Source organism: Serratia sp. TMDUHS_CL, from assembly GCF_037137105.1.
GTDB lineage: Bacteria > Pseudomonadota > Gammaproteobacteria > Enterobacterales > Enterobacteriaceae > Serratia > Serratia nevei.
Genome location: NZ_JBBBDV010000013.1, coordinates 1 through 115343, shown reverse-complemented (window position 1 = coordinate 115343; position 115343 = coordinate 1). Strand labels below are relative to the sequence as shown.

The window sequence follows — 115343 nt, the reverse complement described above, 5'->3', positions numbered from 1 at the left end:
GACGGCACCAGCATTGCAGAGGTGATTTCTCAGGTTAGCGTCTTGCGGGAACAGGACCAAGCGCTGGCAGAGCAATTGGCTGCCGTCGTGGCCAAATCAGCGGGCAATGCGGCGCAAATTGCTCAAGAAAAGCAGGCAAGGAGTGATGCCGATGAGGCAATGTCCCAAATTATCAATTCGGTAAAAGCCGTTTCCGATAAGCAGCAGGGAACGATCGCCCAATTGGCACAAACGCAGGCAGATGCTCAAGCGGCGTTGGCCAAAGTGGAATCGGATGTGGCCGCCAGTGCCCAAATTGTCGATGACCATCATGCGGAGCAAGGTCGGGTTAATGCGGCCGTTACGGCAAAAACGGAAGCATTGGCTACCCAGCAGCAGGCAATGGGTGAGCAGTTGGGCGGATTGGGCGCCGAGTTTAGCGATAATCAGGCCCAGGTTACGCAGCAACTGAAGACTTTGACGGATAGCGAGTCGGCTCTGGCGCGGCAACTCAGTGCCCTGGAATCACAAGCGGGCTCCAATACGGCAGCGATAGCAGCGGAATCGCAGACTCGCGCAGAAGCTGACAGCGCTCAGGCGAAAGCGCTTAACACGTTGGGAACGGCCGTTGATGGCCAGGCTTCGGCCATCAATGTACTTCAGCAGGCAGCCAGCAATGCCGAGAGTTCAATGGCGGGCATTACGCAATCGCTGGAAGCACTCAGCAAAGCGGATATCGAGAACGCATTAAATCTTGATAACAGCAAAAAAAATCAGCACGAAGTTAACGCCACGATTACCGCCCAACAGCAAGTTCAGGCCGATCGGTTGGCGTCTCAGGCACGGCAGTTGACACGTTTGCAGGCCAACTTTGGTGATGTTTCTGCAGAACTCCAGCAAGAGTTAACCGTGCGTGCAACGGAAGACAGCGCGCTGTCACGACGTTTGGACTCGCTCAATAGTCAAGTGGGCGATAGTCGTGCAACCTTGGCCCAACTGCAGCAGGTTGTCAGCGATTCCGAAAGCGCACGGACGGGAATGACGCAGTCGCTGGAAGCCTTGAGCAAAGCGGATATTGAGAATGCGCTAAACCTTGATAACAGCAAGAAAGAGCAGGTTGGGGTAAACGCCGGGCTTATTTCGAAACAGGAGGTTCATGCCGACAAGCTGGAGTCGCAGGCACGGCAGTTGCTTATGCTGCAGGCTAACTTTGGCGATGTTTCTGCCGGGCTGCGGCAGGAGCTCACCGTACGCGCGACCGAGGACAGCGCATTATCACAACGGCTGGATTCACTTAATAGCCAGGTAGGGGAGAGCCAGGCTGCAATTACGCAGCTGCAGCAAACGCAATCTGATGCCGATAGCGCCAATGCCAGTCTGTCACAATCGTTAGCAGCGACGGCGAAAGCCAATATTGAGCTGGCATTGAAGCAAAGTGGGGATGTTCAGCAACAAAACACCATTACTGCGGGGCTCCAGACTCAACAGACGGTTTTGGCCGATCAGCAACAAGCGCAGGCTAGGCAGTTGATTGGCTTGCAGGCCAATTTTGGTAGCGTTGCGGCTAAATTGGCCACAGAGTTGACGGTAAGGGCGCAGGCCGATAGCGCTTTGGCACAGCAGTTGACGACGTTAAGCGGCACGGTTGATGAGAATCAAGCGAACGTTGAACAACAGCTGCAGGTTTTGGTGGATACGGGTAGCGCTCAGGCAAAACAGCTTACCGATATATCCAGTAAAACAGAGGGAAATCGCGCTGCACTTACCCAACTGGCGAAAACAGTTACCGATAACCAATCGGCCTCTTCACAACAGATTGTTCAACTTAATACTGAAGTGGGTAAGGTCAAAACCAATCTGCTGAATGAAAGCAGCGTACGTTCAAGCGCCGATAGTGCATTAGGACAACGTATTGATCACGTGACGGCGACCGCCGGTAATAACACTGCGGCGGTACAGGAGGTCAAACAGGCACAGGCTTCATTGAACGGAAAGATATCGGCATCATGGAGTTTGAAGGTACAGGCTGACAACGCAGGGCGGCAGTTTGTTGCAGGGATGGCGTTGGGCGTAGATGGCGCGGGCAACAGTCAGTTCTTGGTCCAGGCGGATCGTTTTGCGTTGCTGAATAATCCAAACGGAAGTGTCTCCTCCCCGTTTGCCGTGCAAAATGGCCAGACGTTTATTAACGCCGCGTTTATCGCCAATGCTTCGATAGACAGTGCAAAAATAGCACAGGAAATCACGTCGTCAAACTACGTTTGGCATGACGACCCCGCCTATCGGCAGGGATGGGCGATCAATAAGAATGGTTATGCCACGTTCAGTAATATGGATGTGCGCGGACGTATTTTCGCCACTTCAGGCGTATTCAACAACGTGACCATCAATGAGAACTGCGATGTCAGAGGCAAGGTTTATGCGAATAGGATAGATGGTGATATTGCCAGCATGCAGGCATTCAGTGCCCAGACGCTACGCAAGCATGATGGCGTATATACCTACGTCTATGCGGGTGGAATGAACTATGCCGTGAGACTCGTCATTCCCAATATCAAGGTCGTGTATTACAGCAGCCCGCGAGGTTCGGTATGCAATATGCGAATCAAACTGAACGGGAATATACTTCGTCAACATCGATTCAGTAGAGTGAGCGGAGGGGATGTTTATGAAGATGCTATTTCAATCGATATTCCAGCGTATGCCGGCGAGCAGCAAATTCGAATTGAGACTGACGCTATGGATGATCGAGATAGCACAATAGTTTCCTCTTTTGTCATGATGGTTTTCCCTCTTAAGAATAATAGATTCTGGTCCTGGAGAGGATGAATGTTCTTTGGCGTTCAATTACCTTAATTTAATGTTTAGAAACATGGAGAAATAAGTATGTGGTATAAAGCGGGTAAAATTAATGTTGTCGCTAATAGCGCCTCTGTTTCTGCGACCGGCACACAATGGGGAGATGCAAAGTACGGCGTGATGCCGGGGATGATGTTGCTGGCACCAGATAATAAGCTCTATGAAATCAAGAGCGTTAACAGCAATGCTTCATTGACCTTGAACAGTAGTTATTCGGGTGAGACGGCCAATGGGCAACCCTATGCCATCATTACGACTTACGAAGGCGATATCAGTCAGTTCTCTGCTCGATTCAGCGCCTTGCTAACCTATTTTCAGGGGAGTCGTAGTGAGTTGATCGATGTCTTGACTGGTACCGGCGACGTTAAATTAACCAAAGAAGATGGTTCGTTGATCACTGTACCTTCGTACAGCAAATTGATGGCGGATATGCAAGACAAGGCGCTTGTTTCCATCGATCGTTTACGCTTTGCGATGCCGGTGACAACAACGGCAGATGTCACTTATTTGTGGGGGACGCTGGTGAACTTCCCGCAAAATGGCGCAACGGTGAGTATAGATATCGTTGGTGGGGCGGGATTTAATGGCCAGGTTTACAATAACACTGGAGCACAGGTTATTATCAGAACGGGGACGCAGAATAACGTTGTTAATTCACGTGGGCGCATTTCAGCTAGAGTGGTTCACTCAGGTAATGAAGTTATTATTAAAGCTCTTTCTTTAGTAGAAACATCGGCAAATAATTACGATGTTTATGTGACTCTGGGCAGTTTCATGGCCTCCAACTACTATACGGTGCAAGGAGGGTCACTTTCGACCATGCTGAGCCGTTGGGTCAACAAAGGGACTCGTTTCGAGGGCGACCTTCCTGCCAGCAATATGAACGTGGGAATCTATGCGCAGTATGTCGAGAGTTTGGCAAACAAGAAAATAGATCTGCAGAAGTGCATTTGGGCTGGCGATGGTACCGGGATTGGCGGCACTTCTGTGCACAAAGATGATGCGTTTGAAATGCTCAACCGTTTTTATCGGATAAACCAAGACTCGGCTAACTATCCAGGTGGTGCGGGTAACGTAGCGGTGGTTTCCCTGCCGCTGGATGGCAGCCCATCGGCGGCTTATTTGGCGGTGAGCGGGCAGCGGCATGCCTGGGTAGGGCAAGGAAGCAACTATGGGGAAAATAAAGGAAAAATATTCTGGCAGCGCGTGTTTACCGATCTCTATGCTCCTGCCGTTTCGGAGTTGAGAAATGGCAAAGATTACGGATTGACGGGTGCAGTCACCGCTGCAGCTCGGCTTAATTTAGATTCGCTATACCAGTCCAGTCCGTTGATGGTGATTAATGACGCTATTAATCGACCGGCGGAATTGGGGGGGGGCGCCGCGTTTATTAAAGTTGAAAGCTGGAAAGTGGATGGCGGAGCGGAGCCCGGTTCGCTTCGCACGCGGCAGGTGGTTTCCGGTTATGGCAGCCTTGGTTCTGAAAGCGGCAAGGTTTTTACCCGGGTGTGGAACGGTACGAAATGGACTGGATGGATTAAGGACTGGACAGAAGCGACGACGACGGTAGATGGCAACGGCTTTATCAAGAAAGCTTCGCCGATTGCTCGATTGTCCAGCGATCCGCAGCGCATGAACAGTGATTTTTTAGCCGGCTTTATGCTTGCCGGCGTAGCGGCGATCAATCCCGAGGCGGCGGGAGTCACTGCAGAAAAGCTCACGACTGGCGTTTATCGCCTCACCGGTGCTCGTGGCTTCGCAAAGGAGGGGTGGACGTTTGAAATACCTCAAGATGGCAACGGCAACCGTTTGTGCTTCGTAGAGACGGAGACTGACGACGATGGCGTCGTCACGGTCAGAGTCAGTAAACGGCGATTCGATGCAGATACGGCGATGGTTATTGCCGGTGAGCCTATGGATATTCCGGCGGGGCGCTGGATCGATCTACGACTGGATGTCCTTCAGAATCAGGAAGTTGATGAGAAGGAAAAACATGCGGCAGATTTTCGCGATATTGATCTTGCCGATGCAGATGATGCCAACGTTGGACCTTTGCAGTAATTAGAATCGACTATTTATTTCTCTCTTTCGTGAGTTGCTAATTATAAATATGTCATTAACGGCAGGCATTGGCACGCCTGCCTTTTAATCATGATGCAATTGCATATCAAGGAATTTAAGCATGTGGTACAGAACGGGAAAAATTAATGTTGTCAGCAATGGGACATCCGTCGCAGGGGTGGGGACGCAATGGGCTGACGCAAAAAATGGCGTGATGCCTGGGACGATTTTGCTGGCTCCAGACAATCAACTTTATGAGATTAAATCTGTAAGTAACAACAATCTCTTTGTATTAAGTTCGCCTTATGCAGGCTCGACGGCCACTGGGCAAGATTACGCGATTATCACTACTTATGAAGGTGATATCAGCCAGTTTTCCGCAAGATTGTCGGCTTTGCTAACTTACTTTCAAGGAAGCCGCAATGATTTGATGAATTTATTGACTTCATCAGGTGATGTCACCATAGAAAAAGACGATGGGCAACGCATTATCTTGCCGGGATATAGGAAAGTGCTCGATAGCATGGATGTCACGGTTAAAAAAGTCATTAATAACACTCGTTGGAAGATGCCTGGTACGGCAAAGAACCCAGGGTGGTATTTGCTTGGTGAAATCAGCAAATTTACGCAAGGTGGAAGTACGCTAAAGATCGATGTTACCGGCGGACCAGGTTATAACGGAGCTTGGATCCATAATGCGATGGCGAGTATTGTTATACGTACCGGTGATGGGCAAGTTTCGACTGTCAACGCAGCTGGACGAGCGGGGGTGACATGTTGGAACGCACTGCAAGAGCGTGCGGCGGTCATTGACGTTTGTTTGATTGAGCGAACGGCGAATATGTATGAGGTACATGTCAATCTTGGTAGCTTTATCAATCAGTGTTTCTATGAGATTTCTAGCGTAGATATGGCTATGGTCGATAACTGGAATCATGTCGCCACCAAAGATAGCGTTATACCTGAGAGCCCTCTGGGTAAAAAAGTGATTGCGAACTTGACCGATGCAACTGTCGTCGATCGTGATTATCTCGACAGCCGGTTGATTTCAAAAGGGGAGTTTGGTCTGGGAGCAGGTGCCCAGCATAAAGATGATGCTTTTCAACGAATTTACAACATGTATCGAGTGACGCCGGCCTCTGACAATGCTCCACTTCCCAACAACATTTTTGGCTGTGTCTCGCTGCCGATCGATGGTGGCCCAACAACAGGGTATATGGCTGTGGGCTCATCGGGAGCACTCTTTACCGGTGTATCCAACTCGGTATCGGCGGGGAAAATCAGCTGGGGGCGAACCTTCGGTGATACCTGTTTGCCTACGGTATCGGATATTTCCAACCTGAAAGATTGGGGATTGACCTATGGTGTCACGGCAGCGAGAAAACTGGATTTTAATGATCGATACTTCTCGCGCAGAGGAATGGTAGGAACGGATCCTTTGGGGAATCCGTTCAAAGATGTCGGGACGTATTTTCTGGATGTGTATGGCTGGAAAGCCGGTCAAGAAGACACCAAAGAAAATTATCGCGCGGCGCAAACTTGTTACGGTTATGGGGTGTCGGGAAACCAGAGTGGGAAGATGTTTTTGCGTACCTGGAATGGTACCGAGTGGAGCAAGTGGTTCAAGGTTTGGACAGAGGCCTCCACGATCACGGACACCAATGGATATCTCAAACCCGCCTCCCCGGTAGTCAAGCTCTTTGGTGATGGCCGCAGCGTATTCAATGAAGACGTTCTGGGGGTAAAAACGGAGAGGCTCAGCGAAGGGGTTTACCGCATGGCAGGGACGCTCGGATTCAATGCCGACCCAATTTGGGGGGGGATAAACGGTGGGATTGAAATCCCATTAGACAGTAACAAGCAAGCATTGATTTGGGTTGATTATCAGGTTGAAACCAATGGCGATATCATCATTCGCAGTTATCACCGTACCCACGACGGTGTTCCTGTTTTCGCGCGGAATATTAAAGAAGGGTATGTGGATGGTCAGCCTATCGACATTCCTGAGGGACGTCATATCGATCTGCGCGTACAAATGCCCGAATTGCCCATGGCGGCAGAGGTGTAAGCGAGACAACGTCTGATAGGTAGCGGAAAAGGGCGGAACGTCAATGGCAGCAGGAGCTGCCATTGACGTATCGATGAATTATTTATTAAATATTTTATAGTCCAGCGAATAACGGCCGGCGCCGGTTACCGCCAGCAACAGTAAGCCGCCAATGATGCTGATGTTTTTAAAGAAGTTGATTTCATTGCCCATCATTTCCATGCCGGTCATTTTCCAGAACGGATGGCCGATAAACGCGGTGCCCAACACATACAGAGCGAAGATGACCGCGATAGGGCGAGTAAACAGACCGAGAATAAGCGCGATGCCGAAAATAAACTCCACCACCACGGCAACGATCGCCGCCAAATAAGGCATCGGCGTGCCGTAGCCTTCCATCGCCGTGACGGTCGCACCGAAGTTGACCAGTTTCATCCAGCCGAAAATGATAAACAGAACCATCAGTAATATGCGGGACAGCAGAATTACGCCGTCTTTTGAGCTATCACCCATTTCGAACTCCTTAGCCACTGTCGGAATGATATTGTCTTACTGAATAAAGATTAGAACAATTTACGTTTTTTTCTAGCGGCGGCGGGCGGTTGCGCCACTTTTTTCGGTGAGCGAGACGCGTGGTGAAGCCGGCGGCATTGCCTATACTTGAGCCTGGAGCAAAAACAATAAAACAGGCAATGTGAGGCAAAAATGGACGAGGAATTGACCGCCGCCGGTTACCGCCGTTATTCCGGCGACAAGATTGACGTTTATTTTAACAGCGCGATATGCCGCCATTCCGCCAACTGCGTGCGTGGCAACGCGGCTATTTTTACCCTGAACCGCCGCCCGTGGATTATGCCGGACAATGCCGACGCGGCGGAGGTGAAACGCGTTATCGACACCTGCCCCAGCGGCGCACTGAAATATAGGGAGAAATAATATGGAACATAAAATACTGGCAGACGACAAGCGTTTTTATATCAATGACGAGCAGGGCAAGCCGATCGCCGAGATCTCTTTCGTGCCGAGCGGCGACAAGCTGACCATTATCGATCACACCTGGGTGGATGAGTCATTGAAGGGGCAGGGCGTCGGCAAAAAGCTGGTGGCGCTGGTGGTGGAGAAGATGCGCGCGGAGCAGCGTAAAATCATTCCGCTATGCCCGTTCGCCAAGCATGAGTTTGATACCACGCCGGCCTATCAGGACATTCGCGCCTGAGGCGATAACGGGGCGCGGTGCGCCCCGGTTATTCAGCAGACGCCGAAATCGCCGTCTTCGTGGTACAGCGCCACATCGCTGGCCTGCACCTCCGTGCGCTGCTCTTTGCCCAGTTCATTCCAGCTGCAAACCAGGGTTTCACCGTCGATCGCCACCACGGTCATCTTTGGGCCGCCGGTGGTGCGTTGAACAAAATCACCGATATTGAATGCCATGCGTTCCTCCACAACAGATTAAACCTCACCTATTGATAACACAGAATGGCGCTGCCGTTGGCACGAGTTTCGTTATGTATTATTTTATATAGCGATTATCACCAAGGAGAGCAGAATAACATGCCGGGATTATTGATGTTTTATGTGGGCGGTACGGCGCCGGGCGCCAATATTGAGCTGCACGACGTGCAGTTCGCGGCGGCGGATCGGCCGGAAGAGGCGTATCCGCTGCTGCGTGAAAAGTGGTTCGGCGATAAGCGCAAGGTGCATGTCGACGGCTATGCGCGCATCGACTGGGCGGACGGTTACGACGTGAGCCTGGAGCCTGCGCCGTTCGCCGGTGAAGAGAAGCTGTTTTTCGTCAACGTGGGCGGCTACCGCAGCGATGAGCTGGCGGAATTGCACCAGTTCGGCCTGTTTGTGGCGCGTTCCGCCGACGAGGCGAAGGACAAAGCCAAACGGGTGCTGCTGACGGACAGCGCGCAGCAGCACAAGGATGACCTGGCTGAGGTGGACGACTGCCTGCTGCTGCAGGCGCTGCAGGGCTACCACGTGCATCTGCGGGCCAACCCGCACGGCAAACCGGCCCGGCCGCTGTGGCAGGGGTATCTGCCGATCGGCGAACCCGCGTTATAACGCCGCCAGCGCCTGCAGCTGTTGCCGCAACCAGCGGCAGGCCTCTGGTCGGCCGTTCTTGCGGTGCAGGTAGATTTTGATCTGATACGGCGGCGCCGGAAACGGCAGGGGGTGGATATCCAGCGCCGCCGCCTGCCGCAATTTTTGCGCGGCGTAGCGCGGCATGCTCATCACCAGTTCGCTGTCGGCGACGATGAACGGCGCTCCCAACAGCGAAGGCGTGCGGATGGCGATATCGCGCTGCAGCCCCAGCTTATCGAGCTGGTAGTCAATGACGCCGCGCTGTTCGTTCCACGGCGTCACCACCAGATGGCGCGCACGCAGATAGTTTTCCAGCGTCAGTTCGCCGTATTTTGCGCTGAAGGCGGGTGAACAGATCGCCACATACTCATCCTCCAGCCAGCTTACCTCGTCGATCTCCGGGTAGCTTTCGCCGTCGGTTTCGGTAAAGCCCAGCGCGAAATCGATGCGCCCCGCCAGCAGATCGTTCAATGCCACCTTGCGCTCGGAATAGCGCAGCTGGAACAACAGCCCCGGCGCCAGGCGCTGCATCTGCGCCATCAGCGCGGGAAACACCGCGAAGGCGGTGTAATCGGTAATGGCGAAGGTGAAGCTCTCCCGGCTTTCGGCGGGGACGAAGCGCGGGCGCGGATGCAGCCCTTTGGCCAGCAGCGCCAGACTTTCGCTGACGGTCGGGGCCAGGCTGTCGGCATACACCGTCGGGTGCATGTCGTTACCGACCCGGTAGAACAGCTCGTCCGCCAGCGCCTTGCGCAGCCGGATCAGCGCGTGGCTCAGCGCCGACGCGCTGAGGGCCAGCTCCGCCGCGGCGCGCGTCACCGACCGCAGCCGATAGACCGCTTCGAACACCAGCAGCAGGTTGAGATCGAGACGCTTCAAATCCAGATGCATGATATTCATTACCTGTTGATGAAAATGCAGTTCATACAGTATTTGAGGCGCGATATGCTGGCAAGCACAGTCATCAACACACTCAGGATTTGCCATGACCATCGAGATTTACCCGGCGCAAAAAAGCGACGCCCAACTGATTCTGGATATGATTATCGAGCTGGCAGTGTACGAAAAGGCGCGCGAGCAGGTGCTGGCCAGCGTGGAAGATATCGAACGCAGCCTGTTTGGGCCGGGCGCCTGTTCCGAAGCGCTGATTTGTACGGTAAACGGCGAGCCGGCGGGTTATGCGGTGTTCTTTATGAGTTACTCCACCTGGCTGGGTAAAAACGGCATCTATCTGGAAGACCTGTACGTGGCGCCGAAGCATCGCGGCGCGGGCGCCGGTAAAAAGCTGCTGCGGCACATCGCCCAACTGGCGTGCGAACGGCAGTGCGGCCGCCTGGAGTGGAGCGTGCTGGACTGGAACCAACCGGCCATCGATTTCTACCTCAGCATCGGCGCGCAGCCGCAGAGCGAGTGGGTGCGCTATCGTATGGAGGGCGAGGCGTTGACGCACTTCGCGGCGCATGGGGTGGCGTTGCCGGCATAATAGCCGTTGGGGGGAGGCGGACTCCCCAACTGTGGTGGTGTGAACGGTTTACTGCGGATCAATCAGGTGGGTTTGCGGGCGGCGAGAATGAAGATCATCGGGCGCTCCTGCTCTTCGTCCAGCGCCGGATTAGCGGCAATTTGCTGCGCGCTGGGGCCCCATTCGTTCAAATACCGGATGATAAACCCTTGCTGTGCCAGCGGGTTGATATAGCCGCCGAGCGTGCGGTGCTGCTTGATGACGCCTTCCGCCAGCCAGTTGGAAACGCGCTGGCCTTCTCGCTGGTAGCCGTTCACCGGCCAGGATTTCTGACCGTTGCCGTCGGTCAGCCAGCCCTGTTGCGCCGGGGCGGTGTAGATCGGGTGCTCGGCGGTGAAGATGAACTGCCCGCCGGGTTTCAGCGCGGCATACACCGTGGCGAACAGTGCGGCCAGATCCTCGAGGTAGTGCAGCGTCAGCGAGCTGTAGACCAGATCGTAACTTTCCGGCGGCAGCTGCAGCTGCGCCAAATCCTGCCGACGGTACTCGATGCCCGCGTCGACGGTCATCTCCCGCGCCTTGGCCAGCATTTTTTCCGAGACGTCCAGCCCCAGCACGCTGGCTGCGCCCTGTTCGCGCGCGCTGCGGCAAAACCAGCCGTAGCCGCAGCCGAGATCGACCACGCTTTTACCCTGCAAATCCGGCAGGATACGGCGGATGGCGGGCCATTCCGGCGCGCCGTCCAGGCCGTGCTGCGAGCGGCTGAGCTGCGCATAGCCGTCGAAAAAGGCCTGATTGTCATAGATGTTTTGCGTCATGATGACTCCTTAGTGAATGACGGCGGTGGAATGCCGCTGCCATACCGTGCATATTGCTGCATAATTCTACGCTGACAACATGAATTACGGGAATGACGATGGACATGATTTCGGTGCGGCAAGCGCCCGAACTGGCGCTGCGCGCCATTGCGTATTTTCAGCGGCACTGGGCCACGGCAGAGACGCTGATAATGTATGAAGACGCCATCAACCGCAGCCTCGGCGCCGCCAACCCGCTGCCGCAGTGGTACCTGCTGATGGAAAATGACCAGATCCTCGGCTGCGCGGGGCTCATCACCAACGACTTTATCAGCCGTGGGGAGTTGTATCCCTGGCTGTGCGCGCTCTACGTAGAGGAAGCGCAGCGCGGCCGGGGCTACGGCGCCAAACTGATTGAGCATGTGGCGGCGGAAACCCGCCGACTGGGCTTCCCGCAGCTGCACCTGTGCACCGACCTGGAAGGCTACTACGAGCGCAGCGGCTTCGTTTATAACGGGCTCGGGTATCACCCCTGGGGCGAGGCCTCGCGGGTCTATTCGCGGGCGCTGTGATCGCCGCCGCTGGGGGTGCGTAAGACAAATCTGACTTTTCTTTCACCTCATCGCGCATCGCGGGTTACACTGGCCGCTTGTTCGCCACCGACCGGGTTAATTCGCCGCCGCGATGAGAGTGCCACGCCAGCTACAGCAACGCTTTACCGCCTGCATCGCCATTATGGCGGTGCTGTTGCTGTTTGTGGCGCCGGTGGTGTCGAAATCGCTGATGCACCACCCGATGATGGGCGGCATGGCGCAACCGGACGCCGCCATGCCGCACGACATGCACGCGATGGCGATGCCCGCCGCCGAGCATGCCGGCCACCACGGCATGGATCCTGCGGAGATGATTTTCTGCGGCTATTGCGAGCTGCTGATCCACGTGCCGCTGCTGCTGTGGGCATTCGTCCCGCTGCTGTGGCTGATGGCGCGCATCGCGCGCCTGCCTTGCGCGCCGCGCATCGTTTCTCCGCCCATTCGGCGCCTTACTCTGCGGCCGAGCCCGCGCGGGCCGCCCGGCCAACCGTTTTTCCCTATTGCTTGATCATGGGTAACGCCTCCGTATCGCTGCGGACGGTTTGCCTGCGCGCACAGTTTGAAAAACGAGAAAGGCCATGTCTTCAATAACCAAAACTCCACCTGCCGCATCGCCGCGTGGCGCGATGCTGAACCTGATCAGACGGCTGCATTTTTATATCGGCCTGCTGGTCGCTCCTTTTATTCTGGTCGCTGCATTGACCGGCACGCTGTATGTGCTGACGCCGCAGCTTGAAGAGGCGATGTATCGCGATGCGCTTTTCACCGAACCGCACGGGCAGGCGAGATCGCTGGCTGACCAGATCGCCGCCGCCCGCCGCGCGGTGGGTGACGAGGCGCGCATTTACGCCGTGCGCCCGGCACCCGGCGCAATGGACACCACGCGAGTGCAGTTCGCGGGCGCCGATCTGGGCGCTTCCGAATCGCGCGCGCTGTTTGTCGACCCTTACACTCTGGCGATCAAGGGCGATATGACGGTGTACGGCACCTCCGGCGTGCTGCCGCTGCGCACCTGGCTGGACAAGCTTCACAGCAGCCTGCTGCTTGGCGATCTAGGGCGCAACTACAGCGAGCTGGCGGCCTCCTGGCTGTGGGTGGCTGCGCTGGGCGGCGTGGCGCTGTGGCTGGCGACGCGGCCGAAGCGCAAGCTGAAAAGGGCAAAAGGGGGCTTCGCCGCCAGCCGCCATTGGCATATCACGCTGGGCGTGGCGTTGCTGGCCGGGCTGCTGTTCTTCTCGGCTACCGGGCTGACCTGGTCGCAGTGGGCCGGCGGCAACATCGACGCGCTGCGGGCCAACCTGGGCTGGCTGACGCCGCAGGTCAACACCAGCCTACAGGCCGATGCGCCGCAGACGCCGGCCGATCCGCACGCCGAGCACCGCGGGATGATGCCGGGCATGAAGATGGGCCCTGCCGCGCAGAGCAATGCGCTGAACGGCGACTGGGATCGGGCGCTGCATGCTGCGCGCGCCGCCGGGATCGACGCCGCTAAGGTTGAGCTGCGCCAGCCGAAAGGCGAGGGCAAGGCCTGGACGGTAACCGAAGTGGATCGCAGCTGGCCAACGCAGGTGGACGCGGTTGCTATCGCGCCGCAAAGCTTCGCCGTCGTCGACCAGGTGCGGTTCGACACCTTCCCACTCATCGCCAAGCTGACCCGCTGGGGCATCGACGCCCACATGGGCATTCTGTTCGGCTTGCCGAATCAGCTGCTGCTGGCGGCGTTCGGCCTTGGGCTGTGCTTGATGGTCGCGTTGGGTTACCGCATGTGGTGGAGTCGCCGCCCGGCGGCGGGGGCGCAGCATCCGGTGCATACGCTGATTGCCGCCTGGCTGGCGCTTTCCCTGCCGGCGCGTGCCGTCACGCTGCTGGTGGCTTCCGCACTGGGGTATTGCCTGCCGGTGATGGGCGTGAGCCTCGCGGCGTTGCTGCTGGTGGACGTGTGGCGCTGGCGCGGCCAACGGCAAAGCCACCGGGACGAAACGCCGGAAGCGGCCGCCCGCCGCGCTGAGGTGCGTAAGTTCCGCGCGGCGGTGGCGACCGTGGCGGTGGCGGTCGGCTGCGTGATGGGCCGAGCGATCCTCGGCGGCACCGTCGAGCAATTCCAACTGCCGATCGGCGCCTGGAGTGCCCAGATGGTGATCATGCAGAGCCTGATGGTGCTGCTGTATACGCTGGTGTTCACCCTGCTGCTTTCCATTCCGCTGTGGTATTTCTTCCTGGGGGAGAAAGAGGGGCGGTGAGGTATTTTGCGCCGACATGAAGCGTTCAACCCCGCTGCAGCGGGGTTTTTCTTGGTTATATCAGCCGGTGGGCGTGCAGCTTAACGCTCTCCATGATGCTGTCCATCGTCACCTGCACGCGGTGCGGCAATACGCCGCGCCGGCGATAAATCAGGTAGGCTTGCATATCGATGCCGCGCTCGCGCGCCAGGCAGGGCTGTAGGGTGCCGGCATCCAGCTCGGCGGCGACGGAATAGTACGGGGCGTAGACGATGCCCAGGCCCTGTTTGGCCAGCTCGATCGCCGGCAAAATGTTATCGCAAACGCTGGCGCCGCCGATCTCGATCTGTACCAATTCCCCCTGCGCATTGTAGCCGCTCCAGGTATTGCGGATGCCGCCCAGCATGCGCAAGGCGATGCAGCGATGCTGCGGCAGTTCATCCAGCGCTGTCAGCGGCGAGCGGGCAATGTAATCCGGTGCGGCGAACAGCCCGACGCGAAAGCGGGTGAAGGGCCTGGCGATCAGGCTTTCGTTTTGCGGCTGGAAAAAGCTGATCAGCAAATCGCAGTCGCTGTCGAATACTGCGCCGTACTTTTTCTCGCGTTCGTCGGGGTTGCGGGTCACCAGATCGACAGTCAACGCCGGCGCAGCGTGCAGCAGCGGCGGCAGTAAATAACGGGCCAGGAAAGCGTGGATGCCGATCGGCGCGCCGAGCGTGACCATGCCGCTCAGGCTGCGTTTATAGGTGCCGGACATATCGAGCAGATCGCTGTGTTCGTCCAGCAACTGCGAGGCGCGCCGCAAGAATTGCTCGCCGAATTCGGTCAGCGCCAGGGTACGCGGGCCGCGCAGGAACAGTTCCAGCCCGAGCCGCCGTTCCAGCGCGGTGAGGGCGCGCGACACGTTAGACTGCTGCATATCCAACCGCTGCGCCGCTTTGCTGACGCTCGCCGTTTCGGCAATGATGCGGACAATCCTGAGTTCTTCAATGCGGAAGTCTTTCTCTTTCACTGGCCGGCTCTTGTGAGTTTGTATATCAAAAATGATATACACCTTTGGCGGCATTGTCATATGACTTATCGCGGACGGCTGGGTATCATTCGATTTGATTATTTGCTATCCACCAAAATAAAGAGAAACCCGTCAATGAAAGTGACAAGAGCGGTTATTTTGCCTGCGCTGTTATTACTGGCCGCGTGCTCTTCCGCCGTGACCGAAAAAGAAAAGTACTCGACCTTTTTGACCAATTATAACGATATCAATAAAGGTCAATCCGCGTCCGGCAAAGACGTTTTATATTGGAAGGATAAGAACGTCGATTTTTCCCGTTATCAATATCTGGTTTATCAACCGATGATCTATTTCCCGCGGCCGAAACCGAGCGAGATGGTGAGCCAGCGCGCACTCGACAATATCCTGAATTACACCAACCAGCAGTTTAAGCAGGCGATGGGCACCCACTTTACGCTGGTGGACATGCCGCGCGAGCATACCCTGATTTTCCGCGGTGCCATCACGGCGATCGACACGCAGAAGAAAGGGCTGCAGATCTATGAAGTCTTGCCGATCACCCTGCTGATCGCCGCGACACAAAGCGTGACCGGGCACCGCACCATGGAGAGTGCGGTCTATATGGAAGGCGAGTTTATCGATGCGGCGACTAATCAGCCGGTCATTAAAGTGGTGCGCAAGGCTTCAGGGGAAAATCTCAATAACGAGAAAGCGCAGCTTAAAGTCACCGACGTGAAGAATGCCATCGATACCATCGCCAACGACATTAGACAATATAACACGCTATAAACCTCGTTTATTTCCGCTATGACCAACCAGGGCTTTACATGTTTCTTAATTATTTTGCTTTAGGCGTACTGATTGCGGTATTCCTGATTTTATTCTACGGCGTCATTATTATTCATGACATTCCCTATTTGCTGGCCAAAAAGCGCCAGCATCCGCATCAAGATGCGATTCACGTCGCCGGCTGGGTCAGCCTGTTTACGCTGCACGCCATTTGGCCACTGCTGTGGATCTGGGCCACACTCTATCGGCCGGAACGCGGTTGGGGCATGAGTGAGAAGGCAGAACCTTCAACGGACCTGCAGGCGCGCATTGCGCTGCTCGAAGCCGAATTGCAACGCCTGCAGGAAAAGCCGACGGCGGTTTCTGGCCCTACGGTAAGTTGAGCGTACCCTATGGATTTGCTCATTATTTTCAGCTACGTGGCGCTGAGCTACGGCGTATTTAAACTGTTCCGCATTCCGGTTAATAAATGGACCGTGCCGACCGCCGTGCTCGGCGGGATCGTTATCGTCGGCGCCTTGATTCTGACGATGAACTACAACCATCCGTACAGCGATCGGGCACAGAAAATTGCCGTTTCTGTGCCGATGGTGCCGCAGGTCTCGGGCATAATCGTAGAGGTGACGGAGAAAACCAACGTGCTGCTGCGCAAAGGCGAGGTGCTGTTCCGTCTCGACGACAGCCGCTACCGTGCGCGGCTCACCAGGCTGGAGGCGGATCTGGCCGGGGCAGAGGCGGAGATCAGAACGCGTCGGGCGGCGCTCAGCGAGTCCGCCGCCAACGTGCAGCGGGCTAATGCGGAGTATGAGCGCGCCCGTAAGGACTACCAGCGCTATGCGAAAGGGGCGGCGATGCCAGTCAACCCGTTCTCGGAGCAGGACGTCAGCCATGCACAGCAGCAGTATCAGGCGCAGTCTGCGGCGCTGCAGGCGGCGAAAGCCCAGTTCCAGCAGGAACAGGCGCGGTTGTCCGGGCGCTATGACGGCGAAGACGCCACGATAGCCAGCCTGAAATCGCAGATTGCCGAAGCGCGCTACAACCTGGAACAAACGGTGGTGCGTGCGCCGAGCGACGGTTATGTCACGCAGGTGCTGGCGCGGCCGGGCACGGCGGCGGTTCGCCTGCCCTTCAAGCCGGTGATGATTTTTATCCCGCAACAAAAGCGCCAGGTGGTGGCGGTGTTCCGCCAGAACGCCATCCTGCGCTTGGCGCAGGGGGACCAGGCCGAGGTGGTGTTCAACGGCTTGCCGGGGCAGGTTTATGGCGGCACCGTAAGCCGGGTGTTGCCGGCGATACCGGACGGCAGCTACCAGGCCAGCGGCGCACTGCAGGGCCTGAGCGCCACGCCGGGCCGGGAAGGGGTGTACGTGATGATTGACCTGGCGGCCAATCCGGATCTGGATCATCTACCCGACGGCGTGAGCGCTCAGGCGGCGGTCTATACCGGGCACTTCGAGCACGTCTCCGTGATGCGCAAAGTGCTGCTGCGTATGACCAGCTGGCTGCATTACCTTTATTTGGATCACTAGCCTGCATCGGCCCGGAACAGCCCGGGCCGTGGGGCGAGCCTTCGAAATACGACAAAAACAAAAAAGCCCGCAACCGAAGTTGTGGGCTTTTTCGCTATTATCGCCGGGTCTATCTGGTTCACTGGCGACGTATTTGGTGGAGCTGGGGGGATTTGAACCCCCGTCCGAAATTACTACACCGTCGGCACTACATGCTTAGTCCAATCTTTACATTCGCCGGCCAGCTGCGGATGGACACGCTACTGACAGACTAGCCTGATTGAGTTTAACGCTTCAGCCCCAGGCAGGACGTCCACGCGATCTCTTTTGGGTTTGACCTCTCTTGATCCCCGTCCTAAGAGCGGAGGCTAGGGAGAGAGGGCTCTAAGCAGGGTATTAAGCTGCTAAAGCGTAGTTTTCGTCGTTTGCGACTATTTTTTTGCGGCTTTTTACGAGGCCAACCGCCCCTCGGCATGCTCCTAGGGCTTCGCAAATCCCGTCGAATCCAGAATCAGCCCCAAGTAACTTTGTGCAGTATACCAGAAGTTTACTTCGATAAGCCAGCGGCTTAACGATTGGCGTGCTTCATGATACGGGCTTTCGCCGTCTGCCATTCGCGATCTTTGATGTCATCGCGTTTGTCGTGCTCTTTCTTGCCTTTGGCTACGCCGATCTTGATCTTGCTCCAGGCATTTTTCCAATACAGGGACAAGGCCACCACGGTGTAGCCATCGCGGTTGACGCGGCCGAGCAGGGTATCCAGCTCGCGTCGTTTCAGCAGCAGTTTACGGGTACGCGTCGGATCGCACACCACATGCGACGAAGCCACGTTGAGCGGGGTGATGGTGGCGCCAAACAGATAGGCTTCACCGTCACGGAACGTCACGTAGCTGTCGCTGAGGTTGGCTTTGCCTGCACGCAGCGATTTAACTTCCCACCCTTGCAGCGACAGGCCCGCCTCGAACTCTTCTTCAATGAAGTATTCGAAACGCGCGCGCTTGTTTTGAGCAATGGTGGCGGAACCGGGTTTGTGTGCTTTTTTCTTTGTCATAGTGCGTTCATTATACTGGATGCTTCAGCGAAAGAAATCCTTTCCCGTTCAGCACCTGCGCAATTTTTCGCATTTTTGGCGCCCCCATCCCTTAGCAGATTTTTTGTTTGCCGCCAGATAAATGGTATTATCTGTACGTTTTATGTCTCACAGGAAATGATATGCCCCAGATCAGTCGGTCTGCATTAGTGCCGTTCAGCGCCGAGCAGATGTATCAGTTGGTTAACGATGTTCATTCTTATCCCGATTTTCTGCCAGGCTGCACCGGCAGCCGGGTGCTTAACGCTACCTCCAACGAAATGACGGCCGCAGTGGACGTCGCCAAGGCCGGTATCAGCAAGACCTTCACCACACGCAATACGCTGCTGGATAACCAGAGCATCAATATGCAGCTGGTCGATGGTCCGTTCCGCAAGCTGATGGGTGGCTGGCAGTTCACGCCGCTGAGCGAAGAGGCCTGCAAGGTGGAGCTGCACCTGGACTTCGAGTTCACCAACAAACTGATAGAGCTGGCGTTCGGCAAGGTTTTCAAAGAGCTGGCGGGCAGCATGGTGCAGGCATTTACCCAGCGGGCGAAAGAGGTCTACAGTGTCTGACATCCAGGTCGAGGTGGTGTACGCCTTGCCGGAGCGTCAGTACCTGCGCAAGGTGAAACTGGCCGAGGGCAGCAGCGTCGAGCAGGCGATCCAGACTTCGGGCCTGCTGGAGCTGCGCCAGGATATCGATCTCAAGAGCAACAAAATCGGCATCTACAGCCGCCCGGCCAAGCTGGGCGATACGCTGAACGACGGCGACCGGGTGGAGATCTACCGGCCGCTGATAGCCGATCCGAAAGAGCTGCGCCGGCAACGGGCAGAAAAGGCAAAAAAATAAGGCGCTATAAGCGCCTTATTTTTTTATCTGAAACTGATTTTTTCTTCCGCGTTGCAGCCTGCGACTGTCATGAGGAACATCGTGCCCCCTCATGGGCCGGAAGAGCGGGCGGCGCCGATTACTTGGTCAGCGCCGGTTTGTTCTGGATATCGGTCAACACGCCTGCGCTGTCGAAGGTCAGCGTCAGCGTCTGCTGGGTGATGTCTTCATGGCCAGGTTGCTGGCGGAACACATAGAACCACGTCTGAGTCCCGAACGGGTCTTGCAGCATTGGGGTGCCCAATGTGTAAGCGACCTGTTGCTGGGTCATCCCTTTCTGAATTTTCGCCACGTCGGTCGAAGTCAGGTAGTTCCCCTGGTTGATGTCAGGACGATAAACCACCTTTTCAAAAGTAGAACAGCCTGCAGTCAGCATCACAAGAACTACAGCGGCGGCAGTCAGCGTTTTACAGCGCATAGTAATCACATTCCTTTAGGGCATAGGATGCCGATGATAATAGACCTTGCGGCAGTTGGAAACCTTTATACCCTTCATCTTTCAAGTTGCGACGCGTTGGCTTTCTTTCAGCACCTCAAGCGCTTGGCCTGTTTCAGGCCGTTGAGGAGGCTTCGAATCGCCGCCGCGCCGCACTTTAGATATCTTTCGGGTCAACAGCGTCACTGTCAGACCGCAGGAAAGTGAAAAAGTTGAGCTTTTTTATGCCGCCAGCAGTTCTTTGGCGTTCGCCAGCGTATTGCGGGTGACTTCGCTGCCGCCGAGCAGGCGCGCCAGCTCCTGCAGCCGGGCGCGCTTATCCAGCGGCGCCATCTGGGTTTCGGTGACCGTGCCGTCGGTCTGCTTGCTGACGAACAGGTGCTGATGCCCGCATCCGGCCACCTGCGGCAGGTGAGTCACGCACATCACCTGGGTGGATTCGCCGAGCTGGCGCAGCAGGCGGCCGACGATGGCGGCGGTCGGGCCGCTGATGCCCACGTCGACCTCATCGAAGATCAGCGCCGGGGTTTCCATCTTGCGGGCGGTAATCACCTGAATGGCCAGCGCGATGCGCGACAGCTCACCGCCGGAGGCGACCTTCGCCAGCGGCTGCAGCGGCTGCCCCGGGTTGGTGGAGACGCAGAACTCGGTGCGGCTGGCCCCTTCGGCGCTCAGATGCTGCGGCTCGAAACCCACATCGATGTTGAACTTGCCGTGCGGCATGGAGAGCGCCTGCATGCTGTCGGTAATGAGCGTGGTCAGCTCGGCGGCGTAATTCAGGCGTTTCTGATGCAGCTGCTCCGCCAGCGCCAGCGCCTGCTGGTGATGCAGGGTGACCGCCTCGTTCAGGTGCTCATGGTCGCTTTCCTGCTGTGAAAGCAGCTGTTGTTCATCCAGCAACTGCTGATGCAGCTGCGGCAGCTCTTCCGGCGCAACCTGGTGTTTGCGCGCCAGGCTGATTTGGCGCGACAGGCGCTGTTCCAGCTCGTGCAGGCGATTGGGATCGAGATCCATGCGATCGGCGTAGTGGCGCAGCTCGTCGCTGGCTTCGCTAATCTGGATAGAGGCCTCTTCCAGCATGTCCAGCAGGCCGCTGAGTTTGTCGTCCAGCCCGGCCAGCTCGAGCAGCAGGTGCTTGGCGCTGTAGAGCTGGCTGAGCATGTTGTTCTCGTCGCTGTCGGCCAGAAGCTGCAGCGTCTGCTGGCTGAGGGTCAGCAGCTGGCCGCTGTTGGCCAGGCGCTTGTACTCGGCGTCGGTCTGTTCGAACTCGCCGGCCTGCGGCGCGAATTCGTTCAGCTCTTTCAATTGGTATTGCAGCAGCTGCTTGCGCGCTTCGCGCTCGATGGACTGCTGCTGATGGTGCGCCAGCTCGCGGCAGCTCTGGTGCCAGCGTTGGTAGGCCTGGCTCATCGCCGCCAGCAGGGCGGGCTCGTCGGCGTAGGCGTCGAGCAGCGCTTTTTGGTGCTCCGGTTTGAGCAGCAGCTGATGGGCGTGTTGGCCGTGGATTTGGATCAGGCGTTGCCCCAGCTCGCGCAGCTGCGACAGCGGCACGGCGGTGCCGTTGATAAAGCCGCGCGAACGGCCGTCGGCGTTGATCACCCGGCGCAGCAGGCATTCGTTGCTGTCGTCCAGCTGGTTCTGTTCCAGCCACTCGCGCGCAGACGGGGTGTCCGCCAGCGAGAAGCGGGCGCAAATGTCGGCGCGGGCGGCTCCCAGGCGCACCACGTTGCCGTCGGCGCGGTTGCCGAGGCACAGCCCCAGCGCATCGATGGCGATGGATTTGCCGGCGCCGGTTTCACCGGTGATCGCCGTCATACCCGGTTGAAAATCGATTTCCAACTCACGAACGATAGCAAAGTTGCTGATGGTTAATTGCGCCAGCATGGGAACCTTCCTGTGTATAAACACATAACTGTAGTTTCATACAGTATAAACTGGTTTTATATACAGTAAAGTGGCCGGCGCAGATTTTAGAACAATTTTTTCGACCAGCCCAGCTTGGTGCTTAACGTGTTGAAATAGCTGTAGTCCTTCGGGTGAATCAGATTCAGGTGGAAATCGCTGCGGCGGATAAGCACTTCTTCCCCTTCCTGGATAGGCAGCGCGATCTGGCTGTCGCAGCTGATCTCCAAATCGCTGCCGATCTGCGAAAACTTCAGGCGGATGGTACTGTCGCCGTTGATCACCAGCGGCCGGGCGGAGAGAGTGTGCGGGAACATCGGCACCAGCGCGATCGCCTCCAGCGACGGGGTGAGGATCGGCCCGCCGGCTGAGAGCGAGTAGGCGGTGGAGCCGGTCGGCGTGGCGATGATCAGGCCGTCGGAGCGCTGTGAGAAGGCGAAGCGATCGTCGATGTACACTTCGAATTCGATCATGTGCGCCACTTTGCCGGGGTGCAGCACCACTTCGTTGATGGCGGTGCTGATGCGGCACTGCTGGTGCTCTTTATGCACGATGGTTTCCAGCAGGAAACGCTGTTCGTCGATGTACTCGCCTTCCAGCACGTCCGCCAGCTGCTGCAGGGCGTTGTCGGGATCGAGATCGGTGAGGAAGCCGAGGTTGCCGCGGTTGACCCCGATCACCTTGATGTCGTAACGCGCCAGCACGCGCGCGGCGCCGAGCATGTTGCCGTCGCCGCCGACCACCACCGCCAGATCGGCGCGCTGGCCGATATCCGCCAGGCTGCCGGTCACGGCGTCTTTCAGCCCCAAATCATGGGCGATCTGGCGTTCGACCATCACCGAATAGCCGCGGGCGACCAGCCAGTGGAACAGCATCTCGTGGGTTGCCAGCGCTGAAGGGTGACGCGGGTGGCCAACAATGCCAATACAGGCGAATTTTTTATTCATTTGTTGTGATTTTCCTCACCGGGACCCGTTTATGCCCCACATTGTGACCGGTTGACTTGAAACCCCGGTTTTGATCCCCATAATAAGCCAAGTTGCGAGATTAATGCTAAAACGCGGAGATATTCATGAGTAGTAAAGAACAGAAGACGCCAAACGAGCAAGTCTCGGAAGAAATGGAACAACACGCTCATCACGATGATACGCTGCCGGAAGCGGCGGAAGGCGTCGATCTGCGCGATGCGCGTATCGCCGAACTGGAAGCCCAACTGGCGGAAGCTCAGCAGCATGAGCGCGACAGCCTGCTGCGCGCCAAAGCGGAAGCGGAAAACATCCGCCGCCGCGCCGAACTGGACGTCGAGAAAGCGCACAAGTTCGCCCTGGAGAAATTCTCCGGCGATCTGCTGCCGGTGATCGACAACCTGGAGCGCGCGCTGGATCTGGCAGATAAAAACAACCCGGAACTGGCCGCGATGATCGAAGGCATCGAGCTGACGCTGAAATCGCTGCTGGACGTGGTGCGCAAGTACGGCATCGAAATCGTCGGCGACGTCAACGTGCCGTTCAACCCGGAAGTGCATCAGGCGATGAGCATGATGGAATCCGCCGATCACCAACCGAACCACGTGATGATGGTGATGCAGAAAGGCTATACGCTGAACGGCCGCCTGCTGCGCCCGGCGATGGTCGCGGTCTCCAAAGCCAAGGCGTAATCGCCCCGGCAACGGCATAACGGCATAAAGAAAGGCACCCGAGGGTGCCTTTTTTGTTTCTGGACTACGCCTGCGGCAGGCGCGGCATCCAGTCGATCGGCGTGAGCCCTTGCTGCTCCAGCAGCTGATTGGCCTGCGAGAAATGACGGCAGCCGAGGAAACCGCGGTGCGCGGAGAGCGGCGACGGGTGCGGCGCCTTCAGCACATGGTGGCGGTTGCGGTCGATAAAGTTGCCTTTCTTCTGCGCGTGCGAGCCCCACAGCAGGAACACCACGCCTTCACGGTTCTCGTTCAGGGCGGCGATCACTTTGTCGGTAAAGGTTTCCCAGCCCAGGTTGGCGTGCGAGTGCGCGCGGCCGCCTTCCACCGTCAGCACGGTGTTGAGCAGCAGCACCCCCTGTTCGGCCCAGCTTTGCAGGTAGCCGTGATCCGGGCGTTCGAAGCCGGGAATGTCGGTCGCCAGCTCTTTATACATGTTCACCAGCGACGGCGGCGCCGGCACGCCGGGGCGCACCGAGAAAGAGAGGCCGTGCGCCTGATTGGGGCCATGATACGGATCCTGGCCGAGGATGACGACCTTGACGTCCGCCAGCTCGGTATAGCGGAAAGCGTTGAACACGTCCTTCTGCGGTGGATAAATGGTCTTACCGGCCTGGCGTTCAGCGGCAACAAAGGCGAGCGTTTCAACAAAATAGGGCTGCTCTTTCTCTTTGCCGATCACGTCATGCCAGGTGAGGGAGGTGGCCATAAACGCTCTCCTTTGTTTTCTTTAGCAATTCATGGGCTATAGCTTACCGTTTCAGCACGCGCAGCGAAACCCGCTTTTCATTTCTCGCTGCCGTGCCTTATGCAATTATTTTTGAAAATTTACAAAAATAATTGGTTTTTGCCGCAGCGGGAAAATTGATATAAAACATAAATTTGCCCCTTCATGCCCTGTGCCTACCCGGTAAAAATTGACTTTAATCAAGGAACTGGCCCGGTCAGGCTGGTATACAGAACAACAAGACAACAATGGTTTTACCAAATGGCCGAAACCAGAATTGGGTTTTCTCACGACGTGAATTTTTACGCCCTTGTACGGAGGCAACATAATGATTACCGGTATTCAAATTACCAAAGCGAACGACCAGGCGCTGGTGAATTCTTTCTGGCTGCTGGACGATGAAAAAGCGGAAGCTCGCTGCGTGTGCGCCAAGGCCAACTACGCGGAAGATCAGGTTGTCGCGGTGAGCGACCTGGGCCAGATCGAATACCGTGAAGTGCCGCTGGAACTGCAGCCGACCGTGCGCGTGGAAGGCGGTCAGCACCTGAACGTCAACGTGCTGCGTCGCGAAACCCTGGAAGACGCGGTCAAGCACCCGGAAAAATACCCGCAGCTGACCATCCGCGTGTCCGGCTATGCGGTGCGCTTCAACTCCCTGACGCCGGAACAGCAGCGCGACGTTATCGCCCGCACCTTTACCGAAAGCCTGTAATTTGCGGCGCAGTCAATCAGGGAGCTTTGGCTCCCTTTCTGGCGTTTGGCGGCCGAAAACCGAACGTGGATCACATTCTGTACAAAGATAAGCATTTCTAATACAGAACTCATCCGACCTGCCGATAGCTAAATCAGCACCTATTCAGGTGCTCAATAAAAAGTCTATCGACAAGGAGTCGGCATGAGTATGCCTTTAAGTTTTACCTCTGCAGTATCCCCGGTGGCCGCGATCCCTACGCCTCGCGCCGCTGCCGAGACGGCGACGGCGGCGCAGCCCGCGGCAGCGCCGGCAAATCCGGCGCCGGTGGCCTCTCCCTCTCAGAACACGCTGAACGCGCAGAATCTGTTGAATACGCTGGTCGGCGATATCTCAGCGGCAGCACCGACGGCGGCGGCAGCGCCGGGCGTGACGCGGGGGCAGCAATCGCAGGAGGGGGATTATGCGTTGGCGCTGTTGGCCAAGGACGTTTACTCACTCACTGGCCAGGGTGCCGCCGGGTTCAACCGCCTGAGCGACAGCGCGCTGCTCGGTTTCGGCATCGATCCCGCCAGCCTGCACGACGCGGGCAGCGGTTTCCAGGCTGGGATTTACAGCAACGACAAGCAGTATGTGTTGGCGTTCGCCGGCACCAACGACTGGCGCGATTGGCTGAGCAACGTGCGGCAGGCGACGGGCTATGACGATGTGCAGTACAATCAGGCGGTTGCCGCTGCCAAAAGCGCCAAGGCGGCCTTCGGCGATGCGCTGGTGATCGCCGGCCATTCGCTCGGCGGCGGCCTGGCGGCCACGGCCGCGCTGGCGACCGGCACGGTCGCGGTCACCTTCAACGCGGCCGGGGTGTCGGATTACACCCTGAATCGCCTGGGTATTGATCCGGCGGCGGCGAAGAAAGATGCCGAAGCCGGCGGTATCCGCCGCTACAGCGAGCAATATGACATGCTGACCAGCACCCAGGAGTCGACCTCGCTGATCCCGGATGCCATCGGCCACAACATCACCCTGGCCAACAACGATACCCTGACCGGCATCGATGACTGGCGGCCGAGCAAGCATCTGGATCGCAGCCTGACGGCGCACGGTATCGACAAGGTGATAAGCTCGATGGCGGAACAAAAGCCGTGGGAGGCGAAGGCCAATGCCTGAAGGGCGTCGCTTGCGGCGGGCGCTGGCGATAGCCTTACTGGCGCTGGTCGCGGTGACCGGTTTACTGATGATGGCTAAGGAGCAACAGATGGGGCAGGAGATTTCGCCGTTTGACGGCCGCAGCAATCTGGCGCTGGCTCAGGCGGTGGCGCGCGGCGATACGCAGGGTATCCATGCGCAGGCCACGCAGGATCGTTTGCGCGAGCGGGGCGATCGGCAGGTCACGCTGTTGCAGTGGGCGGTGCTTTCGCAGCATCCGGATAGCGTGCAGGCGTTGCTGGATCTCGGTGCCGACCCGGCGGCGGCGGGGCTGGACGGCAACAGCGCGCTGCACACCGCGGCGATGCTGCAAGACGCGCAGTACCTGCGGTTGCTGCTGGCCAAAGGGGCGCAGGTGAACGTGCGTAATGCCGTTACCGGCGCCACGCCGCTTGCGGCGGCGGTGCTGGCCGGGCGTGAAGAGCAACTGCGGCTGTTGCTGGCGGCCGGGGCGGACACCACCTTGAGCGACCGGCTGGGGGATACCCCGCTGCATCTGGCGGCGAAGATTAACGCGCCGCACCTGGCGCTGCTGCTGTTGCAGGCCGGGGCCGATGCCCGGGCGCGCAACCAGCAGGGCGTCGCGTTCCAGTTTTATTTCTCGCAAACGCCGGCGCATTTGCAGAATGATGAACTGAAGGCACAGTTCCGCGAACTGGATAAATGGCTGCAGGGGCACCGCCTGGCCACGCACTACGCGCAGCAGTAAACGCCCATAAAAAAACCGCCTGTACAGGCGGTTTTTTCTTAGGCAGCGGGGGTTATTCCGCGTCGCCGGCCGGTTTGGCCTTCGCCTGACGGCGTTTGCCGACGTTTTTGGCGTCACGGTGGCGCACTTTCACCTTGGCCTTTTCTTTGTTCTTCGCTTTATCTTCCGCGCGTTTGGCCAGCACTTTCTTCGATGGCTTGCCGTTGCTCTTCTCGTTCGGCACCTTGGTTTTCGGCCGCAGCTCATCGATCACGCGCGCTTTCAGCGGCTCATTCAGGTAACGGCCCACTTTGCCCAGCAGCAGATGGTCGTGCGCTTCCACCAGCGAAATGGCGGTGCCTTTGCGCCCGGCGCGGCCGGTACGGCCGATGCGGTGCAGGTAGGTGTCCGCCGTGCGCGGCATGTCGAAGTTGAACACGTGGGTGATATCGAGGATATCCAGACCGCGTGCGGCAACGTCGGTGGCGACCAGCACGTTAACCCGGCCATCCATCATGCGTTTGACCGCTTCGTTGCGTTTGGCCTGCACCATTTCGCCTTCGAGATAGCAGGTGTTGATGCCTGCTTCGCGCAGCCAGGTGGCCAGCTCGTGCACGCGCTCGCGTTTGCGCACGAAGATCACCGATTTCTGCACGTCCGGCTGCTTCAGCAGGTGGATCAGCAGCGCGGTTTTGTGCTGCACGTCATCGGCACGGTAGTACCACTGCAGGATCTTTTTGCGTTCGCGGCGCGACGGATCGGCTTCCACTTCCACCGGCTCTTTCAGGATGCGCTCGGCGAATTCGCGGATCGCTTCGCCTTCCAGCGTGGCGGAGAACAGCAGCGTCTGGTTGCGCCAGCGGGTTTCGGCGGAGATGGTTTCGATGTCCTGCGCGAAGCCCATGTCGAGCATGCGGTCGGCTTCGTCGAGGATCAGGGTTTCCACCGCGCGGCAGTCGAAGTTCTCTTCTTTAATGTATTGCAGCAAACGGCCGGTGGTGGCGACCACCACGTCTTGGTTTTCGCTGAACACTTCCGCGTGGTTCATGTAAGCGACGCCGCCGGTGATGGTGGCGATATCCAGCGAGGTATGAGCAGCCAATTCGCGCGCCTGATCGGCGACCTGCATTGCCAGTTCACGCGTTGGCGTCAGGATCAGTACGCGCGGCGGGCCGGATTTTTTGCGTGGAAAGTCCAGCAGGTGCTGCAGCACGGGCAGCAGGAAGGCGGCGGTTTTGCCGGTGCCGGTCGGAGCCGAACCTAAGACGTCGCGCCCGTCCATCGCCGGCGGGATCGCAGCGGCCTGAATGGCGGTGGGGCGATCGTAGCCTTTGTCGCGCAGCGCGTCGATCAGGCGATCATCGAGTTCGAGTTCGGAAAAAGTGGTTGCTGTCATGGTCTACCTCTACTTGGGGCGCCGATTATAGACGGGTTGGCCGCGATCTTCACCTATTTAAGCGGAAAGCCGCTCTTTTCCCGTCGATCAGATTGCCTTATGCTACGCCAGTTTTATAGCCAGGTGGTGAGTGTGAGCAAGCGATCGAAAGCCGATTTTACCCCGCGCCGCGGGGGTTTTACCTTTAAACAATTCTTTGTCGCCCACGATCGTTGCGCCATGAAAGTGGGCACCGACGGGGTGCTGCTCGGCGCCTGGGCGCCGCTGGGGCAGGCGCGCCGGGTGCTGGACATCGGCAGCGGCAGCGGGCTGATCGCGCTGATGCTGGCGCAGCGCAGCGGCGACGAAGTGACCATTGACGCGGTGGAGCTGGATGAAGCCGCCGCCGGCCAGGCGCGCGAAAATGCGGCGGAGTCGCCGTGGCCGCAGCGCATCCGCGTGCATGCGCAGGATATTCACCATTATGCGCAGCAGCATGCCGCTGAGTATGATCTGATCGTCAGTAATCCGCCTTATTTCGAGCCGGCGGTGGCCTGCCGCGACCAGGCGCGCCACAACGCGCGTTACACCGAAACCCTGACGCACGATGCGCTGTTGGCCTGTGCGGCACAGCTGCTGGCGGAACAGGGAACGTTCTGCGTGGTGCTGCCGCATGACATCGGCGCTGAATTCGAACGTCTGGCGCAGCAAAGCGGCTGGCAGACGGCGGCGAAAGTGAACGTCAGCGATCGGGCCGATACGCCGCTGCACCGGGTGCTGCTGGCGCTGACGCGGCGGGAAACGCCGCTGCGGGAGCAGGCGCTGGCGATCAAGCAGGCCGATGGCAGCTATACCGACGATTTCCGCCGGTTGATCGCCGACTTCTACCTGTTCTACTGAAAAGAAAAGGGCGCCGATTAGGCGCCCTGTCGCAGAGTTTAAGGCTGCAAAATGGTCGGCAGCGCTTCCGGCAGCAGATCCGGATAGTCCAGCGTGTAGTGCAGGCCGCGGCTCTCTTTGCGCGCCATGGCGCTGCGCACGATAAGCTCGGCCACCTGCACCAGATTGCGCAGCTCCAGCAGGTTGTTGGAGATGCGGAAGTGAGCGTAGTACTCGTCGATTTCCGCCTGCAGCGTGTTGATGCGGCGCAGGGCGCGTTCCAACCGCTTGGTGGTGCGCACGATGCCGACGTAATCCCACATGAACAGCCGCAGCTCGTGCCAGTTGTGCTGAATCACCACCCGTTCGTCCGCATCGTCCACCCGGCTTTCATCCCAGTGCGGCACCTGTTTGGCCTGCTGAATGAACGGCAGGCGCTGCAGAATGTCTTCCGCCGCCGACCAACCGTACACCAGGCACTCCAGCAGCGAATTCGACGCCATGCGGTTGGCGCCGTGCAGGCCGGTATAGCTGACCTCGCCGATGGCGTACAGCCCGTCGAGATCGGTGCGGCCGTGCTGATCGACCATCACGCCGCCGCAGGTGTAGTGCGCCGCCGGGACGATCGGGATCGGTTGCCGGGTCAGATCGAAGCCCAGCGTCAGCAGCTTCTCGTGGATCATCGGGAAGTGCTGGGTGATGAACTCCGCCGGCTTGTGGCTGATGTCCAGGTACATGCAGTCGGCGCCCAGGCGCTTCATTTCATGGTCGATGGCGCGGGCGACGATATCACGCGGGGCCAGTTCGCCGCGCGGGTCAAAATCGGGCATAAAGCGGCTGCCGTCCGGGCGCTTCAGGTAAGCCCCTTCACCGCGCAGCGCTTCGGTCAGCAGGAAGTTGCGTGCCTGAGGATGGAACAGGCAGGTCGGGTGGAACTGGTTGAACTCCAGGTTGGCGACCCGGCAGCCGGCGCGCCAGGCCATGGCGATGCCGTCGCCGGAGGAGATGTCCGGGTTAGTGGTGTATTGGTATACCTTGGCTGCGCCGCCGGTGGCCAACACCACCGTTTTGGCGCGGTAGGTTTCCACCCGCTCCAGCTCGCGGTTCCAGACGTAAGCGCCCACCACTCGGCGGGTACCCGGCAGGCCGATTTTGTTCGAGGTAATCAGGTCAACCGCGTTGCGGCGCTCCATCACGCAAATATTGGGGTGAGCGCTTGCTTTCCCCACCAGCGTGGTCTCTACTTCCTTACCGGTAGCATCCGCGGCGTGCAGGATGCGGCGATGGCTGTGGCCGCCTTCGCGCGTGAGGTGATAATGCTCCTCGCCCTGCGCGTTGACCTCGGTGTCGAACAGCACGCCCTGATCGATCAGCCACTGCACGCAGTGGCGCGCGTTGCCGGCGATGAATTCGACGGCCTCTTTGTCGCACAGGCCGGCGCCGGCAATCAAAGTGTCATCAACGTGTGAGGCAATGCTGTCCGTCTCATCGAACACCGCGGCGATCCCGCCCTGGGCGTAAAAGGTGGCCCCCTCGCTGAGCGGCCCCTTGCTGAGAACGGTAACCTTGCAATGCTGCGCCAGGCGCAGCGCCAGTGACAGGCCCGCAGCGCCGCTGCCGACGATCAGTACATCGCTAACATGTTCAGATGATGGTTGCATAACGTATGATGTGTGCAGAAGAAGAGTGAATTTCATGTTAGCCTAACTGTCCGGGCAAAAGCCACGGATAGGGCGACATCAACAGAAAAAACAATGGCGATATGGAACTTCGTGTTCTATATGAACTCCAAGCGAGTGCTTGCTCAGGAAAATAATGTATGGCTGGCAGTACAATTTTACGCGTGGAGACGGATTTGGGGAGAGTTTACCTCGGATGAGCGAGCAGTTAACGGATCAAGTTCTGGTCGAGCGGGTCCAAAAGGGCGATCAGAAATCGTTTAACCTACTGGTAGTGCGCTATCAGCATAAGGTGGCGAGTCTCGTTTCCCGCTATGTGCCGCAGGGCGATGTGCCCGATGTGGTGCAGGAGTCGTTTATCAAGGCCTATCGCGCACTGGAATCGTTCCGTGGCGACAGCGCTTTTTATACTTGGTTGTATCGAATCGCCGTGAACACGGCAAAGAATTATCTGGTTGCTCAGGGGCGCCGTCCGCCATCCAGTGATGTGGACGCTAACGATGCGGAAAATTACGAAAGTGCGGGCGCACTGAAAGAAATTTCGAACCCTGAGAACTTAATGTTGTCAGAAGAGCTGAGACAGATAGTTTTCCGTACCATTGAGTCTCTCCCTGAGGATCTTCGCATGGCGATTACCCTGCGGGAGTTGGATGGTCTAAGCTACGAAGAGATAGCTGCCATCATGGATTGCCCGGTCGGAACCGTACGTTCGCGTATTTTCCGCGCCCGGGAAGCTATCGATAATAAAGTTCAACCGCTGATCCAGCGTTAGCAATGGCGGGCACAGGAAGGGTACTTAGGCATGCAGAAAGAAAAGCTTTCCGCTCTGATGGATGGTGAATCGTTCGACAGCGAGCTGTTGAGTTCTCTGTCGCAAGATCGAACGCTTCAACAAAGCTGGCAGAGCTATCACCTGATACGTGACACACTGCGAGGTGATGTCGGGCAAGTGATGCATCTCGACATCGCCGATCGCGTAGCCGCTGCACTTGAGAAAGAACCCGCCCGGCTGGTGCCTTCCGCCGTTCAGGAATCTCAGCCGCAGCCTCACACCTGGCAGAAAATGCCGTTCTGGGACAAAGTGCGTCCTTGGGCGAGCCAGATTACGCAAATCGGTATGGCGGCCTGCGTGTCGCTGGCGGTGATCGTCGGCGTACAGCACTATAACCAACCTGCTGCGTCATCGAACGCGTCCGAATCGCCGGCCTTCACCACGCTGCCGATCATGGGCCAGGCTTCACCGGTCAGCCTGGGCGTCCCGGCCGACAGCTTCTCCACCGGCAGCGGCCAACAGCAGCAGGTGCAGGAACAGCGCAAGCGTATCAACGCCATGCTGCAGGACTATGAACTGCAACGTCGCCTGCATTCGGATCAGCTGCAGCTTGAACAAAGCAACCCGCAACAGGCTGCCATTCAGGTTCCCGGAACTCAGTCTTTAGGAATGCAACAGCAGTAATGAAGCAAATCTGGTTCTCCGTTTGTTTATTGACGGGCAGCCTGCTCTATTCCAGCATCGCCCCGGCGCAGCCAACTGCGTCCGGGGCGTTATTGCAACAGATGAGCAGCGCCAGCCGTTCTCTCAATTACGAGCTCGCCTACATCAGCATCAGCAAGCAGGGAATCGAGTCGTTGCGCTATCGCCATGCGGTGATCGGCAACGTGCCGCTCGGCCAGCTGTTGCATATGGACGGCCCGCGCCGCGAGGTGTTGCAGCGCGGCGGCGGGATCAGCTACTTCGAGCCTGGCCTGGAGCCGTTCACGCTCACCGGTGATCACATCGTCGATGCGCTGCCGGCGATCGTCTATGCCGATTTCACCCGTCTGGCCAAGTACTACGACTTCATCTCCGTGGGCAGCACCCGCATCGCCGATCGGCCGTGTGAAGTGCTGCGCGTGGTGGCGCGCGACGGTTCCCGCTATAGCTACATCGTCTGGATGGACGAGGACACCAAGCTGCCGCTGCGGGTGGATCTGCTCGATCGCGACGGCGAAACGCTGGAGCAATATCGGGTGATCTCCTTCGCGGTCGGCGCCGACGTGCAGGGCGCGATGCAGGGGCTGCTCAAAGCCAACCTGCCGCCGCTGCTGTCGCTACCGGCGGTGGAAAACGTCCAGCTCAGCTGGAGCACCGGCTGGCTGCCGGCCGGGGTGGACGAGGTGGCGCGCAATCGCCGCAAATTACCGAATGTCGCCGTGCCGGTCGAATCCCGGCTTTACAGCGACGGTCTGTTCAGCTTCTCGGTCAACGTCAGCCCGGCGGGCAGCGGAGCCGGGCAGCAATACTACCGTCAGGGGCGCCGTACCATTCAGACCGAAGTGCGCGCGGGCAACGAAATCACTATCGTGGGCGAATTGCCGCCGGCTACGGCCAAGCGCATCGCCGACAGCATTTCTTTCAAGGTATCGCCGTAATGATGAAAGAGTGGGCCACGGTGGTTTCGTGGCAACAGGGCGTAGCGCTGCTGCGCTGTGAACCCAAGGCCGGTTGCGGCAGCTGTACCGCGCGCTCCGGCTGCGGCGCGCGCGCGTTGAACGAGCTGGTGCCGGAAACCGAGCATCAGCTGCAGGTGCATATTGATCAGCCGCTCGAACCGGGGCAGCGTGTCGAGGTTGGCATTGCGGAGGGCAGCCTGCTGCGCTCCGCCATGCTGGTTTACCTGACGCCGCTGCTGGGCATGATGCTGGGCGGCACCTTGCTGCAATATTGTTTCGGCAGCGACGCCTCGGCGGCAGTCGGCGCCGTGCTGGGCGGCGGGGCGGCCTTTATGCTGGCGCGCCGGTTGGCCCGGCGTCTGGGCGAGCAGGCCGATTACCAGCCGGTGGTGCTGCAGATTGGGCTGCCGCCTACCGCGATGCGCATGCAGGCGGAAAACTCCCCGCTGATTTAAACCGACGGCCGCGTCATCGCCGGGTTGTGATAGGCGGGGATGCGGTTGTGGATCATATGCTCCAACAGCGCGATGAACAGATCGGCGCTGAGCAGCGAATCGTAGTTAATCGCGAACAGCACATTTCCCTGGCCGTCCAGCAAACGGATGCCGCGCTGCGGGTGGTTTTCCACCGCGCGGATCTGCTCGAGCGGCACGTTTCCCCGTTCCGTGGCCAGCAAGGTGGCGCTTAGCCGCAGCGTTTCAGTCGGCGTACCTTGCCGTTTGCCCAGCAGCAGCTGCCACAGCCAGCGTGCGTCGCCCTCAACGGTGTGAAACGGCACCACCTCCCCCTGATAGAGCGCATTCAATGCCAGCGGCCCGCGCTGCTGCAGCTGTTGGTCGACGATCACGTCCGCCAGCCGCCACGAATGGGCGACGTTGCTGAAAACTGTACACCAGGGCTGATCCGCGCCGGCGCGGAACGCCGTGACGTCAAACAGCCCGCCAAAAGCTTTGCCGCCGCGAAAGCGATAGATGTCGCCGATTTTCTCAAACGGGATGAAGCGCTCTTTGTGATGGTGGCCGTCAAAGACCCGCACGCCATGCTCGTACAGGCGATAGGTCAGCGTCGGGCGCAGATAGTGCCGCAGCGCCAGCAGCGTACAGCCGAGTAAAACCGTGCCCGCGCCGGCCTGCAACAGCGTGATGACTTCACTCTCATCAATGCTGCTCAGCAGCGGCAGCACCAACAGCGCGGCCCCCACGCTAAACAGCAGCGCCGCCGCCGCCAGAATGCCCCAGTTGACCTTCGAAAAATCGTGCCGGCTCAGCATTTGCCCTTTATCGATCATATGCACCTTCCAATCAACGTACGCAGATATGCTGCTGAACCCCGGTGGGCTGCCGATGTAGTGCCCGGAATAATGTTTTGTCGCGGAGTTCACGCCCTTTCTATCCGAGGGGCGGTGGTGGCGTATATGGGGTTTTTCCTAAAGGAAGAGGGACGAAATGGAATTCTAAGAGGTTGATCCAAATATTCTTTTCTTATAATTTCGGAGAGGGTTTATTGCGCTGCGGCCGGTTATGTATTAGCGCCGGAGTTTGACGGCCACGGAGCACCTGCAAGCCTTGGGTTCAGGCCGTATCGTCCGCGTTAACATCTGTTTTCACCCGCCGGGGTGCCCTGTAACATTTAGCTGCGCATAATAGAATGCCTTCACTGCACCGATCGCTAGGTTTTCAGTGGTGTGGCATGTAGAATGCAGCGATTCAGGTGCAAGACGGCCTAACCCATTCACTGTCGCTTTAGGTCCATGCGGGTTTCTATAGGCGAGTAATTCAGAAATACCAAGGCAGAAAAACTTTTATAATGAAGCATATACGAAATTTCTCCATTATTGCCCATATTGACCACGGTAAGTCGACGCTGTCTGACCGCATTATCCAAATCTGCGGTGGCTTGTCCGACCGTGAAATGGCCGCGCAGGTGCTCGATTCCATGGATCTGGAGCGCGAGCGCGGCATCACCATCAAAGCGCAGAGCGTGACGCTGGATTATAAGGCGCTGGATGGGCAGACCTATCAACTCAACTTTATCGACACCCCCGGCCACGTTGACTTCTCCTATGAAGTTTCCCGCTCGCTGGCGGCCTGCGAAGGCGCGCTGCTGGTGGTGGACGCCGGTCAAGGCGTAGAAGCCCAGACGCTGGCCAACTGCTACACCGCGATCGAAATGGATCTGGAAGTGGTGCCGGTACTGAACAAGATTGACCTGCCGGCCGCCGATCCGGATCGCGCCGCACAGGAAATCGAAGACATCGTCGGCATCGACGCTACCGATGCGGTGCGCTGCTCGGCCAAAACCGGCGTCGGCGTGCCCGAGGTGCTGGAGCGCCTGGTGCGCGACATCCCGCCGCCGCAGGGCGATCCGGATGCGCCGCTGCAGGCGCTGATCATCGACTCCTGGTTCGATAACTACCTGGGCGTCGTCTCTCTGGTGCGCGTCAAGAACGGCACGCTGCGTAAGGGCGACAAGATCAAGGTCATGAGCACCGGCCAGGTGTACAACGCCGATCGCCTGGGTATCTTCACGCCGAAGCAGGTCGATCGCGACGTGCTGAACTGTGGCGAAGTGGGCTGGCTGGTCTGTGCGATCAAAGACATCCTCGGCGCGCCGGTGGGCGATACCCTGACGCAGGCGCGTCAGCCGGCGGATAAAGCGCTGCCGGGCTTCAAGAAAGTGAAGCCGCAGGTGTACGCCGGTCTGTTCCCGATCAGCTCCGACGACTATGAATCCTTCCGCGATGCGCTGGGCAAACTGAGCCTCAACGACGCCTCCCTGTTCTACGAGCCGGAAAGCTCCACTGCGCTGGGCTTCGGCTTCCGCTGCGGCTTCCTCGGCCTGCTGCACATGGAGATCATTCAGGAGCGTCTGGAGCGTGAATACGATCTGGATCTGATCACCACCGCGCCGACGGTCGTCTACGAAGTGGAAACCACCGGCAAAGAAGTGATCTACGTCGACAGCCCGTCCAAGCTGCCGCCGTTGAACAATATCCAGGAACTGCGCGAGCCGATCGCCGAATGTCACATGCTGATGCCGCAGGAATACCTGGGCAACGTCATCACCCTGTGCGTTGAGAAGCGCGGTGTGCAGACCAACATGGTCTACCACGGCAACCAGGTGGCGTTGACCTATGAAATCCCGATGGCGGAAGTGGTGCTCGACTTCTTCGACCGCCTGAAGTCCACGTCGCGCGGTTATGCGTCGCTGGATTACAACTTCAAGCGCTTCCAGGCTTCCGACATGGTGCGCGTGGACGTGCTGATCAACAACGAGCGCGTGGATGCGCTGGCGCTGATCACCCACCGCGACAACTCGCAGTATCGCGGCCGTGAACTGGTGGAGAAGATGAAAGATCTGATCCCGCGTCAGCAGTTCGACATCGCGATTCAGGCGGCGATCGGCACGCACATCATCGCGCGTTCCACCGTGAAGCAGTTGCGTAAAAACGTGCTGGCGAAATGCTACGGCGGTGACGTCAGCCGTAAGAAAAAGCTGCTGCAGAAACAGAAAGACGGTAAGAAACGCATGAAGCAGGTCGGTAACGTCGAGCTGCCGCAGGAAGCGTTCCTGGCCATTCTGCACGTCGGTAAAGACGGCAAGTAACCGCGACGAGTTCGCGAAACGAGGGAGTTTGCATGGCGAATATGTTTGCCCTGATCCTGGCGTTGGCCACCCTGGTCACCGGGATCATCTGGTGCTTCGAGCGCTTTAAATGGGCGCCGGCCCGCCGCGCGAAGATCGCGGCGGTCAACGAGCAGACCGCGGGCGCCGTAGACGATAAAACGCTGGCGAAAGTGGCGAAGCAGCCTGGTTGGGTAGAGACTGGCGCATCGGTATTCCCGGTGCTGTTGCTGGTCTTTGTGGTGCGTTCGTTTATTTACGAACCGTTCCAGATCCCGTCCGGCTCAATGATGCCGACGCTGTTGATTGGCGATTTCATTCTGGTGGAGAAATATGCCTACGGCATTAAAGATCCGATTACCCAGACCACGCTCATTGAAACCGGCCATCCGAAGCGCGGCGATATTGCGGTATTTAAATATCCGCTGGATCCGAAGCTGGATTATATCAAGCGTGTAATTGGCCTGCCGGGCGACCGTATTACTTACGATCCGGTGAATAAGCGCGTCACGGTGCAGCCGTCCTGCAACAGCGGGCAGTCCTGCGATACCGCGCTGGCGGTGACCTACGCGGACGCCCAGCCGAGCGACTTCGTGCAGCTGTTCAGCCGCAGCGGCATGGGCGAGGCCAGCAACGGCTTCTACCAAATCCCGCTGAACGACAACGTGCCGCAGGGCGGCATTCGTCTGCGCGAGCGTCAGGAGAGCCTGGGCAACGTGACCCACCGCATCCTGACCGTGCCGGGCACGCAGGATCAGGTGGGCGCTTACTACCAACAGCCGGGCAAACCGCTGGCGGAGTGGGTGGTGCCGGCCGGGCATTACTTCATGATGGGCGACAACCGCGACAACAGCGCGGATAGCCGCTACTGGGGCTTTGTGCCGGAGAAAAATCTGGTGGGTAAAGCCACGGCCATCTGGATGAGCTTTGAAAAGCAGGAAGGTGAGTGGCCTACCGGCGTGCGTTTCAGCCGGATCGGCGGCATTCATTAATCGCTGACTTACTCTCTGTCTATTTCACGCCGCAGCCTACTGCGGCGTGAAAGATTAAGGGGATATAAACACAGCATTATGTTTCCACTCGTTGTAGAATACTTTCTCGAGCGATAAAAAGTTGGCTCCTGCTGGGAGCCACTGCAAACGAAACAGCTTTGGATCGGCTTTCGGCGAAGCAGGCCTGTTCCGTATGCTGCAAGTTTTTGACGCATTCTTGATCTATTGGTAACTCATGAACCCCATCGTAATAAACAGGCTGCAGCGGAAGCTGGGCTACACTTTTCAACAGCAGGAGCTTTTACTGCAGGCTTTGACTCACCGCAGCGCCAGCAGTAAACACAATGAACGTCTTGAGTTTCTGGGTGACTCGATTCTGAGCTTTGTCATCGCCAATGCGCTCTATCACCGTTTTCCTCGCGTAGACGAGGGCGATATGAGCCGCATGCGCGCCACGCTGGTGCGTGGCAATACGCTGGCGGAGATGGCACGCGAGTTTGACCTGGGCGAATGTCTGCGGCTGGGGCCGGGCGAATTGAAAAGTGGTGGGTTCCGCCGCGAGTCAATCCTGGCGGATACGGTGGAGGCATTGATCGGCGGCGTGTTCCTGGACAGCGACATCCAGACCGTCGAGCGTCTGATTTTGGACTGGTATCGCAGCCGGTTGGATGAAATCAGCCCCGGTGATAAGCAGAAAGACCCGAAAACCCGTTTGCAGGAGTTTTTGCAGGGGCGTCATCTGCCGTTGCCTTCTTATTTGGTGGTGCAGGTTCGCGGTGAAGCGCACGACCAAGAGTTTACCATCCACTGCCAGGTGAGTGGTTTGAGCGAGCCCGTGGTGGGCACCGGCTCGAGCCGCCGTAAAGCCGAGCAGGCGGCAGCGGAACAAGCGCTGAAAAAGCTGGAGCTTGAATGAGCGAAGTAAAACAACACTGCGGGTTTATCGCCATCGTCGGCCGCCCGAACGTGGGCAAATCGACGTTGCTGAACCAACTGCTGGGGCAGAAGGTTTCCATTACGTCGCGTAAGCCGCAGACGACCCGTCACCGCATCATGGGCATCGACACCGATGGCGCCTATCAGGCGATCTACGTCGATACCCCAGGGCTGCACATCGAAGAAAAACGCGCCATCAACCGCTTGATGAACCGCGCGGCCAGCAGCTCGATCGGCGACGTCGAACTGGTGATCTTCGTGGTCGAAGGCACCAACTGGACCGCCGACGACGAAATGGTGGTCAACAAGCTGCGCAGCCTGCGCTGCCCGGTATTGCTGGCGATCAACAAGGTTGATAACGTCACCGACAAATCCAAGCTGTTGCCGCACATCGCGTTCCTCAGCCAGCAGATGAACTTCCTCGACGTGGTGCCTATCTCCGCCGAGAAAGGGATGAACGTCGACACCATCGCCGGCATCGTGCGCAAGCTGCTGCCGGAAGCGGAACACCACTTCCCGGAAGACTACATCACCGATCGCTCGCAGCGCTTTATGGCGTCCGAGATCATCCGCGAGAAGCTGATGCGTTTCCTGGGCGAAGAGCTGCCGTATTCGGTGACGGTGGAAATCGAACAGTTCGTGGCTAACGATCGCGGCGGCTACGATGTGCACGGCCTGATCCTGGTCGAGCGCGAAGGCCAGAAGAAAATGGTCATCGGCAACAAAGGCGCCAAGATCAAAACCATCGGCATCGAAGCGCGCCAGGACATGGAACAGATGTTCGACGCCAAAGTGCATCTCGAGCTGTGGGTGAAAGTGAAATCCGGTTGGGCGGACGACGAACGTGCGCTGCGCAGCCTGGGCTATGTTGACGATCTGAAGTAACGATCCGTGGACGGCTGGGAGCGCGCTTTCGTCCTGCATGGGCGGCCGTACAGTGAAACCAGTCTGATGCTGGATCTGTTTACCGAAGGTCATGGGCGGGTGCGCTTGCTGGCGAAAGGCGCGCGCAGCCGCCGCTCCAATCTGAAGGGTTGCCTGCAACCCTTTACCCCCCTGTTAGTGCGCTGGGGCGGCCGCGGCGAAGTGAAAACGCTGCGCAACGCCGAAGCGGTCTCCCTCGGTTTACCCCTCAGCGGCATGATGCTTTACAGCGGCCTGTACGTGAACGAACTGCTGGCGCGCGTGCTGGAGCAGGAAACCAACTACTCGGTGCTGTTCTTCGACTATCTGCAATGCCTGCAGGCGCTGGCGGCGGAAGACAGCTCGCCGGAGCAGGCGCTGCGTCAGTTCGAACTGGCCTTGCTGCACCACCTGGGCTACGGCCTCGATTTCCTGCACTGCGCCGGCAGCGGCCTGCCGGTGGATGATGCCATGACCTATCGTTACCGCGAAGAGAAAGGCTTTATCGCCAGCCTGGTGGTGGATCATTACAGCTTCACCGGGCGCGAACTGCGCGCGCTGGCGGAGCGTCAGTTTCCCGATGCCGAGACGCTGCGCGCCGCCAAGCGTTTCACCCGTATGGCGCTGAAACCCTACCTCGGCGGCAAGCCGTTGAAGAGCCGCGAACTGTTCCGCCAGTTCGTGCGCAAACAGCCGAATACGCCGGTCGACGACGCCTGACCTTTTCCCCTTTTGCCGCCCTGCGCCCGCGTGTAAACTGCTGGCACTGAAAATCGTATTTAGAGGTTGTCATGGCTGATTTGCTGCTGGGCGTCAATATCGATCACATCGCCACGTTACGTAACGCGCGCGGAACCCAATACCCGGATCCGGTTCAGGCGGCATTCATTGCCGAACAGGCGGGGGCCGACGGCATTACCGTGCATCTGCGCGAAGACCGCCGCCACATCACCGACCGCGACGTGCGCTTGCTGCGCCAGACCATCCAGACGCGCATGAATCTGGAGATGGCGGTGACCGACGAGATGCTGGACATCGCCATTGAGCTGAAGCCGCATTTCTGCTGCCTGGTGCCGGAAAAGCGCGAAGAAGTGACCACCGAAGGCGGCCTGGACGTCGCCGGCCAGCTGGACAAAATGAGCGTGGCGGTTGAGCGCCTGGCGCAGGCGGGCATTTTGGTCTCGCTGTTCATCGATCCCGATCATCGCCAGATCGACGCGGCGGTGGCGGTGGGCGCTCCCTATATCGAGATCCACACCGGTGCCTACGCCGAAGCGCAGGGCGAGCTGGCGGTACAGGCCGAGCTGCGCCGCATCGCGGTAGCCGCCGCCTACGCGGCCGAGAAGGGGCTGAAGGTCAACGCCGGCCACGGCCTGACCTATCACAACGTGCAGCCGATCGCCGCGCTGCCGGAAATGCACGAGCTGAACATCGGCCATGCGATTATCGGCCAGGCGGTGATGTGCGGGCTGCCGGCCGCGGTTGCCGACATGAAAGTGCTGATGCGGGAAGCGCGCCGGTAATGGCGGTGCTCGGGCTGGGTACCGACATCGTCGAGATGGCGCGTATCGAAGCGGTGGTGGAGCGCAGCGGCGATCGTCTGGCGCGCCGCGTGCTGAGCGATGCCGAGTGGGCGCTGTATCAGCAGCACCAGCAGCCGATTCGCTTTCTGGCCAAACGTTTCGCCGTGAAAGAGGCCGCTGCCAAGGCGTTCGGCACCGGCATTCGCAACGGCCTGGCGTTCAATCAGTTCGAAGTGTTCAACGATGCGTTGGGCAAGCCGAATATTCGTTTGCACGGCCGCGCCGCCGAGCTGGCCGGGGAGATGGGGGTCGCCGCGATCCACGTTTCGCTGGCCGACGAACGGCGCTACGCCTGCGCGACGGTGATCGTCGAAAGCTGAAAATAGAAAGGGCGCCTGTGGCGCCCTTGTCAGTCCTGCGGCGGATTAAATGCGATCGGCGTGGTGCAACACCACGAACTTGTCCCACAGCTGTTCGTTGCTCTCGCGATGCTGCGGATCGGTGATGATGGTATTGTCGATCGGGCAAACCTGCTGACAGGTCGGCGTATCATAATGGCCGACGCACTCGGTGCAGCGATCGGTATCGATCTGATAAATCTCATCGCCCATCGAAATCGCCTGGTTCGGGCATTCCGGCTCGCACATGTCGCAGTTGATGCATTTCTTGGTAATCAGCAGTGCCATTGTCAGTTATCTTTCCATCGGTGTGCTCGGGCTGGCGCGCAATCTATCATAGAATCGCCGCGCGGCGGGCGTTTTTTCGTCATCTTACCGCTTAGGGTAACTCAGGTGGGTCGTCAGCCAACTGATCGAAATCAACCCTTCTCTGCCCGTCAAACACCCAGCGCTTATCGGTATCCGCCATACGCATCGTAGGCATCACCTCCGGATGAGCAACCCGTATTCCCGCCTCTTGAGCAAACAACCCGATAAAATCGAACGCGCTCAAGGGATCATCATTGATCTGGTGTTGTTGGTCGCGATCGCTCAGCACCAGCAACGGCACCTGGTAATTCTGCCGGGTATCGCCGCTGTGACGCAGAGAACGTATGCCGCCGATATCCTTATGGGAAAGACCGTGATCGGAGAAATAGAACAGTTTAAACGGCGCACCGGTCCGTTTCAGACTTTGATAAACCTGCTCGATAAAACGATCGGTCTTGCGATAGGTAGAGAGGTAGCAGGCCAGCTCCTTATTCGGCGACTCGACGCTCGGCGGTTCGCCGTTAAGCCGCGCGCAAAAGTCGGCGTGCGAGCCCATCAGATGCAGCACATACAGGTTGCCTTGCCCCTGGCGGCTCAATAGTTGGTCAAATATTGGCAGCAGCGCATCATCATCGGTGTTGCGCGATTGATAGTCGCCTTTCTTCAGGAAGTAATGGTTATCGCTGAACATGGCGATTTTTGATACCGGCGTATCGAATTGCCCGAACATGCCCTGATTGGACAGCCAGTGGGTATTGAGGCCGGCGGCTTTTGCCAGGGTGATGATATTATCTCCGAGGGCAATGTTGTGGCCGTTGCTTAAAGCCAGCGTGCGGGGGAGCGATTCGAACGTATTCGGCGCGGTGGAAATATAGTTACTGTAAAACCGTCCCTTGGCATTATCCAGAAACGGTGTAGTGGACACCGGATAACCAAATAAGGACATATGATCCCTGCGCATACTTTCGCCGACGATAATGACATAGTTCTCATTCGTTGGTGCGCCGGCGGTAAGCGACCAGCGGTTTGGTGCTGAAACGTCGGTGTTTAATTCATCAATCTGCTGTTGGTATTGATGGTAAGCCGAATAAGTGGATAAAAAGAAGTCAGGCAATCTGAGATTGCTCAACCCACCGCTGAATGCTCTGGCGATAATAATCGCCGTAAGCAGGCCCAATGCGATCAATATTGTTTTCTTTGACAGGGGGTGTCGCCAAATAAATCGACCGAGAATGACCGGCGTAACCAGAATGGCGACAGGCAACAGATAACAGCTGACCGGGAGGGTTTGCAAAAACTCCCTTGCCTCTATCGGGTTGGATTGCAGCAGGGCTGACACCACGACGGCTGATGGGGAGCCGTATATGGCCCCGACCGGCGCATACAGCGCGCACAGCAGAATAAACGGAATAATCAGGCCGTAACGGGTAAGCGAATGGATAGATAATAATAGCAAGATAAGTGCAATAAAAAGAATATCAATGCCTTTTCCACCGCTGTATCCCATCGCTTTGATCAATATCAAAGCAATAATGGCGTAAAATAAAAAAGTGCGCAGGGTCGGGTGAGCCACGGAGTGCCGCAACTTATCTAAAATAACAGTGTGTGTATTCATAATGGTATCGTTAAATAATGCTGTCCATGCATGCTCAATTATTGGTTGATAATTGAGCGAGTCACCGCCCGCACATTATTTTTCGAATGCAGAGAAGGGAAATAATTGAGCTGGCGGCGTTTTATCGGCCGCCATTATACGCCTCAAACCAACTTTTTCATTAACTGTTCGCTGTGCTTGATGCGGTCGCGGGCATGATCGAGATCGTGTTGGATCAGCGCCATAAACAGCAGATCGGTGAGGGCGTATTGGGCCGTGCTGGAAGAGATGGCCGCGCTGCGGGTGTGGGGCTCTTCGGCGATGGTGTAGAGGCAGTGATCCGCGCGCTGCTGCAGGCCGTTGGGAGAGAAACTGGTCAGCGCCAGCACCCTGGCGCCGGCCTGGCGCGCTTCTTCCGCCGCCAGATTGATTTCACGCCGTTCGCCGCTGAAGGAGATAGCCAGCAGCAGATCGCGTTTGTCCAGCGCCTGCACTGCCGCCAGCTGAACGTGCATGTCCGCTTCGGCCACCGCCATCACGCCGATTTTCAGCAGCTTGAAGGAAAAATCCTTGGCCACCAGCCCGGAAGCGCCGATGCCGATTAGCATTACCCGGCGCGCCTGGCGCAGCATGTCCAGCGCCTGATGCAGCCGCTCTTCGCTGTTGATGTCCAGCGTCGCGCGCAGCGCCGCCTGCTTTTCCGCCAATAGCTTTTCACCGACGGTTTTCAGCGTGTCGCTGCTGAGGATGTGGTTGTGAACGGTCACGACCGGTTCGGCCTGCGGCTGGGCCAGCGTCTCGCTCAGCGCCAGCTTCAACGCCGGGAAACCTTTATAGCCCAGCTTTTGGGCGAACTTCACCACGCTCGACTGGCTGATGCCGGCCAGCTGGGCCAGCTTTTGTGAGCTGAGATGGCGCGCCTGCTCGGCGTTGTTCAGCAAAAAATCCGCCAGCTTGCGGTCGTTTTGCGCCAGTGTCGGATACATCTGGCGAATGCGCAGAAGGGTACTCATTGATCTTTCCCTGGAAACCAGCGGCCATTTTGCCACGCAGGCGGCGAAAACGCGCGGTGAAAATTTTTGTGAGCTCGCCGTTAAAATAGCAAATAGCGCTCGCTTTGTTGAATAAAATATTCAAATATTGATTTAATTTTGTGAATTAAAAATTCAAAGGTGAACAGATGAACTTAGGCGCACTGGTATCGGAAACCCGCAACCCGGCCACCATGAGGCTGGATGAGATGTCGACGCTGGAGATGGTCCGCTGTTTTAACCAGGAAGACCGCAAGGTGCCGGAGGCGATCGAAAAGGTGCTGCCGGCGATTGCGCAGGCGGTCGATTTGGCGGCGGCGGCGTTGAAGGCCGGTGGGCGGCTGATTTATTTGGGCGCTGGCACCAGCGGCCGCCTGGGCGTGCTGGATGCCTCCGAGTGCCCGCCGACCTTCGGCGTGCCGCACGGCGTGGTGGTGGGGCTGATCGCCGGCGGGCCGGGCGCGTTGCTTAAAGCGGTGGAAGGGGCGGAAGACGACGAAGCTTTGGGCGAAGCCGATCTCCGGGCGCTGAACCTCACCGCCGTCGATATGGTGGTGGGGTTGGCGGCCTCCGGGCGCACGCCTTATGTGATTGGCGCGCTGCGCTATGCGCGCGGGCTGGGCTGCCCGACGGCGGCCATCTCCTGCAACCCGGATTCGCCGATCGCGCACGAAGCGCAGGTGGCGATCTCGCCGGTGGTGGGGTCGGAGGCCCTGACCGGCTCGACGCGTCTGAAATCCGGCACTGCGCAGAAGCTGGTGCTCAACATGCTGTCGACCGGCGCGATGGTCAAGCTGGGCAAGGTTTACCAGAACCTGATGGTGGACGTGAAGGCCACCAACGTCAAACTGGTGGATCGCGCCTGCCGCATCGTGGTGGAGGCCACCGGCGCCGAACGCGCTCAGGCGGAGGCGGCGCTGGCGCAGACCGGCTTCGAAGTCAAACCGGCGATCCTGATGCTTTTAGCCGGCGTCAGCGCCGAAGAGGCGCAGCAGCGGCTGCAGCGGCACGACGGCTATCTGCGCGCGGCGCTGGCGCGTTAATTCACGGTGGGGGCGGCGATGGACAAGACAACGGCATTGGCGACACAGATCCTGGCGGGCGTGGGGGGCGAGGGTAATATCCTCAAACTGGAGAACTGCATGACGCGGGTGCGCGTCGAGGTCAGCGACGAACAGCGCCTGGATCTGGCCGCCCTCAGGCAGCTGCCCGGCGTGAAGGGCTATATCAAACAGGGTGAGCAGCATCAGTTTATCGTTGGCCCAGGCGCCGCCGCCAAAGTGGTGGATGCCATGCGCGAATTGCTGAGCGGAAGCGCGCAGCCCGTCGTCGCCGTCGGTGACGCGGCCCGCACCAAGGCGCAGGCTAAGCAAAAATACGCTGCGCCGATGAGCGGCGCGCTGAAAAAACTGGCCGATGTCTTTATTCCGCTGATCCCGGCGTTTATCGCCTCGGGCCTGATCACTGGCATCATCAACCTGCTGAAACGGCCTGACATCGCCGGCCAGCTGGCGGTGGACTACCCGAACGTGCTGGGGCTGTTGGCGATCTTCGGCAGCGCGGTGTTCGCCATCATGAACATTTTGGTCGGGGTCAACGCCGCGCGGGTATTCGGCGGCTCTCAGGCAATGGGCGGCGTGATGGCCGGCATTCTCTCCAGCCCGGCGCTGGCGCAGATTACCTTGTTCGGCGAGGCGCTGCAGCCGGGGCGCGGCGGGGTGATCGCCGTGCTGCTGGTGGTAGCGTTAATGTGCTGGGTGGAGAAACGCCTGCGCACGCTGCTGCCGGAATCGGTCGAACTGATCCTTAACCCACTGCTGACCACGCTGGTCACCGCCTCGCTGGCGATCCTGATTCTGCAGCCGATCGGCGGCATTATCTCCGACGCCATCGCCCACGGCGCCAATCTGGCGATCGACAAGGGCGGGCTGCTGGTGGGAGCGCTGCTCTCGGGGCTGTTCCTGCCGCTGGTGCTCTCCGGTCTGCATCAGGGGCTGGTACCGATCCACGTCGAGCTGGTGCAGGCGCACGGTTCCAACCCGCTGCTGCCGATCCTGGCGATGGCCGGCGTTGGGCAGGTGGGGGCAGCGCTGGCGGTGCTGTTGAAAACCCGCAATGCGCGGCTGAAAAAGGTGATCAAAGGGGCGTTGCCGGTCGGCATTCTCGGCATCGGCGAGCCGCTGATCTTCGGGGTGACGCTGCCGCTGGGCCGGCCGTTTATCGGCGCCTGCCTCGGCGGTGCGGTCGGCGGCGCGCTCATCAGCTACTGGAAGGTGGCGACGGTGATCACCTTCGGCATTTCGGGGCTGCCTTTGGCGTTGACCATCGTCTCAGGTAAGGTGATGTTGTATCTGGCGGGGATGCTGATTACGATTATCGCCGGTTTTCTCTTCACCTGGATGATGGGGTTCAACGATCCCGAGGAGTAGCGTTTGAGCGACAAGCAGCAACAACCGGCCGCAGAGAGGCGCCGCGTGGTCTTTTTCGATCTGGACGGCACTCTGCATCAGGAGGATATGTTCGGCAGTTTCTTGCGTTTTCTGCTGCGCCGCTTACCGCTGAACCTGTTGCTGGTGATACCGCTGCTGCTGCCGATCGGTCTGGCGCTGCTGCTGTTGGGGCGCGCCGCGCGTTGGCCGATGAGCCTGCTGCTGTGGGCGATCACCTTCGGGCGTTCCGAAGCGACGCTAAAGGCGCTGGAGCGGCAGTTTATCGAGGCCTTTCGCCAGAAGGTGACCGCATTTCCGGTGGTGCAAATGCGGCTGCGGCAGTACCTGGAGGAGCACGATGCCGAAGTGTGGTTGATTACCGGCTCGCCGGAGCGGCTGGTGGAGCAGGTGTATCGCGATTCGGCGTTTCTGCCGCGGGTACGGTTGATCGGCAGCCGCATCACGCGCCGCTGCGGCGGCTGGGTCTTGCCCCTGCGCTGCCTGGGGGCGCAGAAAGTGGTGCAGCTCGAGCAGCGGCTCGGTGTGCCGCTGAAGCTGTACAGCGGTTACAGCGACAGCAAGCAGGATAATCCGCTGCTGTTCTTTTGTGAGCACCGCTGGCGGGTAAGCAAGCAGGGCGAGCTGCAGCAGCTGGAATAAACCAAGGGCGGAAGATTCCGCCCTTTCTGCTTTTATCGGCACCGCGATCAGTCGTCGGTCACGTCGTGCGGCTTGCGCCCCAGCTGCCAAATCTTCTCCGCATAATGCCCCAGCGCCCACAGGCTCAGGCCGAGCAGCACGAAGAAAACCGCCTTCGGCATGCTGTCCCAGAAAAACTCGAACAGACGGGTATACAGGTTAATGCCGAGGAAGGTCAGCCCGAAGCCGCGCAGCATGGCGTCGTCATGCTTCAACCCCAGCCAGATGGCGGCGAGGGCAGCCAGCCCGAACAGCAGGCTCCAGTGGAACAGCTCGATCTGGCGCGCGCTGTACCAGCTGTCGAGATCGCCGTAGTTGCCGAAGATAGACAGCAGCCACAGGGCGATAAACAGGTACAGCAGGCCCATCGCCAGCGACACCCGCTGCAGGCCGCGTTGCGCCAACAGCGGCCGCAACAGCAGCGCGGCGGCGATCAGCACCGCACCAAAGGCGATAAAGCGAATCGGGTAGCTCATGCCGAGCCAGTAGGCGCCCCAGCCGGACAGGTAGCCGGTCTCGGCGCCGAAGGCGTTGCCGAGCGACAGCAGGGCGAACCACCACACCAGCCCGGAGCGGCTGAACCAGCCGATCGCGCCGTACAGCAGCGCGGCGAACAGCAGCAGCACGGAAACCCGGCCGCTGCCGTTATCCAGCCAGACCCCCAGCTGCCATAAGGCGCAGGCGGTAAGCAACACGGCGACAAACAGCGCGGCCTCATTGCCGTAGCGTTTTTCCGGGTGGCGCCGGCGGCGACGCAGCGCCCAGACGTAGGCCAGCGCCGCCAGTATGCCGGCGATCGCCATGCGCACCGGCGCGTCGAAGCGGAACAGCCCGCTGAGCCATGCAAGCAGTTCGCTGTCGGCGAACAGGCTGGTGACGGCGATCAGCAGCGAGGCCAGCGCGGCGAGAAACGCATAGCGCGCCAGCCGCCGCCAGTCGAAAGGCTGCACGGCCACATGCTGCAGCAGTTGCTGCCGTTGTTCGGGCGTCAAGGCGCCTTCTCCCACCCAACCGTCCAGCGCCTTGCGCACCACGACCGCGTTCTTTTTACTGAGTTTCATGCTTCTGGTCCCTGAATCACACGCTGATTCGGCCAGTATAGCCATTGGCGGGCGGCTACGACAAAGGGAGGCTAGTGTGTATAATGCCCGCCGCAAAAGCGCACGAGGAATTATGCGATGACTGAATATAACGATGAGTACTGGATGCGTCAGGCATTGCAGCTGGCCCTGCGCGCGCAGGAAGAGGGCGAGGTGCCGGTGGGTGCGCTGCTGGTGCTGGACAATCAGGTCATCGGCGAGGGCTGGAACCGCCCGATCGGCCGACACGATCCTACCGCACACGCCGAGATCATGGCGCTGCGCCAGGGCGGCGCGGTGCTGCAAAACTACCGTTTGCTGAACGCCACGCTGTACGTCACGCTGGAGCCGTGCGTGATGTGCGCCGGTGCGATGGTGCACAGCCGTATCCGCCGGCTGGTGTATGGCGCCGCCGACGAGAAAACCGGCGCGGCCGGTTCGCTGGTGGACATTCTGCGCCATCCGGGCATGAACCATCAGGTGGAGATCGTCTCGGGCGTGCTGGCGGACGAATGCGCCGCCACCCTGAGCAATTTCTTCCGTCTACGCCGTGAACAGAAAAAAGCGCTCAGGCTGGCGCAGCGGGCGGCGGATAAGCCGGAATAATCAGTAGTTGAGCGCCAGTTCCGGCATCACCGTCGGGTAGCCTTTCCCCAACGCCTCTTGCTCGGCGGCCGCTTGCGCCGCCTTTCTCTCTTTTTCCTGCAGATAGCCCACCAGACTGACCTGGTAGCGGCGGATGTTTTCTACATAGTTGTAGGCTTCACGCCCGCGCGCATAGCCGTAGGTCAGCTGCGGATAGTAGCGCTTCTGGCTGAGCATCGGCAGGCGCTGCTTGACGTCGACCCAACTGTCCGGGTTGCCTTTTTGCGTCTTGGTCAGCTTGCGCGCGTCCAGCATGTGGCCCCAGCCCATGTTGTAGGCCGCCAGCGAGAACCAGATGCGCTCGTCTTCCGGCACGCTGTCCGGCACCTTGGCCATCAGCCGTTGCAGGTAAAGGGCGCCGCCTTGAATGCTCTCTTCCGGATCGAGGCGATCGTTGACCCCCAGGCCGTCGGCGGTGGCGCGGGTCAGCATCATCAGGCCGCGCACGCCGGTGGGCGAGGTGGCCTGCGGATTCCAGTGCGATTCCTGATAGGCGATGGCCGCCAGCAGCTTCCAGTCGATCTCGTTGGCGTGCTTCTCGAACAGCGGGCGGAAGTTGGGCAGCACCGAGTCGATGGCCGACAGGAAGGTTTTGGTGTCCACATAGTCGAAGCTGCCGACGTGGCCGAGGTACTTCTCTTCCAGCCGCGCCAGGGTGCCGTCATCCACCATCTGGCTGTAGAAATCCAGCATCGCCGCGTACAGGCTGTCGTCGCCATCGCGTTTGAGGTACCAGGTGACCGGCTCTTCGTCGGTGACGTCGAACGCCACCGCCAGCTGCGGATGGATGCGCTGCAGCAGCGCGATGGTCACCGAATCGCCGAGGGTGTAGTCCAGCTTGCCGTCGGCGACTCGCTCCAGCAGCTCTTTGGAGGTGAGATCGCTGGAGGACTCCCAGGCGAGATCCGGGTATTTATCCTGCTTGAGCTGCTTTAGCGTGCTGACGTGCGCGGAACCGGAGGCGACCGCCAGCTTGCCTTTAATGTCGGCGAAGCCTTTTGGCCGCGGGGTGCCCAGCCGGTACACCAGCTGTTGGGAAACGGAGTAGTAGGCCGGGCCGGTGCGCGCGCGGCTGAGGCGCTCCTGGTTGTAGATCAGGCCGGCCGCCAGCAGGTCAGCGTCGTCATCGTCCAGATCGTCGAACAGGTCATTGATGTTCTGATGGGGGATCACCACCAGCTTCACCCCGAGGTAGTTGGCGAAGCGCTTCGCCAGTTCGTAGTCGAGCCCACCCGGCCCTTGCTTGGTGTTGAAATAGGTCAGCGGTGAATTCAGCGTGCTGATACGCAACTCGCCGCGGGAAATGATCTCCTGGAGTTGCCCGCCCTGGCCGCTGCGCCAGGTGATATTGGGCCACAGCGCGAGAGCCAGAAGCAGGGTGACAACGCCGATGAGGATGTAGTTTATTTTAAGACGTTTCAAATAGTTATCCAGTGGTGGCACAGGTACACCGGCGACGACAACCGCGACTTTTCTCATGGTTAAATCACCAGTGCGGGGGGCATTTTGCGCAACAAAACGCCAGTGTGCAACTTTATTGACACGTTATGACAATTCGACGGTGCGGCACGCTTTTATCAATAATCCCTACGCAAACGGTTTCGTCTGCGGCGAGGATTCTCTATAATGGCGCGCGTTTTCCCCTGTTGCGCCCAATGAAGCGTCTTATCCGCCGCTTCGAAGACGAGAGAACTTTGATTATGGAAATTCTGCGTGGTTCGCCCGCTTTATCGGCTTTTCGCATTACCAAACTGCTGTCCCGCTGCCAGGACGCCCACCTGCCCGTCAGTGATATCTACGCCGAGTATGTCCACTTTGCCGATGTTAGCGCACCGCTCAGTGCCGAAGAACACGCCAAACTTCAGCGGCTGCTCAAGTACGGTCCTTCTCTCGCCGAACATGCCCCTGAAGGCCGGTTGCTGCTGGTCACGCCGCGTCCGGGCACCATTTCTCCCTGGTCTTCCAAAGCCACCGACATCGCCCACAACTGCGGTCTGCAGCAGGTGCTGCGGTTGGAGCGCGGCCTGGCGTTCTACGTCAAGGCGCCCGAGCTGACGGAAACCCAGTGGCGCCAGCTTGCCGCGCTGCTGCACGATCGCATGATGGAAACCGTCTTCAGCGAGCTGCAACAGGCCGAACAGCTGTTCGCGCACCATCAGCCGGCACCGTATCAGTCGGTCGACGTGCTGGGCGCAGGGCGCACCGCGCTGGAGCAGGCCAACGTCCGGCTCGGCCTGGCGCTGGCGCAGGACGAGATCGACTACCTGCTGAATGCCTTTACCGGTTTGGGGCGCAACCCGACGGATATCGAACTTTATATGTTCGCGCAGGCCAACTCCGAGCACTGCCGCCACAAGATTTTCAACGCCGATTGGATTATCGACGGCGAACAGCAGCCTAAATCGCTGTTCAAGATGATCAAGAACACCTATGAGCAGACGCCGGACTACGTGCTGTCGGCGTATAAAGACAACGCCGCGGTGATGGAAGGCTCGCAGGTCGGCCGCTTCTTCGCCGCGCCGGAGAACGGCAAATACGATTACCATCAGGAAGAAGCGCACATCCTGATGAAGGTAGAAACCCACAACCACCCAACGGCGATCTCGCCGTGGCCGGGCGCCGCGACCGGCTCCGGCGGCGAGATCCGCGACGAGGGGGCTACCGGCCGCGGCGCCAAGCCGAAAGCCGGCCTGGTGGGCTTCTCGGTGTCCAACCTGCGTATTCCCGGCTTTGAACAGCCGTGGGAGCAGGATTTCGGCAAGCCGGAACGCATCGTCACCGCACTGGATATCATGACCGAAGGCCCGCTGGGCGGCGCGGCGTTCAACAACGAATTCGGTCGTCCGGCGCTGCTGGGCTACTTCCGTACCTATGAAGAGCGCGTCAACAGCCACAACGGCGTTGAGCTGCGCGGCTACCACAAACCGATCATGCTGGCGGGCGGCATCGGCAACATCCGCGCCGATCACGTGCAGAAAGGGGAAATCACCGTCGGCGCCAAGCTGGTGGTGCTGGGCGGCCCGGCGATGAATATCGGCCTGGGCGGTGGCGCGGCCTCGTCGATGGCGTCCGGCCAGTCCGATGCCGATCTGGACTTCGCTTCGGTGCAGCGCGACAACCCGGAAATGGAGCGCCGCTGTCAGGAAGTGATCGACCGCTGCTGGCAACTGGGCGACCAGAACCCGATTCTGTTTATCCATGACGTCGGTGCCGGCGGCCTGTCCAACGCCATGCCGGAGCTGGTGAGCGACGGCGGCCGCGGCGGCCGCTTCGAGCTGCGCGATATCCTCAACGACGAGCCGGGCATGAGCCCGCTGGAAGTGTGGTGCAACGAATCGCAGGAGCGTTACGTGATGGCGATTGCCCCGGCGCAGATGGCGCAGTTCGACGAGATCTGCCGCCGTGAGCGCGCACCTTATGCGGTGATCGGCGAAGCGACCGAAGAACAGCACCTGACGTTGAACGACCGTCACTTCGACAACCAGCCGATCGACATGCCGCTGGACGTGCTGCTCGGCAAGACGCCGAAAATGACCCGCGACGTTACCCGCCTGCAGGCGAATGGCCAGCCGGTGCAGCGTGAGAACATCACGCTGGCCGACGCGGTGAAACGCGTGCTGCATCTGCCGGCCGTTGCAGAGAAAACCTTCCTGATCACCATCGGCGATCGCACCGTTACCGGCATGGTGGCGCGTGACCAGATGGTCGGCCCGTGGCAGATCCCGGTAGCCGACTGCGCGGTCACCGCCGCCAGCCTGGACAGCTACTACGGCGAGGCGATGTCGCTCGGCGAACGTGCGCCGGTGGCGCTGCTGGACTTCGCCGCCTCCGGCCGCCTGGCGGTCGGGGAAGCGCTGACCAACCTGGCTGCCACCGAGATCGGCAGCCTGAAGCGCGTGAAGCTGTCCGCCAACTGGATGGCCGCCGCCGGCCACCCGGGCGAAGACGCCGGCCTGTACGAAGCGGTGAAAGCGGTGGGCGAAGAGCTGTGCCCGGCGCTGGGCATCACCATCCCGGTGGGCAAAGACTCCATGTCGATGAAAACCCGCTGGCAGGAAGGCAACGAACAGCGCGAAATGACCTCGCCGCTGTCGCTGGTCATCACCGCCTTCGCCCGCGTGGAGGACGTACGCCACACCGTGACGCCGCAGCTGCGCACCGATAAGGGCGACAGCGCGCTGCTGTTGATCGACCTGGGCAACGGCCATAACGCACTGGGTGCCACCGCACTGGCGCAGGTTTACCGCCAACTGGGCGACAAACCGGCCGACGTGCGCAACGTTGCGCAGCTGGCGGGCTTCTTCAACGCCATGCAGCAGCTGGTGGCCGATCAAGCGCTGCTGGCTTACCACGACCGCGCCGACGGCGGCCTGCTGGTGACGCTGGCGGAGATGGCCTTCGCCGGTCACTGCGGCGTGGACGTCAATCTCGACGGCCTCGGCGACGATGCGCTGGCGGTGCTGTTCAACGAAGAGCTGGGCGCGGTGATCCAGGTGAACGCCGAACGTCTCGACGACGTGAAGCAGGCGTTCGCTCAGCACGGACTGACCGACAACGTGCATCACATCGGCAGCGTGCAGGCCGGCGATCGTTTCGTCATCACCCAACACGGCAAGGCGCTGTACAGCGAAAGCCGCAATACGCTGCGCACCTGGTGGGCGGAAACCACCTGGCAGATGCAGCGCCTGCGCGACAACCCGGCGTGCGCCGATCAGGAACATCAGGCCAAGCAGGATGAACAAGATCCCGGCCTGAACGTGAAGCTGACCTTTGCACCGGAGGAAGACATCGCCGCGCCGTACATCGCCAAGGGCGCGCGCCCGAAAGTGGCGGTGCTGCGCGAGCAGGGGGTGAACTCCCACGTTGAAATGGCGGCGGCGTTCCACCGCGCCGGCTTTGACGCGGTGGACGTGCACATGAGCGATCTGCTGGCGGGGCGCCGCGATCTGCAGGACTTCCACACGCTGGTGGCCTGCGGCGGCTTCTCTTACGGCGACGTCCTGGGCGCCGGCGAAGGTTGGGCGAAGTCTATCTTGTTCAACGAGCGGGTACGCGACGAGTTCGAAGCGTTCTTCCACCGTCCGCAGACGCTGGCGCTGGGCGTGTGCAACGGTTGTCAGATGATGTCCAACCTGCGCGAGCTGATCCCGGGCGCAGAACACTGGCCGCGCTTTGTGCGCAACCTGTCGGATCGTTTCGAGGCGCGCTTCAGCCTGGTGGAAGTGGCGGCCAGCCCGTCGCTGTTCCTGCAGGGCATGACCGGTTCGCGTATGCCGATCGCCGTTTCCCACGGTGAAGGGCATGTCGAAGTGCGCGATGCGGCGCATCTGGCGGCGCTGGAAAGCCACGGTTTGGTGGCGCTGCGTTTCGTCAACAACGCCGGTCAGGTGACGGAAGCTTACCCGGCTAACCCGAACGGTTCGCCGAACGGCATTACCGCCGTGACCAGCGCCAGCGGGCGTGCCACGGTGATGATGCCGCACCCGGAACGCGTGTTCCGCACGGTCAGCAACTCCTGGCACCCGGAAGAGTGGGGCGAGGACAGCCCGTGGATGCGCATGTTCCGCAACGCCCGTAAGCAACTGGGCTAAAAACGGCCACCACCGTACAGAGGGCGCAAGCAATTGCGCCCTTTTTTATGGCCGGCGCTCGGCGATTGGCGGCAGTGTCTGCATTTTGCGACAGGCGCTATTTTCTCTGTCGCTAAATGGAGACATTTAACTGTTTGATTTTATTGGTGGTAATCGGGTTTGGCTTTAATTGTCTGCATTTGGCGACAGCACGGCGTTTTTTTCATCGCTCATCGGGGCGTGATGCGCAAAGAAAGTTACTGGTATAATTTTATTTTTTAATAAAATCATGTTGTTATTATTTTTATTGAAAAGTTGGCACGCAACGTGCATTATTCTCGTGGGTTGCTCATTCACCTTTTTATGACGGCGCCGTAATTAGACGGCAAATCGCCTCATAAGCCTCCGAATGATGCCAAAGAAATGGTGCCTATCGTCCAACTAAACCGATAACAGACCGCGCAAGCGGCTTTATCAAGCATCGGGCGACACGTGGAGTGAGGCACCGCCTGTATCCAACTGTGATGAAGGGTTCATCAATCCTGGATACTTACGGATGCTATTCGTCCCGTTCGATGCCAGCCGCTGCGCTACATCACCCTGGGGACGAGACTTAAGGGCATCCACACTTTCCTTGCGTTGGGGCAAGTTTCTTGCCCCGATGTCATTTCTTAACGCTGCGCTTATCCCCGTTTCGTTGCCTATGCCCTCGAACGCAGACGCTCTCCCCACACTCTTGCTTTCACACCGGTTGATGTTACCGAGGCCGCATGCCGTCGGCAGGCCAGGCCTATGGGCGCGGTTCACCGAACCCGCAGCTTTTTCCTTGTGCGTTCAGGATTCTCCCTTGCCGGGCTTTTCTCTTTCCGGCGAGTCAGTTAGCATCGTGACAGAGCTGAGAGAATGAGATGATTTCGTTGAAAAAATGGCGTTTATTCCCCCGTTCGCTGCGGCAATTGGTGCTGCTGGCGTTCCTGTTGGTGCTGTTGCCGCTGCTGGTGCTGGCCTATCAGGCCTACCAGAGTCTGGATCACCTCAGCGCGCAGGCGGCGGACATCAACCGCACCACGCTGGTGGACGCGCGGCGCAGCGAGGCGATGACCAGCGTGGCGCTGGAGATGGAGCGCAGCTATCGTCAGTACTGCGTGCTGGTCGATCCTACGCTGCAGAAGCTGTACCAGAACCAGCGCAAGCAGTATTCGCAGATGCTGGACGCCCACGCGCCGATCCTGCCGGACGAGCGCTACTACCAAACGCTGCGCCAGTTGCTGACCCAACTGGCGGCGATCAAATGCCATAACAGCGGGCCGGACCAAGAGGCTTCCGCCTTGCTCGAGTCGTTCTCCCGTTCCAACGCCGAAATGGTGCAGGCCACGCGCGCGGTGGTGTTCTCGCGCGGCCAGCAGCTGCAGCAGGCCATTGCCGAGCGCGGCCAGTTCTTCGGCTGGCAGGCGCTGCTGCTGTTCCTGGTCAGCGTGCTGCTGGTGGTGCTGTTCACCCGCATGATCATCGGGCCGGTCAAGGCCGTGGAGCGGATGATCAACCGCCTGGGGGAAGGGCGTGCGCTGGGCAGCACCGCGTCATTCAAAGGGCCGCGCGAGCTGCGTTCGCTGGCGCAGCGCATCATCTGGCTGAGCGAGCGGCTGGCGTGGCTGGAGTCGCAGCGCCACGAGTTCCTGCGCCATATTTCGCACGAGCTGAAAACGCCGTTGGCCAGCATGCGTGAAGGCACCGAACTGCTGGCCGACGAGGTGGCGGGGCCGCTGACTTCCGATCAGAAAGAGGTGGTGGCGATCCTCGACAACAGCAGCCGCCATCTGCAGCAGCTGATCGAACAGCTGTTGGATTACAACCGCAAATTGGCCGATGGCCCGGCGGAACACGAGAACGTCGAGCTGCGCGAAATGGTCGATTTGGTGGTCGCCGCGCACAGTTTGCCGGCGCGGGCGAAGATGATTTCCACCGAAATTACGCTGGAGGCGGAAATCTGCTGGGCAGAGCCTACGCTATTAATGCGCGTGCTGGATAATCTCTACTCCAATGCGGTGCACTACGGCAAGGAATCCGGTAACATTTGGATCCGCAGCCGTCAGGTTGGACAACGGGTGCAAATCGACGTCGCCAATACCGGCACGCCGATCCCCGAGGCTGAAAGAGCCATGATTTTCGAGCCTTTTTTCCAGGGTAGTCACCAGCGAAAAGGGGCGGTAAAAGGAAGCGGACTGGGGTTGAGCATCGCTCAGGACTGTATCCGTCGCATGCGCGGTGAGCTGCAACTGGCGACGGTCGCCGGTGCAGACGTCTGCTTCCGCATTGAACTGCCGTTAACCGCCGAGAATGAATAAATAATGTACACATGGTCTAAACGCCTTCGTCTTGCACAGACCGAACGTTCACCGCGTGCCACGCACAGAGCGCCGCTCGGCAAACGCCCGATCAGCTGGTTGGGCGCCGTCTTCTTTATGCCGCTGTTGCTGGCGGGCTGCGTCGATCGCGCCGTCAGCGGTGGCTTGAACCCTCAGCAGCAAGAGGCGATCCCGGATACCAAGGTAATCGATTACCGCACCGCGGCTTGCGATACCCTGTGGCAGTTGGACGATAAGGACGCGCTGGCTAACTCGCTCTACTGGCTGCGCGCGATGGACTGCGCCGATCGCATCGGGTCGACCCAGGCGCGTGCGCTGGCGAAAACGGTGCCTGGCGACAGCTGGTCCGGCGTTTTCAAACAGAGCATCCTGCTGGGCAGCGCGCAGCCGACCTCCAGCGAACGCCGCCAAATCATCGACAGGATCAACAGCTACCGGATGGAATTCCCCGGTTCACTGCGTCCGCTGACGCAGCTGTGGCGCCAGCAGCAATTGCTGCAGATCACGCTGTTCGATGAGAAAGCACGCTATCAGCATCTGCAGGAGAGCAGCGACAGTCAGATCGATTCGCTGCGCCAGAGCCAGGCGCGTCTGCAATCGCAGCTGCAGGACACCTCGCGCAAGCTGGAGAACCTGACCGATATCGAGCGCCAGCTCTCTTCGCGCAAGCAGCTGCAAGGGGAAATCCCGGACAACAGCGCAGGTTCGCAAAAGGGCGAAGCCGCCGGTAAAAACGGCGCGGCCGCCAAAGGGGCTGAATCGCAGGACGAACCGGAAAAAGGCACCGCGCTGCCGGTTGAACCGGAAGACACCTATACGCCGCACCCTGCCAATAAGGAGTCCCACGCGCAATGACCGCACGCAAACCGGCCAATTTGCTCTTGGTTGACGACGATCCCAGCCTGCTGAAGCTGCTGGGCATGCGTCTGACCAGCGAAGGTTTTCACGTCACCACCGCCGAAAGCGGCCAGGAAGCGCTGCGCCTGCTGGCGCGCGAACAGATCGATCTGGTGATCAGCGATCTGCGTATGGACGAGATGGACGGCATGGCGCTGTTCGCCGAGATCCAAAAGCATCAGCCGGGCATGCCGGTGATCATCCTCACCGCGCACGGTTCGATTCCCGATGCGGTGGCCGCCACCCAGCAGGGGGTGTTCAGCTTCCTCACCAAACCGGTGGATCGCGATGCGCTGTATAAGGCCATCGACGAAGCGCTCGCGCTGTCGGCCACCCCGGCCGGCGACGAGGCCTGGCGCGAAGACATCGTCACCCGCAGCCCGCTGATGCTGCGCCTGCTGGAGCAGGTGAAAATGGTGGCGCAGTCCGACGTCAGCGTCTTGATCAACGGCCAGAGCGGCACCGGTAAAGAGGTGGTGGCGCAGGCGATCCACGCCGCCAGCCCGCGCGCCGGCAAGGCGTTTATCGCCATCAACTGCGGTGCGCTGCCGGAGCAGCTGCTGGAGTCCGAACTGTTCGGCCACGCCAAGGGCGCCTTTACCGGCGCGGTCAGCAGCCGCGAAGGGCTGTTCCAGGCGGCGGCGGGCGGCACGCTGTTCCTCGACGAGATCGGCGATATGCCGCTGTCGCTGCAGGTGAAGTTGCTGCGCGTGCTGCAAGAGCGCAAGGTGCGGCCGCTGGGCAGCAACCGCGATCTGGACATTGACGTGCGCATCATCTCCGCCACCCACCGCGATCTGCAAAAGGCGATGGCGAAGAACGAGTTCCGCGAGGATCTCTACTACCGCCTCAACGTGGTGAACCTGAAGATCCCGGCGCTCAACGAACGCGCCGAAGATATCCCGCTGCTGGCCAACCACCTGTTGCGCGAGGCGGCTCAGCGGCACAAGCCGTTCGTGCGCAGCTTCTCGACCGACGCCATGAAGCGGCTGATGACCGCCAGCTGGCCGGGCAACGTGCGTCAGCTGGTCAACGTCATCGAGCAGTGCGTGGCGCTGACCTCGGCGCCGGTGATCAGCGAAGCGCTGGTGGAGCAGGCGCTGGAAGGGGAAAACACCGCGCTGCCGACCTTCGCCGAAGCGCGCAACCAGTTCGAGTTGCACTACCTGCGCAAGCTGCTGCAGATCACCAAGGGCAACGTGACCCAGGCCGCGCGCATGGCGGGCCGCAACCGCACCGAGTTTTACAAATTGCTGTCGCGCCACGAGCTGGACGCCAACGATTTTAAAGAATGACAGTTTGCCGCCGGCGCCTGCCACGCAGGTTCTCAACAAATCCGGCGGAATGATTTACACTCCGTTCTCTTTGCCGCGGCGCGCCCCGGCGTAGAGCACCATGGAACGTATTAAGCGGGATCGTACACAAATGAGCAGATCACTTTCCATCGCCCTGGCCCAGCTGAACCTGCTGGTCGGCGACATTGAAGGCAACACCGAACGCATGTTGCAAATCGTGCAGGAGCAGCAGAAGGCGGGAGCCGATCTGGTCATGTTCAGCGAACTGGCGCTGTCCGGCTACCCGCCGGAAGATCTGCTGTATCGCAATGACTTCTATCAGCGCTGCGACGCGCAGCTGCTGCGCCTGCAGCAGGCCTCCGCCGAGACGGCGATCCTGGTCGGCCACCCGTGGCGCGAAGGTGACAAGCTGTATAACGCGCTGTCGCTGTTTGCCGAAGGCCGCCTGCTGACCCGCTACTTCAAGCAGCAGCTGCCGAACTACGGCGTGTTCGATGAGAAGCGCTATTTCCACGCCGGCAACGACACCTGCGTGGTGGAGCTGAAAGGCTACCGTCTGGGCCTGCTGATTTGCGAAGATCTGTGGTTCCCTGAGCCGATCGACGCCGCCAAGGCGGCCGGCGCGGAAATTATCCTGTCGATCAACGCCTCACCGTATAACCGCGAAAAGCCGTATATCCGCAAAACGCTGATGGCCGGCCACTGCCAGCGCACCCAGCTGCCGCTGGTGTACCTCAATCAGGTCGGCGGCCAGGATGAGCTGATCTTCGACGGCTGCTCCAAGGTATTCGACGCCGCCGGCACTATGACCCACCGTCTGGCGGCCTTCGACGAGCAGGTGACTCGTCTGGAATTCAATGAGCTGGCCGTGGTGCCGATGACCGATCCGGCCGCTGAGCTGCCGCAGCTGGCGCAGGTGTACCAGGCGCTGGTGTTGGCGGTGCGCGACTACGTGACCAAAAACGGCTTTAAAGGCGCGGTGCTGGGCCTGTCCGGCGGCATCGACTCGGCGCTGACGCTGGCGATCGCCGTGGATGCGCTGGGCAAAGACAAGGTGCAGGCGCTGATGATGCCGTTCCGCTATACCGCGGATATCAGCATCGCCGACGCCAAGGAAGAGGCGGAAATCCTCGGCGTGGAGTTCGATATCGTCTCCATCGAACCGATGTTCGACGCCTTTATGGGCCAGCTGTCGCCGATGTTCGCCGGCACCGAGCGCGACACCACCGAAGAAAACCTGCAGGCGCGTTGCCGCGGGGTGGTGCTGATGGCGCTGTCCAACAAACGCCGCAGCATCGTGCTGACCACCGGCAACAAGAGCGAAATGGCGGTGGGTTACGCCACGCTGTACGGCGATATGGCCGGCGGTTTCGACGTGCTGAAGGACGTGCCGAAAACGCTGGTGTTCAAGCTGTCCGAATACCGTAACACCGTCTCCTACGTGATCCCGCAGCGGGTGATCGATCGTCCGCCGTCCGCCGAGCTGGCGCCGGATCAGGTCGATCAGGACAGCCTGCCGCCGTACGATATCCTGGACGCGATCCTGGAAGGCTACGTTGAACGCGACAAGTCGGTTGCCGATCTGGTGGCTGAAGGGTTCGACGAAGCGATCGTGCGCAAGGTGATCCGCCTGGTGGACATCAACGAATACAAGCGGCGTCAGGCCGCCGTCGGGCCGCGTATCACTGCCCGTAACTTCGGCAAAGACCGCCGCTACCCCATCACATCCGGTTTTGGCCGCAAAAATTGGTAAAAGGAAAGAAGATGAAAAAGATCGACGCGATTATCAAGCCGTTCAAACTGGATGACGTCCGCGAAGCGCTGGCCGAAGTGGGCATCACCGGTATGACGGTCACCGAAGTGAAAGGCTTCGGCCGCCAGAAGGGCCACACCGAGCTGTATCGCGGTGCCGAGTACATGGTCGACTTTCTGCCTAAGGTGAAGATCGAGATCGTGGTTGCCGACGACATCGTCGACACCTGCGTGGAAACCATCATGCAGACCGCGCAGACCGGCAAGATCGGCGACGGCAAAATCTTCGTCTTCGACGTGGCGCGCGTGGTGCGTATCCGTACCGGCGAGCAGGACGAAGAAGCGATCTGATCCTCCGCAGGGTCATCGGCCATCCAGGGCGCAGCGTGCTGCGCCCTTGTCATTTCTGCTCCCCGCGCATCATGCTTCTTCGCCTCGCCGTTTCCCTCTTTTTGCCCGTCGGCATTCTAAAAAAGCGAACGCTATCGCGTTTTTGATACTTTTTCCGATCGCTTTTCTCGCGGGATCTACAATCAATCTAACTATCTTGATTGAGGTGATCCCCAATGAATTTCAAGTTGCGGCTAGGCGGCAAGGGCGTGCATCCCCAGGAGCTTACTCAAGTAAGTGACTGGGGTAAGCGCACGCAGACAACAACGCAGCGGCTTGAAAGGCGATGGGGATGATGACGTTACGCCAAATCCGCCACTTTATCGCGGTGGCGGAAACCGGGTCGATCTCCGCCGGCGCCCAGGCGGTGTTTGTCTCCCAGTCTTCGCTGACGCTGGCGATCCAGCAGTTGGAAACCGAGATCGGCGTGCGGCTGTTCGATCGCCATGCCAAGGGCATGACGCTGACCCATCAGGGGCATCAGTTCCTGCGCCAGTCGTATCTGATCCTGGCGACGGTGGACAACGCCAAGCGCAGCCTGCAGATCGGCACCGAAAGCCTGACCGGCAAGCTGACCGTCGGCGTCACCAGCCTGGTGGCCGGCTACTTCCTGGTGGAGCTGCTCACGCGCTTTAAATCGGCCTATCCCAACGTCACCGTGCAGGTGGTTGAAGACGAGCGCCCGTATATCGAGCATCTGCTGGTCAGCGGCGAGATCGACATCGGCGTGCTGATCCTGTCGAACATCGAAGACCGCGACGCGCTGCAGACCGAGGTGCTGATGCACTCGCCGTATCGCCTGTGGCTGCCGCCGCTGCACCCGCTGTTGGAGCACGAGAGCATCAGCCTGGCGGACGTGGCCAAACAGCCGCTGATCCAGCTCAACGCCGATGAAATGGACGTGCACGCGCGGCGCATCTGGTCGCGCGCCGGGCTGAAGCCGGAGATCGCCATGAAGACCGCCTCGACCGAGGCGGTGCGCAGCCTGGTGGCGGCGGGGATGGGGGTCTCCATCCAGCCGGACATGGCGTACCGCGCCTGGTCGCTCGAGGGCAACATGATCGAAGCGCGCAAGCTGGACGATCTGCTGGAGCCGCTGGATATCGGGCTGGCGTGGCGGCGCGGCAGCGCGCGGCCGGAGCTGGTGACGCCGTTCCTTACCATCGCGCGCGAGAACGGCAGCAAACATGCCGCCGGGCTTAAGCATTCGATTTAATCGAACGCGGCGTTCAGTATTTAGAATTTGTTGCCCGCCAGAGGCTCGCTTAGGCTGATTAAAACTAACTTATTCACATTTGGTTAACGTTTTTGTCACTTAGGGGCGTCAGGCGATGACAGATGTGCAGGTTCTCTCAGGTTTGTCCTGTCAGCAGTTCATTAACGGTCAGTTGGTCGACGGCGAAGGCCAGCAGGAATGCATCGTCAATCCGGCCAACGGCGAGACGCTGATCGCCCTGACCGAAGCCTCTTCGGCGCAGGTCGGCGGCGCGGTGAAAGCCGCGCAGCAGGCGTTCGGCCACTGGTCGCGCACCACGCCGGCCCAGCGCGCTGCTCTGTTGCTGCGCATCGCCGACGCCATCGAGCGGCAGGCGCCGCAGCTGGCGCAGCTGGAAGCCCTCAACTGCGGTAAACCGCTGCATCAGGCGCTCAATGACGATCTGCCGGCGGCGGTCGACGTGTTCCGCTTCTTCGCCGGCGCGGTGCGCACGCAGCAAGGGCAGCTGGCCGGCGAGTATGTGCCGGGCCACACCTCGATGATCCGCCGCGATCCGATCGGCGTGGTGGCCTCGATCGCCCCCTGGAACTATCCGCTGATGATGGCGGCGTGGAAGATTGCGCCAGCGTTGGCGGCGGGCAATACCGTGGTGTTTAAACCCTCCGAACATACGCCGCTGACCATTCTGGCGCTGGTGCCGGCGCTGCAGGAGATCCTGCCGCCGGGCGTGCTGAATATCGTCTACGGCGGCGGGGAAGGGGTCGGCAGCCAGCTGGTGGGGCACCCGCAGGTGCGGCTGGTGTCGGTCACCGGCGATATCGTCACCGGGCAAAAAATTCTTCAGGCGGCGGCCAAAAGCGTCAAGCGCACCCACCTGGAACTGGGGGGCAAGGCGCCGGTGATCGTCTGCGACGACGCCGATCTCGACGAGGTGGTCAACGGCATCCGCACCTACGGCTATTACAACGCCGGCCAGGACTGCACCGCCGCCTGCCGCATCTATGCACAGGCGGGCATCTATCCCAAGCTGGTGGACGCGCTGGGCGAGGCGGTTGCCAGCCTGCGCTTCGCCCGCAAGCGCGATCAGGACAACGAGATCGGCCCGTTGATAAGTAGCCGCCAGCGCGATCGCGTCGCCAGCTTCGTCGAGCGAGCGCTCAGCCAACCGCATATCGAATTGATCACCGGCGCCGCGGCCCACTCCGGGCCGGGGTTCTACTACCAGCCGACCCTGCTGGCGGGCTGCCTGCAAAGCGACGAAATCGTGCAGCGCGAGGTGTTTGGCCCGGTGGTCAGCATCACGCGCTTCGAACACCTGGAGCAGGCGGTCGAGTGGGCCAACGACTCGGAATACGGGCTGGCTTCGTCGGTGTGGACGCAAAATATCGATCGGGCGCTGCACATCGCCGCCCATCTGCAGTACGGCAGCACCTGGATCAACACCCATTTCACCTTGGCGAGCGAGATGCCGCACGGCGGCCTGAAACGCTCCGGCTACGGCAAGGATCTGTCCAGCGATTCACTACAGGATTACAGCGTTGTCAGGCACGTAATGGCGAAGTTCAAAGCCAGCTTCTAGCGGTTCTATAAAGCAAAATCAGGCGGCAGCCGTTCCCTGCCGCACACAGATACGCAACACAGGGGTAATTACGATGAGAAAAACTACCGCAGTCACCACCACCGTCTCCGCGCTCTGTCTCACCGTGCTGTGCGGCCTGGCTCAGGCGGCCGATCTGCCGCAGTCGCTGGGCAAAGGCGAAGGCCGGCTGGATATCATCGCCTGGCCCGGCTACATCGAACGCGGCCAGTCCGACAAAAACTACGACTGGGTCACCCAGTTTGAAAAGCAAACCGGCTGCGCGGTGAACGTGAAGACCGCCGCCACCTCCGATGAAATGGTCAGCCTGATGGCCAAGGGCGGCTACGATCTGGTGACCGCCTCCGGCGACGCCTCGCTGCGCCTGATCTTCGGCAAGCGGGTGCAGCCGATCAACACCGCGCTGATCCCGAACTGGAAGAACATCGATCCGCGCCTGCTGAACGGCGCCTGGTACACCGTGGACGGCAAAACCTACGGCACGCCGTACCAGTGGGGGCCGAACCTGCTGATGTACAACACCAAAACCTTCCCGACGCCGCCGGACAGCTGGGCGGTGATCTTCCAGCAGCAGAACCTGCCGGACGGCAAGAGCAACCAGGGCCGGGTGCAGGCTTACGACGGCCCGATCTACATCGCCGACGCGGCGCTGTTCCTGAAGGCCACCCAGCCACAGCTCGGCATCAGCGATCCTTATCAGCTCAACGAAGAGCAGTATCAGGCGGCGCTGAAGCTGCTGCGCAGCCAGCACGCGCTGATCCACCGCTACTGGCACGACACCTCGGTGCAGATGAGCGACTTTAAAAACGAAGGCGTGGTGGCCTCCAGCGCCTGGCCGTATCAGGCCAACGCCCTGAAGGGCGAGGGGCAGCCGATCGCCACCGTGTTCCCGAAAGAGGGCGTGACCGGCTGGGCGGACACCACCATGCTGCATGCCGACGCCAAGCACCCGAGCTGCGCCTACCAGTGGATGAACTGGTCGCTGGAGCCGAAGGTGCAGGGCGACGTGGCGGCCTGGTTCGGATCGGTGCCGGCTTCACCGGCGGGCTGCAAGGCCAGCGCGCTGCTGGGTGAGAAGGGCTGCGAAACCAACGGCTTCAACCAGTTCGACAAAATCGCCTTCTGGAAAACGCCGCAGGCGCAGGGCGGCAAGTTCGTGCCGTACAGCCGCTGGACCCAGGATTACATCGCCATCATGGGCGGCCGCTAAGCCGCGGGGCGCAGCCCGCTGCGCCCGAATTACATCAGTATGGAGCACAGAAAATGACCATTGCCGTGCAATTCATCGATGTTTCGCGGACTTTCGGCGATGTTCGCGCCGTGGATCGGGTATCCATCGACATTCAGGACGGGGAATTCTTCTCCATGCTCGGGCCGTCCGGCTCGGGCAAAACCACCTGCCTGCGCCTGATCGCCGGCTTTGAACAGCTCACTTCCGGCTCGATTCGCATCCACGGCCAGGAAGCCGCCAACCTGCCGCCGTATCAGCGCGACGTGAACACCGTGTTTCAGGATTACGCACTGTTCCCGCACATGTCGGTGCTGGAAAACGTCGCCTACGGCCTGATGGTGAAGGGCGTCGCCAAACGCGAGCGGCTGGCGCGGGCGCAAGAGGCGCTGGAGAGCGTGGCGCTCGGTTTCGTTGCCGAACGCAAGCCGGCGCACCTGTCGGGCGGCCAGCGGCAGCGCGTGGCGTTGGCGCGCGCGCTGGTCAATCGGCCGCGGGTGCTGCTGCTGGACGAACCGCTCGGCGCGCTGGATCTCAAGCTGCGCGAGCAGATGCAGGGCGAGCTGAAGAAGCTGCAGCGCCAGCTGGGCATCACCTTTATCTTCGTCACCCACGATCAAAGCGAAGCGCTGTCGATGTCCGATCGGGTGGCGGTGTTCAATAACGGCCGCATCGAACAGGTGGATACGCCGCGCGAGCTTTACATGCGGCCGAAGACGCCGTTCGTCGCCGAGTTCGTCGGCACCTCCAACGTGGTGCGCAGCGAGCTGGCGCAGCGCCTGCTCGGCGAAAGCCGGACCTTCTCGATCCGGCCGGAACATATCCGCCTGCTGGAGCACGGCGGCGCGGCGCAGGACGAGATCCAGGTGCAGGGCACGCTGCAGGAAATCCATTACCAGGGTGCGGCCACGCGGTATGAAATCGCGCTGAACGGCGGCGAAAAGCTGCTGGTCAGCCAGGCCAATCCGCAGTGGATCGCCGAAGGGCAACAGCGGCAGATCGGCCAGCCGATCGTCGCCTGCTGGCCGCGCGCGGCGATGGTACCGCTGCTGGAGGAGAGGTGAGATGGACATGAGCATCGATTCCCCCTCGGCGCGCGGCGGTACCGTGCGCGCGCTGTCGACCTGGCTTTATCGCCGGCCGACGCTGTATCTGCTTTTGCTGCTGGTGCCGCCGCTGCTGTGGTTCGGCGCGGTGTACCTCGGTTCGCTGCTGACGCTGCTGTGGCAAGGATTTTACACCTTCGACGATTTCACCATGGCGGTGACGCCGGATCTGACCTTCGCCAACCTGGCGGCGCTGTTCAACCCGTCCAACTACGACATCATCCTGCGCACGCTGACCATGGCGGTGCTGGTGTCGCTGGCCAGCGCGGCGCTGGCGTTCCCGATCGCCTATTACATGGCGCGCTACACCAGCGGCCGCGTCAAGGCGTTCTTTTACATCGCGGTGATGATGCCGATGTGGGCCAGCTATATCGTTAAAGCCTATGCCTGGACCCTGCTGCTGGCGAAAGACGGCGTGGCGCAGTGGTTCCTGCAGCACCTGGGGCTGGAGCCGCTGTTGGCTTCGCTGCTGACGGTGCCCGGCGTCGGTGGCAACACGCTGTCGACCTCGGGGCTGGGGCGTTTTCTGGTGTTCGTCTATATCTGGCTGCCGTTCATGATCCTGCCGATCCAGGCAGCGCTGGAGCGCCTGCCGCCCTCGCTGCTGCACGCCTCGGCGGATCTGGGCGCGCGGCCGGCGCAGACCTTCCGCCACGTCATTTTGCCGCTGGCGGTACCGGGCATCGCCGCCGGATCGATCTTCACCTTCTCGCTGACGCTGGGCGACTTTATTGTGCCGCAGCTGGTGGGGCCGCCGGGCTATTTCATCGGCAGCATGGTGTACGCCCAGCAGGGTGCGATCGGCAATATGCCGATGGCCGCGGCCTTTACGCTGGTGCCGATCGTCCTGATCGCCATTTACCTTTCCATCGTCAAACGTCTGGGGGCTTTCGATGCACTCTGAACGCGCGCCCTTAGGGCTGAAGCTGGCCGCCTGGGGCGGACTGATCTTCCTGCATTTCCCGTTGGCGATCATCGCCATCTACGCCTTCAACACCGAGGATGCCGCCTTCAGCTTCCCGCCGAAGGGCTTCACGCTGCACTGGTTCAACGTTGCCGCCGGGCGGCAGGACATCATCGATGCGGTGCTGCTGTCGGCGCAGATCGCCTGCCTGGCGACCGCCATCGCGCTGGTGCTCGGTACGCTGGCGGCGGCGGCGCTGTATCGGCGCGATTTCTTCGGCAAGGACAGCATTTCGCTGCTGTTGCTGCTGCCGATCGCACTGCCGGGGATCGTCACCGGTCTGGCGCTGCTGGCGGCGTTCAAGGCGCTGAACATCGAGCCGGGTATCCTGACTATCGTCGTCGGCCATGCGACGTTTTGCGTGGTGATCGTGTTCAACAACGTCATCGCCCGGTTCCGCCGCACCTCGTACAGCCTGATCGAAGCGTCGATGGATCTCGGCGCCGACGGCTGGCAAACCTTCCGTTACGTGATCTTGCCGAACCTCGGCTCGGCGCTGCTGGCCGGGGGCATGCTGGCGTTCGCGCTGTCGTTCGATGAAATCATCGTGACCACCTTTACCGCCGGCCACGAGCGCACGCTGCCGCTGTGGCTGCTGAACCAGCTCGGTCGCCCGCGCGACGTGCCGATCACCAACGTGGTGGCGCTGTCGGTAATGCTGTTGACCATGCTGCCGATCCTCGGCGCTTACTACCTGACCAAAGGTGGGGAAAGCGTCGCCGGCAGCGGCAAATAATTTCCTTACCCGACCTCTGATAAAAGGATAACCCTATGCAAAGCCAACTGTTGATTGACGGCCAACTGGTGAATGGCCAGGGCGCGACCCAGCCGGTGTATAACCCGGCGACCGGCGAAGTGATTGCGCAGGTGGCGGAGGCCAGCCCGGAGCAGGTCGATCGCGCGGTGCTGGCGGCGGACGCCGCGTTCGCCGCCTGGGGGCAAACCACGCCGAAGGCGCGCGCCGAGCATCTGCTCAAGCTGGCGGATCTGATCGACGAGCATGCCGAGACTTTCGCCAGGCTGGAGTCGCTCAACTGCGGCAAACCTTATCACTGCGTGTTGAACGACGAACTGCCGGCGGTGGCCGACGTGTTTCGCTTCTTCGCCGGGGCCAGCCGCTGCCTGACCGGCATGGCGGCCGGCGAGTATCTGGCCGGGCATACCTCGATGATCCGCCGCGATCCGCTCGGCGTGGTGGCCTCGATCGCGCCGTGGAACTACCCGCTGATGATGGCGGCCTGGAAACTGGCGCCGGCGTTGGCGGCGGGCAACTGCGTGGTGATCAAGCCGTCGGAGCAGACGCCGCTGACCACTTTCAAACTAGCCGAACTGGCCGCCGGGCTGTTCCCGCCGGGCGTGCTCAACGTGCTGTTCGGCCGCGGCGCAAGCGTCGGCGATCGGCTGACCGGGCATGACAAGGTGCGCATGGTGTCGCTGACCGGCTCGATCGCCACCGGCGAGCACATCATCGCCCACACCGCCGCCGGCATTAAGCGCACCCATATGGAGCTGGGCGGCAAGGCGCCGGTGCTGGTGTTTGACGACGCCGATCTGCAGCAGGTGGTGGACGGCATTCGCGGCTTCGGTTTCTACAACGCCGGGCAGGATTGCACCGCCGCCTGCCGCATCTACGCGCAGAAAAGCATTTATCCCGAGCTGGTGAAGCGGCTGGGCGAGGCGGTGGCCAGCCTGAAGATCGGTGCGCCGGACGACGAGAGCACCGAGCTGGGGCCATTGATCACCGCCCAGCATCTGGAGCGGGTCGCCGGTTTTGTCGAGCGCGCCAAAGCGTTGCCGCACATGCAGGTGGTGACCGGCGGCGAGAAGGTGAAAGGACCGGGTTACTACTTCCAGCCGACGCTGCTGGCCGGCGCGCGCCAGGAGGATGAGATCGTGCAGCGCGAGGTGTTCGGCCCGGTGGTGACGGTGACGCCGTTCGACGACGAAGAGCAGGTGCTGGCCTGGGCGAACGAATCCAACTACGGGCTGGCGTCTTCCGTGTGGACCCGCGACGTGGGCCGCGCGCATCGCTTAAGCGCCCGCCTGCAATACGGCTGCACCTGGGTGAACACCCACTTCATGTTGGTGAGCGAAATGCCGCACGGTGGCCAGAAACTGTCCGGCTACGGCAAGGACATGTCGATGTACGGGTTGGAGGATTACACCGCCATTCGTCATGTGATGTTCAAACATTGATTTTACAATAATTATCCGCACAATAGCGCGGCCTTCGGGCCGGCCCCGGCCGGCCGATGATAATAAAAATTGAAAGGAAGCCTATATGGGTATCACCAGACGCGATTTTCTCAACGGGGTGGCGATCACCATCGCCGCCGGGTTGACGCCGCTGCAAATCTTGCGCGCGTCGCCGCAAACCGCCAATCAAACCCTGTACTACCCGCCGGCGCTGACCGGGCTGCGGGGTAACCATCCGGGCTCGTTCGAGCATGCGCACCAGCTGGGGCGCGACGGTAAAACCTTTGATTTCGGCAGCGTACCCGCCGTTGAAGAGTTCGATCTGGTGGTGGTCGGCGCCGGCATCAGCGGGCTGGCGGCCGCCTGCTTCTGGCAGCAGCTGAAAGGCGAGCAGCAGCGCATTTTGCTGATCGACAACCATGACGACTTCGGCGGCCACGCCAAGCGCAACGAATTCAACACCGACGACGGCATGCTGCTCGGCTACGGCGGCAGCGAATCGCTGCAGTCGCCGCGCTCCAACTTCAGCCCGGTGGCGATGGGGCTGCTGCGCAAGCTCGGCGTCGATATCGACCAACTGGAGCAGGCTTTTGACACCACTTTCTACCCGGATCTGAACCTGAGCCGCGGGGTTTACTTCGATCGCAAGAACTTCGGCGTCGACAAGGTGGTGAGCGGCGATCCGGGCCGCACGGTGGCGGACGACATTCCGCGCGATCGCCTCAACGGCCGCTCTTATGAAGCGTTCATCGGTGATTTCCCGCTGCCGGAAAGCGATCGCCAGGCGCTGATCGCACTGCATACGGTGGAGAAAGATTATCTGCCGGAGATGACGCTGGAGCAGAAGGTCGAGTGGCTCGATACCCACAGCTACACCCAGTTCCTGCGTGAAAAAGTGGGCCTGAGCGAGCTGGCGATCCGTTATTTCCAGCAGACCACCAACGACTTCCAGGCGGTGGGCATCGACGGCACGTCGTGCAGCGATGCGCGCATCTGCGATCTGCCGGGCCTCGGCGGCATGAATCTGCCGCCGCTGGACGAAGAGTCGCAGGCGGATCTCGACGATCCTTACGTGTTCCACTTCCCGGACGGCAACGCCACGCTGACGCGCCTGATGGTGCGCAAGCTGATCCCGGCGGTGGCGCCGGCCGGCAAAGACATGAACGACGTGGTGCTGGCCAAATTTGACTACAGCCAGCTCGATCGGCCGGAGTCGCCGGTGAAGCTGCGTTTGAACAGCACCGGGCTGCACGCGGCCAACGTCGGCGACAAGGTGGAAGTCACCTACATGACCGGCGAGAAGATGACCAAGGTGCGCGCCGGGCAGGTGGTGATGGCCGGCTACAACATGATGATTCCGTACCTGGTGCCGGAGATGTCGCACGAGCAGCAGGAGGCGCTGAAGCAGAACGTCAAGGCGCCGTTGGTGTACAGCAAAGTGGTGATCCGCAACTGGCAACCGTTCATCAAGCTAGGCGTGCACGAAATTTATTCGCCGGCCGCGCCGTACAGCCGCGTGAAGCTGGACTACCCGGTGAGCATGGGCGGGTATCAGCACCCGCGCGATCCGGATCGGCCAATCGGCCTGCATATGGTGTACGTGCCGACGCTGCCGGGCAGCGGCCTCAGCCCGCGCGAGCAGTCGCGCAAAGGGCGCGCGCTGCTGCTGGGCACGCCGTTCGAGGTGCATGAGCAGATGATCCGCGAACAGCTGCAGGGCATGCTGGGCGAGGCGGGTTTCGACCATCAGCGCGATATTCAGGCGATCACCGTCAACCGCTGGTCGCACGGTTATTCCTACTTCCTCAACGGGCTGTTTGACGATGAAGAAGAAGCCAAGAAAATCATCGAAACGGCGCGGCAGCCGATCGGCAAGATCGTTATCGCCAACTCCGATTCTGACTGGAGCCCGTACGCCAACTCGGCGATCGATCAGGCGTGGCGCGCGGTGAACGAACTGGCCTACGGCAAGGTTGCCGCCAAGGAGGGAGCATGAGTCTGCGTTCGCTGTACCTGTTGAGCCTGCTGGCGGCCGGCGGCTCGGCCCAGGCGATGTCGGCCGGGGAATATGTCGCCAAGGCCGGCGACTGCACCGCCTGCCACACCGCGCCGGGCGGCGCTGAACTGGCGGGAGGCATGAAGTTCCCGACGCCGCTCGGGGCTATCTACGCCACCAACATCACGCCGGACAAGCTGCACGGCATCGGTGCCTATTCGTTCGAAGAGTTCGATCGCGCCATGCGCCAGGGGGTGGCCAAAGACGGTCACCGGCTTTACCCGGCGATGCCGTATACCTCGTACGCCAAAATGAGCGCGGAAGACATGCGCGCCCTGTATGACTACCTGATGAATGAGGTGCCGGCGCAGAACGTCGCCAACCGGGACAGCGACATCAGCTGGCCGCTGTCGATGCGTTGGCCGCTGGCGGTGTGGAACCAGTTGTTCCACGACGACCAGCCGTATCAGGCAGATCCGCAGCAAAGCGCCGAGTGGAACCGCGGCGCCTACCTGGTACAGGGCGCGGGCCATTGCGGCAGCTGCCACACGCCGCGCGGCTGGGCGATGCAGGAGAAGGGGCTGGACGGTAAGGAACCGGTGTTCCTGAGCGGCGCCGAGCTGGACGGCTGGTACGCCTCCAATCTGCGCGGTCTGCCGCCGGAAGAGGTGACGGCGCTGCTGAAAACCGGCCGCAGCCGCCATGCGGCGGTCGCCGGGCCGATGAGCGAGGTGGTGACCCACAGCACGCAGTATCTCAGCGACGGCGATCTGAACGCCATCGCGGTGTACCTGCGCAGCCTGGCACCGGAAACCGCCGCCAAAGCCGCTGCGCCAGCCACGCAGGCGGATAACCCGGGCGGAAAGGCGACCTATGCGATGTACTGCTCGACCTGCCACGGCAATAAGGGGGAGGGCACTGACTTCGCCATTCCGGCGCTGGCGGGCAATGCCACGGTAACGGCGGACAATCCGCTGACCGCGCTGCGGGTGGTGCTGGAGGGGGCGCATACGCCGATCACGCAGCAGGCGATGGCGTTTGACATGCCGGCTTATGGCTGGGCGTTGAACGATCGGCAGGCGGCCGATCTGATGAGCTACCTGCGGGGAAGCTGGGGCAACCAGGCGGCGCCGGTGACGGTGCAGCAGGTGCAGGACGCGCGTCAACTGCAGGCGAAATGAAGAGGGAGCGCGGTCTGACGGCCGCGCTCCGCACGCATTACAGCACCTTATGCGGGCCGAAGCATTCGTAGTGGATGCGTTCGGCCTCTACGCCCATCTCCAGCAGCTGTTTGCCCACGAACTGCATGAAGGCCACCGGACCGCAGAAGTAATAGTGCATCTGCGGATCGGCCAGGCTGCCTTGCAGCGCGCTCAAATCCATCAATCCGCGGCTGTGGTAGTCGCGGCCTTCCACGTCATCGGCACCCGGCTCGCGGTACCACACATGGCGGCTCAGATTCGGCATACGCCCGGCAATATCCGCTACCTCATCGGCAAAGGCGTGCACGCTGCCGTTTTCCGCCGCGTGCAGCCAGTGGACCTGCGCCTGATGCTGGTTGTCGTGCAGGGTGTTGAGCATGCCGAGCATCGGGGTTTGGCCGACGCCGGCGGAGATCAGCGCCACCGGCGTGGTCGGCGCCACGTCGAGGAAGAAGTCGCCGTGCGGCGGGGCGATGTCGATCACGTCGCCTTCCTGCGCCTGCTGGTGCAGGTAGTTGGACACTTTCCCCTGATCTTCGCGCTTCACCGCGATGCGGTAGAACTCGCCGTTCGGCGAGGTGGTCAGCGAGTACTGGCGAATTTCCTGATGCTCCAGGCTGTCGTGCTTGATGTAGACCGCCAGGTATTGCCCCGGTTTGAAGTCCGCCACCCGGCCGCCGTCCACCGGCGCCAGCACGAAGCTGCAGATCACGTCGCTCTGCGGCTGTTTCTTCAGGATGCGGAACGCGCGCAGATCGCGCCAGCCGCCGTTGTCGGTTTCGCTCTGCTGATAAATCTGCTCTTCACGCTGGATAAATACGTTGGCCAGCACGCCGTAGGCTTTGCCCCAGGCGTCCAGGACTTCCTGACCCGGGCTGAACATTTCGTCCAGCGTCGCCAGCAGGTGACCGCCGACGATGTTGTACTGCTCCGGCTGGATATTGAAGCTGGTGTGCTTCTGCGCGATGCGCTCCACCGCCGGCAGCAGCGCCGCCAGGTTCTCGATGTTGGCGGCATAGGCGCAGATGGCGTCGAACAGCGCCTGACGCTGATCGCCGTTGCGCTGGTTGCTCATGTTGAAAATGTCTTTCAATTCCGGGTTGTGCGCGAACATGCGATCGTAAAAGTGGGCGGTCAGCTTCGGCCCGGTCGCAGCCAGCAGGGGAAGGGTGGATTTCACGGTGGCGATGGTTTGGCTATCCAGCATGGAAGCGCTCCTTGGGTTGGGATCTTGACGATAATTGTAATGATGTATTTTAAATGCATCTTATTGGGTTCCGCGTCGCTTGTAAATACCCTTGTTTTCGTTGCGGTGTTCTTCGGGCGTCGATCGCGCTCACAGAACATGAAAAAAGCGCATCGTTCGCATGAGGAAATGTCCGTTGATAAACGGCGGCGTTTCGCGGATCAAAGCCTTGCGCCACCTTATGCCAATCGTTTGCGTAAAAACCTCTGTCAAGACCTATCTTCGGTGGGGCGAAACGGTTTACACTGTGGCCCAGAACCCAAACGGGTAGTTATTTGGTGATTTTTTAGTTAGCTGATTTAAGTCAGGAGATGCCGGATGTTAAAGCGTGAAATGAACATTGCCGATTACGATGCGGAACTGTGGCGTGCCATGGAGCAGGAAGTGGTGCGTCAGGAAGAGCACATCGAGCTGATCGCGTCTGAGAACTACACCAGCCCGCGCGTGATGCAGGCTCAGGGTTCCCAGCTGACCAACAAATACGCTGAAGGCTATCCGGGCAAGCGTTACTACGGCGGCTGCGAATACGTGGATATCGTTGAGCAGCTGGCTATCGATCGCGCCAAAGAATTGTTCGGCGCCGATTACGCCAACGTGCAGCCGCACTCCGGCTCCCAGGCTAACTTCGCCGTGTACACCGCGCTGCTGCAGCCGGGCGACACCATTCTGGGCATGAACCTGGCGCACGGCGGCCACCTGACCCACGGTTCCCCGGTCAACCTGTCCGGCAAACTGTATAACGTGGTGCCTTACGGCATCGACGACAAAGGTCAAATCGACTATGACGATCTGGCCAAGCAGGCGCAAACCCACAAGCCGAAAATGATCATCGGCGGCTTCTCCGCTTACTCCGGCGTGGTTGATTGGGCCAAAATGCGCGAAATCGCCGACAGCATCGGCGCTTACCTGTTCGTCGACATGGCGCACGTAGCGGGCCTGATCGCCGCCGGCGTGTACCCGAACCCGGTACCGCACGCGCACATCGTCACCACCACCACCCACAAAACCCTGGCGGGCCCGCGCGGCGGCCTGATCCTGGCGAAGGGCGGCGACGAAGAGCTGTACAAGAAGCTGAACTCCGCCGTGTTCCCTGGCGGCCAGGGCGGCCCGCTGATGCACGTGATCGCCGGCAAGGCGGTGGCGCTGAAAGAAGCGATGGAGCCTGAGTTCAAGGTTTACCAGCAGCAAGTGGCGGTCAACGCCAAGGCGATGGTGGAAGTGTTCCTGCAGCGCGGCTACAAAGTGGTCTCCGGCGGCACCCATAACCACCTGTTCCTGCTGGATCTGGTCGACAAAAACCTGACCGGTAAAGAAGCGGATGCTGCCCTGGGCCGCGCCAACATCACCGTCAACAAAAACAGCGTGCCGAACGATCCGAAGAGCCCGTTCGTTACCTCCGGCGTGCGTATCGGCACCCCGGCCGTGACCCGTCGCGGCTTCAAAGAGGCCGACGTGCGCGAACTGGCCGGTTGGATCTGCGATGTGCTGGACAACATCAACGATGAAGCCACCATCGAACGCACCAAGAAGAAAGTGCTGGATATCTGCGCCCGCCTGCCGGTTTACGCATAATCCCGCTTTCGCCCGACAAAACCCGCTGCGGCGGGTTTTTTTATGCCCGCCAGCAGCAAACTGTGAACTGTCTGGCACTCTAACGCATTGAAGTGGAATGACGATTGCGGGGCGGTGTGAGCTCTGTCAAAGTATTGCCCTCACTCCGGAGGGATCATGGTTCTGCAATCAACGCGTTGGCTCGCTCTCAGTTATTTCACCTACTTCTTTTCCTATGGCATCTTCTTACCGTTCTGGGGCGTATGGCTGAAAGGCGAGGGCATCGCACCCGAAACCATCGGCATGTTGCTCGGCGCCGGCTTGGTGGCCCGCTTCCTCGGCAGTTTACTGATTGCACCCCGCGTTAAAGATCCCTCTCATTTAGTCTCCGCCCTGCGCCTGCTGGCGCTGCTGACCCTGGCCTTCGCGGTCGGCTTTTGCTTCGGCAACGGCTGGGGCTGGCTGATGCTGGTGATAGCGGGGTTCAACCTGTTCTTCTCGCCGCTGGTGCCGCTGACCGACGCGCTGGCCGGCACCTGGCAAAAGCAGATCCGTATGGACTACGGCCGGGTAAGGCTGTGGGGCTCGCTGGCGTTCGTCATCGGCTCGGCGCTGACCGGGCAGCTGGTGGCGGTGTGGGGCCATAACGCCATTCTTTACAGCCTGATCTTCAGCGTGTTGGCGATGCTGCTGGGCATGTTGCTGAAGCCGAGCGTCATGCCGCAGGGCGAAGCGCGCACGCACAGCGGAGCTGAGCGCTCGCTGTGGGCACTGCTGAAAGAAGGGCCGGTCTGGCGCTTCCTGCTGTGCGTCACGCTGCTGCAGGGGGCGCATGCCGGCTACTACAGCTTCGGTTCCATTTACTGGCAGGAAGCCGGCTATTCGGCCTCGACCATCGGCTATCTGTGGTCGCTCGGCGTAGTGGCGGAGGTGATTATTTTCGCCAGCAGCAACGTGCTGTTCCGCCGCTGGAATGCGCGCAACCTGCTGTTGCTCTCCGCCTGCTGCGGCGTGCTGCGCTGGAGCCTGATGGCCTACAGCACCGAGCTGGGCTGGCTGCTGCTGATCCAGATCCTGCACTGCGGCACCTTCACCGTCTGCCATCTGGCGGCGATGCGCTTTATCGCCGCACGCCAGGGACAAGAGGTGATCCGGCTGCAGGCGGTGTATTCGGCGCTGGCGATGGGCGGCGGCATCGCCGTCATGACGGTCATTGCCGGGTTCCTGTTCGAACATTGGCAGGGCGGGGTATTCTGGGTGATGGCGGCGGTCGCGGTGCCGGCCTTGTTCATCCGGCCGCCGGCGGTCAGCGTCAGCCGCTGATTAAGGGGCTTCCAGCAGCGCGCGGATCGCCTGGCGCTGCCGGGTTTCCAGCGGCAGTTCGGTATAGATCAGCGGCGGGTGCGGATCGCTGTGCACCGCCGCATAAGGGGTGATCACCAGCATGACGCCCTGTGGCGAACCGCCGCGCAGATAGTCGCTCAGCGGCAGGTACTTGATGTTCAGCGGCAGCAGCGTGAGCTCGCGGATCTGGTATTCCACTTCTTCTTCCAACTGCGGGTTGTCCAGCGTCAGCAGCAGCACCTGTTTTTCTTGCAGCGCGTTGTCCTGCATCAGCCAGGCGCCGAAGCTGATGGCCACCAGGCCGGCCTCCTCATTGGAAAAATGCACGCCGTATTCCTGCTCCAGCGGTTTCAGCGCTTCCTGCGTGGTGCGCATCAGCCGCGGGTATTTGCGCACCACTTCTTCCAGCAGCATATTGTCGATGCCGATGGCGAAACGGCAGCGCTCCAGCGCCGGCGCCAGATGGGCAAACAGCTGGCTGACCAGCTCCGTTTTGCTGCTGAAGGCCATGCCGGAAAGTTGCTGGAAGCGCTCGACCATGCTGTCGATGGCCGTCATCAGCCGCTGTTCCTGCGCGGAGTCGTTGCTGTGGTAGCTGTGATTTTTCAACATGGTAAACGTCAGCGCCAAAAAATCGCGCTCGTCTGCCTGCGGCGGCTGATTAAACAGCCGGTTGCAGGCCTGATGCAGCCAGGCGGCGGCCTGCTGCTCCGGTTTTTGCCGCAGCCAGTCACGCTGAACGGCGTCGAAACGCGGATGCTGCCGCAGGCGATTTTGCCAGGCGCAGTAGAGCAGATAATGCTGCAGGAATTGGCGGTCGCGTGCATCGAAGCGGCGGTTGAGCAGCGGCTCGCAGGCATCGATCGCCTCTGCCAGCGCAGACGCCGGGGCGGCATCGGCCGCCAGCGCGTGCCGCAGGCGCGGGGCGAAATCGCCTTCAACGAATTGCGGGCTGCAGCGCAGGGCCCGCCGCAGCCAATGGATCAGGCACAGGCGCTGGTCGAGCGTGCTGCCCCGCAGTTGGTAACCACAATCGTGATCGACGGCGATCTCCAGGTGGTGGAAACGCTGGATTTCACTGGCCACCTCGGCTATATCTTGCCGGGTTATCGGGGGGGCGACGCCGTTGATTCGGCTCAGGGTCTCCAGCTGTAACTCGGGCTCCGGCGTGTACAGCATCAGCAGCAGATGGCAGCGCCGTTGTTGTCCGGAGAGCTCGGGCACGGGAGAGGTGTCCAGGCTCATTATCACCTTCCGGCATAAAAGGTTGCGATTATGCCTAAGCATAGCAAAAGGCTTTGTAATGGCAGGGTTACCGCGCGGCTTTTACTTCGGCTTACAACTTTCGTCACAAATATCGCCGGGAGAGGCGGGCCGTTCGGTATTTATTTGTGTTACGTTATAACAAATGCAGGTAAGACAGGATAATGATGAAGTTACGTCGTCTTTTGGCTGCCTTCGGCGCCGTGTTCAGCGCCGGTGCGATCGCGCATCCGCACAGCTTTATCGACATGAATACCACCTTCGTCGCCAAAGACCAGCGGCTGGTCGGCCTGAAAATGGTGTGGGTGATGGATGAAATCACCTCGGCGGATCTGCTCTACGATGCGAAAAACGCCAAGAGCGATTCGGAAGTGTGGAAAAAGCTGGCGGCGGAAGTGATGGCCAACGTGCTGGGGCAGCACTATTTCACCGATCTTTACCGCGACGGCAAGCCGGTGAAATACCTGAACTTGCCCAGCGAATATCACCTGTCGCGCCAGGGCAATCAGGCGGTGCTGGAGTTCGTGCTGCCGTTGGCCGAGCCACAGCCGCTGGCGGGCAAGCCGTTCGAACTTTCTACTTACGATCCGACTTATTTCGTGGATATGACCTATAAAGACCAAAATGCGCTGCATCTGCCGCCGGAGATGGCGCAGCTGTGTAGCTATAAGCTGATGACGCCGAAGCCGAATGCGTCGCTGCAGGCCTATGCGCTGTCGCTCGACAAGAACGACTCGCCCGGTGAAGACTTGGCGCTGGGGCAGCAGTTCGCCCAGCGGGTGACGCTGCAATGTCGTTAAATTTCTCACCTCCGACGACGAGCCGACGCCACTGGGCCTTCGGCCTGTGGCCGCTGCTGCCGTTCACGCTGGCGTTGGCGGCCGCCGCGCTGCTGGCGTGGCACTATTGGCCGCAGTTGCTGATGCAGAGCGTGGTATGGCAAAAAGCGCTGCACCAGCAGATGGCGGGGCTGTTGCAGCAGGTGAAGGCCGCGCCGCAGCAGGCCGGGCTGGCGCTGATGCTGTTCAGCCTCGGTTATGGCGTCTTGCATGCGCTCGGCCCCGGCCACGGCAAAGTGGTGATCGCCACCTACCTGGCTACCCATCCGGCGCGGCTGAAAAGCAGCCTGAAGCTGACCTTCGCCGCCTCGCTGGTGCAGGGCGGGGTAGCGATCGCGCTGGTCACGCTGATGCTGGTGGTATTGCAGCTCTCTTCGCGCCAGCTGCACCAAAGCAGCTTCTGGCTAGAGAAGGGCAGCTTTATTCTGGTGATGCTGCTTGGCGTGCTGCTGAGTTGGCGCGCGCTGAAACGCCTGTTTGCGGCGATCAAGGCGATGCGTCCGGCGCCGGCGCTGCGCATCAATAGCCTGACGCCGCTGGCGGCGGATCATGTGCACAGCGCCCACTGCGGCTGCGGCCACCGGCATTTGCCGAGCGACAGCGAGCTGCAGGCGGGAAGCGACTGGCGCACTCAGGCCGCCATCGTGCTGGCGATGGGCATGCGCCCCTGTTCGGGGGCGATTTTGGTGCTGCTGTTCTCCAAGGTGATCGGCGTGTTCGGCTGGGGAGTGATCTCCGCGCTGGCGATGGCGTTCGGCACTTCGTTGACCATCTCGATGCTGGCGCTGCTGGTGCATTACAGCCGCCGGCTGGCGGTGCGTCTCAGCCGTTCGCGCGCGCCCGCCGCCTGGAGCGCGGTGGCCTGGGGGGCATTGGCGCTGGCCGGCGGCCTGATCCTGTTGGCTGCGGGGCTGTTGCTGTACGTCAGCGCGCAGCCGGAATTCGGCGGCGGCATCCGGCCCTTCTCCCGCTAACGGGCATAAAAAAAGCGCTGCATCGGCAGCGCTTTTTTTTCGATTCGCTTCTGGCGATTAACGCTTCAGCGCTTCGCTCAGTTCTTCACGCATGGTGGCCAGCATGGCTTTCACTACGCGCGGGTTGCCTGCAACCACGTTGCCGGAGCTGAAGTGGTTGTGGCCACCGACGAAGTCGGTCACCAGGCCGCCGGCTTCACGCACCAGCAGTTCGCCCGCGGCGAAATCCCACGGCTTCAGGCCGATTTCGAAGAACCCGTCTACGCGGCCGGCGGCCACATAGGCCAGATCCAGCGCGGCGGAACCGGTGCGGCGGAAGTCTGCACACTGGGTGAACAGTTTGCCGACGATGTTGATGTAAGGCGTTGCGTGCTGCTTGACCTTGAACGGGAAGCCGGTCGCCAGGATGGTGCCATCCAGATCTTTGGCGTTGGTGCCGCGCAGGCGGTAACCGTTGAGCTGTGCGCCCTGGCCGCGAGTGGCGGTGAACAGTTCGTTGCGCATCGGATCGTAAACCACGGCCACTTCAGTACGGCCTTTGATGCGTACGGCGATGGAAACGGAGAAATGAGGGAAACGTTTGATGAAGTTTGCAGTGCCATCCAGTGGATCGATCACCCATTGCACATCGCGATCTTCGCCGATCAGCTCACCGCGTTCTTCGCTCACGATACTGTGTTGCGGATAAGACTTGCGGATGACGTCGATGATCAGATGCTCTGCATCGCGATCGACGTTGGTGACGAAGTCATTGGTCCCTTTCTGGCTCGCTTCTACAGCGTCCGGGGTTTCGTAGTTTTTGGCAATCAGGTTACCGGCCTTGCGCGCAGCGCGCACGGCGATAGTCAGCATCGGATGCATGGGTATCTTCCAACTAGGATGTTAAAGAACAGGAAACGGCGCGAAGTATAGCAGCTGTTCGGCAAATTGCCTATGGCTGTGTTAAGATGCTGCGATTTTCCGCCACGCTCAGAGTTTGTATGCTGCACAATATCCGCATTGTTCTGGTAGAGACTTCACATACCGGCAACATGGGCTCGACCGCCAGAGCCATGAAAACCATGGGTTTAACCAACCTTTATCTGGTTAATCCGCTGATCAAACCCGATTCTCAGGCCATCGCCCTGGCCGCCGGTGCCAGCGACGTGATCGGCAACGCCACTATCGTCGACACCCTCGATGACGCCATTGCCGGCTGTAGCCTGGTGGTGGGCACCAGCGCACGTTCTCGCACCTTGCCGTGGCCGATGCTGGAGCCGCGTGAATGCGGCGTGCGCGCGGTACACGAAGGCGAACACGCGCCGGTGGCGCTGGTGTTCGGCCGCGAACGCGTCGGGCTGACCAACGATGAACTGCAGAAGTGCCACTACCACGTCGCCATTCCGGCCAACCCGGACTACAGCTCGCTGAACCTGGCGATGGCGGTGCAGATCCTGGCGTACGAAGTGCGCGTGGCTTACCTCGATCGCCAACAGGCGGGCGCGCCGCAGCTGGAAGAGACGCCGTATCCGCTGGTGGACGACCTCGAGCGTTTCTATCAGCACCTGGAGCAGACGCTGCAGCGCACCGGCTTTATTCGCCCGTCCCATCCGGGGCAGGTGATGAGCCGCCTGCGTCGGCTGTTCACCCGTGCGCGCCCGGAAGGGCAGGAACTGAATATCCTGCGCGGCATGCTGACGTCGATCGAGAAACAGGATAAACATCAAGGTAATTAATTGATGTGGCATAACGGTGGGCGACAATAGTATTAGTTATCCAAAGGTTATAACATGTATTTTATATACCTTTGTTCTTGCTAAGTTCAAAACGTGCTAATACTTGAGTCAATTACTAGGTTAAATAGTTGACTGTTTTACTCAGGAATGTCAGACTTTCGGCCATATTTGACCAACAGGTAACCATTGAGCTATGAGACTGACATCCAAAGGCCGTTATGCCGTAACCGCTATGCTTGACGTAGCGCTGCATTCCCAGGAAGGGCCGGTACCACTGGCGGACATTTCCGAACGCCAGGGTATTTCGCTCTCTTATCTGGAACAATTATTCTCCCGTCTGCGCAAGAACGGCCTGGTGGCCAGCGTGCGTGGTCCGGGCGGTGGTTATCTGCTGGGTAAAGACGCGGGTGAGATCGCCGTTGGCGCTGTCATCACTGCCGTCGATGAATCGGTAGATGCAACCCGTTGCCAGGGCAAAGAAGGCTGTCAGGGCGGCGATCGCTGCTTGACCCACGCCCTGTGGCGCGATCTGAGCGAGCGCATCAGCGGGTTCCTGAACAACATTACGCTGGCAGAACTGGTCAATAACCAGGAAGTGCTGGTGGTGGCGGATCGTCAAAACAACGATACGCGCCGCACGGCCAACGGTCGTCCGCAAGAAACTATCAACGTTAATCTGCGCGCATAAGCAGCTGGCGAAATTTTTTTAGTTTTTGGAAGTGATGTACGGAGCACAAGAGCAATGAAATTACCGATTTATCTGGATTACTCAGCAACGACGCCGGTCGACCCGCGCGTTGCTGAGAAGATGATGCAGTTTTTGACCCTGGACGGCACTTTTGGCAACCCGGCTTCCCGTTCCCACCGTTTCGGTTGGCAGGCGGAAGAGGCGGTAGACATCGCCCGTAACCAAATCGCCGAACTGGTGGGCGCCGACCCACGCGAAATCGTCTTCACCTCCGGGGCGACCGAATCCGACAACCTGGCGATCAAAGGCGCTGCCAATTTCTACCAGAAAAAAGGCAAGCACATCATCACCAGCAAAACCGAACACAAAGCCGTGCTGGACACCTGCCGTCAGCTGGAGCGCGAAGGGTTTGAAGTGACCTACCTGGCGCCGCAGAGCAACGGCATCATCAGCCTGCAGGATCTCGAAGCGGCGATGCGCGATGACACCATTCTGGTCTCCATCATGCACGTCAATAACGAAATCGGCGTGGTGCAGGATATCGAAGCGATCGGCGAAATGTGCCGCGCGCGCGGTATCATCTACCACGTTGACGCCACCCAGAGCGTGGGCAAACTGCCTATCGATCTGAGCAAGCTGAAAGTCGACCTGATGTCGTTCTCCGGCCACAAAATCTATGGCCCGAAAGGCATCGGCGCGCTGTACGTGCGCCGCAAGCCGCGCATCCGCATCGAAGCGCAGGTACACGGCGGCGGTCACGAGCGCGGCATGCGTTCCGGCACCCTGCCTGTCCACCAGATCGTCGGCATGGGCGAAGCTTACCGCATTGCCAAAGAAGAGATGACCGAAGAGATGGCGCGTCTGCGCACCCTGCGCGATCGTCTGTGGAACGGCGTGAAAGATATGGAAGAAGTGTATCTGAACGGCGATCTGGAGCACGGTGCACCGAACATCCTGAACGTCAGCTTCAACTACGTTGAAGGCGAGTCGCTGATCATGGCGCTGAAAGACCTGGCCGTTTCCTCCGGTTCAGCCTGTACCTCCGCCAGCCTCGAGCCGTCCTACGTGCTGCGCGCGCTGGGCATGAGCGATGAATTGGCGCACAGCTCGATCCGTTTCTCTCTGGGGCGTTTCACCACGGAAGAAGAGATCGACTACACCATTCAACTGGTGCGTAAATCCATCGGCCGTCTGCGCGATCTGTCCCCACTGTGGGAGATGTTCAAGCAGGGCGTGGACATCAACAGCATCGAATGGGCGCATCATTAATTCTCAGGTTTCAGGAGCAAGGTCATGGCTTACAGCGAAAAAGTAATCGATCATTATGAAAACCCGCGCAACGTGGGTTCTTTCGACAACGAAGATCCTACCGTCGGCAGCGGCATGGTAGGGGCGCCGGCCTGCGGCGACGTGATGAAGCTGCAGATCAAGGTTAACGATGAAGGCATCATCGAAGACGCGCGCTTTAAAACTTACGGCTGCGGTTCCGCCATCGCCTCCAGCTCGCTGGTGACCGAATGGATGAAAGGCAAGTCGCTCGATCAGGCTGAAGCGATCAAAAACACCCAGATCGCCGAAGAGCTGGAATTGCCGCCGGTCAAAATTCACTGCTCGATCCTGGCTGAAGACGCCATCAAAGCAGCGATTGCCGACTATAAGAGCAAGCATAGCGCCAAGTAATTTGTCTGAGTCGGCCCGGCTGCGCCGGGCTTTGATGTGAAGTGTGAGGTTGTGATGTCTATTACCATGAGCGACAGCGCTGCGCAGCGTGTTCAGGCGTTTTTGACGAACCGCGGCAAAGGTCTCGGCCTGCGTCTGGGAGTGCGAACTTCCGGCTGCTCCGGGATGGCGTACGTGCTGGAATTTGTTGACGAAGCCAACGATGACGACATCGTGTTTGAAGACAAAGGCATCAAGGTGATCATCGACGGCAAGAGCCTGGTCTACCTTGACGGCACCGAGCTTGATTTCGTTAAGGAAGGCCTGAACGAAGGCTTCAAGTTCAACAACCCGAACGTCTCAAGCGAATGCGGCTGCGGCGAGAGTTTCAACGTCTGACAGTCCATCGTGCTCCCCCGTTTCGGCGGGGGAACTTCATCCGCTAACGCCCAGAGCACGCTATGGATTACTTTACTTTATTCGGGCTGCCAGTTCGCTACACCGTGGACGGCAGCCTGCTTGCGTCCCGCTTCCAGGATCTGCAGCGCCAATTCCACCCCGATCGTTTCGCCAACCAGCCGGAGCGCGAACGCCTGATGGCGTTGCAGCAGGCGGCGACCATCAACGAAGCCTACCAGGCGCTGAAGCACCCGTTAAAACGCGCGGAGTATATGCTATCTTTGCACGGCTTCGATCTGGGCAACGAACAGCATACGATGCGCGACACCGCGTTCCTGATGGAACAGCTGGAGCTGCGCGAAGAGCTCGACGCCATTGAGCGCAAGCCGGAGGCGGAGCGCCTGCTGGCCGATTTCGGCGCGCGGCTGGCCGTCTCCATCAAACAGCGCAGCGCGCTGATGCTGCAGCAGTTGGACAGTGAACAGTGGGCGGACGCCGCCGACACCGTGCGCAAGCTGCGCTTTTTGGACAAACTCCAGCAACAGGTTGAACAACTCGAAGAAAAACTGCTGGGTTTTGAGTAACACCTTCTGATTCTGATTGTGGAAGCTTCAACATGGCCTTATTACAAATTAGTGAGCCTGGCCTCAGCGCCGCGCCGCACCAGCGACGTCTGGCCGCCGGCATCGACTTAGGCACCACCAACTCGCTGGTCGCCACGGTGCGCAGTGGGCAAGCGGAAACGCTGGCCGACGAACAGGGCCGCCATTTGCTGCCTTCGGTGGTGCATTATCAGGCGGACGCGCAGCGCGTCGGCTGGGAGGCGCGCCAACAGGCGGCGCAGGATCCGGCCAATACCGTCAGCTCCATCAAACGCATGATGGGCCGCTCGTTGGCGGACGTGCAGCAACGTTACCCGAACTTGCCTTATCAATTCCAGGCCAGCGACAACGGCCTGCCGCTGATCGTCACCGCCGCCGGCCCGGTTAACCCGGTCGGCGTCTCCGCCGATATCCTGCGGGCCCTGTCCGCGCGCGCGCAAGCGGCGCTGGAAGGCGAGCTGGATGGCGTGGTGATCACCGTTCCCGCCTACTTCGACGACGCGCAGCGCCAGGGCACCAAAGACGCGGCGCGTCTGGCCGGCCTGCACGTCCTGCGCCTGCTGAATGAACCGACCGCGGCGGCGATCGCCTACGGGCTGGATTCCGGCCAGGAAGGGGTGATCGCGGTTTACGATCTGGGCGGCGGCACCTTTGATATCTCCATTCTGCGCCTCAGCCGCGGCGTGTTCGAAGTGCTGGCCACCGGCGGCGATTCCGCGCTGGGCGGCGACGACTTCGATCACCTGCTGGCCGACTGGCTGCGCGAGCAGGCCGGCGTGGCCGATCGCAGCGACCACGGCGTGCAGCGCCAGCTGCTGGACGCCGCCATCGCCGCCAAAATCGCGTTGAGCGATGCCGACAGCGTGCGCGTCGAGGTGGCCGGCTGGCAGGGCGAGGTGACCCGCGCCCAGTTCGAAGCGCTGATCGCTCCGCTGGTGAAACGTACGCTGATGGCCTGCCGCCGCGCGCTGAAAGACGCCGGCGTCGCCGCCGACGAGGTGCTGGAAGCGGTGATGGTCGGCGGTTCCACCCGCGTGCCGCTGGTGCGTGAGCAGGTGGGGGCCTTCTTCGGCCGCACGCCGCTGACGTCGATCGATCCGGATAAAGTGGTCGCCATCGGCGCCGCGATCCAGGCCGACATCCTGGTGGGCAACAAGCCGGACAGCGACATGCTGCTGCTGGACGTGATCCCGCTGTCGCTGGGCCTCGAAACCATGGGCGGCCTGGTGGAGAAAGTGATCCCGCGCAACACCACCATTCCGGTGGCGCGCGCGCAGGAGTTCACCACCTTCAAAGACGGCCAGAGCGCGATGATGATCCACGTGCTGCAGGGCGAGCGTGAGCTGGTGCAGGATTGCCGTTCGCTGGCGCGCTTCACGCTGCGCGGCCTGCCGCCGCTGCCTGCCGGGGGGGCGCACATTCGCGTTACCTTCCAGGTGGATGCCGACGGTCTGCTGAGCGTCACCGCAATGGAGAAATCCACCGGCGTTGAAGCGTCGATCCAGGTCAAGCCGTCGTACGGCCTGTCGGACAGCGAAATCGCCGGCATGATCAAGGATTCGATGGCCAACGCGCAAAGCGACGTGGGCGCGCGCAAGCTGGCGGAGCAACGCGTGGAAGCCGCGCGGGTGCTGGAAAGCCTGCAGGGCGCGCTGGCCACCGACGCCGCGCTGCTGAGCGAGACGGAAAGCCAGGCGATCGCCGCCGCGACCCAGGCGTTGCAGCAGGCGGTGCAGGGGGAAGATCCCGCCGCTATCGAAGACGCCATCAAAACATTAGATGCACAAACGCAAGATTTTGCCGCGCGCCGCATGGACGCTTCCATTCGCCGCGCGCTGGCTGGCCATTCTGTGGATGAGGTTTAACCATGCCTAAAATTGTTTTCCTGCCCCATCAAGATCTTTGCCCGGAAGGGGCGGTTCTGGAAGCCGAAAAAGGGGAGTCGATCCTCAACGTTGCGCTGCGCAACGGCATTGAAATCGAGCACGCCTGCGAGAAATCCTGCGCCTGCACCACCTGCCACTGCATCGTACGTGAAGGCTTCGATTCGCTGGAAGAGAGCAGTGAGCTGGAAGACGACATGCTGGACAAAGCGTGGGGGCTGGAGCCGGAAAGCCGTCTGAGCTGCCAGGCGCTGGTCGCCGACGAAGATCTGGTGGTCGAAATGCCGCGCTACACCGTCAACCACGCGCGTGAGCATTAATTGTTAGCCGCAGCGCCAACCCGGAGATCATAATGGGACTGAAGTGGACCGACAGCCGAGAAATCGGCGAAGCCCTGTACGACCAATACCCGGACACCGATCCGAAAACCGTGCGTTTTACCGACATGCATCAGTGGATCTGCGATCTGGAAGAGTTCGACGACGATCCGCAGGCTTCCAACGAAAAAATACTGGAAGCGATCCTGCTGGTCTGGTTAGATGAAGCGGAGTAAATAGCGTAACGGGCTGCCATGGGCGGCCCGTTTATTTTGTATCCGACAAGATTAATAAAAGAATAATCCGGAGTAAGAAGGCTATGACAACAGAATTCATGCAGGTCACGCTGTCGCAACAACCTGCCGATGCCCGTTGGGGCGAAAAAGCGCTGCTCAGCACCAACGGCGAAGGGATGACCATCCACCTGACCGGCGCCGACAAGCTGGGCGCGATCCAGCGCGCGGGCCGCAAAATTGACGGTCAGGGCATCAAAAACGTCAAGCTGGCCGGCGACGGTTGGGACTTGGAAAACAGCTGGGCGTTTTGGCAGGGCTACCGCGGGCCGAAAGGGCAGCGCAACGTCGAATGGGCCGAGCTGCCGGAAGCCGCGCGTCAGGAGCTGGATAAGCGCCTGAAGATCGTAGACTGGGTGCGCGACACCATCAATATGCCGGCGGAAGAGCTGGGGCCGGAGCAGCTGGCGACCCGCGCCGTTGATCTGATGTGCGACGTCGGCTGTGATGCCGTCAGCTACCGCATCACCAAGGGCGAAGATCTGCGCGAGCAGAACTATGCCGGCATCCACACCGTCGGCCGCGGCTCCGAGCGCCCACCGGTGCTGCTGGCGCTCGACTTCAACCCGACCGGTAACCCGGACGCGCCGGTGTTCGCCTGCCTGGTCGGCAAGGGCATCACCTTCGATACCGGCGGTTATAGCCTGAAACAGAGCGCCTTTATGGATTCGATGAAGGCTGACATGGGCGGCGCGGCCACCATCACCGGCGCCCTGGCGTTGGCGGCGGCGCGCGGCCTGAAGCAGCGCGTGAAGCTGTACCTGTGCTGCGCCGACAACATGGTCAGCGGCAACGCTTTCAAACTGGGCGACATCATTCGCTACCGCAACGGCAAAACCGTTGAGGTGATGAACACCGATGCGGAAGGGCGCCTGGTGCTGGCCGACGGCCTGATCGACGCTTCTGAGCAGAACCCGCAGCTGATTATCGACTGCGCCACCCTGACCGGCGCGGCCAAAACTGCGGTCGGCAACGATTACCATGCGCTGTTCAGCTTCGACGACGCGCTGGCGCAGGAGCTGCTGAGCAGCGCCGCCGCCGAGCAAGAGCCGTTCTGGCGTCTGCCGCTGGCCGAGTTCCACCGCAGCCAGCTGCCGTCCAACTTCGCTGAGTTGAACAACGTGGCCGGCCCGGCCTACACCGCCGGCGCCAGCACCGCGGCGGCCTTCCTGTCGCACTTCGTCAAGAATTACCAGCAAGGCTGGCTGCACATCGACTGTTCCGCCACCTACCGCAAAGGCGCGGTGGAGCAGTGGTCGGCCGGCGCGACCGGTTTGGGCGTGCGTACCCTGGCCAATCTGCTGCTGAGCAAAGCCAAATAATTGAACGCCCGCTACGTCGGGCGCTAGAATGCGCATTATCTTCGGGGCCCAGCATGCTGGGCCTCGCTATTTGATCCCTGGAGTTTGCCATGAGTGCCCATCATCACGATGCCGCCCCGAGCGAGAACGAACTTGAACGCCTGCTGAAGCTGGCGGTGACGGAGCCGGCCCACCGCCCGGCGTTCTTCCGTGAATTGCTCGACGCCACGGTGCTGATCCTCGGCGACAGCGAGCAGGTGCAGCAGGGCGGCGACATCGCGCTGAACGCGGATACGCCGGTCAATATCCAGCATTGGGAGAAGCAGGACGGCGGCAGCATCATTCCGTTCTTCACCTCGCTGGAGGCATTGCAGAAGGCCGTTGAGGACGAACAGCCGTTTATCGCTATGCCGGCGCGGGTGCTGTTCGAAATCACCCAGGGCGCTGATCTGTTCCTCAACCCGAAGGCGGAATACGGCAAGGAGTTCTATCCGGAAGAGGTGGCGATGCTGCTGGCGACCGGCGGCATTGTCAAACCGGTGGAGCATTACGTCGACAAAGAGACCCAAATCCTGCTGGGGCAGCCCGAAGAGTATCCGTCGGCGATGGTGGACGCGTTGACCACGCTGTTCAGCCAGCGCAAGCCGGTGCGCCGCGCGTTTCTGGCGCTGATGCACGACCAGGCGGCGGACGAGAAGCCGAATTTGCTGATCGGGCTGGAAGTGGACGCCGAGTCGGCGGAGATCGAGGCGTTGATCAACGAGGCCGGCAGCGTCGCCAGCGAAACGGCGCCGAACGACGAACCAGTGGATTTCTGTCTGGTGTCGGAGAAAGAGCGCGGCATCAGCCACTATCTGATCTCCCATACGCAGCCGTTTTATCAGCGCCGCTGGGGCAGCTGGCTGCGCAATTTGATCCCGTCTACCGACAAGACCCAGTAGCGCCGTCACGTTGTCGAAAATGGCCCATGAAGATCATATTTTTTTAATGAAATGTTGATTTTCCCGTAGGCAAGCGTTAACGGCGCACATATAATCTGCGCCACTTGAGAAGGCCGGCAACATTGCAGACCGGCCTGTTTTGGAAGTCATACAGAGGCCATCATGACCGTAGAACGTACCTTTTCCATCGTTAAACCAAACGCTGTAGCCAACAACGACATCGGCGCTATCTATGCGCGTTTCGAGCGCGCCGGTTTCAAAATCATCGCCGCTAAAATGCTGCGTCTGACTCGCGAACAAGCTGAAGGCTTCTACGCTGAGCACAAAGGCCGCCCATTCTTCGACGGTCTGGTTGAGTTCATGACCTCCGGCCCAATCATGGTGCAGGTTCTGGAATCTGAAAACGCCGTGCAGCGCAACCGCGACATCATGGGCGCAACCAACCCGGACAACGCGCTGGCCGGTACCCTGCGTGCCGACTACGCGGACAGCTTCACCGCTAACGCCGTGCACGGTTCCGACTCCGTTGAATCTGCACAGCGCGAAATCGCTTACTTCTTCAACGAAAGCGAAATCTGCGCACGTTAATCGTGCCGTTTCTTGGCTGATAACCAGGCATTCACCGGCTGAAACAATAAAAATGCCCTGAATGCCTTTCAGCCGTAGCCACCCGCTACTAAAATTTGTACAATGCCGCGCCCCTGATAAGACGACTTGTCAGGGGCGTGTTTTTAGTGCCGCCACCCGAATCATGCGGGCTGAAATGCACAACTTACTGTCCATTCTTTAGCGCCATAACGTGTAATAACGAGGCCAGAGATCATTATGTTAGAACCCATCACGTCCGAGCACACCGTGTCTGAAAATAATTCGCTGACTACCCCCTCCGTTAACGTGGAGCAACCGGCTGCGGCCAAAATCAACCTGCTGGACCTGAACCGCCAGCAAATGCGCGAGTTCTTCGCCGAAATGGGCGAGAAACCGTTCCGCGCCGATCAGGTGATGAAGTGGATTTACCACTACTGCTGCGACGATTTCGAGCAGATGACCGACATCAACAAAGTCCTGCGCGGCAAGCTGCAGCGCGTGGCGGAAATCCGCGCGCCGGAAGTGGCGGAAGAACAGCGTTCGGCCGACGGCACCATCAAGTGGGCGATTAAAGTCGGCGATCAGCAGGTCGAAACCGTGTACATCCCGGAAGCCGACCGCGCGACGCTGTGCGTCTCCTCGCAGGTAGGCTGCGCGCTGGAGTGTAAATTCTGTTCGACGGCGCAGCAGGGCTTCAACCGCAACCTGCGCGTGTCGGAAATCATCGGCCAGGTGTGGCGCGCGGCGAAGATCATCGGCGCGCTGAAGGTGACCGGCCAACGCCCGATCACCAACGTGGTGATGATGGGCATGGGCGAGCCGCTGCTCAACCTGAACAACGTGGTGCCGGCGATGGAAATCATGCTGGACGACTTCGGCTTTGGCCTGTCCAAACGCCGCGTGACCCTGTCTACCTCCGGCGTGGTGCCGGCGCTGGACAAGCTGGGCGATATGATCGACGTGGCGCTGGCGATCTCGCTGCACGCGCCGAACGACACCATCCGCGATGAGATCGTGCCGATCAACCGCAAGTACAACATCGAGACCTTCCTGTCCGCGGTGCGTCGCTATCTGGAAAAATCCAACGCCAATCAGGGCCGCGTGACCGTCGAGTACGTGATGCTGGATCATATCAACGACAGCACCGACGATGCGCATCAGCTGGCGGAAGTGCTGAAAGACACGCCGTGCAAGATCAACCTGATCCCGTGGAACCCGTTCCCGGGCGCCCCCTACGGCCGCAGCTCCAACAGCCGGGTGGATCGTTTCTCCAAGGTGTTGATGGAATACGGCTTTACGACTATTGTTCGTAAAACCCGTGGTGACGATATCGACGCCGCCTGCGGGCAACTGGCGGGTGAAGTGATCGACCGTACCAAGCGTACCCTGAAGAAGAAAATGGCCGGGGAACCTATCAACGTACGGGCGGTCTGAATCCTATAGCACCATTTTTTGTTATCTAACAGCCTGTTATGCGCAAGCGTGTCGCTGGCGGGCGTTAGCTGACGGCCGATAAGGAAATGAATGCGGGCATGAAGCTGAAACTGTGGGGTGTGTGGCTGGCGGCCGGGTTGTTGGCCGGGTGTTCCGGTTCAGCGCCGGAAAAGGATGCACAAGTCTCTGAGGCGGGCCAGACGCGGTTGCAGCTGGGCCTGGAGTACCTGCAGCAAGGCGACATGGACGCCGCGCGCCAGAACCTGGAAAAGGCGCTGGACGCGGCCCCGCAGGATTACCGCACGCAGTTGGGCATGGCGCTCTATGAGCAGCGGATCGGTGAAAATGCCGCGGCCGAACAGCGTTATCGGCAAGCGCTCAAACTTGCGCCAGGCAATGGCACCGTATTGAATAATTACGGTGCGTTTCTTTGCGGTTTAGGGCAGTATGTACCGGCGCAACAGCAGTTTAGCGCTGCGGCGCTGGCGCCCGATTATGGCCAGGTCGCCGACAGCCTGGAAAACGCAGGTTACTGTTTTCTCAAGGCCGGACAAAACGATGAGGCGCGCACGCTGTTGAGCCGCGCGCTGAAGGTCGATCCGGACAAAGGCACTCCGCTGTTGGCGGAGGCCGAAAAGCAATTTGGAGAAGGGAAGCGCGCCCAGTCGCAACTTTTATTGGATGTTTATCAGCATGTTCTGCCGGCCAGCGCCAGCAGCTTATGGTTACAGATTCGTTTCGCCGCGTTAGCCGGCCGTCAGGATAGCGTTCAACGCTATGGCAAGCAGCTAGCGCGAAGTTTTCCACAATCCAAACAGTACCAGCAGTTCTTAGCTAATGAATACTGAAGCCTCCCAAGATAAAACCGTATCCATGACGACGGGCCAGCGCCTGCGTCAGGCCCGTGAGCAACTCGGGCTGAGCCAACAGACCGTTGCAGAACGCCTGTGTCTCAAAATGTCCACCGTGCGCGATATTGAGGAAGACAGCGTGTCTGCTGACCTCGCGTCCACCTTCGTGCGCGGTTACATCCGTTCCTACGCCAAGCTGGTGCATTTGCCGGAAGACGAACTTCTGCCGATGCTGGCCAAGCAGGCGCCGTTGAAGATGGCGAAAGTGGCGCCGATGCAAAGCTTCTCGCTGGGCAAGCGTCGCAAGAAACGCGACGGCTGGCTGATGAGCTTCACCTGGCTTATCGTGTTTGTGGTGATCGGCCTGACCGGCGCCTGGTGGTGGCAAAACCACAAGGCCCAGCAGGAAGAGATCGCCACCATGGCCGATCAGTCCTCCGCGCAGCTTTCACAGAATAACGAAGGGCAGTCCGTGCCGCTGACCGACGGCAACGCCGACGCTGGCACCAACGTGCCGTTGACCGACAACAGCGCTGCGCCGGCCGATGCCGGCGCAGCGGCTCAGGCACCGGCGGCTACCGCTCAGGTGCCGAGCACGGCTCAGCAGCAGCCTGCCGTGGTGTCGCCAAGCCAGACTACCCTGCCGGAAACCACCCCGGCGGCACAAGCGCCGCTGCCGACCGCCGATGCGGGCGTGGCTGCGCCGGCAGCCGATCCGAACGCGCTGGTAATGGACTTCTCCGCTGACTGCTGGCTGCAGGTGAGCGACGCGAGCGGTAAAACGCTGTTCAGCGGCACCCAGAAGAAGGGTGGCAAGCTGAACCTGGCCGGCACTGCGCCGTATAAGTTGACCATCGGCGCGCCGGCGGCAGTACAGATCCAGTATCAGGGTAAACCGGTTGATTTAAGCCGGTTCGTTAAGTCAAACCGTGTTGCTCGCCTGACCGTCGCCGCGCAGTAATCGCGCGGCCCCGGTCGTGATGTCAGAGCAGCAATGGAGAGTAAGTAATGCATAACCAAGCGCCCATCAACCGTCGAAAATCTACACGCATTTACGTCGGCAAGGTGCCTATTGGTGATGGCGCGCCGATTGCCGTGCAGTCGATGACCAACACCCGTACCACCGATGTTGAAGCAACGGTTAATCAGATCAAAGCGCTGGAGCGCGTGGGCGTCGACATCGTCCGCGTTTCGGTTCCTACCATGGACGCCGCCGAGGCGTTCAAGCTGATCAAGCAGCAGGTCAACGTGCCGCTGGTCGCCGATATCCATTTCGATTATCGCATCGCGCTGCAGGTTGCCGAATACGGCGTAGACTGCCTGCGCATCAACCCGGGCAACATCGGTAACGAATCGCGCATTCGCTCGGTGGTGGACTGCGCCCGCGACAAGAACATCCCGATTCGCATCGGCGTCAACGGCGGCTCGCTGGAGAAAGACCTGCAGGAAAAGTACGGCGAACCTACGCCGGAAGCGCTGCTGGAATCTGCCATGCGCCACGTGGACATCCTCGATCGCCTCAACTTCGACCAGTTCAAGGTCAGCGTCAAGGCGTCGGACGTGTTCCTGGCGGTGCAGTCTTACCGCCTGCTGGCCTCGCGCATCGATCAGCCGCTGCATCTGGGCATCACCGAAGCCGGCGGCGCACGCAGCGGGTCGGTCAAATCGGCCATCGGCCTGGGCATGCTGCTGTCTGAAGGCATCGGCGACACCCTGCGCATCTCGCTGGCGGCGGATCCGGTCGAAGAAGTGAAGGTCGGTTTCGATATCCTGAAGTCGCTGCGCATCCGCGCGCGCGGCATCAACTTCATCGCCTGCCCGACCTGTTCGCGTCAGGAGTTCGACGTGATCGGCACGGTGAACGCGCTGGAGCAGCGCCTGGAAGACATCATCACGCCGATGGACGTTTCGATCATCGGCTGCGTGGTGAACGGCCCGGGCGAAGCGCTGGTGTCCACCATGGGCGTGACCGGCGGCCATAAGAAGAGCGGCTTCTATGAAGACGGCGTGCGCCAGAAAGAGCGTTTCGACAACGAACAGATGATCGACCAGCTGGAAGCGAAAATTCGCGCCAAGGCCGCGATGATGGACGAAAGCAACCGCATCACGGTCAACCTGCTGGAAAAATAAGCGTTATCGCTACACGGCGGGCCTGTTGGCCCGCTTGTTTATGAACCTGAAGGGCAGAAAACCGCATCCGCGTTGAATACCGGGCGGCAAAGTCCCTATAATCGGGTTCATTTTTACAGACAACGGACAGAGAACTCACGTGGCAAAGAACATTCAAGCCATTCGCGGCATGAACGACTACCTGCCGGAAGAAACGGCATTATGGCAGCGTATTGAAGGCACCCTCAAGCAGGTGCTGGGCAGCTACGGTTACAGCGAAATCCGGTTGCCGATTGTAGAGCAGACCCCGTTATTCAAACGCGCGATCGGCGAAGTGACCGACGTCGTGGAAAAAGAGATGTATACCTTCGAAGACCGCAACGGCGAAAGCCTGACGCTGCGTCCGGAAGGGACGGCTGGCTGCGTGCGCGCCGGCATCGAACATGGTCTGCTGTACAATCAGGAACAGCGTCTGTGGTACATCGGCCCGATGTTCCGCTACGAGCGCCCGCAGAAGGGCCGCTACCGTCAGTTCCATCAGCTGGGCGCGGAAGTGTTCGGCCTGCAAGGCCCGGACATCGACGCCGAGCTGATCCTGCTGACGGCCCGCTGGTGGAAAGCGCTGGGCATCGCCGAGCACGTCAAGCTGGAGCTGAACTCCATCGGTTCTCTGGAGGCGCGCGCCAACTACCGCGACGCGCTGGTGGCGTTCCTGGAGCAGCACGTCGAGGTGCTGGACGAAGACTGCAAACGCCGCATGTACAGCAACCCGCTGCGCGTGCTGGATTCCAAGAATCCTGAGGTGCAGGCGCTGCTGAACGACGCGCCGCGCCTGTCCGAGTACCTGGACGAAGAATCCCGTGCTCACTTCGCCGGTCTGTGTGAACTTTTGGCGCAGGCAGGTATCCCATATACCGTTAACGAGCGCCTGGTGCGCGGTCTGGATTACTACAACCGCACCGTGTTTGAGTGGGTAACCACCAGCCTGGGCGCGCAGGGCACCGTCTGCGCGGGCGGCCGTTACGACGGCCTGGTCGAGCAATTGGGCGGCCGTGCTACCCCGGCAGTCGGTTTCGCCATGGGCCTCGAGCGCCTGGTGTTGCTGGTGCAGGCGGTTAACCCGGAATTCAAGGCGCCGTCGGCTATCGACGTGTACGTCATCTCTTCCGGCGCGGGCACCCAAAGCGCGGCGATGCAGCTGGCTGAACAGGTGCGCGACGCGGCGCCGCAGCTGAAGCTGATGACCAATTACGGCGGCGGCAACTTCAAGAAGCAGATCACCCGTGCGGACAAATGGGGCGCGCGCATCGCGCTGATCCTGGGTGAGAGCGAAGTGGCGGCGCAGCAGGTGGTGGTGAAAGACCTGCGCAGTGGTGAACAAGAAACGCTGGCGCAAGGCGAAGTCGCTGCGCGTCTGGCTTTGATGTTAGGTTAAGGAGAAGGACACCGTGGAAGTCTATACCACTGAAAACGAACAAGTCGACGCACTGCGTCGGTTCTTTGCCGAGAACGGCAAAGCGCTGGCGGTGGGCGTGGTGCTCGGAATTGGTGCCCTGGTTGGCTGGCGTTACTGGCAGAGCCATGAAAACTCCAACATGATGGCTGCGTCGCAATCCTATCAGGAAGCCAGCGATCGTCTGGCGGCCGGCAAGCCGGATGACGTGGCTGCCGCGGAGAAATTTGTCCAGGCTAACGGCAACAGCTACGGCGTATTGGCCGCGCTGCAGTTGGCCAAGCACTTTGTCGAACAGAATGATTTCGCCAAGGCGGAACAACAACTGGCGCTGGCGCAGGGCCAGACCAAAGACGACAACCTGTTGGCAATGATCGATCTGCGTCTGGCGCGCGTCCAGCTGCAGGAGAAAAAGCTGGATGAAGCGCTGAAAACGCTGGATGGCGTGAAAGGCGAAGGCTGGGCGGCGATGATGCAGGATGTGCGCGGCGATGTGCTGCTGGCCAAGGGCGACGCCAAGGGCGCGCGCGAAGCTTACAGCAAAGGCATTGAATCCAACGCTTCTCAGGCGCTGCAGGTTCTGCTGCGCATGAAATTGAATAACTTGTCCAGCTAAGGGGAATTCCCATGCAATTGCGTAAAACACTCTTGGTCGGACTGGTTTCCGCTGCCTTGCTGAGTGGTTGCTCGCTGTTTAACAGCGAAGAAGACGTGGTTACCATGTCGCCGTTGCCGAAAGTTGAAAATCAGTTTACGCCGAACAAGGCGTGGAGCACCTCGGTGGGCGACGGTATCGGTGAGTATTACTCCCACCTGCGTCCGGCTTATCAGGACAGCACCATTTACGCCGCCGATCGCTTCGGCATCGTGAAAGCGATGGACGCCGACAGCGGCAACGAGAAGTGGAAGGTCAATCTCTCCGAGAAGACCGGTTTCTTCTCCAGCAACCTGTCTGCGCTGCTGTCGGGCGGCCTGACGGTCGCGGGTGACAAGGTTTACGTCGGCAGCGAAAAAGCGGTGGTTTACGCATTGAACACCGCCGACGGCGCCATCGCCTGGCAGACCAAAGTGGCCGGCGAAGCGATCTCCCGTCCGGTTGTCAGCGACGGCATGGTGTTGGTGCACACCTCCAACGGCATGCTGCAGGCGTTGAACGAGGCCGACGGCGCGGTAAAATGGACGGTTAACCTGGACATGCCTTCGCTGTCGCTGCGCGGTGAATCCGCGCCGGCCGTCGCCTTTGGCGCCGCCATCGTCGGCGGTGACAACGGCCGCGTCAGCGCCGTGCTGATGCAGCAGGGTCAACTGATCTGGCAACAGCGCATTTCTCAGCCGAGCGGCGCGACCGAAATCGATCGCCTGAACGACGTGGACACCACGCCGGTGATCGTTGACGGCGTGGTCTACGCGCTGGGTTACAACGGCAACCTGACGGCGCTGGATCTGCGTTCCGGTCAGATCATCTGGAAACGCGAGCTGGGTTCGGTGAACGATTTCATCGTCGACGCGGGCCGCATCTACCTGATCGACCAGAACGATCGCGTCGTCGCGCTCAGCACTGAAGGCGGCGTGACCGTGTGGACGCAGAGCGATCTGCTGCACCGCAACCTGACGCCGCCGGTGATGTATAATGGTTATCTGGTGACCGGTGACGCCGAAGGCTATCTGCACTGGATCAACACCACCGATGGCCGTTTTGTCGCCCAGCAGGAAGTGGACAGCTCCGGCTTCCTGTCTGCGCCGATGGTGGCCGGCGACAAGCTGGTCATCCAGGCTCGCGGCGGGAAAGTTTACGCTTTCACCCGCTAACGCCGCTCGTCGCAAGGCTTGAAAACGGCTCCTGAATGTTCAGGGGCCGTTTCGTATTTTTATAAGCTGTACCGCTGGTGTCTATCCACAGTGCAGTAACGCATTGATTATTAAGTAATGAGGCTTCAACAATGATACCTGTCGTCGCGCTGGTCGGGCGCCCGAATGTGGGTAAATCCACCTTGTTCAACCGTTTAACCCATACGCGCGATGCGCTGGTGGCGGATTTCCCGGGGCTGACGCGTGACCGCAAGTATGGTCGTGCTGAAATCGAAGGCAATGAATTCATCATCGTCGATACCGGCGGTATCGACGGCACCGAAGACGGCGTCGAAACGCGCATGGCCGGTCAGTCGCTGCTGGCGATCGAAGAAGCGGACATCGTGCTGTTCATGGTCGACGCCCGCGCCGGCCTGATGCCGGCGGATCAGGGCATCGCCCAGCACCTGCGCAGCCGTCAGAAGGCAACCTTCCTGGTGGCCAACAAGACCGACGGCCTGGATCCGGACACCGCTACCGCCGATTTCTACTCGCTCGGCCTGGGTGAAGTGTTCGCTATCGCCGCTTCCCACGGCCGTGGCGTGACCCAACTGATCGAACACGTGCTGGTGCCGTTCGTGCCGGAAAAACCGGAAGACGTCGAGCTGACCGAGGAAGAGGCCAACGCCGCTTACTGGGCCGAGCAAAACGGCGAAACGCTGGAAGGCGAAGAAGATGAAGAGCCGGAAGAAGAGTTCAACCCGCAGGATCTGCCGATCAAACTGGCGATCGTCGGTCGTCCGAACGTTGGTAAGTCTACGCTTACTAACCGCATCCTCGGCGAGGAGCGCGTGGTGGTGTACGACATGCCGGGCACCACCCGCGACAGCATCTACATTCCGATGGTGCGCGACGAACGCGAATACGTGCTGATCGACACCGCCGGGGTGCGTAAACGCGGCAAGGTGACCGAAACCGTCGAGAAGTTCTCGGTGATCAAAACCCTGCAGGCGATTGAAGACGCCAACGTGGTGCTGCTGGTGATCGACGCGCGTGAAGGCATCTCCGATCAGGATCTCTCGCTGCTCGGCTTTATCCTCAATAGTGGGCGCTCACTGGTGATTGCGGTCAACAAGTGGGACGGTATGAGCGAAGAAGATCGCGAGCACGTGAAAGAGATGCTCGACCTGCGTCTGGGCTTCGTCGACTTCGCGCGCGTGCACTTCATTTCCGCGCTGCACGGCAGCGGCGTCGGCAACCTGTTCGAATCGGTGCAGGAAGCCTACGAGTGCGCAACCCGCCGCGTAAATACCTCGATGCTGACCAAAATCATGCAGATGGCGGTTGACGATCACCAGCCGCCGTTGGTGCGCGGCCGCCGCGTGAAGCTGAAATATGCCCACGCCGGCGGTTACAACCCGCCGATCGTGGTGATCCACGGCAACCAGGTCAGCGATCTGGCCGATTCGTACAAACGCTATCTGATGAACTACTTCCGCCGCTCGCTGAACGTGATGGGGACGCCGATCCGCATCCAGTTCAAAGAGGGGGACAACCCGTTCGCCGGCAAACGCAACCTGCTGACGCCGACCCAGATGCGTAAGCGCAAGCGTCTGATGAGCCACCTGAAAAAGAGCAAGTAATCGCTCATGAGGGGCGCGGCAGTGATGCCGCGCCCCTTTTTTATTGGCCCGAAATCGTTTTATTATCTGAAGATTACCTCGCCTGCCTGAAGGAACACCATGTCCTGGGAAACCTGGAGTTTTGCGTTCAACGTCACCGTGCCGAATCTGTTGATGATGCTGCTGGGGATCCTGCTGCGCCATTGGCGCCTGATGGATGACCGCTTTGTCGACGGCGCGACCCGCCTGGTGTTCAATCTGGCGCTGCCGTGCCTGCTGTTTTTCAGCATCGCCACCAACCACCCGCAGCTGCTCGGCAACCTGCCGCTGGTGCTGTTTGGCGCGGTCGGCACGCTGGCGACCTTCCTGCTCTTGGAGCTGGCCGCCAAGTGGCTGGTGAAAGAGCCGCGTGAGCGCGGGGTGTTCGTACAGGGCGGTTTCCGCGCCAATACCGCCATCGTCGGCCTGGCCTACGCCATGACCGCCTATGGCAGCGAAGGGATTGCGCTCGCCTCGCTGTACCTGACGGTGACGGTGATCCTGTTCAACATACTGTCGGTCATCACCCTCACGCGCAGCCTGCAGGGCGGGCAGGGCAAGAAAATCAGCCACCTGTCTTTGCTGCGCAGCATCGTTACCAATCCGCTGATCATTGGCCTGGTGTGCGGGCTGCTGTATGCGCAAACCGGGCTGGGCATCCCGGCCGTGATCCGCCAGACCGGCAGCTATATTTCCGCGCTGTCGCTGCCGCTGGCGCTGCTGTGCACCGGCGCCAGCCTGGATTTTCGCGCCATGTTCCGCTCGTCCAACGTGGCGGCGCTGTCGTCGGCGGCCAAGCTGTTTCTGGTGCCGTGCCTGATGACGCTGGCCGGCTGGCTGTGCGGGTTTCAGGGGGCGGCGCTGGGCATTATCTTCCTGTTTTCCGCCACGCCGACCGCTTCGGGCAGCTATGTGATGACGCGCGCCATGGGCGGCAACGCCACGCTGGCGGCCAACATTATCGCCATCACCACCGTCGGTTCGTTCTTCACCACCGCGTTGGGGATCTATTTCTTGCGCTCATGGGGCGCGATTTAACCTGGAGTCGTTATGGAAGCGCACTGTCCGCACTGCCGTCAGACCATGAAGTGGGTAGCGGGTCACTACCATTGTGAAGCCTGTCAGCACGATTATCGGCAGCTGGCGAGCTGCCCGGAGTGCGGGCAGCCGCTGCAAGAATTGAAAGCCTGCGGGGCGGTGGATTACCTGTGCCAGAACGGGCACGGGCTGATCTCCAAAAAACGGGTGAATTTCAGCTATCAGCCGCTGTAAGCCCTCACTCATCCACCTGGCCGGTTTTCCACAGATCCACCAGCGCCTGCGGCGCGCTGCTTTCCGGGATTAACAGCACGATCTCAGTGCTCAGGGTGGGGCTGGTGTAGTTGATTTGCACGCGGTAGTAGCGCTGGTCGCCGCAGCCGGGGGAGGTGGGCTGGCCTTCTTCCTGCGCATAGGGCAGCGTCTGGTTCAGCAACTGATTCAGGCGCTGCCGCTGCTCCGGCGTGATATCGGCCAGCGCGATGCGGCGCTGGCCCGCCAGTTTGGGAATGTAGGCGAAGCCCCCCTCGCGCGCCAGCTCAATGACCGTATCCTGATTGAGCGTCGGCAGCGGTTTCATTATTCCACCCCCACCTGATGCCAGGCTTGCTGCACCTTGTCCGCCACGCTCTGGTCGAAACGCGCTAGCGCATGTTTCACCGTGGCGCGGGCGAAGGTGGCGAAGTCGGCGTTTTGCGGCAGCGCTTTGTCGCACACCGTGTCATACCAGACGTAGCCGGCTTTCTCCCAGGCGAAGCCGCCCAGCGCCGTCGCCGCCAGGTAGAAGGCGCGGTTGGGGATGCCGGAATTGAGGTGCACGCCGCCGTTGTCTTCCTTGGTCTGGATATAATCTTTCATGTTGGCGGGCTGCGGATCTTTGCCCAGCAGCGGATCGTCGTAGGCGGTGCCGGGTGCCGACATCGAGCGCAGCCCTTTGCCTTTGATGCCCTTGGCGAGCAGCCCGGCGCCTATCAGCCAGTCGGCTTTATCGGCGGTTTGCTGCAGGTGGAACTGCTTGACCAACGAGCCGAATACGTCGGACAACGACTCGTTGAGCGCCCCGGACTGCTGGTAGTAGATCAGCCCGGCTTCGCTCTCGGTCACGCCGTGCGCCAGCTCGTGGCCGACCACGTCGATGGCGATGGTGAAGCGGTTGAAGATCTCGCCGTCGCCGTCGCCGAACACCATCTGCTGGCCGTTCCAGAAGGCGTTCTGGTACTCCTTGCCGTAGTGCACGCTGCCAACCAGCGGCAGCCCCTGGTTATCCAGTGAATTGCGGCGGTAGGCCTGCCAGAAGAAATCGTAGGTGACGCCGAGATAGTCGTAGGCCTCGTCCACCGCCACGTCGTGGTTGCTGGGCTGGCCCTCTTTGCGCACCTGTTTGCCGGGCAGCTGGGTACCGTTCTGGGCATCGTAGATATCGCGGAGCGCTTCGCCGGCTCGGGCGTTTTTCTCGGTCGGCGAACGCAGCGGCTTGTTGCCGAGCAGGCTTTGCACGTGGTTCAGCGTGTGCAGCGCGCAGTCACGCTGCGGGGCGTTGCCGTGTTCAATGATGCGGCGCAGCATGTAGGGAGGAATGACGGAACGCATGCGCTGGGCTGGCATAGTGGCTCTCCTTAGGCAAAAATTTTACCTCATCGAATGAATGCACTGTGCCTAAGTGTAGCCTACTCGTCATAAAGCCTGTGGTCATGCGTGCTCACCGCCGGCGCGGTCTTGTGCGGGCTGATGCGCCGCACCGAGGCGCGCACCGCCAGCCGGCCGTGCAGCAGCAGATTGCACGGCGGCGCGTCGGCGCGCAGCATGCGCCGCTGCAGCAGTTGGATCGCCTCGTAGCCCAGCTCATCGCGCGGAACCTGCACCGAGGTCAGCGGCACATCGTGGATTTCCGCCAGGTTGAAGCCGTCGGTGCTCATCACCGAGACGTCGCCCGGCACGCTCAGCCCCCGCTTGTTGAGCGCCTTGACCGCCCCGACCGCCATGTAGTCGCCGCCGGCCAAGATCGCCGTCGGCAGCGGGGAGTGGCCATGGAGGCCGTCGAGATAGGTGGTCAGCGCCTGCTCGGCCTCTTCGCCGCCGAAGCCCGAGGTGGTGACCAGATGGCGGCCGTCGTCGAACGGCAAATGATGCCGGGCATAGGCCTGCCGGATGCCCGCCAGCCGCAGCTCCATGGTGTGGCGGCGCAGACACTGCAAATTGAGGATATGGCTGTGCCCCTGCTGGAACAGGTAGCTGGCGGAATAGTCGCCGATCAGCTGATGATCCGGTGAGACGCTGTCCAGCCGCATCTGCCGATCGCTGCAGTTGATCAGCACGCAGGGCTTGTGCAGATCGGCGGCCAGGGTGTGGATATGCTCGTCGTCGATGCCGATGATCAGCGCCGCTTCGGTGTGCGGGTCGCTCATCTTTTCCAGAAACAGCGCGCCGTCGCTGTGTTGCTCTTCCAGCCCGCAGTAGCGGATGCGCACCTCGTGCTCCATCAGCGCGGCGGCGATACCCTGAATGACCTTGTAGTAGAAGATGTCGGTGCGCACGTCGAACGCGCGCTGCGGCGCGAACACCATCACGTTGTTCAGCATCAGCCGGCCGCTGGAAATACCCTGCAGAATGCCGTTTTGCTGCGCACAGTCCAGCACCTTGCGGCGCGCCTCGGCGCTGGTGTTGGCCTTGCCCGCCAGCACGCGGGAAACGGTGCTGATCGATAACCCGGTTTGGCGAGCGATCTCCTGAATTTTCAGCTTTCCGTTCATTCTGTGATCTCCTTCAAATTCGTCCATGAGAATATTTTCACCGCGGATTTTCAGCGTCTTGACCGGCTTTCATGCCCATTATGACTATTTTTTCACCCGTCTGTGAAAATCTTTGCAAAAAACCCCGTTTCGCTGCGCGCTCTCGCTGAGTAGTCTGCATTGGTACACCAATTTTAGCGACCTGTCAGTCCAATTTTAACGGTGTGCGAAAAAGAAAACCAAAAATAAATCATGGGGTTGTGATTGTCTGTCGGCCAATGATACGGCGCCGACCCGTTTTCACCGTCCCGTGTTTGATAGCACAACGTACCCTACTAAAACGCGCGTTGCCGTCGCCGGCGGCCGCGGGGAGAGAACCGATGAGTGTGGAGATCAATCAGGCGGTCGCGCAGAGCGGCCGGCGCAAGTTCAAATCGCTGCGCTGGTGGATGCTGGCGCTGTTCTTGCTGGGCGTCACGGTCAACTACATCACCCGTAACTCGCTGGGCATTTTGGCGCCGGAGCTGAAAACCAGCCTGAACATGAGCACCGAGCAATATGCCTGGGTGGTGGCGTCGTTCCAGCTGGCTTACACGGTGTTTCAGCCGATCTGCGGCTGGCTGATCGACGTTATCGGCCTGAAGATGGGCTTTCTGATCTGCGCCGGCATTTGGGCGGTGGTATGCATGCTGCACGCCGGCGCCGGCAGCTGGCTGCAACTGGCCATTCTGCGCTTCTTCATGGGGGGCGCGGAGGCGGCGGCCACCCCGGCCAACGCCAAGGCGATCTCCGACTGGTTCCCGAAGCGGGAACGGCCGATCGCCGCCGGCTGGGCGGGCGTCGGTTTCTCCATCGGCGCCATGCTGGCGCCGCCGATCATCGTCATCGCTCACGTCTCCTTCGGCTGGCAGGGCGCCTTCCTGTTCTCCGGCGCGCTGGCGCTGATCTGGGTGGTGCTGTGGTGGTTGTTCTACCACTCGCCGCAGCAGCACCCGAACCTCAGCCAGCAAGAGCTGGATCTGATCCGCGAAGACAACGAGCCGGTGCTGCCGAAGCTGCCGTTCCTCACCTCGCTGGCCAGCCTGTGCAAGAACAAGAAGTTCTACGGCATCGCCATCCCGGCCTTTCTCGCTGAACCGGCCTGGGCGGTCTTCAGCTTCTGGGTGCCGCTGTACCTGGCCACCGAACGCGGCATGGATCTGAAACAGATCGCGATGTTCGCCTGGCTGCCGTTCCTGGCGGCGGATATCGGCAGCGTCGCCAGCGGCTATCTCACCACCCTGTACCGCAAATGGTTCGGCTGCAGCCGCGTCAACTCGGTGGTCGCCAGCTCGGTGACCGGCGCTTTCCTGATGGTGTCGCTGGCGTTCGTGGCGATCACCCAAGATCCCTATGTGGCGATCGCGCTGATCTCGATCGGCGGCTTCGGCCACCAGGTGATCTCCTGCATGCTCAGTGCGCTGGTGGTGGAGTCGTTCGATAAAAATCAGATGGCGACGGTCAATGGTATGCGCGGCTCCAGTGCCTGGATCGCCAGCTTCCTGTTCACGCTGCTGATCGGCGCGGTATCCGACACCATCGGCTTCAACCCGCTGTTCATCGCCATGGGTTTCTTCGACCTGATCGGCGCCCTGTTCCTGATTGCCCTGATCGCCGAACGCGGCGGTAAGAAAACACCTTCACACAGCTAAGTGGAATGCTTATGAAAACCTTGAAAAACTGGACGTTGGCGGCGCAGCATGCCGACCACGTTGAGCTGCTGGTCGATGAACGCCACCGTTTCTGCCTGTACGTGCTGGAAAACGATCTGTTCCGCGTGTTGATCAAACGTGAGGGCGAGCTGGCGCTGGATCGCACCTGGAGCATCGCGCCGCAGGAGGATGTGCCCTGGGAGGGGCGCGATCGGCTCAGCGTCGCCGGCTTCAGCCTGCCGGGCTATCAGCTGCGCCAGGAGGGCGATCGGCTGGTGGTCAGCACGCCGCGTCTGCGCGTAACGGTGCATCAGCCGCTGTGGCTGGAATGGGCGTACTGCAACGCCGCCGGCGAGTGGCGGCCGCTGGCGGCGGACCGGCCGACCAGCGCCTACCTGCTCAATGCGCACGGCGACGGCGTGGCGCACTACCAGCGCCGTTTTGCCGATGAGCGCTATTACGGCCTGGGGGAAAAAGCCGGCGATCTGGAACGCACCGGCCGCCGCTTCGAGATGCGCAATCTGGACGCGATGGGCTACAACGCCGCCAGCACCGACCCGCTGTACAAACACATTCCGTTTACCATCACCCGCGGGCCGGAGGCGAGCTTCGGCCTGTTCTACGACAACCTGAGCAGCTGCTGGCTGGATCTGGGCAACGAGATCGACAACTACCACGCGGCCTATCGCCGCTATCAGGCCGAAGCGGGCGATCTGGATTACTACCTGTTCCTCGGGCCGAAGGTAGTGGACGTCACCAAGGCCTTCGTGCGCCTGACCGGCCGCACCCACTTCGGGCCGAAGTGGAGCCTGGGCTACAGCGGCTCGACCATGCACTACACCGACGCGCCGGATGCCCAGCAGCAGCTGCAGCAGTTCATCGCGCTGTGCCGTCAACACGCCATTCCCTGCGACTCCTTCCAGCTGTCGTCGGGCTACACCTCGATCAACAACAAGCGCTACGTGTTCAACTGGAATTACGACAAGGTGCCGCAGCCCAAGCAATTGAGCCAGGCGTTTCACGACGCCGGTCTCAGGCTGGCGGCCAACATCAAGCCGTGCCTGCTGCAGGATCACCCGCAGTATCAGGCGGTGGCGGCGCAGGGGCTGTTTATCCGCGATTCGCAAAGCGACGCGCCCGAGCGCTCCAGCTTCTGGGACGACGAGGGATCGCACCTCGACTTCACCAACCCGGCGGCGGTGCGCTGGTGGCAGCAGGGTGTCACGCAGCAGCTGCTGGAGATGGGCATCGACTCGACCTGGAACGACAACAACGAATACGAAGTGTGGGACGGCGAAGCGCGCTGCCACGGCTTCGGGCGGTCGATTGCCATCAAGCACATCCGCCCGGTGATGCCGCTGCTGATGATGCGCGCCTCGATGGAGGCCCAGCAGCGCTTCGCGCCGCAGAAGCGGCCGTACCTGATCTCGCGCTCCGGCTGCGCCGGCATGCAGCGCTACGTGCAGACCTGGAGCGGCGACAACCGCACCAGCTGGCAGACGCTGCGCTACAACATCCGCATGGGGCTGGGCATGAGCCTGTCCGGACTGTATAACCTCGGCCACGATGTCGGCGGCTTCTCCGGCGACAAGCCGGATGCGGAGCTGCTGGTGCGCTGGGTGCAAAACGGCGTGATGCATCCGCGTTTCACCATTCATTCCTGGAACGACGACGCCACGGTCAACGAGCCCTGGATGTACCCGGCCGCCACCCCGGCGGTGCGCGAGGCGATCAACCTGCGTTACCGGCTGCTGCCGTATTTCTACACCCTGCTATGGCAGGCCTGCGCGGACGACGAGCCGATGCTGCGCCCGACCTTTCTCGATCATGAACAGGATGCGCGCACCTTCGACGAGAACGACGATTTTCTGATCGGCCGCGATCTGCTGGTGGCCAGCGTAGTGGAGCCGGGGCAGCGCCGGCGTTCGGTGTATCTGCCGGACAACGGCGAAGGCTGGTACTGCTTCTACAGCGGCCAGTGGTTCGGCGGCGGCCAGACGGTGACGCTGGCGGCGCCGCTGGAGCGTCTGCCGCTGCTGGTGCGCGCCGGGGCGGCGCTGCCGCTGTCGCAGCGGTTGGCGCATGTGGACGTGGCCGCCGACGATCGGCGCGAGCTGCGGCTGTTTCCGCTCAAGGGCTGCGGCGCAAGCAGCGGGCTGCTGTTTGAGGACGACGGTGAAAGCGACGGCTGGCGGCAGGGCGATGCGCTGTGGCTGCGCTGGGAAATGCGTTGCGACAATCAGCGCATCATGCTGGATATCACGACGGAAGGGCGTTTCCGCCCGGCCTGGCGCACGTTGGCGCTCAGCCTGCCGGAAGGCGAGACGCGCGCGCTGTGGGTAAACGGCGAACCGGGCGAGCGTTTTACGCTGGAGTAGGGGTTACTCGGCCGCGCGTTTCTTGCGCGGCTTCTTGGCGACGGTGATGGTTTTCACCTCGCTTTCCACCCAGCCGTCCTGCAGGCGGGTTTTCAGCAGTTCGCCGACCTGCGCCTGTTTGGTGGTTTTCAGCAGCTCACCGCGCGGGGTTTGCGTCACGCTGTAGCCGCGCGCCAGCGTCGCCAGCGGGCTGACGGTTTCCAGTTGGCTGCAGGCTACGCCGAAGCGCTGGCGGTAGGCGTTGAGCTGCCGCTCCATCGCCTGCTGCAGGCGGTATTCCTGCTGCTGTACGCGCTGTTGGTAGCGGTGAATGCGGCCCTGCGGCTGCACCTGCGCCAGCCGCTGCTGGGCGCGTTCGCTGCGGCGGGCGGCCAGGCGCCTCTGTTGCTGCATGCCGTCTTCCATCCGGCGCTGCAGCTTGAACAGCAGAGTCTGCTGGCGCGCCAGGCGCAGATACGGATGCTGCTGCTGTAAACGGTGGTGAATGCGGGTGAACTGCTGCTGGCGCTGCGCCAGATAGTAATCCATTGCCATCTCCAACCGCTGCTGCTGCGACTGCAGCTGGCGCAACAGCTCAAGCTGATTGCGGCTGACCAGTTCGGCGGCGGCGGAAGGGGTCGGCGCGCGCAGATCGGCGACGAAGTCGGCGATGGTGACGTCGGTTTCATGGCCGACGGCGCTGACGATCGGAATGCGGCTGGCGAAGATCGCCCGCGCCACGCGTTCGTCGTTGAAGCTCCACAGATCTTCCAGCGAACCGCCGCCGCGGCCGACGATCAGCACGTCGCATTCATCGCGGCGGTTGGCGGTCTCGATGGCGCGCACGATCTGCATCGGCGCTTCCGCGCCCTGCACCGAGGTGGGGTAGATGACGATCGGCAGCGACGGATCGCGCCGCTGCAATACCTGCAGAATATCGTGCAGCGCCGCGCCGCTGGCGGAGGTGATCACCCCGACGCGTTTGGCCGGGGCGGGCAGCGGCTGCTTGAATTGCTGATCGAACAGCCCTTCGGCGCTCAGGCGCTGTTTCAGCTGCTCGAACTGTTGCTGCAGCAGGCCGTCGCCGGCGGGCTGCATGCTCTCGGCGATCAGCTGGTAGTCGCCGCGCGGTTCATACAGCGTGATGCTGGCGCGCACCAAGACCTGCTGGCCGTTTTGCGGCCGGAAGGTGACGCGGCGGTTGCTGTTGCGGAACATCGCGCAGCGCACCTGGGCGCGATCGTCTTTCAGCGTGAAATACCAGTGGCCGGAGGCGGGCTGGGAGAGGTTGGAGATCTCGGCGGAGAGCCAAATCTGCCCCATTTCCATTTCCAGCAGTTGGCGAACCGTCTGATTGAGGCGGCTTACGGTAAAAATGGAAGGCGAAACAGGTAGCGACATGTGACCCAGATCAAATTTCAAAACAATCACTTAATTGGTCGATACTACATGGCTGAAAAAGGTAATCAAGACTTTTTGCAAGAAAGTGCTGGAGGCAACCGATTCCGCTCTGTATAATGCCGCGGCAATATTTTATCTTTTTCACAGCCCACCCTGGTGAGATATTGCCCATGCTACGTATCGCTAAAGAAGCTCTGACGTTTGACGACGTCCTCCTGGTTCCAGCCCACTCCACGGTTCTGCCTAACACCGCAGAGCTCGGCACTCAACTGACCAAAACCATCCGCCTGAACATCCCTATGCTGTCCGCAGCCATGGATACCGTTACCGAATCCGGCCTGGCCATCGCGCTGGCGCAGGAAGGCGGCCTGGGCTTCATCCACAAAAACATGTCCATCGAGCGCCAGGCTGAAGAAGTCAGCCGCGTGAAGAAACATGAAAGCGGCGTAGTTACCGACCCGCAGACCGTTACCCCATCCACCACGCTGCAGGAAGTGAAAGAGCTGACCGCCCGCAACGGCTTCGCCGGTTACCCGGTCGTGACCGAAGACAACGAGCTGGTCGGCATCATCACCGGCCGCGACGTGCGCTTCGTGACCGATCTGACCCAGCCGGTCACCGCGGTCATGACGCCAAAAGATCGCCTGGTCACCGTGAAAGAAGGTGAAGCACGCGACGTGGTGCTGCAGAAGATGCACGAAAAGCGCGTAGAAAAAGCGCTGGTGGTGGACGACAGCTTCCACCTGCTGGGCATGATCACCGTTAAAGACTTCCAGAAAGCGGAACGCAAACCGAACGCCTGTAAAGACGAGCACGGCCGTCTGCGCGTGGGCGCGGCGGTCGGCGCCGGCGCCGGCAACGAAGAGCGCGTTGACGCGCTGGTGGCGGCAGGCGTTGACGTCCTGCTGATCGACTCCTCGCACGGCCACTCCGAAGGCGTGCTGCAGCGCATCCGCGAAACCCGCGCCAAATACCCGGATCTGCAGATCGTCGGCGGCAACGTCGCGACCGCAGCGGGCGCCAAAGCGCTGGCTGAAGCCGGCGTGAGCGCGGTGAAAGTCGGTATCGGCCCTGGCTCTATCTGTACCACCCGCATCGTGACCGGCGTGGGCGTACCGCAGATCACCGCCATCGCCGACGCGGTGGAAGCGCTGGAAGGCACCGGCATCCCGGTTATCGCCGACGGCGGCATCCGCTTCTCCGGCGACATCGCCAAAGCGATCGCCGCGGGCGCATCCTGCGTGATGGTCGGCTCCATGCTGGCGGGCACCGAAGAATCCCCGGGCGAAATCGAGCTGTATCAGGGCCGTTCGTTCAAATCTTACCGCGGCATGGGCTCGCTGGGCGCGATGTCCAAAGGCTCTTCCGACCGTTACTTCCAGACCGATAACGCCGCCGACAAACTGGTGCCGGAAGGTATCGAAGGCCGCGTGGCCTATAAAGGCATGCTGAAAGCCATCGTGCACCAGCAGATGGGCGGCCTGCGCTCCTGCATGGGCCTGACCGGCTGCGCCACCATCGACGATCTGCGCACCAAGGCGGAGTTCGTGCGCATCAGCGGCGCTGGCATTCAGGAAAGCCACGTGCACGACGTGACCATCACCAAAGAGTCGCCGAACTACCGCATGGGCTAATGCCTTAACCTCTCCTGAGTGAGAGGCCGGGGTGGGGCGTTAAGCCCCATCCCGAAACACACATTTTCGCTCTTTTTCTCTTGTTGCTGGAATTCGCCTCACATGACACAAAATATCCATAAGCATCGCATCCTGATACTGGACTTCGGTTCGCAATACACTCAACTGGTCGCCCGCCGCGTGCGCGAAATCGGCGTTTACTGCGAACTGTGGGCCTGGGACGTTAGCGAAGAGCAGATCCGCGAATTCAACCCAAGCGGCATCATCCTGTCCGGCGGCCCGGAAAGCACCACCGAAGCCGGCAGCCCGCGCGCCCCGGACTACGTGTTCAACGCCGGCGTGCCGGTGCTGGGCGTGTGCTACGGCATGCAGACCATGGCGATGCAGCTGGGTGGCCATGTGCAGGGCTCCAACGAACGCGAGTTCGGCTACGCGCAGGTGGAAATCGTCAAAGAGAGCGCGCTGCTGCGCGACATCGAAGATGCCATCAGCCCGGCCGGCAAACCGCTGCTGGACGTGTGGATGAGCCACGGCGATAAAGTGACCGCGATCCCGTCCGACTTCGTGACCATCGCCAGCACCGACACCTGCCCGTTCGCCATTATGGCCAACGAAGAAAAACGCTTCTACGGCGTGCAGTTCCACCCGGAAGTGACCCACACCCGCCAGGGCCAACGCATGCTGGAGCGCTTCGTACTGGACATCTGCCAGTGTGAAGCCCTGTGGACCCCGGCCACCATCATCGAAGATGCGGTTGAGCGCATCCGCGAGCAGGTGGGTGAAGACCACGTGATCCTCGGCCTGTCCGGCGGCGTCGACTCCTCCGTGACCGCGATGCTGCTGCACCGCGCCATCGGCAAACGCCTGACCTGCGTATTCGTCGACAACGGTCTGCTGCGCCTGAACGAAGCCAAGCAGGTGATGGAAATGTTCGGCGACCACTTCGGCCTGAACATCGTGCACGTCGAAGCGGAAAACCGCTTCCTGACCGCACTGGCGGGCGTGGATGAGCCGGAAGCCAAGCGTAAAATCATCGGCCGCGTGTTCGTTGAAGTGTTCGACGAAGAAGCCTGCAAGCAAGAGCAGGTGAAATGGCTGGCACAGGGCACCATCTACCCGGACGTGATCGAATCCGCCGCTTCCGCCACCGGCAAAGCGCACGTGATCAAGTCGCACCACAACGTGGGCGGCCTGCCGAAAGAGATGAAGCTGGGCCTGGTCGAGCCGCTGAAAGAGCTGTTCAAAGACGAAGTGCGCAAGATCGGCCTGGAGCTGGGCCTGCCGTACGACATGCTGTTCCGTCACCCGTTCCCGGGCCCGGGTCTGGGCGTGCGCGTGCTGGGCGAAGTGAAGAAAGAGTACTGCGATCTGCTGCGCCGCGCCGACGCCATCTTCATCGAAGAGCTGCACAAGGCCGACCTGTACAACAAAGTCAGCCAGGCGTTCACCGTGTTCCTGCCGGTGCGTTCGGTCGGCGTGATGGGCGACGGCCGCAAATACGACTGGGTGGTCTCCCTGCGTGCGGTAGAAACCATCGACTTCATGACCGCGCACTGGGCACACCTGCCGTATGACTTCCTCGGCCGCGTCTCCAACCGCATCATCAACGAAGTGAACGGCATCTCCCGCGTGGTGTACGACATCAGCGGCAAGCCGCCGGCGACGATCGAGTGGGAATGATTCCGCGTCTGGCACAGCCAGGCACCTGATGGCATGAAATGCCGCTAAGCCCGCGTAATTGCGGGCTTTTTTTTGTTTGTGTTTGGCACGATCTGGCAACGGGAGGAAGCGCCAAGCACCGTTTGAGCATGGCATTAAAGCTGGTATTATGGTTTGGCGATGCCATGATTGATGCCGATACCATGCTGCGTTCTTTTGTGTGTTCATGGTATTAATATTCTATAAGTTACTGTTTCGTAAGAAAAAATACGATAAATTCGAGATTTTTTCAGCATGGTATCGGAGACGAAGAAGGACAAGGTACATGCTGACCGATACCAAGCTGCGCAATCTCAAGCCCAGGGACAAACTCTACAAAGTGAATGACCGGGAAGGTCTCTATGTGGCAGTGACTCCAGCCGGCTCCATCTCGTTCCGTTACAACTACTCAATCAACGGTCGGCAGGAGACCATCACCTTTGGGCGTTATGGTGTCGGTGGCATCACCCTGGCCGAAGCCCGCGAGCTGTTGGGTGACGCCAAGAAGATGGTTGCGGCGGGCAAGTCGCCGGCCAAGGAGAAAGCCCGAGACAAGGCGCGGGTGAAAGATGCAGAGACGTTCGGTGCCTGGGCGGAGAAGTGGCTGCGTGGCTACCAGATGGCCGACTCCACCCGCGATATGCGCCGCTCGGTTTATGAGCGTGAGCTGAAGCCGAAATTCAGCAATCAGAAGCTGGTGGAGATCACCCACGAAGACTTGCGGGCGCTGGCTGATGCCATTGTTGAGCGAGGCGCACCGGCCACCGCCGTTCATGTGCGTGAAATCGTGTTGCAGGTATTTCGCTGGGCCATCGAGCGTGGGCAGAAGGTCGAAAACCCGGCAGAACTGGTGCGCCCAACAAGCATCGCTCGATTCGAGCCACGTGACCGAGCGTTGACGCCAGAAGAAATTGGGCTGATGTACCAGTACATGGAGCGAGTGGGCACAAGCCCAACAAACCGTGCGGCGGCCAAGCTGTTATTGCTGACGATGGTGCGCAAGAGCGAGCTGACCAATGCGACCTGGAGCGAGATCAATTTCAGCGAAGCGTTGTGGACGATTCCAAAGGAGCGGATGAAACGCCGTAACCCGCACCTGGTATTTCTGTCCCAGCAGGCTCTGGATATTTTCATTGCCATGAAAACCTTTGCCGGTGGTTCCGACTTCGTTTTGCCATCACGGTACGACTCGGATGCGCCGATGAGCGCTGCCACACTTAACCAGGTGCTGACGCTGACTTACAAGGCGGCGCAGAAAGATGGGAAGTCACTTACCAAGTTCGGACCGCATGATTTGCGGCGCACAGCCAGCACGCTGTTGCATGAGGCCGGCTACAACACCGACTGGATCGAGAAGTGCCTGGCGCACGAGCAGAAGGGCGTGAGGGCTGTCTACAACAAGGCTGAGTACCGCGAGCAGCGGGCGGCGATGTTGCAGGATTGGGCCGATATGATTGATGAGTGGACTTCGGGAGGCAGTAAGGGTTGATGTTTTTGCTATCTTTGATAGCATTGAAGTTGATGCCGTGAATTTATAAATAAGGCCGCCATTGGCATCGGGCAGGTCAATTACCGATTAGCTGCTTCGCGCAGCTACTCGATGAATAGCAACTATTCATTTGAGAGGTATTGACCCATGCAAAATATAAAGACCCTCATCAACAGGAAGAAGCTCCTGGAGATGATCCCGCTTTCGACACGAACAATTTATAACCTGGAGCAGCGAGGGGATTTTCCACGCCGTATCGCGTTAACCAGTAGAAATGTCGCCTGGGATTTGTCAGAGGTCGAAGAGTGGATTGAGGCACGTAAATCATCGGGTGATCAAGCTGCGCGACCTGGCCCTATAGAGGGCTAGTTATATGGCTCTTGATCTTATGGCGGCTTTCACGGAATTGCCGCCACCCATTGATTATGTTCTGCCTAATATGGTTGCTGGCACTGTTGGTGCTCTTGTGTCGCCTGGTGGGGCTGGTAAATCCATGTTGGCCCTTCAATTGGCTGCACAGATTGCAGGCGGGCCTGATTTACTTGAAATAGGCGAGTTTCCCACCGGGCAAGTGGTCTATCTGCCTGCTGAAGATCCACCGGCCGCTATTCACCATCGTCTGCACGCCCTTGGGGCACACCTCAGCGCAGCGGAACGGCAAGCCGTGGCTGATGGTTTGCTCATTGAACCCTTGATCGGTAAATGCCCAAACATCATGGCTGCTAGCTGGTTCGATGCTCTCAAACGAGCCGCTGAAGGTCGTCGCTTGATGATCTTGGACACTTTGCGGCGCTTCCACATTGAGGAGGAGAACGCTAGCGGGCCGATGGCGCAGGTTGTTGGGCACATGGAGGCCATAGCCGCTGATACAGGCTGCTCCATTGTGTTTCTGCACCACGCGAGTAAAAGCGCAGCCATGATGGGGTCGGGCGATCAACAGCAGGCCAGTCGTGGATCGTCCGTACTGGTTGATAACATCCGTTGGCAATCGTACCTATCCGGCATGACGCAAGGCGAGGCCGAGATACTGGGGGTCGATGATTGTCAGCGTGGGTATTTTGTCCGCTTTGGCGTCAGCAAGGCCAACTATGGCGCACCTTTTCAAGAACTCTGGTTTAGACGGCACGACGGCGGCGTGTTGAAGCCTGCTGTACTGGAGCGGCAGTGCAAGGTGAAAAGGAGACAGCGTGAAGAAGCCTAAGCATGACCTGACCCACGTCCGACATGATCCCGCGCACTGTTTGGCACCTGGCCTGTTCCGCAGCCTCAAGCGTGGCGATCGCAAACGCTGCAAGCTGGACGTGACCTACACCTTTGGCGAGGACGAATCCATGCGTTTCGTCGGATTCGAACCTCTCGGGGCCGATGATATGCGTCTTTT

Annotated in this window: 109 protein-coding genes and 1 other RNA gene (1 of these 110 running past the window's edge); 84 read left to right on the top strand and 26 right to left on the bottom strand. The window is 60.3% G+C overall.

Annotated elements, in window-relative coordinates:
- From gpJ to WCL58_RS20935, 3 genes are all read left to right on the top strand, one after another.
- A protein-coding gene (gene gpJ / locus WCL58_RS20945) for a TipJ family phage tail tip protein (RefSeq protein WP_336851556.1) crosses the window boundary here: on the top strand, nt 1–2808 show its 3' end. 2910 nt of this gene lie to the left of the window's left edge; 2808 of the gene's 5718 nt are visible here — the last part of the coding sequence; its start codon lies beyond the left edge, outside the window; the stop codon is at nt 2806–2808.
- 57 nt (nt 2809–2865) lie between these two features.
- On the top strand, nt 2866–4899 hold the full coding sequence (locus WCL58_RS20940; protein ID WP_019452260.1) for a phage tail fiber protein: 2034 nt from the start codon (nt 2866–2868) through the stop codon (nt 4897–4899).
- 121 nt (nt 4900–5020) lie between these two features.
- Nucleotides 5021–6967: a phage tail fiber protein gene (locus WCL58_RS20935; RefSeq protein ID WP_141959995.1), complete on the top strand. Its 1947-nt coding sequence runs from the start codon at nt 5021–5023 to the stop codon at nt 6965–6967.
- 78 nt (nt 6968–7045) lie between these two features.
- On the opposite strand, the gene WCL58_RS20930 is transcribed toward WCL58_RS20935, so the two are convergent.
- The gene (locus WCL58_RS20930) at nt 7046–7459 is read right to left on the bottom strand and encodes a DoxX family protein (RefSeq protein WP_016929826.1); all 414 of its coding nucleotides are present in this window, start codon (nt 7457–7459) and stop codon (nt 7046–7048) included.
- Between the two features lie 192 nt (nt 7460–7651).
- Between WCL58_RS20930 and WCL58_RS20925 the strand changes: the two genes are divergently transcribed.
- Complete coding sequence (locus tag WCL58_RS20925; RefSeq protein ID WP_016929825.1) at nt 7652–7882, top strand: (4Fe-4S)-binding protein; 231 nt, start codon at nt 7652–7654, stop codon at nt 7880–7882.
- 1 nt (nt 7883) lies between these two features.
- On the top strand, nt 7884–8162 hold the full coding sequence (locus WCL58_RS20920; RefSeq protein ID WP_336851555.1) for a GNAT family N-acetyltransferase: 279 nt from the start codon (nt 7884–7886) through the stop codon (nt 8160–8162).
- 32 nt (nt 8163–8194) lie between these two features.
- On the opposite strand, the gene WCL58_RS20915 is transcribed toward WCL58_RS20920, so the two are convergent.
- Nucleotides 8195–8377: a YodC family protein gene (locus WCL58_RS20915; protein ID WP_025303973.1), complete on the bottom strand. Its 183-nt coding sequence runs from the start codon at nt 8375–8377 to the stop codon at nt 8195–8197.
- A 120-nt stretch (nt 8378–8497) separates the two neighbouring features.
- Between WCL58_RS20915 and WCL58_RS20910 the strand changes: the two genes are divergently transcribed.
- Nucleotides 8498–9013: a DUF1543 domain-containing protein gene (locus tag WCL58_RS20910; RefSeq protein ID WP_033649790.1), complete on the top strand. Its 516-nt coding sequence runs from the start codon at nt 8498–8500 to the stop codon at nt 9011–9013.
- On the opposite strand, the gene WCL58_RS20905 is transcribed toward WCL58_RS20910, so the two are convergent.
- Nucleotides 9008–9934 carry a LysR substrate-binding domain-containing protein gene (locus WCL58_RS20905; RefSeq protein ID WP_336851554.1) on the bottom strand — a complete coding sequence of 309 codons (927 nt, stop codon included), beginning with the start codon at nt 9932–9934 and terminating at the stop codon, nt 9008–9010. The two genes, WCL58_RS20910 and WCL58_RS20905, sit on opposite strands and share 6 nt — an antisense overlap.
- Nucleotides 9935–10019: 85 nt before the next feature.
- On the opposite strand from WCL58_RS20905, the gene WCL58_RS20900 reads away from it, so the two are divergent.
- Nucleotides 10020–10517: a GNAT family N-acetyltransferase gene (locus WCL58_RS20900; RefSeq protein ID WP_102984247.1), complete on the top strand. Its 498-nt coding sequence runs from the start codon at nt 10020–10022 to the stop codon at nt 10515–10517.
- Nucleotides 10518–10579: 62 nt separating this feature from the next.
- Here the strand turns inward: WCL58_RS20900 and WCL58_RS20895 are convergent, their stop codons facing one another.
- Complete coding sequence (locus WCL58_RS20895) at nt 10580–11314, bottom strand: class I SAM-dependent methyltransferase (protein WP_336851553.1); 735 nt, start codon at nt 11312–11314, stop codon at nt 10580–10582.
- A 98-nt stretch (nt 11315–11412) separates the two neighbouring features.
- Between WCL58_RS20895 and WCL58_RS20890 the strand changes: the two genes are divergently transcribed.
- From WCL58_RS20890 to WCL58_RS20880, 3 genes are all read left to right on the top strand, one after another.
- On the top strand, nt 11413–11865 hold the full coding sequence (locus WCL58_RS20890; protein WP_141959985.1) for a GNAT family N-acetyltransferase: 453 nt from the start codon (nt 11413–11415) through the stop codon (nt 11863–11865).
- A 112-nt stretch (nt 11866–11977) separates the two neighbouring features.
- Nucleotides 11978–12394: a DUF2946 domain-containing protein gene (locus WCL58_RS20885; RefSeq protein WP_240295998.1), complete on the top strand. Its 417-nt coding sequence runs from the start codon at nt 11978–11980 to the stop codon at nt 12392–12394.
- Nucleotides 12395–12464: 70 nt separating this feature from the next.
- A complete protein-coding gene (locus WCL58_RS20880) occupies nt 12465–14126 on the top strand; it encodes a DUF2534 family protein (RefSeq protein ID WP_336851552.1) in 1662 nt (553 codons plus the stop codon).
- A gap of 55 nt (nt 14127–14181) precedes the next feature.
- Here WCL58_RS20880 and WCL58_RS20875 read toward each other — a convergent pair whose 3' ends face one another.
- Nucleotides 14182–15117: a LysR family transcriptional regulator gene (locus WCL58_RS20875; protein WP_336851551.1), complete on the bottom strand. Its 936-nt coding sequence runs from the start codon at nt 15115–15117 to the stop codon at nt 14182–14184.
- Between the two features lie 135 nt (nt 15118–15252).
- On the opposite strand from WCL58_RS20875, the gene WCL58_RS20870 reads away from it, so the two are divergent.
- The 3 genes from WCL58_RS20870 to WCL58_RS20860 are packed head-to-tail and all read left to right on the top strand — an operon-like array spanning nt 15253 to nt 17435.
- Complete coding sequence (locus WCL58_RS20870; RefSeq protein WP_041036393.1) at nt 15253–15906, top strand: DUF3313 domain-containing protein; 654 nt, start codon at nt 15253–15255, stop codon at nt 15904–15906.
- Between the two features lie 38 nt (nt 15907–15944).
- Nucleotides 15945–16289 carry a DUF3302 domain-containing protein gene (locus WCL58_RS20865; protein WP_046687688.1) on the top strand — a complete coding sequence of 115 codons (345 nt, stop codon included), beginning with the start codon at nt 15945–15947 and terminating at the stop codon, nt 16287–16289.
- A gap of 9 nt (nt 16290–16298) precedes the next feature.
- Nucleotides 16299–17435 carry an HlyD family secretion protein gene (locus tag WCL58_RS20860; RefSeq protein ID WP_336851550.1) on the top strand — a complete coding sequence of 379 codons (1137 nt, stop codon included), beginning with the start codon at nt 16299–16301 and terminating at the stop codon, nt 17433–17435.
- 134 nt (nt 17436–17569) lie between these two features.
- Here the strand turns inward: WCL58_RS20860 and ssrA are convergent.
- Nucleotides 17570–17933, bottom strand: a transfer-messenger RNA (tmRNA) gene (ssrA, locus tag WCL58_RS20855).
- A gap of 49 nt (nt 17934–17982) precedes the next feature.
- Nucleotides 17983–18465 carry an SsrA-binding protein SmpB gene (gene smpB, locus WCL58_RS20850; RefSeq protein ID WP_033654311.1) on the bottom strand — a complete coding sequence of 161 codons (483 nt, stop codon included), beginning with the start codon at nt 18463–18465 and terminating at the stop codon, nt 17983–17985.
- Between the two features lie 161 nt (nt 18466–18626).
- Between smpB and WCL58_RS20845 the strand changes: the two genes are divergently transcribed.
- Complete coding sequence (locus tag WCL58_RS20845) at nt 18627–19061, top strand: type II toxin-antitoxin system RatA family toxin (RefSeq protein ID WP_004929096.1); 435 nt, start codon at nt 18627–18629, stop codon at nt 19059–19061.
- On the top strand, nt 19054–19338 hold the full coding sequence (locus tag WCL58_RS20840; protein WP_087762394.1) for an RnfH family protein: 285 nt from the start codon (nt 19054–19056) through the stop codon (nt 19336–19338). Before WCL58_RS20845 ends, WCL58_RS20840 begins: the two co-directional genes overlap by 8 nt.
- 118 nt (nt 19339–19456) lie before the next feature.
- Here the strand turns inward: WCL58_RS20840 and bamE are convergent, their stop codons facing one another.
- The 3 genes from bamE to nadK all read right to left on the bottom strand — a co-directional run bounded on the left by bamE (nt 19457) and on the right by nadK (nt 22662).
- On the bottom strand, nt 19457–19795 hold the full coding sequence (bamE, locus tag WCL58_RS20835; RefSeq protein WP_004929101.1) for an outer membrane protein assembly factor BamE: 339 nt from the start codon (nt 19793–19795) through the stop codon (nt 19457–19459).
- Between the two features lie 240 nt (nt 19796–20035).
- A complete protein-coding gene (recN, locus tag WCL58_RS20830) occupies nt 20036–21697 on the bottom strand; it encodes a DNA repair protein RecN (RefSeq protein WP_336851549.1) in 1662 nt (553 codons plus the stop codon).
- 86 nt (nt 21698–21783) lie between these two features.
- Nucleotides 21784–22662, bottom strand: coding sequence for an NAD(+) kinase (nadK, locus tag WCL58_RS20825; RefSeq protein ID WP_019452304.1), 879 nt, complete (start codon nt 22660–22662; stop codon nt 21784–21786).
- 125 nt (nt 22663–22787) lie between these two features.
- Here nadK and grpE point away from each other — a divergent pair, with 125 nt between their 5' ends.
- The gene (grpE, locus tag WCL58_RS20820) at nt 22788–23372 is read left to right on the top strand and encodes a nucleotide exchange factor GrpE (RefSeq protein WP_025303955.1); all 585 of its coding nucleotides are present in this window, start codon (nt 22788–22790) and stop codon (nt 23370–23372) included.
- Nucleotides 23373–23436: 64 nt separating this feature from the next.
- Here grpE and ung read toward each other — a convergent pair whose 3' ends face one another.
- Nucleotides 23437–24120, bottom strand: a complete 684-nt coding sequence (ung, locus tag WCL58_RS20815) for a uracil-DNA glycosylase (RefSeq protein WP_033635636.1) — start codon at nt 24118–24120, stop codon at nt 23437–23439.
- 346 nt (nt 24121–24466) lie between these two features.
- Between ung and grcA the strand changes: the two genes are divergently transcribed.
- The 3 genes from grcA (at nt 24467) to WCL58_RS20800 (ending at nt 26744) form a co-directional block, all read left to right on the top strand.
- Entirely contained in the window at nt 24467–24850 is a 384-nt protein-coding gene (gene grcA / locus WCL58_RS20810; RefSeq protein ID WP_063990610.1) for an autonomous glycyl radical cofactor GrcA, read from the top strand.
- A 183-nt stretch (nt 24851–25033) separates the two neighbouring features.
- Complete coding sequence (locus WCL58_RS20805) at nt 25034–25996, top strand: DUF2974 domain-containing protein (protein WP_100397051.1); 963 nt, start codon at nt 25034–25036, stop codon at nt 25994–25996.
- The gene (locus tag WCL58_RS20800; RefSeq protein WP_336851548.1) at nt 25989–26744 is read left to right on the top strand and encodes an ankyrin repeat domain-containing protein; all 756 of its coding nucleotides are present in this window, start codon (nt 25989–25991) and stop codon (nt 26742–26744) included. The genes WCL58_RS20805 and WCL58_RS20800 overlap by 8 nt, the downstream gene beginning before the upstream one ends.
- Before the next feature lie 52 nt (nt 26745–26796).
- Here WCL58_RS20800 and srmB read toward each other — a convergent pair whose 3' ends face one another.
- A complete protein-coding gene (gene srmB / locus WCL58_RS20795; RefSeq protein ID WP_016929798.1) occupies nt 26797–28119 on the bottom strand; it encodes an ATP-dependent RNA helicase SrmB in 1323 nt (440 codons plus the stop codon).
- A 99-nt stretch (nt 28120–28218) separates the two neighbouring features.
- Between srmB and trmN the strand changes: the two genes are divergently transcribed.
- Nucleotides 28219–28998, top strand: coding sequence for a tRNA(1)(Val) (adenine(37)-N(6))-methyltransferase TrmN (gene trmN, locus WCL58_RS20790; protein ID WP_060441112.1), 780 nt, complete (start codon nt 28219–28221; stop codon nt 28996–28998).
- Between the two features lie 38 nt (nt 28999–29036).
- Here trmN and nadB read toward each other — a convergent pair whose 3' ends face one another.
- On the bottom strand, nt 29037–30638 hold the full coding sequence (gene nadB, locus WCL58_RS20785) for an L-aspartate oxidase (RefSeq protein WP_019452310.1): 1602 nt from the start codon (nt 30636–30638) through the stop codon (nt 29037–29039).
- A 214-nt stretch (nt 30639–30852) separates the two neighbouring features.
- On the opposite strand from nadB, the gene rpoE reads away from it, so the two are divergent.
- Genes rpoE through rseC form a run of 4 tightly spaced genes read left to right on the top strand, consistent with a single transcriptional unit; the run spans nt 30853 to nt 33544 of the window.
- Complete coding sequence (rpoE, locus tag WCL58_RS20780) at nt 30853–31428, top strand: RNA polymerase sigma factor RpoE (RefSeq protein ID WP_004929136.1); 576 nt, start codon at nt 30853–30855, stop codon at nt 31426–31428.
- A gap of 30 nt (nt 31429–31458) precedes the next feature.
- The gene (gene rseA / locus WCL58_RS20775; RefSeq protein ID WP_049200771.1) at nt 31459–32112 is read left to right on the top strand and encodes an anti-sigma-E factor RseA; all 654 of its coding nucleotides are present in this window, start codon (nt 31459–31461) and stop codon (nt 32110–32112) included.
- Nucleotides 32112–33068, top strand: a complete 957-nt coding sequence (gene rseB / locus WCL58_RS20770; RefSeq protein WP_025303948.1) for a sigma-E factor regulatory protein RseB — start codon at nt 32112–32114, stop codon at nt 33066–33068. The genes rseA and rseB overlap by 1 nt, the downstream gene beginning before the upstream one ends.
- A complete protein-coding gene (gene rseC, locus WCL58_RS20765) occupies nt 33068–33544 on the top strand; it encodes a SoxR-reducing system protein RseC (RefSeq protein ID WP_004929144.1) in 477 nt (158 codons plus the stop codon). The genes rseB and rseC overlap by 1 nt, the downstream gene beginning before the upstream one ends.
- Here the strand turns inward: rseC and WCL58_RS20760 are convergent.
- Nucleotides 33541–34377 carry a hypothetical protein gene (locus WCL58_RS20760; RefSeq protein WP_087762397.1) on the bottom strand — a complete coding sequence of 279 codons (837 nt, stop codon included), beginning with the start codon at nt 34375–34377 and terminating at the stop codon, nt 33541–33543. The genes rseC and WCL58_RS20760 overlap by 4 nt on opposite strands.
- 518 nt (nt 34378–34895) lie before the next feature.
- Here WCL58_RS20760 and lepA point away from each other — a divergent pair.
- The 7 genes from lepA (at nt 34896) to acpS (ending at nt 41447) form a co-directional block, all read left to right on the top strand.
- Nucleotides 34896–36695, top strand: coding sequence for a translation elongation factor 4 (lepA, locus tag WCL58_RS20755; protein WP_033635625.1), 1800 nt, complete (start codon nt 34896–34898; stop codon nt 36693–36695).
- A gap of 32 nt (nt 36696–36727) precedes the next feature.
- Nucleotides 36728–37705: a signal peptidase I gene (lepB, locus tag WCL58_RS20750; protein ID WP_033644122.1), complete on the top strand. Its 978-nt coding sequence runs from the start codon at nt 36728–36730 to the stop codon at nt 37703–37705.
- Nucleotides 37706–37940: 235 nt separating this feature from the next.
- Nucleotides 37941–38621 (top strand): ribonuclease III, encoded by a 681-nt coding sequence (rnc, locus tag WCL58_RS20745; RefSeq protein WP_004929158.1) that lies wholly within the window; start codon nt 37941–37943, stop codon nt 38619–38621.
- A complete protein-coding gene (gene era, locus WCL58_RS20740) occupies nt 38618–39526 on the top strand; it encodes a GTPase Era (protein ID WP_004929162.1) in 909 nt (302 codons plus the stop codon). The genes rnc and era overlap by 4 nt, the downstream gene beginning before the upstream one ends.
- A 6-nt stretch (nt 39527–39532) precedes the next feature.
- Nucleotides 39533–40264, top strand: coding sequence for a DNA repair protein RecO (gene recO / locus WCL58_RS20735; protein WP_004929165.1), 732 nt, complete (start codon nt 39533–39535; stop codon nt 40262–40264).
- A gap of 71 nt (nt 40265–40335) precedes the next feature.
- Nucleotides 40336–41067 (top strand): pyridoxine 5'-phosphate synthase, encoded by a 732-nt coding sequence (gene pdxJ, locus WCL58_RS20730; RefSeq protein ID WP_047730060.1) that lies wholly within the window; start codon nt 40336–40338, stop codon nt 41065–41067.
- The gene (acpS, locus tag WCL58_RS20725) at nt 41067–41447 is read left to right on the top strand and encodes a holo-ACP synthase (protein WP_019452319.1); all 381 of its coding nucleotides are present in this window, start codon (nt 41067–41069) and stop codon (nt 41445–41447) included. Before pdxJ ends, acpS begins: the two co-directional genes overlap by 1 nt.
- A gap of 45 nt (nt 41448–41492) precedes the next feature.
- Here the strand turns inward: acpS and WCL58_RS20720 are convergent, their stop codons facing one another.
- From WCL58_RS20720 to WCL58_RS20710, 3 genes are all read right to left on the bottom strand, one after another.
- Nucleotides 41493–41753: a YfhL family 4Fe-4S dicluster ferredoxin gene (locus tag WCL58_RS20720; RefSeq protein ID WP_025303942.1), complete on the bottom strand. Its 261-nt coding sequence runs from the start codon at nt 41751–41753 to the stop codon at nt 41493–41495.
- Between the two features lie 91 nt (nt 41754–41844).
- Entirely contained in the window at nt 41845–43389 is a 1545-nt protein-coding gene (locus WCL58_RS20715; protein WP_336851547.1) for a phosphoethanolamine transferase, read from the bottom strand.
- Nucleotides 43390–43532: 143 nt separating this feature from the next.
- A complete protein-coding gene (locus WCL58_RS20710) occupies nt 43533–44381 on the bottom strand; it encodes a MurR/RpiR family transcriptional regulator (protein WP_033654299.1) in 849 nt (282 codons plus the stop codon).
- 167 nt (nt 44382–44548) lie between these two features.
- Between WCL58_RS20710 and murQ the strand changes: the two genes are divergently transcribed.
- The 3 genes from murQ to yfhb are packed head-to-tail and all read left to right on the top strand — an operon-like array spanning nt 44549 to nt 47488.
- Nucleotides 44549–45442 carry an N-acetylmuramic acid 6-phosphate etherase gene (gene murQ, locus WCL58_RS20705; RefSeq protein WP_336851546.1) on the top strand — a complete coding sequence of 298 codons (894 nt, stop codon included), beginning with the start codon at nt 44549–44551 and terminating at the stop codon, nt 45440–45442.
- An 18-nt stretch (nt 45443–45460) separates the two neighbouring features.
- The gene (locus WCL58_RS20700) at nt 45461–46828 is read left to right on the top strand and encodes a PTS transporter subunit EIIC (protein ID WP_070914445.1); all 1368 of its coding nucleotides are present in this window, start codon (nt 45461–45463) and stop codon (nt 46826–46828) included.
- A 3-nt stretch (nt 46829–46831) separates the two neighbouring features.
- Nucleotides 46832–47488, top strand: coding sequence for a phosphatidylglycerophosphatase C (gene yfhb / locus WCL58_RS20695; protein ID WP_336851545.1), 657 nt, complete (start codon nt 46832–46834; stop codon nt 47486–47488).
- A 47-nt stretch (nt 47489–47535) separates the two neighbouring features.
- Here yfhb and WCL58_RS20690 read toward each other — a convergent pair whose 3' ends face one another.
- Entirely contained in the window at nt 47536–48588 is a 1053-nt protein-coding gene (locus tag WCL58_RS20690) for a DUF2157 domain-containing protein (RefSeq protein ID WP_070914449.1), read from the bottom strand.
- Nucleotides 48589–48705: 117 nt separating this feature from the next.
- Here WCL58_RS20690 and tadA point away from each other — a divergent pair, with 117 nt between their 5' ends.
- The gene (gene tadA / locus WCL58_RS20685; protein WP_015378796.1) at nt 48706–49212 is read left to right on the top strand and encodes a tRNA adenosine(34) deaminase TadA; all 507 of its coding nucleotides are present in this window, start codon (nt 48706–48708) and stop codon (nt 49210–49212) included.
- Here tadA and mltF read toward each other — a convergent pair whose 3' ends face one another.
- Entirely contained in the window at nt 49213–50673 is a 1461-nt protein-coding gene (gene mltF / locus WCL58_RS20680) for a membrane-bound lytic murein transglycosylase MltF (protein ID WP_033644113.1), read from the bottom strand.
- A gap of 275 nt (nt 50674–50948) precedes the next feature.
- Here mltF and purL point away from each other — a divergent pair, with 275 nt between their 5' ends.
- The 15 genes from purL (at nt 50949) to WCL58_RS20605 (ending at nt 73005) form a co-directional block, all read left to right on the top strand.
- Entirely contained in the window at nt 50949–54842 is a 3894-nt protein-coding gene (purL, locus tag WCL58_RS20675) for a phosphoribosylformylglycinamidine synthase (RefSeq protein WP_336851568.1), read from the top strand.
- Nucleotides 54843–55729: 887 nt separating this feature from the next.
- On the top strand, nt 55730–57166 hold the full coding sequence (locus tag WCL58_RS20670) for a sensor histidine kinase (RefSeq protein WP_049200747.1): 1437 nt from the start codon (nt 55730–55732) through the stop codon (nt 57164–57166).
- Between the two features lie 3 nt (nt 57167–57169).
- Entirely contained in the window at nt 57170–58042 is an 873-nt protein-coding gene (qseG, locus tag WCL58_RS20665; RefSeq protein WP_336851544.1) for a two-component system QseEF-associated lipoprotein QseG, read from the top strand.
- Complete coding sequence (glrR, locus tag WCL58_RS20660) at nt 58039–59379, top strand: two-component system response regulator GlrR (RefSeq protein WP_025303931.1); 1341 nt, start codon at nt 58039–58041, stop codon at nt 59377–59379. The genes qseG and glrR overlap by 4 nt, the downstream gene beginning before the upstream one ends.
- Nucleotides 59380–59509: 130 nt before the next feature.
- Entirely contained in the window at nt 59510–61132 is a 1623-nt protein-coding gene (locus tag WCL58_RS20655) for an NAD+ synthase (protein WP_197757956.1), read from the top strand.
- 11 nt (nt 61133–61143) lie between these two features.
- A complete protein-coding gene (glnB, locus tag WCL58_RS20650) occupies nt 61144–61482 on the top strand; it encodes a nitrogen regulatory protein P-II (protein ID WP_004847623.1) in 339 nt (112 codons plus the stop codon).
- Between the two features lie 331 nt (nt 61483–61813).
- Nucleotides 61814–62737, top strand: a complete 924-nt coding sequence (locus WCL58_RS20645; RefSeq protein WP_038874511.1) for a LysR substrate-binding domain-containing protein — start codon at nt 61814–61816, stop codon at nt 62735–62737.
- A gap of 115 nt (nt 62738–62852) precedes the next feature.
- On the top strand, nt 62853–64316 hold the full coding sequence (locus tag WCL58_RS20640) for a gamma-aminobutyraldehyde dehydrogenase (protein ID WP_336851543.1): 1464 nt from the start codon (nt 62853–62855) through the stop codon (nt 64314–64316).
- A 73-nt stretch (nt 64317–64389) separates the two neighbouring features.
- Entirely contained in the window at nt 64390–65544 is a 1155-nt protein-coding gene (gene ydcS, locus WCL58_RS20635; RefSeq protein ID WP_033635611.1) for a putative ABC transporter substrate-binding protein YdcS, read from the top strand.
- A 53-nt stretch (nt 65545–65597) separates the two neighbouring features.
- On the top strand, nt 65598–66626 hold the full coding sequence (locus tag WCL58_RS20630; protein ID WP_033651579.1) for an ABC transporter ATP-binding protein: 1029 nt from the start codon (nt 65598–65600) through the stop codon (nt 66624–66626).
- Nucleotide 66627: 1 nt separating this feature from the next.
- On the top strand, nt 66628–67572 hold the full coding sequence (locus WCL58_RS20625) for an ABC transporter permease subunit (RefSeq protein WP_197757200.1): 945 nt from the start codon (nt 66628–66630) through the stop codon (nt 67570–67572).
- Nucleotides 67562–68368: an ABC transporter permease gene (locus WCL58_RS20620; protein ID WP_038874514.1), complete on the top strand. Its 807-nt coding sequence runs from the start codon at nt 67562–67564 to the stop codon at nt 68366–68368. Before WCL58_RS20625 ends, WCL58_RS20620 begins: the two co-directional genes overlap by 11 nt.
- 35 nt (nt 68369–68403) lie before the next feature.
- Complete coding sequence (gene patD / locus WCL58_RS20615) at nt 68404–69828, top strand: aminobutyraldehyde dehydrogenase (protein WP_336851542.1); 1425 nt, start codon at nt 68404–68406, stop codon at nt 69826–69828.
- A gap of 85 nt (nt 69829–69913) precedes the next feature.
- On the top strand, nt 69914–71824 hold the full coding sequence (locus WCL58_RS20610) for an NAD(P)/FAD-dependent oxidoreductase (RefSeq protein WP_060425032.1): 1911 nt from the start codon (nt 69914–69916) through the stop codon (nt 71822–71824).
- Nucleotides 71821–73005, top strand: coding sequence for a c-type cytochrome (locus WCL58_RS20605; protein WP_060441122.1), 1185 nt, complete (start codon nt 71821–71823; stop codon nt 73003–73005). The genes WCL58_RS20610 and WCL58_RS20605 overlap by 4 nt, the downstream gene beginning before the upstream one ends.
- 37 nt (nt 73006–73042) lie before the next feature.
- Here WCL58_RS20605 and hmpA read toward each other — a convergent pair whose 3' ends face one another.
- The gene (gene hmpA, locus WCL58_RS20600) at nt 73043–74233 is read right to left on the bottom strand and encodes an NO-inducible flavohemoprotein (RefSeq protein ID WP_086580325.1); all 1191 of its coding nucleotides are present in this window, start codon (nt 74231–74233) and stop codon (nt 73043–73045) included.
- Nucleotides 74234–74590: 357 nt separating this feature from the next.
- On the opposite strand from hmpA, the gene glyA reads away from it, so the two are divergent.
- On the top strand, nt 74591–75844 hold the full coding sequence (glyA, locus tag WCL58_RS20595; protein WP_004941389.1) for a serine hydroxymethyltransferase: 1254 nt from the start codon (nt 74591–74593) through the stop codon (nt 75842–75844).
- A 156-nt stretch (nt 75845–76000) separates the two neighbouring features.
- Nucleotides 76001–77146, top strand: a complete 1146-nt coding sequence (locus WCL58_RS20590) for a 3-phenylpropionate MFS transporter (RefSeq protein ID WP_038874523.1) — start codon at nt 76001–76003, stop codon at nt 77144–77146.
- Here the strand turns inward: WCL58_RS20590 and csiE are convergent, their stop codons facing one another.
- Complete coding sequence (gene csiE / locus WCL58_RS20585) at nt 77147–78412, bottom strand: stationary phase inducible protein CsiE (protein ID WP_336851541.1); 1266 nt, start codon at nt 78410–78412, stop codon at nt 77147–77149.
- Nucleotides 78413–78594: 182 nt separating this feature from the next.
- Between csiE and WCL58_RS20580 the strand changes: the two genes are divergently transcribed.
- Complete coding sequence (locus WCL58_RS20580) at nt 78595–79230, top strand: DUF1007 family protein (RefSeq protein ID WP_033651572.1); 636 nt, start codon at nt 78595–78597, stop codon at nt 79228–79230.
- The gene (locus tag WCL58_RS20575) at nt 79221–80243 is read left to right on the top strand and encodes a nickel/cobalt transporter (protein ID WP_049200710.1); all 1023 of its coding nucleotides are present in this window, start codon (nt 79221–79223) and stop codon (nt 80241–80243) included. Before WCL58_RS20580 ends, WCL58_RS20575 begins: the two co-directional genes overlap by 10 nt.
- Nucleotides 80244–80300: 57 nt before the next feature.
- Here WCL58_RS20575 and suhB read toward each other — a convergent pair whose 3' ends face one another.
- Nucleotides 80301–81104, bottom strand: coding sequence for an inositol-1-monophosphatase (gene suhB, locus WCL58_RS20570; RefSeq protein WP_004941400.1), 804 nt, complete (start codon nt 81102–81104; stop codon nt 80301–80303).
- 119 nt (nt 81105–81223) lie between these two features.
- Between suhB and trmJ the strand changes: the two genes are divergently transcribed.
- The 22 genes from trmJ (at nt 81224) to WCL58_RS20460 (ending at nt 101197) form a co-directional block, all read left to right on the top strand.
- Entirely contained in the window at nt 81224–81958 is a 735-nt protein-coding gene (gene trmJ / locus WCL58_RS20565; protein ID WP_025303916.1) for a tRNA (cytosine(32)/uridine(32)-2'-O)-methyltransferase TrmJ, read from the top strand.
- 193 nt (nt 81959–82151) lie between these two features.
- On the top strand, nt 82152–82646 hold the full coding sequence (gene iscR / locus WCL58_RS20560; protein ID WP_004941404.1) for a Fe-S cluster assembly transcriptional regulator IscR: 495 nt from the start codon (nt 82152–82154) through the stop codon (nt 82644–82646).
- Nucleotides 82647–82700: 54 nt separating this feature from the next.
- Nucleotides 82701–83915, top strand: coding sequence for a cysteine desulfurase (iscS, locus tag WCL58_RS20555; protein WP_015378780.1), 1215 nt, complete (start codon nt 82701–82703; stop codon nt 83913–83915).
- Nucleotides 83916–83939: 24 nt separating this feature from the next.
- Entirely contained in the window at nt 83940–84326 is a 387-nt protein-coding gene (gene iscU, locus WCL58_RS20550) for a Fe-S cluster assembly scaffold IscU (protein ID WP_004941408.1), read from the top strand.
- 54 nt (nt 84327–84380) lie between these two features.
- Nucleotides 84381–84704: an iron-sulfur cluster assembly protein IscA gene (gene iscA / locus WCL58_RS20545; protein WP_004941410.1), complete on the top strand. Its 324-nt coding sequence runs from the start codon at nt 84381–84383 to the stop codon at nt 84702–84704.
- Nucleotides 84705–84766: 62 nt separating this feature from the next.
- Nucleotides 84767–85288 carry a co-chaperone HscB gene (gene hscB / locus WCL58_RS20540; protein ID WP_197796546.1) on the top strand — a complete coding sequence of 174 codons (522 nt, stop codon included), beginning with the start codon at nt 84767–84769 and terminating at the stop codon, nt 85286–85288.
- A 32-nt stretch (nt 85289–85320) separates the two neighbouring features.
- Nucleotides 85321–87171 (top strand): Fe-S protein assembly chaperone HscA, encoded by a 1851-nt coding sequence (gene hscA / locus WCL58_RS20535; RefSeq protein ID WP_060424938.1) that lies wholly within the window; start codon nt 85321–85323, stop codon nt 87169–87171.
- 2 nt (nt 87172–87173) lie between these two features.
- Nucleotides 87174–87509 (top strand): ISC system 2Fe-2S type ferredoxin, encoded by a 336-nt coding sequence (gene fdx, locus WCL58_RS20530; protein ID WP_004941417.1) that lies wholly within the window; start codon nt 87174–87176, stop codon nt 87507–87509.
- A gap of 32 nt (nt 87510–87541) precedes the next feature.
- Nucleotides 87542–87742 carry a Fe-S cluster assembly protein IscX gene (gene iscX / locus WCL58_RS20525; protein WP_006327336.1) on the top strand — a complete coding sequence of 67 codons (201 nt, stop codon included), beginning with the start codon at nt 87542–87544 and terminating at the stop codon, nt 87740–87742.
- 83 nt (nt 87743–87825) lie between these two features.
- Nucleotides 87826–89121 carry an aminopeptidase PepB gene (pepB, locus tag WCL58_RS20520; protein WP_033635597.1) on the top strand — a complete coding sequence of 432 codons (1296 nt, stop codon included), beginning with the start codon at nt 87826–87828 and terminating at the stop codon, nt 89119–89121.
- Between the two features lie 89 nt (nt 89122–89210).
- Nucleotides 89211–90041 (top strand): enhanced serine sensitivity protein SseB, encoded by an 831-nt coding sequence (gene sseB / locus WCL58_RS20515; protein WP_180547598.1) that lies wholly within the window; start codon nt 89211–89213, stop codon nt 90039–90041.
- Between the two features lie 162 nt (nt 90042–90203).
- Nucleotides 90204–90629, top strand: coding sequence for a nucleoside-diphosphate kinase (gene ndk, locus WCL58_RS20510; RefSeq protein WP_004941424.1), 426 nt, complete (start codon nt 90204–90206; stop codon nt 90627–90629).
- A 237-nt stretch (nt 90630–90866) separates the two neighbouring features.
- The gene (locus WCL58_RS20505) at nt 90867–92063 is read left to right on the top strand and encodes a bifunctional tRNA (adenosine(37)-C2)-methyltransferase TrmG/ribosomal RNA large subunit methyltransferase RlmN (protein ID WP_004941426.1); all 1197 of its coding nucleotides are present in this window, start codon (nt 90867–90869) and stop codon (nt 92061–92063) included.
- A 98-nt stretch (nt 92064–92161) separates the two neighbouring features.
- Nucleotides 92162–92911 (top strand): type IV pilus biogenesis/stability protein PilW, encoded by a 750-nt coding sequence (gene pilW, locus WCL58_RS20500; protein WP_060424943.1) that lies wholly within the window; start codon nt 92162–92164, stop codon nt 92909–92911.
- A complete protein-coding gene (gene rodZ / locus WCL58_RS20495; protein ID WP_060441127.1) occupies nt 92901–93875 on the top strand; it encodes a cytoskeleton protein RodZ in 975 nt (324 codons plus the stop codon). The genes pilW and rodZ overlap by 11 nt, the downstream gene beginning before the upstream one ends.
- 47 nt (nt 93876–93922) lie before the next feature.
- Complete coding sequence (gene ispG / locus WCL58_RS20490) at nt 93923–95044, top strand: flavodoxin-dependent (E)-4-hydroxy-3-methylbut-2-enyl-diphosphate synthase (protein WP_016929756.1); 1122 nt, start codon at nt 93923–93925, stop codon at nt 95042–95044.
- A gap of 139 nt (nt 95045–95183) precedes the next feature.
- Complete coding sequence (hisS, locus tag WCL58_RS20485; protein WP_060424931.1) at nt 95184–96458, top strand: histidine--tRNA ligase; 1275 nt, start codon at nt 95184–95186, stop codon at nt 96456–96458.
- A gap of 13 nt (nt 96459–96471) precedes the next feature.
- The gene (locus tag WCL58_RS20480; protein WP_033635592.1) at nt 96472–97092 is read left to right on the top strand and encodes a YfgM family protein; all 621 of its coding nucleotides are present in this window, start codon (nt 96472–96474) and stop codon (nt 97090–97092) included.
- A gap of 11 nt (nt 97093–97103) precedes the next feature.
- Nucleotides 97104–98285: an outer membrane protein assembly factor BamB gene (bamB, locus tag WCL58_RS20475; RefSeq protein WP_060424928.1), complete on the top strand. Its 1182-nt coding sequence runs from the start codon at nt 97104–97106 to the stop codon at nt 98283–98285.
- 131 nt (nt 98286–98416) lie between these two features.
- Nucleotides 98417–99907: a ribosome biogenesis GTPase Der gene (gene der / locus WCL58_RS20470; RefSeq protein WP_019452357.1), complete on the top strand. Its 1491-nt coding sequence runs from the start codon at nt 98417–98419 to the stop codon at nt 99905–99907.
- A 99-nt stretch (nt 99908–100006) separates the two neighbouring features.
- Entirely contained in the window at nt 100007–100963 is a 957-nt protein-coding gene (locus WCL58_RS20465; RefSeq protein ID WP_060424926.1) for an AEC family transporter, read from the top strand.
- Nucleotides 100964–100975: 12 nt separating this feature from the next.
- Nucleotides 100976–101197 (top strand): zinc ribbon domain-containing protein, encoded by a 222-nt coding sequence (locus WCL58_RS20460; protein WP_060441129.1) that lies wholly within the window; start codon nt 100976–100978, stop codon nt 101195–101197.
- A 4-nt stretch (nt 101198–101201) separates the two neighbouring features.
- Here WCL58_RS20460 and WCL58_RS20455 read toward each other — a convergent pair whose 3' ends face one another.
- From WCL58_RS20455 to WCL58_RS20445, 3 genes are all read right to left on the bottom strand, one after another.
- Nucleotides 101202–101543 (bottom strand): protealysin inhibitor emfourin, encoded by a 342-nt coding sequence (locus tag WCL58_RS20455; protein WP_033635587.1) that lies wholly within the window; start codon nt 101541–101543, stop codon nt 101202–101204.
- The gene (locus WCL58_RS20450) at nt 101543–102568 is read right to left on the bottom strand and encodes a M4 family metallopeptidase (protein WP_142110383.1); all 1026 of its coding nucleotides are present in this window, start codon (nt 102566–102568) and stop codon (nt 101543–101545) included. Before WCL58_RS20450 ends, WCL58_RS20455 begins: the two co-directional genes overlap by 1 nt.
- Before the next feature lie 62 nt (nt 102569–102630).
- Nucleotides 102631–103713, bottom strand: coding sequence for a LacI family DNA-binding transcriptional regulator (locus WCL58_RS20445; RefSeq protein ID WP_049197952.1), 1083 nt, complete (start codon nt 103711–103713; stop codon nt 102631–102633).
- A 359-nt stretch (nt 103714–104072) separates the two neighbouring features.
- Between WCL58_RS20445 and WCL58_RS20440 the strand changes: the two genes are divergently transcribed.
- Together WCL58_RS20440 and WCL58_RS20435 are read left to right on the top strand one after the other, a co-directional pair.
- Nucleotides 104073–105383 (top strand): MFS transporter, encoded by a 1311-nt coding sequence (locus tag WCL58_RS20440; RefSeq protein ID WP_336851540.1) that lies wholly within the window; start codon nt 104073–104075, stop codon nt 105381–105383.
- Between the two features lie 11 nt (nt 105384–105394).
- Nucleotides 105395–107761 (top strand): glycoside hydrolase family 31 protein, encoded by a 2367-nt coding sequence (locus WCL58_RS20435; protein WP_336851539.1) that lies wholly within the window; start codon nt 105395–105397, stop codon nt 107759–107761.
- Between the two features lie 3 nt (nt 107762–107764).
- On the opposite strand, the gene xseA is transcribed toward WCL58_RS20435, so the two are convergent.
- On the bottom strand, nt 107765–109141 hold the full coding sequence (gene xseA, locus WCL58_RS20430; protein ID WP_336851538.1) for an exodeoxyribonuclease VII large subunit: 1377 nt from the start codon (nt 109139–109141) through the stop codon (nt 107765–107767).
- Between the two features lie 170 nt (nt 109142–109311).
- Between xseA and guaB the strand changes: the two genes are divergently transcribed.
- From guaB to repC, 6 genes are all read left to right on the top strand, one after another.
- On the top strand, nt 109312–110775 hold the full coding sequence (gene guaB, locus WCL58_RS20425) for an IMP dehydrogenase (RefSeq protein WP_033635581.1): 1464 nt from the start codon (nt 109312–109314) through the stop codon (nt 110773–110775).
- Nucleotides 110776–110877: 102 nt separating this feature from the next.
- Nucleotides 110878–112455, top strand: a complete 1578-nt coding sequence (gene guaA, locus WCL58_RS20420; protein ID WP_019452367.1) for a glutamine-hydrolyzing GMP synthase — start codon at nt 110878–110880, stop codon at nt 112453–112455.
- A 304-nt stretch (nt 112456–112759) separates the two neighbouring features.
- Entirely contained in the window at nt 112760–113962 is a 1203-nt protein-coding gene (locus WCL58_RS20415) for a tyrosine-type recombinase/integrase (protein ID WP_000954590.1), read from the top strand.
- A 147-nt stretch (nt 113963–114109) separates the two neighbouring features.
- Nucleotides 114110–114331, top strand: coding sequence for a helix-turn-helix transcriptional regulator (locus WCL58_RS20410; RefSeq protein WP_001179606.1), 222 nt, complete (start codon nt 114110–114112; stop codon nt 114329–114331).
- Nucleotides 114332–114350: 19 nt separating this feature from the next.
- Complete coding sequence (locus WCL58_RS20405; protein ID WP_001346140.1) at nt 114351–115163, top strand: helicase RepA family protein; 813 nt, start codon at nt 114351–114353, stop codon at nt 115161–115163.
- The coding region (repC, locus tag WCL58_RS20400; RefSeq protein WP_336851537.1) for a replication protein C, IncQ-type at nt 115150–115343 on the top strand (194 nt) is incomplete at its 3' end. The genes WCL58_RS20405 and repC, both read left to right, overlap by 14 nt.

Coding starts and splice junctions, on each gene's coding strand:
- WCL58_RS20940 (WP_019452260.1), top strand. CDS start 2,866: ATGTGGTATAAAGCGGGTAAAATTAATGTTGTCGCTAATAGCGCCTCT.
- WCL58_RS20935 (WP_141959995.1), top strand. CDS start 5,021: ATGTGGTACAGAACGGGAAAAATTAATGTTGTCAGCAATGGGACATCC.
- WCL58_RS20930 (WP_016929826.1), bottom strand. CDS start 7,459: ATGGGTGATAGCTCAAAAGACGGCGTAATTCTGCTGTCCCGCATATTA.
- WCL58_RS20925 (WP_016929825.1), top strand. CDS start 7,652: ATGGACGAGGAATTGACCGCCGCCGGTTACCGCCGTTATTCCGGCGAC.
- WCL58_RS20920 (WP_336851555.1), top strand. CDS start 7,884: ATGGAACATAAAATACTGGCAGACGACAAGCGTTTTTATATCAATGAC.
- WCL58_RS20915 (WP_025303973.1), bottom strand. CDS start 8,377: ATGGCATTCAATATCGGTGATTTTGTTCAACGCACCACCGGCGGCCCA.
- WCL58_RS20910 (WP_033649790.1), top strand. CDS start 8,498: ATGCCGGGATTATTGATGTTTTATGTGGGCGGTACGGCGCCGGGCGCC.
- WCL58_RS20905 (WP_336851554.1), bottom strand. CDS start 9,934: ATGAATATCATGCATCTGGATTTGAAGCGTCTCGATCTCAACCTGCTG.
- WCL58_RS20900 (WP_102984247.1), top strand. CDS start 10,020: ATGACCATCGAGATTTACCCGGCGCAAAAAAGCGACGCCCAACTGATT.
- WCL58_RS20895 (WP_336851553.1), bottom strand. CDS start 11,314: ATGACGCAAAACATCTATGACAATCAGGCCTTTTTCGACGGCTATGCG.
- WCL58_RS20890 (WP_141959985.1), top strand. CDS start 11,413: ATGGACATGATTTCGGTGCGGCAAGCGCCCGAACTGGCGCTGCGCGCC.
- WCL58_RS20885 (WP_240295998.1), top strand. CDS start 11,978: ATGAGAGTGCCACGCCAGCTACAGCAACGCTTTACCGCCTGCATCGCC.
- WCL58_RS20880 (WP_336851552.1), top strand. CDS start 12,465: ATGTCTTCAATAACCAAAACTCCACCTGCCGCATCGCCGCGTGGCGCG.
- WCL58_RS20870 (WP_041036393.1), top strand. CDS start 15,253: ATGAAAGTGACAAGAGCGGTTATTTTGCCTGCGCTGTTATTACTGGCC.
- WCL58_RS20865 (WP_046687688.1), top strand. CDS start 15,945: ATGTTTCTTAATTATTTTGCTTTAGGCGTACTGATTGCGGTATTCCTG.
- WCL58_RS20860 (WP_336851550.1), top strand. CDS start 16,299: ATGGATTTGCTCATTATTTTCAGCTACGTGGCGCTGAGCTACGGCGTA.
- smpB (WP_033654311.1), bottom strand. CDS start 18,465: ATGACAAAGAAAAAAGCACACAAACCCGGTTCCGCCACCATTGCTCAA.
- WCL58_RS20845 (WP_004929096.1), top strand. CDS start 18,627: ATGCCCCAGATCAGTCGGTCTGCATTAGTGCCGTTCAGCGCCGAGCAG.
- bamE (WP_004929101.1), bottom strand. CDS start 19,795: ATGCGCTGTAAAACGCTGACTGCCGCCGCTGTAGTTCTTGTGATGCTG.
- recN (WP_336851549.1), bottom strand. CDS start 21,697: ATGCTGGCGCAATTAACCATCAGCAACTTTGCTATCGTTCGTGAGTTG.
- nadK (WP_019452304.1), bottom strand. CDS start 22,662: ATGAATAAAAAATTCGCCTGTATTGGCATTGTTGGCCACCCGCGTCAC.
- grpE (WP_025303955.1), top strand. CDS start 22,788: ATGAGTAGTAAAGAACAGAAGACGCCAAACGAGCAAGTCTCGGAAGAA.
- ung (WP_033635636.1), bottom strand. CDS start 24,120: ATGGCCACCTCCCTCACCTGGCATGACGTGATCGGCAAAGAGAAAGAG.
- grcA (WP_063990610.1), top strand. CDS start 24,467: ATGATTACCGGTATTCAAATTACCAAAGCGAACGACCAGGCGCTGGTG.
- WCL58_RS20805 (WP_100397051.1), top strand. CDS start 25,034: ATGAGTATGCCTTTAAGTTTTACCTCTGCAGTATCCCCGGTGGCCGCG.
- WCL58_RS20800 (WP_336851548.1), top strand. CDS start 25,989: ATGCCTGAAGGGCGTCGCTTGCGGCGGGCGCTGGCGATAGCCTTACTG.
- srmB (WP_016929798.1), bottom strand. CDS start 28,119: ATGACAGCAACCACTTTTTCCGAACTCGAACTCGATGATCGCCTGATC.
- trmN (WP_060441112.1), top strand. CDS start 28,219: ATGCTACGCCAGTTTTATAGCCAGGTGGTGAGTGTGAGCAAGCGATCG.
- nadB (WP_019452310.1), bottom strand. CDS start 30,638: ATGCAACCATCATCTGAACATGTTAGCGATGTACTGATCGTCGGCAGC.
- rpoE (WP_004929136.1), top strand. CDS start 30,853: ATGAGCGAGCAGTTAACGGATCAAGTTCTGGTCGAGCGGGTCCAAAAG.
- rseA (WP_049200771.1), top strand. CDS start 31,459: ATGCAGAAAGAAAAGCTTTCCGCTCTGATGGATGGTGAATCGTTCGAC.
- rseB (WP_025303948.1), top strand. CDS start 32,112: ATGAAGCAAATCTGGTTCTCCGTTTGTTTATTGACGGGCAGCCTGCTC.
- rseC (WP_004929144.1), top strand. CDS start 33,068: ATGATGAAAGAGTGGGCCACGGTGGTTTCGTGGCAACAGGGCGTAGCG.
- WCL58_RS20760 (WP_087762397.1), bottom strand. CDS start 34,377: ATGATCGATAAAGGGCAAATGCTGAGCCGGCACGATTTTTCGAAGGTC.
- lepA (WP_033635625.1), top strand. CDS start 34,896: ATGAAGCATATACGAAATTTCTCCATTATTGCCCATATTGACCACGGT.
- lepB (WP_033644122.1), top strand. CDS start 36,728: ATGGCGAATATGTTTGCCCTGATCCTGGCGTTGGCCACCCTGGTCACC.
- rnc (WP_004929158.1), top strand. CDS start 37,941: ATGAACCCCATCGTAATAAACAGGCTGCAGCGGAAGCTGGGCTACACT.
- era (WP_004929162.1), top strand. CDS start 38,618: ATGAGCGAAGTAAAACAACACTGCGGGTTTATCGCCATCGTCGGCCGC.
- pdxJ (WP_047730060.1), top strand. CDS start 40,336: ATGGCTGATTTGCTGCTGGGCGTCAATATCGATCACATCGCCACGTTA.
- acpS (WP_019452319.1), top strand. CDS start 41,067: ATGGCGGTGCTCGGGCTGGGTACCGACATCGTCGAGATGGCGCGTATC.
- WCL58_RS20720 (WP_025303942.1), bottom strand. CDS start 41,753: ATGGCACTGCTGATTACCAAGAAATGCATCAACTGCGACATGTGCGAG.
- WCL58_RS20715 (WP_336851547.1), bottom strand. CDS start 43,389: ATGAATACACACACTGTTATTTTAGATAAGTTGCGGCACTCCGTGGCT.
- WCL58_RS20710 (WP_033654299.1), bottom strand. CDS start 44,381: ATGAGTACCCTTCTGCGCATTCGCCAGATGTATCCGACACTGGCGCAA.
- murQ (WP_336851546.1), top strand. CDS start 44,549: ATGAACTTAGGCGCACTGGTATCGGAAACCCGCAACCCGGCCACCATG.
- WCL58_RS20700 (WP_070914445.1), top strand. CDS start 45,461: ATGGACAAGACAACGGCATTGGCGACACAGATCCTGGCGGGCGTGGGG.
- WCL58_RS20690 (WP_070914449.1), bottom strand. CDS start 48,588: ATGAAACTCAGTAAAAAGAACGCGGTCGTGGTGCGCAAGGCGCTGGAC.
- tadA (WP_015378796.1), top strand. CDS start 48,706: ATGACTGAATATAACGATGAGTACTGGATGCGTCAGGCATTGCAGCTG.
- WCL58_RS20670 (WP_049200747.1), top strand. CDS start 55,730: ATGATTTCGTTGAAAAAATGGCGTTTATTCCCCCGTTCGCTGCGGCAA.
- qseG (WP_336851544.1), top strand. CDS start 57,170: ATGTACACATGGTCTAAACGCCTTCGTCTTGCACAGACCGAACGTTCA.
- glrR (WP_025303931.1), top strand. CDS start 58,039: ATGACCGCACGCAAACCGGCCAATTTGCTCTTGGTTGACGACGATCCC.
- WCL58_RS20655 (WP_197757956.1), top strand. CDS start 59,510: ATGAGCAGATCACTTTCCATCGCCCTGGCCCAGCTGAACCTGCTGGTC.
- glnB (WP_004847623.1), top strand. CDS start 61,144: ATGAAAAAGATCGACGCGATTATCAAGCCGTTCAAACTGGATGACGTC.
- WCL58_RS20645 (WP_038874511.1), top strand. CDS start 61,814: ATGATGACGTTACGCCAAATCCGCCACTTTATCGCGGTGGCGGAAACC.
- WCL58_RS20640 (WP_336851543.1), top strand. CDS start 62,853: ATGACAGATGTGCAGGTTCTCTCAGGTTTGTCCTGTCAGCAGTTCATT.
- ydcS (WP_033635611.1), top strand. CDS start 64,390: ATGAGAAAAACTACCGCAGTCACCACCACCGTCTCCGCGCTCTGTCTC.
- WCL58_RS20630 (WP_033651579.1), top strand. CDS start 65,598: ATGACCATTGCCGTGCAATTCATCGATGTTTCGCGGACTTTCGGCGAT.
- WCL58_RS20625 (WP_197757200.1), top strand. CDS start 66,628: ATGGACATGAGCATCGATTCCCCCTCGGCGCGCGGCGGTACCGTGCGC.
- WCL58_RS20620 (WP_038874514.1), top strand. CDS start 67,562: ATGCACTCTGAACGCGCGCCCTTAGGGCTGAAGCTGGCCGCCTGGGGC.
- patD (WP_336851542.1), top strand. CDS start 68,404: ATGCAAAGCCAACTGTTGATTGACGGCCAACTGGTGAATGGCCAGGGC.
- WCL58_RS20610 (WP_060425032.1), top strand. CDS start 69,914: ATGGGTATCACCAGACGCGATTTTCTCAACGGGGTGGCGATCACCATC.
- WCL58_RS20605 (WP_060441122.1), top strand. CDS start 71,821: ATGAGTCTGCGTTCGCTGTACCTGTTGAGCCTGCTGGCGGCCGGCGGC.
- hmpA (WP_086580325.1), bottom strand. CDS start 74,233: ATGCTGGATAGCCAAACCATCGCCACCGTGAAATCCACCCTTCCCCTG.
- glyA (WP_004941389.1), top strand. CDS start 74,591: ATGTTAAAGCGTGAAATGAACATTGCCGATTACGATGCGGAACTGTGG.
- WCL58_RS20590 (WP_038874523.1), top strand. CDS start 76,001: ATGGTTCTGCAATCAACGCGTTGGCTCGCTCTCAGTTATTTCACCTAC.
- csiE (WP_336851541.1), bottom strand. CDS start 78,412: ATGAGCCTGGACACCTCTCCCGTGCCCGAGCTCTCCGGACAACAACGG.
- WCL58_RS20580 (WP_033651572.1), top strand. CDS start 78,595: ATGATGAAGTTACGTCGTCTTTTGGCTGCCTTCGGCGCCGTGTTCAGC.
- WCL58_RS20575 (WP_049200710.1), top strand. CDS start 79,221: ATGTCGTTAAATTTCTCACCTCCGACGACGAGCCGACGCCACTGGGCC.
- suhB (WP_004941400.1), bottom strand. CDS start 81,104: ATGCATCCGATGCTGACTATCGCCGTGCGCGCTGCGCGCAAGGCCGGT.
- trmJ (WP_025303916.1), top strand. CDS start 81,224: ATGCTGCACAATATCCGCATTGTTCTGGTAGAGACTTCACATACCGGC.
- iscR (WP_004941404.1), top strand. CDS start 82,152: ATGAGACTGACATCCAAAGGCCGTTATGCCGTAACCGCTATGCTTGAC.
- iscS (WP_015378780.1), top strand. CDS start 82,701: ATGAAATTACCGATTTATCTGGATTACTCAGCAACGACGCCGGTCGAC.
- iscU (WP_004941408.1), top strand. CDS start 83,940: ATGGCTTACAGCGAAAAAGTAATCGATCATTATGAAAACCCGCGCAAC.
- iscA (WP_004941410.1), top strand. CDS start 84,381: ATGTCTATTACCATGAGCGACAGCGCTGCGCAGCGTGTTCAGGCGTTT.
- hscB (WP_197796546.1), top strand. CDS start 84,767: ATGGATTACTTTACTTTATTCGGGCTGCCAGTTCGCTACACCGTGGAC.
- hscA (WP_060424938.1), top strand. CDS start 85,321: ATGGCCTTATTACAAATTAGTGAGCCTGGCCTCAGCGCCGCGCCGCAC.
- fdx (WP_004941417.1), top strand. CDS start 87,174: ATGCCTAAAATTGTTTTCCTGCCCCATCAAGATCTTTGCCCGGAAGGG.
- iscX (WP_006327336.1), top strand. CDS start 87,542: ATGGGACTGAAGTGGACCGACAGCCGAGAAATCGGCGAAGCCCTGTAC.
- pepB (WP_033635597.1), top strand. CDS start 87,826: ATGACAACAGAATTCATGCAGGTCACGCTGTCGCAACAACCTGCCGAT.
- sseB (WP_180547598.1), top strand. CDS start 89,211: ATGAGTGCCCATCATCACGATGCCGCCCCGAGCGAGAACGAACTTGAA.
- ndk (WP_004941424.1), top strand. CDS start 90,204: ATGACCGTAGAACGTACCTTTTCCATCGTTAAACCAAACGCTGTAGCC.
- WCL58_RS20505 (WP_004941426.1), top strand. CDS start 90,867: ATGTTAGAACCCATCACGTCCGAGCACACCGTGTCTGAAAATAATTCG.
- pilW (WP_060424943.1), top strand. CDS start 92,162: ATGAAGCTGAAACTGTGGGGTGTGTGGCTGGCGGCCGGGTTGTTGGCC.
- rodZ (WP_060441127.1), top strand. CDS start 92,901: ATGAATACTGAAGCCTCCCAAGATAAAACCGTATCCATGACGACGGGC.
- ispG (WP_016929756.1), top strand. CDS start 93,923: ATGCATAACCAAGCGCCCATCAACCGTCGAAAATCTACACGCATTTAC.
- bamB (WP_060424928.1), top strand. CDS start 97,104: ATGCAATTGCGTAAAACACTCTTGGTCGGACTGGTTTCCGCTGCCTTG.
- der (WP_019452357.1), top strand. CDS start 98,417: ATGATACCTGTCGTCGCGCTGGTCGGGCGCCCGAATGTGGGTAAATCC.
- WCL58_RS20465 (WP_060424926.1), top strand. CDS start 100,007: ATGTCCTGGGAAACCTGGAGTTTTGCGTTCAACGTCACCGTGCCGAAT.
- WCL58_RS20460 (WP_060441129.1), top strand. CDS start 100,976: ATGGAAGCGCACTGTCCGCACTGCCGTCAGACCATGAAGTGGGTAGCG.
- WCL58_RS20455 (WP_033635587.1), bottom strand. CDS start 101,543: ATGAAACCGCTGCCGACGCTCAATCAGGATACGGTCATTGAGCTGGCG.
- WCL58_RS20450 (WP_142110383.1), bottom strand. CDS start 102,568: ATGCCAGCCCAGCGCATGCGTTCCGTCATTCCTCCCTACATGCTGCGC.
- WCL58_RS20445 (WP_049197952.1), bottom strand. CDS start 103,713: ATGAACGGAAAGCTGAAAATTCAGGAGATCGCTCGCCAAACCGGGTTA.
- WCL58_RS20440 (WP_336851540.1), top strand. CDS start 104,073: ATGAGTGTGGAGATCAATCAGGCGGTCGCGCAGAGCGGCCGGCGCAAG.
- WCL58_RS20435 (WP_336851539.1), top strand. CDS start 105,395: ATGAAAACCTTGAAAAACTGGACGTTGGCGGCGCAGCATGCCGACCAC.
- xseA (WP_336851538.1), bottom strand. CDS start 109,141: ATGTCGCTACCTGTTTCGCCTTCCATTTTTACCGTAAGCCGCCTCAAT.
- guaB (WP_033635581.1), top strand. CDS start 109,312: ATGCTACGTATCGCTAAAGAAGCTCTGACGTTTGACGACGTCCTCCTG.
- guaA (WP_019452367.1), top strand. CDS start 110,878: ATGACACAAAATATCCATAAGCATCGCATCCTGATACTGGACTTCGGT.
- WCL58_RS20415 (WP_000954590.1), top strand. CDS start 112,760: ATGCTGACCGATACCAAGCTGCGCAATCTCAAGCCCAGGGACAAACTC.
- WCL58_RS20410 (WP_001179606.1), top strand. CDS start 114,110: ATGCAAAATATAAAGACCCTCATCAACAGGAAGAAGCTCCTGGAGATG.
- WCL58_RS20405 (WP_001346140.1), top strand. CDS start 114,351: ATGGCGGCTTTCACGGAATTGCCGCCACCCATTGATTATGTTCTGCCT.